This is a genomic window from bacterium (assembly GCA_004322275.1).
GTDB lineage: Bacteria > Desulfobacterota > Deferrisomatia > Deferrisomatales > BM512 > SCTA01.
Map to the genome: position 1 here is coordinate 1 of SCTA01000022.1, position 115,343 is coordinate 115,343.

The 115,343-nt window shown below is 59.9% G+C and carries 94 protein-coding genes and 1 pseudogene (1 of these 95 running past the window's edge); 49 read left to right on the forward strand and 46 right to left on the reverse strand.

The features are described 5' to 3' along the window. Positions 1-157: 157 nt before the first annotated feature. From EPN96_06980 to EPN96_07025, 10 genes are all read left to right on the forward strand, one after another. Entirely contained in the window at positions 158-2,521 is a 2,364-nt protein-coding gene (locus EPN96_06980; GenBank protein ID TAL16916.1) for a hybrid sensor histidine kinase/response regulator, read from the forward strand. Positions 2,522-2,529: 8 nt separating this feature from the next. Next, positions 2,530-3,615, forward strand: coding sequence for a chemotaxis-specific protein-glutamate methyltransferase CheB (gene cheB, locus EPN96_06985; GenBank protein ID TAL16917.1), 1,086 nt, complete (start codon positions 2,530-2,532; stop codon positions 3,613-3,615). A gap of 83 nt (positions 3,616-3,698) precedes the next feature. Beyond that, positions 3,699-5,111, forward strand: coding sequence for a hybrid sensor histidine kinase/response regulator (locus EPN96_06990; protein ID TAL16918.1), 1,413 nt, complete (start codon positions 3,699-3,701; stop codon positions 5,109-5,111). 8 nt (positions 5,112-5,119) lie between these two features. Next, positions 5,120-5,500, forward strand: coding sequence for a response regulator (locus EPN96_06995; protein TAL16919.1), 381 nt, complete (start codon positions 5,120-5,122; stop codon positions 5,498-5,500). 454 nt (positions 5,501-5,954) lie between these two features. Continuing rightward, a complete protein-coding gene (locus tag EPN96_07000; protein TAL16920.1) occupies positions 5,955-9,755 on the forward strand; it encodes a hypothetical protein in 3,801 nt (1,266 codons plus the stop codon). Positions 9,756-10,062: 307 nt separating this feature from the next. Further along, on the forward strand, positions 10,063-11,310 hold the full coding sequence (locus tag EPN96_07005) for a hypothetical protein (protein ID TAL16921.1): 1,248 nt from the start codon (positions 10,063-10,065) through the stop codon (positions 11,308-11,310). Next, a complete protein-coding gene (locus EPN96_07010; GenBank protein TAL16922.1) occupies positions 11,297-12,706 on the forward strand; it encodes a sigma-54-dependent Fis family transcriptional regulator in 1,410 nt (469 codons plus the stop codon). The genes EPN96_07005 and EPN96_07010 overlap by 14 nt, the downstream gene beginning before the upstream one ends. A 595-nt stretch (positions 12,707-13,301) precedes the next feature. Beyond that, positions 13,302-13,799 carry a roadblock/LC7 domain-containing protein gene (locus EPN96_07015; protein TAL16923.1) on the forward strand — a complete coding sequence of 166 codons (498 nt, stop codon included), beginning with the start codon at positions 13,302-13,304 and terminating at the stop codon, positions 13,797-13,799. Positions 13,800-13,801: 2 nt separating this feature from the next. Continuing rightward, positions 13,802-14,428 (forward strand): gliding motility protein, encoded by a 627-nt coding sequence (locus EPN96_07020; GenBank protein TAL16924.1) that lies wholly within the window; start codon positions 13,802-13,804, stop codon positions 14,426-14,428. Positions 14,429-14,436: 8 nt separating this feature from the next. Further along, entirely contained in the window at positions 14,437-15,381 is a 945-nt protein-coding gene (locus EPN96_07025) for a hypothetical protein (GenBank protein ID TAL16925.1), read from the forward strand. 421 nt (positions 15,382-15,802) lie between these two features. Here the strand turns inward: EPN96_07025 and EPN96_07030 are convergent, their stop codons facing one another. The 10 genes and pseudogenes from EPN96_07030 to EPN96_07075 form a co-directional block, all read right to left on the reverse strand. Beyond that, complete coding sequence (locus tag EPN96_07030) at positions 15,803-17,017, reverse strand: hypothetical protein (GenBank protein TAL16926.1); 1,215 nt, start codon at positions 17,015-17,017, stop codon at positions 15,803-15,805. Positions 17,018-17,028: 11 nt separating this feature from the next. Continuing rightward, positions 17,029-18,774 (reverse strand): hypothetical protein, encoded by a 1,746-nt coding sequence (locus tag EPN96_07035; GenBank protein TAL16927.1) that lies wholly within the window; start codon positions 18,772-18,774, stop codon positions 17,029-17,031. Further along, positions 18,771-19,748 carry an ABC transporter ATP-binding protein gene (locus tag EPN96_07040; GenBank protein ID TAL16928.1) on the reverse strand — a complete coding sequence of 326 codons (978 nt, stop codon included), beginning with the start codon at positions 19,746-19,748 and terminating at the stop codon, positions 18,771-18,773. The genes EPN96_07035 and EPN96_07040 overlap by 4 nt, the downstream gene beginning before the upstream one ends. Further along, complete coding sequence (locus EPN96_07045; GenBank protein ID TAL16929.1) at positions 19,745-20,785, reverse strand: ABC transporter ATP-binding protein; 1,041 nt, start codon at positions 20,783-20,785, stop codon at positions 19,745-19,747. The genes EPN96_07040 and EPN96_07045 overlap by 4 nt, the downstream gene beginning before the upstream one ends. Next, the gene (locus EPN96_07050; protein ID TAL16930.1) at positions 20,782-21,633 is read right to left on the reverse strand and encodes an ABC transporter permease; all 852 of its coding nucleotides are present in this window, start codon (positions 21,631-21,633) and stop codon (positions 20,782-20,784) included. Before EPN96_07050 ends, EPN96_07045 begins: the two co-directional genes overlap by 4 nt. Beyond that, complete coding sequence (locus EPN96_07055) at positions 21,626-22,666, reverse strand: ABC transporter permease subunit (GenBank protein TAL16931.1); 1,041 nt, start codon at positions 22,664-22,666, stop codon at positions 21,626-21,628. The genes EPN96_07050 and EPN96_07055 overlap by 8 nt, the downstream gene beginning before the upstream one ends. After that, positions 22,608-24,143: a hypothetical protein gene (locus tag EPN96_07060; GenBank protein ID TAL16932.1), complete on the reverse strand. Its 1,536-nt coding sequence runs from the start codon at positions 24,141-24,143 to the stop codon at positions 22,608-22,610. Before EPN96_07060 ends, EPN96_07055 begins: the two co-directional genes overlap by 59 nt. Positions 24,144-24,213: 70 nt before the next feature. Next, on the reverse strand, positions 24,214-25,797 hold the full coding sequence (locus tag EPN96_07065) for a hypothetical protein (protein ID TAL16933.1): 1,584 nt from the start codon (positions 25,795-25,797) through the stop codon (positions 24,214-24,216). Further along, positions 25,736-27,676 (reverse strand): PEGA domain-containing protein, encoded by a 1,941-nt coding sequence (locus EPN96_07070; protein ID TAL16934.1) that lies wholly within the window; start codon positions 27,674-27,676, stop codon positions 25,736-25,738. The genes EPN96_07065 and EPN96_07070 overlap by 62 nt, the downstream gene beginning before the upstream one ends. Before the next feature lie 1,172 nt (positions 27,677-28,848). Then, positions 28,849-28,938, reverse strand: a pseudogene (locus EPN96_07075) (cytochrome c family protein). A 465-nt stretch (positions 28,939-29,403) separates the two neighbouring features. Here EPN96_07075 and EPN96_07080 point away from each other — a divergent pair. The 4 genes from EPN96_07080 (at position 29,404) to EPN96_07095 (ending at position 33,309) form a co-directional block, all read left to right on the forward strand. Beyond that, positions 29,404-31,899: a hypothetical protein gene (locus EPN96_07080; protein TAL16935.1), complete on the forward strand. Its 2,496-nt coding sequence runs from the start codon at positions 29,404-29,406 to the stop codon at positions 31,897-31,899. A 72-nt stretch (positions 31,900-31,971) separates the two neighbouring features. Then, complete coding sequence (locus EPN96_07085) at positions 31,972-32,568, forward strand: CoA pyrophosphatase (GenBank protein ID TAL16936.1); 597 nt, start codon at positions 31,972-31,974, stop codon at positions 32,566-32,568. A 7-nt stretch (positions 32,569-32,575) separates the two neighbouring features. Then, entirely contained in the window at positions 32,576-33,076 is a 501-nt protein-coding gene (locus EPN96_07090; GenBank protein TAL16937.1) for a hypothetical protein, read from the forward strand. 50 nt (positions 33,077-33,126) lie between these two features. Beyond that, positions 33,127-33,309, forward strand: a complete 183-nt coding sequence (locus EPN96_07095) for a hypothetical protein (protein ID TAL16938.1) — start codon at positions 33,127-33,129, stop codon at positions 33,307-33,309. Positions 33,310-33,354: 45 nt separating this feature from the next. Here EPN96_07095 and EPN96_07100 read toward each other — a convergent pair whose 3' ends face one another. From EPN96_07100 to EPN96_07115, 4 genes are read right to left on the reverse strand one after another with little or no spacing between them, the layout of a single operon-like run. Further along, complete coding sequence (locus EPN96_07100; protein ID TAL16939.1) at positions 33,355-33,873, reverse strand: hydrogenase maturation protease; 519 nt, start codon at positions 33,871-33,873, stop codon at positions 33,355-33,357. Beyond that, on the reverse strand, positions 33,836-34,504 hold the full coding sequence (gene cybH, locus EPN96_07105) for a Ni/Fe-hydrogenase, b-type cytochrome subunit (GenBank protein TAL16940.1): 669 nt from the start codon (positions 34,502-34,504) through the stop codon (positions 33,836-33,838). The genes EPN96_07100 and cybH overlap by 38 nt, the downstream gene beginning before the upstream one ends. Positions 34,505-34,520: 16 nt before the next feature. Continuing rightward, on the reverse strand, positions 34,521-36,290 hold the full coding sequence (locus EPN96_07110; GenBank protein ID TAL16941.1) for a nickel-dependent hydrogenase large subunit: 1,770 nt from the start codon (positions 36,288-36,290) through the stop codon (positions 34,521-34,523). 38 nt (positions 36,291-36,328) lie between these two features. Beyond that, positions 36,329-37,426: a twin-arginine translocation signal domain-containing protein gene (locus EPN96_07115; GenBank protein ID TAL16942.1), complete on the reverse strand. Its 1,098-nt coding sequence runs from the start codon at positions 37,424-37,426 to the stop codon at positions 36,329-36,331. Between the two features lie 638 nt (positions 37,427-38,064). Here EPN96_07115 and EPN96_07120 point away from each other — a divergent pair. The 9 genes from EPN96_07120 (at position 38,065) to EPN96_07160 (ending at position 50,771) form a co-directional block, all read left to right on the forward strand. Next, positions 38,065-39,900, forward strand: coding sequence for a hypothetical protein (locus EPN96_07120; protein TAL16943.1), 1,836 nt, complete (start codon positions 38,065-38,067; stop codon positions 39,898-39,900). A 90-nt stretch (positions 39,901-39,990) separates the two neighbouring features. Next, on the forward strand, positions 39,991-42,081 hold the full coding sequence (locus EPN96_07125) for a bifunctional (p)ppGpp synthetase/guanosine-3',5'-bis(diphosphate) 3'-pyrophosphohydrolase (protein TAL16944.1): 2,091 nt from the start codon (positions 39,991-39,993) through the stop codon (positions 42,079-42,081). Continuing rightward, positions 41,972-43,447 (forward strand): 16S rRNA (cytosine(967)-C(5))-methyltransferase RsmB, encoded by a 1,476-nt coding sequence (rsmB, locus tag EPN96_07130; protein ID TAL16945.1) that lies wholly within the window; start codon positions 41,972-41,974, stop codon positions 43,445-43,447. Before EPN96_07125 ends, rsmB begins: the two co-directional genes overlap by 110 nt. Next, the gene (locus tag EPN96_07135) at positions 43,447-44,160 is read left to right on the forward strand and encodes a PASTA domain-containing protein (protein ID TAL16946.1); all 714 of its coding nucleotides are present in this window, start codon (positions 43,447-43,449) and stop codon (positions 44,158-44,160) included. The genes rsmB and EPN96_07135 overlap by 1 nt, the downstream gene beginning before the upstream one ends. 112 nt (positions 44,161-44,272) lie before the next feature. Beyond that, positions 44,273-44,932 (forward strand): ribulose-phosphate 3-epimerase, encoded by a 660-nt coding sequence (locus tag EPN96_07140; GenBank protein TAL16947.1) that lies wholly within the window; start codon positions 44,273-44,275, stop codon positions 44,930-44,932. A 54-nt stretch (positions 44,933-44,986) separates the two neighbouring features. Beyond that, the gene (locus EPN96_07145) at positions 44,987-47,770 is read left to right on the forward strand and encodes an isoleucine--tRNA ligase (GenBank protein TAL16948.1); all 2,784 of its coding nucleotides are present in this window, start codon (positions 44,987-44,989) and stop codon (positions 47,768-47,770) included. Continuing rightward, the gene (gene lspA, locus EPN96_07150; protein ID TAL16949.1) at positions 47,767-48,249 is read left to right on the forward strand and encodes a signal peptidase II; all 483 of its coding nucleotides are present in this window, start codon (positions 47,767-47,769) and stop codon (positions 48,247-48,249) included. Before EPN96_07145 ends, lspA begins: the two co-directional genes overlap by 4 nt. Positions 48,250-48,279: 30 nt before the next feature. After that, positions 48,280-49,554, forward strand: a complete 1,275-nt coding sequence (locus EPN96_07155; protein TAL16950.1) for a PDZ domain-containing protein — start codon at positions 48,280-48,282, stop codon at positions 49,552-49,554. A gap of 614 nt (positions 49,555-50,168) precedes the next feature. Then, entirely contained in the window at positions 50,169-50,771 is a 603-nt protein-coding gene (locus EPN96_07160) for a hypothetical protein (protein TAL16951.1), read from the forward strand. A 221-nt stretch (positions 50,772-50,992) separates the two neighbouring features. Here the strand turns inward: EPN96_07160 and smpB are convergent, their stop codons facing one another. The 30 genes from smpB to ybgF form a co-directional block, all read right to left on the reverse strand. After that, entirely contained in the window at positions 50,993-51,469 is a 477-nt protein-coding gene (gene smpB, locus EPN96_07165) for an SsrA-binding protein SmpB (protein TAL16952.1), read from the reverse strand. A 28-nt stretch (positions 51,470-51,497) separates the two neighbouring features. Beyond that, on the reverse strand, positions 51,498-52,565 hold the full coding sequence (locus tag EPN96_07170) for a M42 family peptidase (protein ID TAL17019.1): 1,068 nt from the start codon (positions 52,563-52,565) through the stop codon (positions 51,498-51,500). Positions 52,566-52,578: 13 nt separating this feature from the next. Next, entirely contained in the window at positions 52,579-53,754 is a 1,176-nt protein-coding gene (gene argJ / locus EPN96_07175; GenBank protein TAL16953.1) for a bifunctional glutamate N-acetyltransferase/amino-acid acetyltransferase ArgJ, read from the reverse strand. Then, on the reverse strand, positions 53,751-56,414 hold the full coding sequence (secA, locus tag EPN96_07180) for a preprotein translocase subunit SecA (GenBank protein ID TAL16954.1): 2,664 nt from the start codon (positions 56,412-56,414) through the stop codon (positions 53,751-53,753). Before secA ends, argJ begins: the two co-directional genes overlap by 4 nt. Before the next feature lie 137 nt (positions 56,415-56,551). Continuing rightward, positions 56,552-57,358, reverse strand: a complete 807-nt coding sequence (locus EPN96_07185; GenBank protein TAL16955.1) for a hypothetical protein — start codon at positions 57,356-57,358, stop codon at positions 56,552-56,554. Next, positions 57,358-59,481 carry a tetratricopeptide repeat protein gene (locus tag EPN96_07190; GenBank protein ID TAL16956.1) on the reverse strand — a complete coding sequence of 708 codons (2,124 nt, stop codon included), beginning with the start codon at positions 59,479-59,481 and terminating at the stop codon, positions 57,358-57,360. Before EPN96_07190 ends, EPN96_07185 begins: the two co-directional genes overlap by 1 nt. An 11-nt stretch (positions 59,482-59,492) precedes the next feature. Next, complete coding sequence (gene gcvH / locus EPN96_07195) at positions 59,493-59,879, reverse strand: glycine cleavage system protein GcvH (protein ID TAL16957.1); 387 nt, start codon at positions 59,877-59,879, stop codon at positions 59,493-59,495. A 27-nt stretch (positions 59,880-59,906) separates the two neighbouring features. Beyond that, positions 59,907-60,992 carry an aminopeptidase P family protein gene (locus EPN96_07200; GenBank protein ID TAL16958.1) on the reverse strand — a complete coding sequence of 362 codons (1,086 nt, stop codon included), beginning with the start codon at positions 60,990-60,992 and terminating at the stop codon, positions 59,907-59,909. A 12-nt stretch (positions 60,993-61,004) separates the two neighbouring features. Continuing rightward, the gene (gene aroQ, locus EPN96_07205) at positions 61,005-61,439 is read right to left on the reverse strand and encodes a type II 3-dehydroquinate dehydratase (GenBank protein ID TAL16959.1); all 435 of its coding nucleotides are present in this window, start codon (positions 61,437-61,439) and stop codon (positions 61,005-61,007) included. 91 nt (positions 61,440-61,530) lie between these two features. Further along, a complete protein-coding gene (locus EPN96_07210) occupies positions 61,531-63,663 on the reverse strand; it encodes a hypothetical protein (protein TAL16960.1) in 2,133 nt (710 codons plus the stop codon). 26 nt (positions 63,664-63,689) lie between these two features. After that, positions 63,690-64,208 (reverse strand): hypothetical protein, encoded by a 519-nt coding sequence (locus tag EPN96_07215; GenBank protein ID TAL16961.1) that lies wholly within the window; start codon positions 64,206-64,208, stop codon positions 63,690-63,692. A 58-nt stretch (positions 64,209-64,266) separates the two neighbouring features. Next, on the reverse strand, positions 64,267-65,361 hold the full coding sequence (gene aroB / locus EPN96_07220) for a 3-dehydroquinate synthase (GenBank protein ID TAL16962.1): 1,095 nt from the start codon (positions 65,359-65,361) through the stop codon (positions 64,267-64,269). Beyond that, positions 65,358-65,879, reverse strand: a complete 522-nt coding sequence (locus tag EPN96_07225; protein TAL16963.1) for a shikimate kinase — start codon at positions 65,877-65,879, stop codon at positions 65,358-65,360. The genes aroB and EPN96_07225 overlap by 4 nt, the downstream gene beginning before the upstream one ends. Then, positions 65,864-67,048: a chorismate synthase gene (locus tag EPN96_07230; protein TAL17020.1), complete on the reverse strand. Its 1,185-nt coding sequence runs from the start codon at positions 67,046-67,048 to the stop codon at positions 65,864-65,866. The genes EPN96_07225 and EPN96_07230 overlap by 16 nt, the downstream gene beginning before the upstream one ends. Positions 67,049-67,057: 9 nt before the next feature. Beyond that, positions 67,058-69,787, reverse strand: coding sequence for a type IV pilus secretin family protein (locus EPN96_07235; protein ID TAL16964.1), 2,730 nt, complete (start codon positions 69,785-69,787; stop codon positions 67,058-67,060). Continuing rightward, positions 69,784-70,371: a hypothetical protein gene (locus tag EPN96_07240; GenBank protein ID TAL16965.1), complete on the reverse strand. Its 588-nt coding sequence runs from the start codon at positions 70,369-70,371 to the stop codon at positions 69,784-69,786. Before EPN96_07240 ends, EPN96_07235 begins: the two co-directional genes overlap by 4 nt. 2 nt (positions 70,372-70,373) lie before the next feature. Then, positions 70,374-71,015 carry a hypothetical protein gene (locus EPN96_07245; protein ID TAL16966.1) on the reverse strand — a complete coding sequence of 214 codons (642 nt, stop codon included), beginning with the start codon at positions 71,013-71,015 and terminating at the stop codon, positions 70,374-70,376. Between the two features lie 3 nt (positions 71,016-71,018). After that, complete coding sequence (locus tag EPN96_07250; protein TAL16967.1) at positions 71,019-71,603, reverse strand: hypothetical protein; 585 nt, start codon at positions 71,601-71,603, stop codon at positions 71,019-71,021. Continuing rightward, positions 71,600-72,658: a type IV pilus assembly protein PilM gene (pilM, locus tag EPN96_07255; protein ID TAL16968.1), complete on the reverse strand. Its 1,059-nt coding sequence runs from the start codon at positions 72,656-72,658 to the stop codon at positions 71,600-71,602. Before pilM ends, EPN96_07250 begins: the two co-directional genes overlap by 4 nt. A 162-nt stretch (positions 72,659-72,820) precedes the next feature. Then, positions 72,821-75,256 (reverse strand): DNA gyrase subunit A, encoded by a 2,436-nt coding sequence (gyrA, locus tag EPN96_07260; GenBank protein ID TAL16969.1) that lies wholly within the window; start codon positions 75,254-75,256, stop codon positions 72,821-72,823. A 374-nt stretch (positions 75,257-75,630) separates the two neighbouring features. After that, the gene (locus EPN96_07265) at positions 75,631-76,008 is read right to left on the reverse strand and encodes a YraN family protein (protein TAL16970.1); all 378 of its coding nucleotides are present in this window, start codon (positions 76,006-76,008) and stop codon (positions 75,631-75,633) included. Continuing rightward, entirely contained in the window at positions 76,005-76,652 is a 648-nt protein-coding gene (locus EPN96_07270) for a ribonuclease HII (protein ID TAL16971.1), read from the reverse strand. The genes EPN96_07265 and EPN96_07270 overlap by 4 nt, the downstream gene beginning before the upstream one ends. 4 nt (positions 76,653-76,656) lie before the next feature. Further along, complete coding sequence (locus tag EPN96_07275) at positions 76,657-77,004, reverse strand: 50S ribosomal protein L19 (GenBank protein ID TAL16972.1); 348 nt, start codon at positions 77,002-77,004, stop codon at positions 76,657-76,659. A gap of 106 nt (positions 77,005-77,110) precedes the next feature. After that, complete coding sequence (locus tag EPN96_07280) at positions 77,111-77,671, reverse strand: RNA methyltransferase (GenBank protein TAL16973.1); 561 nt, start codon at positions 77,669-77,671, stop codon at positions 77,111-77,113. Further along, positions 77,668-78,402 (reverse strand): tRNA (guanosine(37)-N1)-methyltransferase TrmD, encoded by a 735-nt coding sequence (gene trmD, locus EPN96_07285; protein TAL16974.1) that lies wholly within the window; start codon positions 78,400-78,402, stop codon positions 77,668-77,670. Before trmD ends, EPN96_07280 begins: the two co-directional genes overlap by 4 nt. Further along, positions 78,399-78,965 carry a 16S rRNA processing protein RimM gene (rimM, locus tag EPN96_07290; GenBank protein ID TAL16975.1) on the reverse strand — a complete coding sequence of 189 codons (567 nt, stop codon included), beginning with the start codon at positions 78,963-78,965 and terminating at the stop codon, positions 78,399-78,401. Before rimM ends, trmD begins: the two co-directional genes overlap by 4 nt. Beyond that, complete coding sequence (locus EPN96_07295; protein ID TAL16976.1) at positions 78,937-79,197, reverse strand: 30S ribosomal protein S16; 261 nt, start codon at positions 79,195-79,197, stop codon at positions 78,937-78,939. Before EPN96_07295 ends, rimM begins: the two co-directional genes overlap by 29 nt. Before the next feature lie 212 nt (positions 79,198-79,409). Continuing rightward, complete coding sequence (locus tag EPN96_07300) at positions 79,410-80,795, reverse strand: signal recognition particle protein (protein TAL16977.1); 1,386 nt, start codon at positions 80,793-80,795, stop codon at positions 79,410-79,412. Positions 80,796-81,000: 205 nt separating this feature from the next. After that, positions 81,001-82,101 (reverse strand): LysM domain-containing protein, encoded by a 1,101-nt coding sequence (locus EPN96_07305; protein TAL16978.1) that lies wholly within the window; start codon positions 82,099-82,101, stop codon positions 81,001-81,003. A 15-nt stretch (positions 82,102-82,116) separates the two neighbouring features. Next, positions 82,117-83,010 (reverse strand): tol-pal system protein YbgF, encoded by an 894-nt coding sequence (gene ybgF, locus EPN96_07310; GenBank protein TAL16979.1) that lies wholly within the window; start codon positions 83,008-83,010, stop codon positions 82,117-82,119. 142 nt (positions 83,011-83,152) lie between these two features. On the opposite strand from ybgF, the gene EPN96_07315 reads away from it, so the two are divergent. From EPN96_07315 to EPN96_07335, 5 genes are all read left to right on the forward strand, one after another. Then, positions 83,153-83,413, forward strand: a complete 261-nt coding sequence (locus EPN96_07315) for a DUF4911 domain-containing protein (protein TAL16980.1) — start codon at positions 83,153-83,155, stop codon at positions 83,411-83,413. Next, positions 83,407-84,789, forward strand: a complete 1,383-nt coding sequence (locus EPN96_07320; protein ID TAL16981.1) for a TldD/PmbA family protein — start codon at positions 83,407-83,409, stop codon at positions 84,787-84,789. The genes EPN96_07315 and EPN96_07320 overlap by 7 nt, the downstream gene beginning before the upstream one ends. Continuing rightward, complete coding sequence (locus tag EPN96_07325) at positions 84,774-85,067, forward strand: acylphosphatase (protein TAL16982.1); 294 nt, start codon at positions 84,774-84,776, stop codon at positions 85,065-85,067. The genes EPN96_07320 and EPN96_07325 overlap by 16 nt, the downstream gene beginning before the upstream one ends. Then, entirely contained in the window at positions 85,064-86,404 is a 1,341-nt protein-coding gene (locus tag EPN96_07330) for a cobyrinate a,c-diamide synthase (protein TAL16983.1), read from the forward strand. Before EPN96_07325 ends, EPN96_07330 begins: the two co-directional genes overlap by 4 nt. Positions 86,405-86,581: 177 nt before the next feature. Beyond that, positions 86,582-87,079, forward strand: a complete 498-nt coding sequence (locus EPN96_07335) for a PH domain-containing protein (GenBank protein ID TAL16984.1) — start codon at positions 86,582-86,584, stop codon at positions 87,077-87,079. 245 nt (positions 87,080-87,324) lie between these two features. Here the strand turns inward: EPN96_07335 and EPN96_07340 are convergent, their stop codons facing one another. Beyond that, positions 87,325-88,377, reverse strand: coding sequence for a sensor domain-containing diguanylate cyclase (locus tag EPN96_07340; GenBank protein TAL16985.1), 1,053 nt, complete (start codon positions 88,375-88,377; stop codon positions 87,325-87,327). A 115-nt stretch (positions 88,378-88,492) separates the two neighbouring features. On the opposite strand from EPN96_07340, the gene EPN96_07345 reads away from it, so the two are divergent. The 20 genes from EPN96_07345 to EPN96_07440 all read left to right on the forward strand — a co-directional run bounded on the left by EPN96_07345 (position 88,493) and on the right by EPN96_07440 (position 112,391). After that, on the forward strand, positions 88,493-89,167 hold the full coding sequence (locus EPN96_07345) for a DUF3426 domain-containing protein (protein TAL17021.1): 675 nt from the start codon (positions 88,493-88,495) through the stop codon (positions 89,165-89,167). 15 nt (positions 89,168-89,182) lie between these two features. Further along, positions 89,183-90,472 (forward strand): DUF21 domain-containing protein, encoded by a 1,290-nt coding sequence (locus tag EPN96_07350; GenBank protein TAL16986.1) that lies wholly within the window; start codon positions 89,183-89,185, stop codon positions 90,470-90,472. A gap of 249 nt (positions 90,473-90,721) precedes the next feature. Continuing rightward, positions 90,722-91,162 (forward strand): division/cell wall cluster transcriptional repressor MraZ, encoded by a 441-nt coding sequence (mraZ, locus tag EPN96_07355; protein ID TAL16987.1) that lies wholly within the window; start codon positions 90,722-90,724, stop codon positions 91,160-91,162. Beyond that, positions 91,152-92,138, forward strand: coding sequence for a 16S rRNA (cytosine(1402)-N(4))-methyltransferase RsmH (gene rsmH / locus EPN96_07360; GenBank protein TAL16988.1), 987 nt, complete (start codon positions 91,152-91,154; stop codon positions 92,136-92,138). The genes mraZ and rsmH overlap by 11 nt, the downstream gene beginning before the upstream one ends. Before the next feature lie 10 nt (positions 92,139-92,148). Next, positions 92,149-92,490 carry a hypothetical protein gene (locus tag EPN96_07365; protein ID TAL16989.1) on the forward strand — a complete coding sequence of 114 codons (342 nt, stop codon included), beginning with the start codon at positions 92,149-92,151 and terminating at the stop codon, positions 92,488-92,490. Next, complete coding sequence (locus EPN96_07370) at positions 92,483-94,477, forward strand: hypothetical protein (GenBank protein ID TAL16990.1); 1,995 nt, start codon at positions 92,483-92,485, stop codon at positions 94,475-94,477. The genes EPN96_07365 and EPN96_07370 overlap by 8 nt, the downstream gene beginning before the upstream one ends. A gap of 43 nt (positions 94,478-94,520) precedes the next feature. Next, positions 94,521-96,017, forward strand: coding sequence for a UDP-N-acetylmuramoyl-L-alanyl-D-glutamate--2,6-diaminopimelate ligase (locus EPN96_07375; GenBank protein TAL16991.1), 1,497 nt, complete (start codon positions 94,521-94,523; stop codon positions 96,015-96,017). Further along, on the forward strand, positions 96,014-97,396 hold the full coding sequence (locus EPN96_07380) for a UDP-N-acetylmuramoyl-tripeptide--D-alanyl-D-alanine ligase (GenBank protein ID TAL16992.1): 1,383 nt from the start codon (positions 96,014-96,016) through the stop codon (positions 97,394-97,396). The genes EPN96_07375 and EPN96_07380 overlap by 4 nt, the downstream gene beginning before the upstream one ends. A 9-nt stretch (positions 97,397-97,405) precedes the next feature. After that, positions 97,406-98,485 (forward strand): phospho-N-acetylmuramoyl-pentapeptide-transferase, encoded by a 1,080-nt coding sequence (locus EPN96_07385; protein ID TAL16993.1) that lies wholly within the window; start codon positions 97,406-97,408, stop codon positions 98,483-98,485. Next, on the forward strand, positions 98,482-99,861 hold the full coding sequence (murD, locus tag EPN96_07390) for a UDP-N-acetylmuramoyl-L-alanine--D-glutamate ligase (protein TAL16994.1): 1,380 nt from the start codon (positions 98,482-98,484) through the stop codon (positions 99,859-99,861). Before EPN96_07385 ends, murD begins: the two co-directional genes overlap by 4 nt. Continuing rightward, positions 99,842-100,969, forward strand: coding sequence for a putative lipid II flippase FtsW (gene ftsW / locus EPN96_07395; protein TAL16995.1), 1,128 nt, complete (start codon positions 99,842-99,844; stop codon positions 100,967-100,969). Before murD ends, ftsW begins: the two co-directional genes overlap by 20 nt. After that, the gene (gene murG, locus EPN96_07400; GenBank protein ID TAL16996.1) at positions 100,966-102,045 is read left to right on the forward strand and encodes an undecaprenyldiphospho-muramoylpentapeptide beta-N-acetylglucosaminyltransferase; all 1,080 of its coding nucleotides are present in this window, start codon (positions 100,966-100,968) and stop codon (positions 102,043-102,045) included. The genes ftsW and murG overlap by 4 nt, the downstream gene beginning before the upstream one ends. 5 nt (positions 102,046-102,050) lie before the next feature. Continuing rightward, positions 102,051-103,436 (forward strand): UDP-N-acetylmuramate--L-alanine ligase, encoded by a 1,386-nt coding sequence (locus tag EPN96_07405; GenBank protein ID TAL16997.1) that lies wholly within the window; start codon positions 102,051-102,053, stop codon positions 103,434-103,436. Further along, positions 103,429-104,379, forward strand: a complete 951-nt coding sequence (murB, locus tag EPN96_07410) for a UDP-N-acetylmuramate dehydrogenase (GenBank protein ID TAL16998.1) — start codon at positions 103,429-103,431, stop codon at positions 104,377-104,379. Before EPN96_07405 ends, murB begins: the two co-directional genes overlap by 8 nt. Positions 104,380-104,424: 45 nt before the next feature. Then, positions 104,425-105,294 (forward strand): D-alanine--D-alanine ligase, encoded by an 870-nt coding sequence (locus tag EPN96_07415; protein ID TAL17022.1) that lies wholly within the window; start codon positions 104,425-104,427, stop codon positions 105,292-105,294. Further along, positions 105,291-106,049 (forward strand): FtsQ-type POTRA domain-containing protein, encoded by a 759-nt coding sequence (locus EPN96_07420; GenBank protein TAL16999.1) that lies wholly within the window; start codon positions 105,291-105,293, stop codon positions 106,047-106,049. Before EPN96_07415 ends, EPN96_07420 begins: the two co-directional genes overlap by 4 nt. After that, the gene (ftsA, locus tag EPN96_07425) at positions 106,046-107,290 is read left to right on the forward strand and encodes a cell division protein FtsA (GenBank protein TAL17000.1); all 1,245 of its coding nucleotides are present in this window, start codon (positions 106,046-106,048) and stop codon (positions 107,288-107,290) included. Before EPN96_07420 ends, ftsA begins: the two co-directional genes overlap by 4 nt. A 158-nt stretch (positions 107,291-107,448) precedes the next feature. Next, positions 107,449-108,612 (forward strand): cell division protein FtsZ, encoded by a 1,164-nt coding sequence (gene ftsZ / locus EPN96_07430; protein ID TAL17023.1) that lies wholly within the window; start codon positions 107,449-107,451, stop codon positions 108,610-108,612. A 76-nt stretch (positions 108,613-108,688) separates the two neighbouring features. Then, positions 108,689-110,221, forward strand: coding sequence for a radical SAM protein (locus tag EPN96_07435; GenBank protein TAL17001.1), 1,533 nt, complete (start codon positions 108,689-108,691; stop codon positions 110,219-110,221). A gap of 73 nt (positions 110,222-110,294) precedes the next feature. Then, a complete protein-coding gene (locus EPN96_07440) occupies positions 110,295-112,391 on the forward strand; it encodes a hypothetical protein (protein TAL17002.1) in 2,097 nt (698 codons plus the stop codon). Between the two features lie 23 nt (positions 112,392-112,414). Here the strand turns inward: EPN96_07440 and nifA are convergent, their stop codons facing one another. Then, entirely contained in the window at positions 112,415-113,962 is a 1,548-nt protein-coding gene (gene nifA / locus EPN96_07445; GenBank protein ID TAL17003.1) for a nif-specific transcriptional activator NifA, read from the reverse strand. Between the two features lie 186 nt (positions 113,963-114,148). On the opposite strand from nifA, the gene glnA reads away from it, so the two are divergent. Further along, a protein-coding gene (gene glnA / locus EPN96_07450; GenBank protein TAL17004.1) for a type I glutamate--ammonia ligase crosses the window boundary here: on the forward strand, positions 114,149-115,343 show its 5' portion. The gene runs 194 nt beyond the window's last position; only the first 1,195 of its 1,389 coding nucleotides appear in the window; it begins with the start codon at positions 114,149-114,151; its stop codon lies off the right edge, out of view.

The following is a 115,343-nucleotide window of genomic DNA, read 5'->3' on the forward strand; positions in this document are numbered from 1 at the left end:
TCAGGTGGCTCTCGCTATGGACAACATACGGCAGGCGAGCGAGCAGAACGTCACCGGCATGAGGCAGGTGGAACTTACCGTCCAGAACCTCCACGACCTTGGGCAAAAGCTCAAACGGCTGGTGGAGCAGTACAAGGTGTAGGAACCCGAGGTTTTAATGGTTAACAAGGACGCTGAATTTCTCAAAAGGCTGCTCGCCACCTTCAGAATAGAGGCGGACGAGCATCTGAAGGGCATTTCTTCCGGCCTTTTCGAGCTGGAAAAATGCCGGGATCCCGAGCGTGAAGCCCAGCTCGTGGAGACGATTTTCCGTGAAGCCCACAGCCTCAAGGGGGCCGCGCGCGCGGTCAACCTCACCGACGTCGAATCCCTCTGCCAGCCCCTTGAGAGCGTCTTTTCCTCGCTGAAAAAGAAGGAGACGCACCCCTGCCCGGAACTCTTTAACCTCCTTCAGGAAGCCCTCGACCTCCTCGACCGCTTGCTAAAGACCACCGGCGCGGAGCGAAGTCCCAAGGACAAGGCGCTCCACGAGGAGATGGTGAGGCGGCTGAGAACGGCCCCCGCCGGAGAGAGAGGGCAGAGCCGGGAGCCAAGTCCGCCGGTGGAAACCCCGGCGGTGGAAACGGGGGAGACGAACTGGTGCGAATTTCCGCCCGTCTGCTCCCCGGAAGAGAAAGAGGAAATCCCTTCCCCTCCCCCGGCGCGGGCTCCCGGATATCCGCCTCCCCAGCCTCCCCCGGTCATCGCGGAGACCGTGCGGGTTTCCACTGCGAAGCTCTCTTCGATGCTCCTCAAGTCCGAGGAGATGCTTTCCGCTAAACTGGCGGCGTGGCAACGGGCGCTCGACCTGCGCTCGGCCAACGAGGCTTTCGGAGTCTGGAAAAAGGAGTGGGCGAGAATCCACCCCCTCGCGCAGGAGCTGCGGTCCGCCGCGAAGCAGGGCGGCGGAAGGATAAACGGCGACGGGGAGACCCTTCGGCTTCTGGGCAGGGTTCTGGATTTCATGGAATGGAGCGGAATCTTCGTCAAAGCGCTCCAAGAGAGATACTCCGCCGAGGCGAGGAGCATCGAGCGTGACGGCCGGGCTCTGGGGGGGATGGTGAACAGCCTTCTGGAGGACATGAAGAAGGTTCTGATGTTCCCCTTCTCCTCTCTCCTTGAAATTCTCCCGAAACTCGTGCGGGATCTCTCGCGCGACAGCGGCAAGGAGGTGGACCTCGTCCTTCGCGGCGAGGATATCGAGATTGACCGGCGGATTCTGGAGGAGATGAAAGACCCTCTGGTTCACCTGATACGAAACTGCATCGACCACGGCATCGAGACCCCCGCCGAACGAAGGCGAAAAAACAAACCTGAGCGCGGAACGGTCACGGTCTCGGTAGCGCCCAGGGACGACAAGGTAGAGCTCATCGTCGCCGACGACGGGGCGGGAATATCCCTCGCCGAGGTTCGCTCTTCTCTGGTCAAGCTCGGCGTCTTCTCCGGGGAGAAGGCGGAGGAATTGTCCGAGCGGGAGCTTTTGCCGTACGTCTTCCAGTCGGGAGTCTCCACGACCCGGATAATAACCGAATTGTCCGGCAGGGGACTCGGCCTAGCCATCGTCAGGGAAAAGGTCGAGAAGCTCGGCGGAACGGTGACCCTTGAAACCGCGCCGGACGCCGGAACCACCTTTAGCATCGTGCTCCCCCTTACGGTAGCCACTTTTCGCGGCATACTCGTGAGGGCGGGCGGACGCGACTTCGTCCTGCCCACCATGCACGTCAAGCGGGCCGTCCGGCTGAATAAAAGCGAGATAAAGACGGTTGAAAACCGCGAGACAATACTTATGGATAAAGAGCCGCTCTCTCTGGCGCGGCTGACGGCGGTGCTGGGGCTCCCTTCGGGAAAAGCCGCCGATTCCTCCGATATGGCGTCGGCGGTCGTGCTCACCGGCTCGGGCGCGCAGATCGCCTTTCTGGTGGACGAAATACTGAACGAGCAGGAGGTATTGCTGAAAGGGCTGGGGCGGCAGCTCTCGCGGGTCCGCAACGTCGCAGGGGCGACCATCCTCGGCAGCGGCAAGGTAGTGCCGATACTGAACGTCCCGGATCTCCTCAAATCCGCCGTGAGGGTCGCCGCGCCTGCCGCCGTCGAAACGGGCGGGGAAGAAGCGGAGCGAAAACGGTCCGTCATGGTAGTCGAGGACTCCATCACGACCAGGACCCTGCTCCAGAATATCATTGAGGTCGCGGGCTTCGAGGTCGTCACCGCGGTTGACGGCATCGACGCTCTGACCAAACTGCGGACCTTCGATTTCGACATTGTGGTTTCCGACGTGGACATGCCCCGGATGAACGGGTTCGAGCTCACCTCGAAGATACGCGGCGACAGGAAGCTGGAGAGCCTGCCGGTGGTGCTGGTGACCGCGCTTTCCTCCCGCGAGGACAGGGAGCGGGGCATCGACGTGGGAGCGAACGCCTACATAGTAAAGAGCAGCTTTGATCAGGGCAACCTTCTTGAGGTTATCAACCGGCTGGTTTAGAGGTAGAGATGACAAGAGTTTTGATTGTGGAAGATTCACCGGTGGAACAGGCGCTGCTGGCCCATATCCTGAACTCGGACCCCTCGATTGAGGTGGCCGGAGTGGCCGACGACGGCCAAAAGGCGCTTTCGGCGGTGGAACGCCTTAACCCCGATCTGGTCACGATGGACATTCACATGCCGAATCTCAACGGCTTCGAGACGACCCGCCGGATCATGGAGGAAAATCCCCTGCCCATCGTCATCGTCAGCGGAAGCACCAATATAATGGATGCCGACAAGACCTTCCGGGCGATGGAGGCGGGTGCTCTGGCTCTGGTGCGGAAACCCAGGGGGGTAGGTCATCCGGACCACGCCGGGGACGCAAGGGAGCTCATAAAAACCGTAAAGGCGATGAGCGAGGTGAAGGTGGTCAAGCGCTGGGCGCGCGCCCGCGCGCCCCTTCCCCAGCCCAATCCCGTGATAATCGACCGCGCCCCCGCCGAGATCAGGGCGGTGGCCATCGGAGCCTCCACCGGCGGACCGGCGGTGCTGCAGACCATCATCTCGGGCCTGCCGGCGGACTTTCCCGCCCCGGTTCTGATCGTTCAGCATATGTCGGCGGGCTTCATGGAGAGCTTCGTCGCGTGGATAAGCTCTTCCACCCGTTTCCCGGTCAAGCTCGGCGTTCACGGCGAGATTATCGTCCCCGGCACGGCTTACCTCGCGCCCGACGGTTTCCACATGCTGGCGGGAAAGGACGGCCGGATAACCCTCGCCAGGAACGGCGATGCATCCGGCCTTTGCCCCTCGGTGGCCCGCCTCTTCCGCTCGGTGGCGGAAGCCTTCGGCCAAAACGCCGTCGGGGTGCTCCTGACGGGAATGGGAAGAGACGGGGCGGACGAGCTGAAACTGATGAGGAGCATGGGGGCCGTGACCATAGTTCAGGACAGGGAAAGCTCGGTGGTCTTCGGAATGCCGGGAGAGGCGCTACGGCTCGACGCCGCTGATTACGTCCTCCCTCCGGAAAGAATCGCGGGGTTCCTCGCCGGTATCGTAAAGCCGCGTAGCGGCGGAGCAAGCGACAGAAAGCTCCTGCCGCTGTACCGGACATAACTACCGGCCAGGCGAGCTCCGGATGAGCACGCGACGAAAAAAATACAGGCTCGCAGCGGTTTTTCAGCGGCAGCCGGGAAAGGATGGGGGAAATGAGCGAACGGCAAACGGAGAGGAATCCAAGCCTCATAATGATAGTCGAGGACAGTCTGACCCAGCTTGAGGAACTAAGGTACGTCCTTGAGAAAAACGATTATCAGGTGGTCTCCGCCTGCAACGGGCTCGAAGCCCTGTCGGTTCTGAAAAGGGAAAAACCGATCGCCGTGGTAAGCGACATTGTCATGCCGGAGATGAACGGTTACGACCTGTGCCGCCGCATAAAGGGATGCGAGGATTTAAAGAGCACTCCGGTCATTCTCCTTACCTCCCTTTCCGATCCGGACGACGTGATAATGGGCCTCGAATGCGGAGCCGACTATTTCATAATGAAGCCCTACAACGAGCAGTTCCTCCTCTCCCGGCTCCAGCACATCATCGCAAACCGCCAGTTCGACAACAACAACAGCGCCAAAATGGGGCTCGTTATCTTTTTTCGGGGCAAGAAGTACTTCATTACCTCCGACAGACTGCAGATACTGAACCTCCTCCTCTCCACCTACGAAACCGCCATCCAGAAAAATCAGGATCTCACCAGGGCCACCGAAGAGCTGTCAGTCCTCAACGAGCGGCTGGAAATGAAAATGGAGGAGCTCGCGGAGGCGAACCGGAAGTTCAAGGACATGAATGAAGAACTTCACCAGCAAAGGGAGGTCGCGGAGAGGGCGAAGCTTCAGGCATGCGAGGCGAGCCGGGCCAAGTCCGATTTTCTCGCCAACATGAGTCACGAACTTCGGACGCCGCTCAACTCCATCATCGGCTTTTCCGAGCTGCTTGAAGACGAGGTGTCCGGGCCGGTCAACGAAAAGCAGAAAGAGTACATAAAATACATCTTCGCAAGCGGGCAGCACCTTCTGAAGCTGATTAACGATATTCTCGACATCTCAAAGGTCGAATCGGGAAAGATGGCGCTGGAGCCAAGCGAAGTGAATCTGCAAGAAGCGGTCACGACCGCGCTGGCGATGCTGCAGGAAAAAGCGCTCAAACACTCCATAAAATTCGCCTTCGAGATATCTCCCGAGGCGGAAGTCCCGATAGTCGCCGACGAAAGAAAATTAAAACAGATTATGTTCAATCTTCTGTCAAACGCGGTCAAATTCACCCCGGACGGAGGCAGCGTGCGCGTATCCGTCAGGAGAAACCGGGGGACGGGGGCCGAAGGCGACTCCGTCGAGATTTCAGTCATCGACACCGGCACAGGCATAAGCCGGGAGGATTTGCCCAAGCTTTTTAAAGAGTTCAGCCAGCTTGTCACGCCCTCCGGCAAGAGAGGCGAAGGCACCGGTCTCGGCCTGGCCCTGACCAAGAGGCTCGTCGAGCTCCACGGCGGCAGAATCTGGGTCGAAAGCGAACTCAAAAAGGGGAGCGTATTCGCCTTCACAATCCCGGTGAGGCAATGAGGGAGGGCATGGCGCGCAAGATACTCATCGTGGAGGACAACGAAAATAACCGCATATTGCTCCGCGACGTTCTGGTTTTTAACGGCTATACGGTTCTCGAAGCGTGCGACGGCGCGGCCGGGGTCAGGATGGCGCGGGAACAGAGGCCCGACATCATCCTCATGGACCTCCACATGCCCGTCATGGACGGTTTCACCGCCCTTCGAGTGCTGAAAGAGGACCCGGCGACTAAAGACCTGGGGATTATCGCAGTGACCTCTCTCGCCATGAGGGGGGACAAAGAAAAGATAATCGAAGCGGGTTTTGACGATTACATACCGAAACCCGTCAATACGAGAGAACTGCCGGTAATTGTGGAGAACAACCTCCTGCGCCGCGAAAGCCCTTAGGCGCAAGCCCCGCCTTCTCCAGCCCGTATTCCTTAAATACCTCCGGTTGTTAAGCCGGAGGTATTTTTCATTCGCGAATTCACGTAGGACAACTCCTACCGTTTCAGGGAAAAATTCCTACAGAAAAATAGTCCTTTCACCCTCTGGCTTTTTGTGCGCCCCGGTCTAACGTTAACCCATCAGAATATTTTTGTGGCTGTGCGCCGGGGTTTACGCCGCGGAGGGGATGGTTTTTTTCCATGCGCCCGACTTTTATATGCATCGACCAACCGGAAAGGAGCGGAAAATGAAAGTCAGTAGTAGTAAAGGCCCTAAAATATCTTCGAGGCCAAAGCCGTACGGGATATTGCTGCTTATAGCGATATTCCTCTCCCTGGGAATTTGCAGCACTTTCGCGCAAGCGGAGGATCTGCTTTACGGTCGTAAGGCCCCGACCAAGTTCAGGGCGACGACGATGGAGGAAAGAGCGGCCGCAGCCGAGCGCGCCAGAATCCAGAGGGAAGCGGAAGCGGCGGCGGGAGGGACTGCTCCATCCGCTGCTCCCGGCGCACCACCGGTGATTTCGCTTTACGATCTTTACTTCGGTCCTTATCCGAACTACGCTTACAGCCCCTTCCCCGTTGTCGACCCCGTCACGGGCGCGATAACCGGAGGAATAAGAAAGTTCGTAAACACCCTCCCCGGCGTAGGGGCGGCCAACGCCAACAATCTCGGCAACTACATCCCCCTCGCCACAGCCGATACCACTACTTACCCCGGTTCGGATTATTACGAAATCGGCCTGGAGCAATATACCCAGCAGGTGCATTCGGATCTTCCGGCCACCACCTTCCGGGGATACAAGGATATGCTCGGGGTCGGGGCTGACGCGAACCCCCACTATCTCGGCCCGCTGATCCTCGCCCAGAAAAATAGGCCTGTCCGCGTCAAGTTCACCAACCTTCTCCCCACGGGGGCCGAGGGCAATCTTTTTCTGCCCGTCGATACCTCCATTATGGGAGCGGGAATGGGCCCGGACGGCACCAATTACGCGCAGAACCGCGCGGGCCTCCACCTCCACGGAGGCAACACCCCGTGGATAAGCGACGGCACCGCCCACCAGTGGACCGTCCCGGCGGGCGAAACGACCTCTTTCCCCAAGGGACTTTCCACCCAGAACGTGCCGGATATGCCGGTCGCCGGCCCCGGCGAAATGACCTTTTACTACCCGAACCAGCAAAGCGGCACGCTGCTCTTCTACCACGACCACGCTTACGGCATCACCCGCCTTAACGTCTACGCGGGCGAGGCTGCGGGCTACCTGTTAACCGATCCGACGGAAGAGGGTCTGATCAACAACGGCGTAATCCCCGGACTCGGCGAAACAGTCTACCGCTACGGCATACCTCTCATCATTCAGGACAAGACCTTCGTACCGAACCCTGCGGCTATCGCCGCGCAGGATCCGACCTGGATATGGGGCCCCGAGGGCGGCCTCTGGCTCCCCCACGTCTACATGCCCAACCAGAATCCGAACGACCTGGCGGGTGCAAGCGCAATGGGCCGTTGGGACTACGGGCCGTGGTTCTGGCCTCCCTTCGTGGGAATCGCGAATGACCCCATTACCCTGCCGGACGGCAGGGTGGTGCCGAACATTCCCCAGCCCTCGATCGTGCCGGAAGCCTTCATGGACACTCCGATCGTCAACGGCACTCCGTACCCCACCCTTCCGGTCGCGAGAAAAGCGTACCGTTTTCGCATCCTGAACGCCGCCAACGACCGCTTTTTGAATCTCCAGCTCTATTACGCGGATCCGACCATCCTCCCCGGCCAGCCCGGATACGGGACTGAAGTCAAAATGGTTCCCGCCCTGCCATTCGCCGGCCTGCCGCCGAGCTGGCCCACCGACGCGAGAGAGGGCGGTGTGCCCGACCCCGCCACCGCCGGCCCCTCTATGATCCAGATAGGCACAGAGGGAGGCCTTCTGCCCGCGCCGGTCGTTATACCGCCCACGCCGGTCGGCTACAATTACAACCGCAGGGACATAACCGTTCTGAACGTTCAGAACCGCGCCCTTTTTCTCGGCCCGGCGGAGCGCGCCGACGTCATAATCGACTTCTCGGGGGTTCCCGACGGAGCGAAGCTGATTCTTTACAACGACGCCCCCGCGCCGGTTCCCGCTTTTGACCCGCGCTACGACTTCTACACCGGAAACCCCGATTACACCACCACGGGAGGCGCGCCCTCGACGCTGCCCGGCTACGGCCCCAACACCCGCACCGTCATGCAGTTCACGGTGTCCGGCGCTACGCCTGCGCCCGCTTTCGATCTCGCCGGTTTGCAGGCTGCTTTCATCTCTACCCCCACGGCTCCGGGCGCTTACGCCTCGGCGCAGATGGCGCCCCTCGTGCCCGAATCCGCTTACGGCCCGGCCTTCGACGCTGTCTATCAGGACAACTACGTAAGGATTTCGGACAACACCTTCACCTTCAGCCCGGACGCCGCAACTCCGCCGACTACCGTCGCCCTGCTGCCCAAGACGATAGCGGAGGAATTCGAGCTCATCTACGGGCGCATGAACGCCACTCTGGGTGTGGAATTGCCCCTTACCAACTTCGCGAACCAGACGACGGTAATGTTGTCGTACATCGATCCTCCCACCGAAATCATAAACGACGGAGAGACGCAGTACTGGAAGATCACCCACAACGGCGTCGATACCCACGCCATACATTTTCACCTCTTCCAGGTGCAGATTATAAACCGCGTCGGCTGGGACGGAGCGATTCGCGGGCCGCTGCCGAACGAACTCGGCTGGAAAGATACGGTCCTGATGAACCCGCTGGAAGACATCGTGGTCGCGATGCGGCCTTTCAAGCAGGTTTTGCCCTGGGGGCTGCCCAGAAGCATACGGCCTCTGGACGTCACCGCGCCGGTGGGCTCTACGGGCCAATTCACAGGCACAGACCCTTACACCGGCAACCCGGTCAGGGTAACAAACGAGCTTACCGACTACGGTTGGGAATACGTCTGGCACTGCCACCTCCTGGGTCATGAAGAAAACGACATGATGCGTCCCATCGTGTTTAACATCTGGGAAATAGTGCCCGACGCGCCCACCCAGCTTTTGGCGATAACCGGCATACGCCCGACGCGAATCAATTTGACCTGGAGCGACAACACCGCAATCGAAGTCGGCTATAAAGTCGAACGCGCTACGGGCACCGGGCCATTTTCCCTTATAGCCACGCTTCCCGCGGACACGACTTCCTACGCCGACACAACGGCCTCTTTGTTTGTCGCCTACACCTACAAGGTTTACGCCTACAACACGACAGGTAATTCGCCCCCGGCAACCGCGCTTGCCACCGGCGTGACCCTCACGGCGAGCCCCGCCTCTCCCAGGACAGTCGGCACCTCCGTTGTCTTTACCGCAGCCGGCTTTGGCGGAGCAGGCGCTTACCAGTACGAATTTCATCTCAAGGGCCCGCCCACCGGCAACGTGGACACCATTGTGCGGCCCTACTCAACCGTTCCGACCTGGACACTGAACTCCTCGGCTTCGTATGTCGGGGTGAACAGCGTAACCGTATACGTGCGCTCCGGGGGCGTTACAAGCGCCTTCGAGTCCGGGAAAACCTTAAACTACACATTCACCGGCCTGTCCCCCGCGACGGGAGCGACCCTGACCTCAAGTCTTTCAAGCCCGCGTCTTGCGGGGGTGACGGTCACTTTTACCGCATCGGGTAGCGGCGGTACGGGCAATTACCAGTACCAGTTCGTCCTCAAGGGGCCGTCCACCGGCAACGTCGCCCAGGTGGTCAGAGCGTATTCCACGACCACTACGTGGAGCTGGGTAACCTCGGCCGCGAACATCGGAAAAAATACGATTACGGTGAACGTACGTTCAGCGGGCAACAGTTCGCCTTACGACGTACAGAAGAGCATGTCTTTCGACATAACGTCGCTGGCTCCCGCGACGGGCGTTACTCTCACCTCCAACGTCCGCAGCCCGCAGATTCTGGGCTCCACCATCAACTTTACCGCCAGCGGCACAGGCGGCACCGGAACCTACGAGTACCAGTTTATACTGAAGGGGCCGGCCACCAACAACATCAGTACGGTGATGCGTCCGTACTCCGCGACTCCGACCTGGATGTGGAACACCAGCGAACTCGATCAGGGTTCAAACATAATCACCGTGTACGTGCGCTCGGTGGGCAATACCACAAAGTATGACACCGCCAGGAGCGTACTCTACTCGATAACCCCCTGAGACTGGAAAAAGCACCGGAGGGAGGTTTGAAGCCTTCCTCCGGCGCTCCGGTTCAACCAAAGTCCATTTGACACCTGAAAAGCCCTCCCGCAAAGGAGGGCTTTTCGTTGTCTTGAATCTTCCCTGCCCATGCCCTCAGGCCGCTCCCGCTACGCGGTTTTCGCCCACACATTATGGCCTCCGATATTCCCCGCCGCCTCTTGACTTTTTTTGCCCCCGGGTGTAATTAAAACGGTGTATGTAAAATATTTCACGCGTCGAACTCACCATACCCTCACCTCACAATCAAATTGCGGGAGAACGGATCGTGGAAAGAGCGGAAATAATACCGCTCGGCGGCAAAGAGCGATTCTGCGGGAAAGGCGACCTTCCTGACCCGCTCTCTTCGCACTTTTCTCTCTTCGGCTCCTCCCCGCACTGTCAGGCGATATTAAACCGCCTTCTGGACGCGGTTTTGCACATTCTGCCCTGCGAGGAGGCGCACGCGGTAATCTTTGAGGACGACTCCCTCGAAATCCTCTCGGAGACAAGCCGCTGCCGCCGCAGCCTTGTCCCCTCGCGCCCCTTCACCCCTTCAGCTCTTTCAAAACTCCCGAAACTCGCGGACAAGTCGGCAATCATCTGCTCCTCTCCCGAATCGGAGTCGATCCTTCACATCCCGATGCAGCTTGAGGAGCGCCTTTACGGCGCCGTGACGGCGGTCTTTGAAAAAAAATGGAGGCCGTCTCCGGGGGAAAAGACCTCCGTTTCCTCTATCGCGCTTCTTTCGGAGTGCGCGCTCTTCACGGTTCTGGAGCTTGAGCGGAGGCAGGCCCGGTACGACGAACTGGTGGTTCAGACCGAGAAGCTTACGGCCCTCGGCCGCATGGCGGCGGGCATAGCCCACGAAATAAACAACCCCCTGACCGGCATCCTTCTCTTCAGCTCCTCCATGGCCAACAAGATGACTTTAGCCGACCCCCGCCGCGAGTCTCTCGAAGTGATAATCGAGGAGACGATACGCTGCCGGAGCATCCTTCGGGACCTTCTGGAGTTTTCGCGGGGCTCGCGCCCCTGCAAGGAGCTGGCGGACCCCAATTCGGTAATCGCCAAGGCGGTCTCCATCACCGAAAACGAGTTTAGAATCCGCAGGGTGCGGGTCGAGCAGAACATCGACCCCGGTCTGCCCGAGATACTCATCGATTCCTCGCAGATCGAGCAGGTTCTCATAAACCTTCTCATAAACGCCGCCGAGGCGACCCCCGCGAACGGGCGCGTTTTGGTCAAAAGCCTGATCGACAGGCAGAAAAGCACCGTTTCCATCGAGATAAGCGATACCGGCTGCGGCATACCGGCGGAAAACATCGACAAGATTTTCGAGCCCTTTTTTTCGACCAAGGACAAGGGAACGGGGCTCGGGCTGGCCGTGAGCTATGGAATCGTCCTTAACCACGGCGGCAAGCTCCGCTACTCGAAACCTGCCGGTTGGTCAACGCGCTTTACGGTAGAGCTTCCCCTCTACCCCCCTTCCGACCCCGACACCTCAAAAATCAGGAAATCAGATGGACCCGATTAGAATCGCCATTATCGACGACGAGCGTTCGATACGAAACGGCTGCAAGCTCATCCTCTCGGAAAGAGGCTACGACATCAGCCTCTTCGAGACCGGCGCGGCGGGGCTCAAAGCTCTTTCCGACAAGAACTACCACCTCGTGCTTCTGGATCTGAAGCTCCCCGACATCGACGGGATGGAGATACTTAGCCGGATGCGGCGCATAAAGCCCGGCCTTCATTTCATCGTGATGACCGGCTATTCCACCGTTCAGGTGGCGATAGAGGCGATGAAAAACGGGGCCTTCGACTACCTGCCCAAACCCTTTTCGGAAGACGAGCTTCTCCTCTCGATAGATCAGGCGATAGACAAGATCAAGCTGATAGAAGAAAACCAGTACCTCAAAAAGGAGCTTATCAGCCGCTTCCGGTCGCACGAGATAGTGGGGGAAAACCAGAAGATGCTGGAGGTCTTCGCAAAGGCGAAAAAAGTCGCCCCCACCGATTCCACCGTCCTTTTTATCGGGGAGAGCGGCACGGGAAAGGAGCTTTTCGCCAGCTTCATCCACACGAACTCCGACAGGGCGACGAAGCAGTTTTTCGCGGTGGACTGCTCGACCTTTTCCCCCAGCCTCCTCGAAAGCGAGCTCTTCGGCCACGTCAAGGGAGCCTTTACCGGCGCGGTAATGGACAAGCCGGGGATCTTCGAGATCGCCGAGGGCGGCACCCTCTTTCTCGACGACATAGCGAACCTCAGCCTCGAAACCCAGACAAAGCTCCTTCGCGTCCTCGAAATGCGCGAATTCAAGCCCGTGGGCGGCACCAGGGTCAAGACAGCAAACATAAGGGTCGTCGCTGCGACCAACAAGGAACTCAAGACGATGGTGGAGGAGGGAACCTTCCGGGAGGACCTCTACTACAGGCTTAACGTCTTCCCCATCTATCTGCCGCCCCTCCGCGAGAGGCGCGACGATATTCCCCGCCTCGCCTACACCTTCCTTCGCCTCTTTTGCCGCAAAACCGGCAAACGCATAAACGGCTTCACCGAAAACGCCCTCTCCGTGCTGGTCGGCAGGGACTGGCCGGGCAATGTGAGGGAGCTGAAAAACGTGATTGAAAGGCTCTTCATCCTCGCGGAAGGTGAGATGATAGACTCGGCGGTGCTGGCGGCGCACCTTCACCCCCACCAGTCGATTCTGACCAATCCCCTCGTCCCGGAAACCCTCGAAGAACTCAAGGAGGCCAAAAAGCGCATCCTCGAACAGACCTTCGCCCAGGTCGAGAGAAGCTTTTTGCTGAACGCCCTTCGCCTCTGCGAAGGCAACGTCACCAGGGCTTCCGAACGCACGGGGATGAAGCGTCCGAACTTCCACGCACTGATGAAAAAGCATTCCATCAGGTATACCAGATCGCTCTCTTGAACCTCCGAGAAAAGACAATCAGGGCTCTAATTGCCGTATAGTATTTCATACATATCCAAGTTACCGTAATCTCTGGGCTTTATTGATTTTACGCGCTTTGCGGTGTATCCCGTTACATTCACGCCGTCATATCTTCTTTTTTCCTCTTCTGAATTAACCAATTAATTCAATGGCTTGCGGTTCCATTCTCTAATCCGGCACGCGCCGTTTCCGGGTACGGACCTTGCTCTATACGGTCTTGTAGCGACGTTTAAATCACCGTCTACAGGACCTAAGGAGCTTGAACGATGAATCCCGGAGTCTACTTTCTTTTGAGCGAAGCCATACTTTGCGGAATAATTGCGCCCCTGGCCGCAATCGCGATTCTGATACACCGCAGATATCATATCTAAAGCGGAACCCTTTTTGCGGCGACGGCAGGCTGTCCGGCGCCTCAGGCAGAAGAACGGGTAAACGAAAGCTGTAACGGACTTGTCCGCCCGGTTTTCGTTTGCCTTTTTTTATTGCGCCCCGGGCAACCGTTTCGCCCGTAACCGCGCTTGCCCATTGACAGAAACCCGGTATTAGTCCAAGATTTATACTTGACGTTAAGTTTATGCGCGCCAAAGGTGACAGCCGCAAGGTTTCCGCACCGGCCGGCGATTGGGCGGTCGCCCAAACCAATTTTTTTAAGTCCTCTTGCTACGGAGCTTCGGCAATGGAATTCGTTCTTTCCGAAAAGACCCTTCAGGAAATCGACCGGGTACTTGATGAAGACCTCCTCTCATCCGGTGCCTCGTGCGCCATGATAGTCGACCGTTCGGGGTATCTGATAGCGAACAGGGGCGACCCTTCCGACATGGACGTGGTGGCCCTGGCCGCCCTTTCCGCGGCCAATTACGGCGTTACGGAAGAGATTGCGCGCCTTGTGGGCGAAGACAACTTCAGCCTCCTCTTCCACAAGGGCAAAAACGAGTCCATCCATTACACCAAGATCGGGGAGGACTTCTTTCTCATAACCCTCTTCGCCAAAGACGTTTCTCTCGGGCTCATGAGGCTTAAAACCGCTAAGGTGAAAACCCATCTGACTCCGCTTTTGAGGGAGGATATCTAAAAGTGTCTTTCCTTGATCTCTCAAAGCGCGAGGTTCACGTCAAAATCGTTTATTACGGCCCCGGCAGGGGCGGAAAAACAACGAATCTCATTCATATTCACCGCGCTATGACCGACGCCGTCCGCGGGCAGATGGTGTCAATCGACACCAAGCAGGATCGCACGCTTTTTTTCGACTTCCTGCCCCTTAGCCTCGGCAAGATCTTCGGCTTCGACATCCGCATCCAGCTTTTCACCGTCCCCGGCCAGGTCATCTACAACGCCACCAGAAAGCTTGTGCTAAAGGGCGTGGACGGCGTCGCCTTCATCGCCGACGCGCAGGAGACCCAGCGGGAAAAGAACATGGAGAGCCTTGACAACCTTCGGGACAACCTGAAGGACATGGGCATCGACATGGCGCAGATTCCGCTGGTGCTTCAGTACAACAAGATGGACCTCGCCGCCGAGGGGATTCCCCTTCTCACCATCGATCAGATGCAAAAAGACATGAATTCGGTCTACAACGCCCCGTATTTCACCTCGAGCGCCGTCACCGGCGAGGGAGTCTTTGAAACCCTTCGCGAGATCAGCAAGCTTACGGTGAAAAACGTGGCCAGGAAGTTGATGCCCACTTTAACTGCAAAAAAGTAGGAACATCCATGAAACCTGGCGAACTGAACAAAATGGGCATAGACAACATCGATTCGATGATCGATCAGGCGATTGAGGACCTTTTCGTCCCGACCCGCCCGAAAGTTGAAGCGGCTCCCGAGCCCGCCGCGGAGGAGGCGCCCAAGGCCCCCGCGGAAGAGAAAACGGAATCGCTGGATTTCGAAATCTCCTGGGAGAAGACCCCCGCTACTGAAAAGCCCGCCGCCCCCGTCTTCGCGCCCGAGCCTCCCCCGCCGCCGCCCGCTCCCGCCGCTGAGGAACTCTTCGCGGCACCACCCCCGGCGGAGGAAAAGCTCGACGTTTCGATCTCCCGCCACCTCGCGGAAGCGGCTTCCTCGATGGAGGGAGAGGACGACGAGGAGGGGGCTCCGAAGATGACTATCTTAAAACCCCTCTACGAGAAGCTTCTTTCCCTCGACTGGGAGATAAACTCGGCGAACCTCGCAGCGGTTGAAAAGGCCCTTGCTGACCTCGCCCTCCAGACCCAGAGCAACATGCACGCGCAGACCGGGATAAAGATGATCGCCGTCTGCTGCAAATACATACGGGCTTCCAGGACCCTCGCCTCTCCCTTGGCGATGAAGTTTTTGCGCAAATCCCTCATGGCGCTGGATATCTTCCTCCAGCCCCCGAGCCCGGAGAGGCCGAGCAAGGACGCCCTTGTTAACGAGCTCATGGGCCTTTACAACGATATGAAGGAAGACGCAAACCGCCTCAGGGCGGTGGCTCTCCGCCAGCGTCAGGCCGCACAGCCCAAAGCGCCCGCCGTGGAGCCCAGGGTTTCGGCGCAGCCGATGCCCTCCGCTTTCGCCCCGCTTTTCTCAGCCCCGGCCGCGGACAACCCCGCCGACCTCCGCACCCAGATCGCCGAGGTGAAGCGCACCCTGAAGCTCCTTTTGGAAACGGTGGAGCGCATAGAGAGCCAGATGTAGAAATCAAGCCTCAACACGGCGTTAAAAAAGGCTGCCCGAAAGGCAGCCTTTGATTGCTGACAAAAACCCCGCGGAAGCGGGGATTTTTGTTATAGCACTATATGCGGATATTTCACCTCATTCGTAGTTGTAAAAAATACCTTCGAGCCGATAAGCAAACAAATACACTGCTTATCGGCGAGCCTTCTTTTCGTTCCCCACGCCCTCCGGCGCCAGCGAGTGAGGGAACGAGGGTGTTCCGAGCTCAATCTGAGCCGCAGCGAATTTGAGCTCGCCGAGCGACGAACGAGCGCCTTGGCGCAAAGGGGGCGCGCCTTTTCTTCCCGCTGCTTCTTTTGGGCGGTCAAAAGAAGCGGTGCCGGGTGCGGGCGGGCAGCCCGCAACCATTTAACTACATTCAGGGTTTTTTCTATGCTTTCTCTCAGTTCTTCTTCAGCTTTACCGAAAACAGCCTTCTCCATCTCTTCTCGTCGTCCTTCTCACCGCCGCCCTGCGCCGCGTAGATAAGATACGACGAGCCGCCGACGGTAAAGGAATTGAGGTCGGTGTTGAGCTGCGTTCCGGTCTTTTGCCTTTCGCGCTTCCTGGAGGGGTCGAGGGGCACGAAGGAGATCGGATTCATGTTAGCGGCGCTCTCCTCCACGGCGAAGATACCCGAGCCGTCGGGCGCCCAGCAGGGGCCGCCCCTGCTCGGAGGAATCACGTTTTCCATCAGCAGTACCGGCTCTCCCACGCCGTCCGCCCTTACGACGTAAAGATCGGTTCTGGTCTGATGGCTCTTCGGGTGGGCGAAAAAGGCGACCCTCTTGCCGTCCGGAGAAAAGCTCGGTCCGAGGCAGGAGTTCTGCCAGCCGGGAGTCAGGTCTCTGGTGGCGGTCCTCGCGACGACCTTCCTCACCCCCTCGTCGTTTTCCTTTATGAGCTTTTGCAGATCCTCGATTATGAAGAGGTGATCGACTCCGCCGAGGTGGCCGATGTAGGCGAGCTTCTTGCCGTCTGGGCTGAAAGCGGCGTAAAGCTCGGAGCCCGCCTCCTCGAAGGTGATCCGCTTCGTGGGGGAATTTTCGTCGAAGAAGGAGTAGAGGTAGAGGTCGCCCTCGCCCGTCCTGCCGCTGGCGTAGACGAGGTAATCGCCGTTTGGCGAAAAGGAGGGCTCGGAATCGTTCTCCGGGTGCTCGGTGATGAACCTTCTCTTGCCGGGGGCCTTGTAGAAGATGTCGAAGTTCACGCGGCTGGCGCCTCTGGAGGCTTCCTTGCGCGTCACGGCGACGGCGAGGGTCTGCCCTCTCGCGGTAGAGGGACCCCAGGCCGGGTGCTCGCTCACTATCTGGTCTCCCGGCCCTCCGAGGGAGAAGACGTCCTGCTTGTTTGAAGGTACCGCCTGCTCGACGGTTTTGAGCGCGAGGGGGTATGCGGCGGGATTTTGCAGTTCGGCCAGGTACACTTCGGCCGAATCGCCGTTGCCCCCCAAAAACTCGAAGAAAAGGGCTTTTCCGTCGGGGGAGAGGCGCGGGTTCGATATCTGCCCCTTGCCGTCAAGGCCTGCGACCGGCACGGGCTCCGCCGTTTCGGCCTGGTAGCCCGCGAATGCGTTAGCCGATGCCAAAACAAGTGCAGCGATAAGTAGCTTTTTCACGATACTCCCCTCTACTCTCTGGGATAATGTTCGTATTTGAGATCCACTGAAAGGATGGGGACTTCCTGCCTGTCTCCGGTGAGGGCGAACACCCGTATCTTGCTCTCCCGACCCATGAGTTTAGTCTGAAGCCCCGATAATTCCAGATAAATTTCGCCGATAATCATTTCCTTCTCGCCGACCCGCACTATGTAGCGGGTAGCCTCCGGGTAGGGGTCCCAGGCAAGAGCGATGTCTCCGATGGCGGTCCTGCCGCCGCGCGCCCTCTTTTCAAAGGGAATCTGGGGCTTTTCGGCGCTGGCCTCGAACTCCGCCGGCATTACGAGAAACCTGTCGCCCACGTAGGGTAGGACGAAGTGGCGAAGCTGGGCGTTGTCGGCGAGCTCAACCTTAGGGACGTAGGAAAACTCCCTGGCGTGGGCGTTGTCCACCCTCGCGACGAGCTCGCCTATTATGCCCTTCATCCCGGTGACGTAAATCGCGTACCCCTGCGCCAGCGCGTCGCGCGGGAAGGTGGACCATTCGATCGTTACCCTGTCGGGCTGGACCTCCTCGCTTATCCCCTCTATCCTCGCGACCTGCGGGGGAACGGGGAGAATCGTCTCCGCTAAGGCGCTGGGTGCGGCGGCCCCGTCCAGCCACGCCTCGATCCTGAATTTTATCGCCTGCTCGGCGGGTTTCAGGGTCAGTGGCCCCTCGCTCACCTCTCCGGCCCGAACTATCTCCTCGCCGCGAAGGTCGAAGAGGGTCTTTTCTTCCGTTTCGCTCTTCATGAGGAGCACAAGCCTGTCGAGGGTTCCGCCGGGGAGCTCCCAGGAAACGGTCGCCGTAAGGTCGCTCTCTATGGACGCCGCGATGGCCGCCGAGGAGACCGGCGACATCGCCCACGCCTGCAGATCCGCAAAGGCCAGCGGCAGCCCGTCTTTGTCGAGGGAATAAAGCCGGTAGCTCACGGTTTCGCCCAGAGGAACGTCGGCGTCGAGGAAGGCGTCCTTGTCGCCCTCGTACCTCACCTCCCATTGGGTCGCCGCCCTCTTCCGAAGCAGCCTGTAAGACGCCGCCCCCTCAAGCAAAGGCCAGGAAAAGGAGACCGTGCGGTTGCCCGGAAGGATCTTGACGGTTTTGGGCTCCGGGTAAAGGGATACGAGCCTTTGTTCGAGCTGGTCGCCGGCCCATATCTCCAGTTCGACAAAATGGGTGTCCCTGTCGTCTATCGGGGCCGAGAAGGTTATCTTGTATTTGCCTTCCGGGATCATGAGCGTGAGCCCCCCGGGCCCCAGTTCGCGGGGGCGGGAGAGGTACTGCCTGAGCTTGTCTACGGCTTTTCTCGCCGAGACGTCCAGCCGGGCCTCGTTCAGGGGCTCGATGGAGCCGGTAAGCCCCGCGTAGGGAACGGCGTTTATCAGGCGAAGCCTCCCCGCTCCGGTTTCGTTCAGCAGAAAATCCATCAGAGCGGCGGTCTTTTCATTACCCTTCCCCGCCTTGTCGAGTTCTTCGATAGCCATGTAAGCCTCGGAGTACCTGAAAACCCCCGAGTAAGCCTTGGCCACTGCTGCGACGAACCTCGCATCGGTCTTCGCGCGCGCGGGATCGACCTCTTTTGCCTGCTCAAGCGTCTTGACGGCGTCCGAGGCGTAGGCTGACCCCTTCTCGTTGAAGAATTCCCCCTTTTCGAGCAGGTTGTCGAACTCCGCCGGGAAGGCGGGCAGGGCCAGCGCCAAAAAGGCGAACAGCAAAAACAGGGTCTTAAAATTCATTCGTGGCATGGCGAACACAGGTGGCAGGCGATGCGGTGGCCGGGACTAACCTCTACCAGCATCGGTATCTCGTCGGCGCAAAGGGAGTTCCCCCTCCCTCCGACCTGACAGCGGTGACGGAAGGAGCAGCCGGTCTTCCAGCGCTCCGGGGCTTTTCTGTGGTTCTGAATGGTCAGATTCGGCCGGGGGTCGTAGGCGCTCTTTAAAAGCTCCTTTGAATAGGGGTGGCCGGGGCCCTCCCTGAAGAAGGAGGAGGCCGGGGCGTCCTCCACTATCCTGCCGTGAAGAAGCACGAGGACTCTCGTGGCCAGAAATTTGACCAGCCGAAGGTCGTGGGAGATAAAGATCATCGTGGACTTCTGGCGCTCGTGAATCTGCCGCAGGAGGTCCAGAAGCTGGGTCTGTATCGGCTGGTCGAGCCCGCTGACCGGCTCGTCGGTTACTACGAAGCTGGGCCGCGTGGCGAGGGCTCTCGCGAAAACGACTCTTCGCTTTTCTCCTCCCGAAAGGCTGGTGGGGAATTCGTCCAGGCGCTGGCTGGGAAGCTGGACGAGGCGGGCCAGTTTTTCCACCTCTTCCCTCGCATGCTGTCTGGTGGCCTGGGGAAAGTGGGTCTTGACCGCCTCGACCAGGGCGTCGCGAACCTTGAAGGCGGGGTTCAGGCTAGCGTAGGGATTCTGGAAGACCATCTGCGCGGTCATCCTGAATTTCTTTTCCTCTCTCCCCTTGAGCGCCTTCATGTCGAAGCCGTTTACCGTGACCCTCCCCTCCTCGAAGGGGACGAGGCCGAGAAGGCACCTGCCGAGAGTCGTCTTGCCCGAACCCGATTCGCCGACCAGCGCGGCAAGCTCGCCCCGCTCAAGGGTAAAATCAATCCCCTGAAGGGCGGGCACCTTCTTCGCCCAGCGGGCCAAAAGCCCCGAGGCGCCGAAGTATTTCCAGAGGTTGTCTACGACTACCGCCGCTTCACTCATAGGTCATCCACGAAACAGGCTATGTTGTGGCCGGGCGAAAATTCTCGCAGGGTGGGGCATTCGAGAAGACACCGGGAGGTCGCCGCTTCGCACCTCGGCGAGTAGGGGCAGCCCACCAGCGGCGCGGGCTCCTTGACCGCGAGGCGCGGAGAAGCGCCCTCTATAAGCTTTTTCTCCGATTCCAGCAGAAAACTCGTGTAGGGATGCTTCGGCTCGTGGTCCCAGTCCAGAACCTCGTCGACGGATCCTGTTTCGACGATTGTTCCCTCGTAGAGTATCGCCACGTCGGAAGCCAGTATCCTGGCCGCCGCAAGGTCGTGGGTGACCAGAAGAAGGGTTGCTCCCTTTTCTTCCACCATAGAGTGAAGGAGGGAGATAATCGAGATGCGGAGCGTCGCGTCAAGGCCGGTGGTGGGCTCGTCGGCGATGAGGAGCCTGGGCCCCGGCGCAAGGGCCAGAGCAATCGCCGCCCGCTGCGCCATCCCGCCCGACAGCTCGTGAATGTAGCACTCGGAGACGGTCTCTACGTCGTACATCTCCACCCGCGAAAGCCAGGAAAGCGCGAGCCCCCGCGATTCCTCGCTCTCTATGCCGGGGTTTGCCCGCTCCAGCACCACCGAGAGCATCTGCCCTATTGTGTGAAAGGGGGAAAGGGAGGTCGAGGCGTCCTGCGGTATCAGCGTAACGTCTTTGCCGAGCATGTCGCCCCAGGCCCTTGCCTGTGCCCGCCTCCACCCTGCCAGGTCTTTTTTTATCAGAACTTCGGGGTGTTTCCGGTACTCCACATAGCGGTCGAGCTCGCCGAAAATCTCCTGACCCAGAACCTTCGCGCTGCCCGAGACTACTCCGGGCTGCCCCTGATGGACGCCGAGAACCGAGTGTATCAGGCAGGTCTTGCCGGAGCCGGACTCCCCCAGAAGCGCGAAGGTCCTCCCCTGACGCACCGTAAGCTCCACGTTGGAGAGAATCTTCCGCATATCCCTGCGGCCTTCGAGATAGACCGTAAGGCCGTGCGTTTCAAAGGCGGGATGGCTCACCCTCGCTCCTCCACGACGCTCAGAAGACCCTGGCCGACGAGGGTGAAGCCCACGAGCGTAACCGAGATCATCAGCGCGGGCAAAAAGGCCTGCATGAGGTGGCCCGTGAAGACGCCGTCTCTGGCGAGCGAAATCATGTTGCCCCAGCTCGGCGTGGGCTCCTGAACCCCGAGTTCGCCGCCGAGGTAGGAAAGGCTGGTCTCGACCAGAAGCGCATAGGCCATAAGGCTCATCAACTGGGCGAGGATTACCCTCCTTGCGTGGCCCCAGAGTATGTGGACGAAGACTATTCTCGCCATGCTGACGCCAAGGCAGCGCTCCGCTTCGATGAAGGAGGCCATGCGGAGCCTCTCGACGCTAGAACGTATGGCTCCGGCAATCTGGGGAGCGAAGGTGACTCCCACCGCCGTCATTATCCAGACGAGATTGCTGCGCGCTATCGAGGCTACGAGGAGAACCAGAACGAACTTGGGCAGGGAATCGAGCACCTGCAAGAGCCAGTAGGTTATCGCTCCCCATATCTTGCCGCCGAGGGATTCCGCCACGCCCAGAACGCCGCCGACAAAAAGCGCTACGCCCATCGCGAGCGCGCCGGGGGGGGTGAAATAGGCCGAAGCGGCGCCGAGGCGGCTGAAAAGATCTCTGCCGAGGGCGTCGCAGCCCAGAAAAAATTCCGCGGAGGAGGGGGCGTTGGGCTCGCCGACGAAGGCCATCGGATTGTGGGGCAGCCAGCCGAAAGTCCCGGCCAGCATGCCCAGCGTCGAGGGAATGAGGCACAGCGCGCCGATGGTCAGGCTGATGAGGCGGCTTTGCCTGCTCGCTGTCGGAAAGCGCTTGACCTTACCCATTGCTGCGCTGTCTCGGGTCCGCGAGGTACCCCACGAAGTCGCAGAACATGGAAAAAACCCTGAGCACCGCCGCCATTACAAGCGCCGCGCCCAGAAGCACCGGCATGTCGCGCTCTGCCGCCGCGCGCCAGGCGAGGTAGCCCAGCCCCGGCCAACCCAGCGCCGCTTCGAGGACAACCAGCGAGCCGAGAAAAAAGGATACGCGCCGGGCGACGTGGGAGGCCGCGCCGGGGATAAACCCCCTGGCTATGACCTTGGGCACGCTAAGCCCCATTATCCGGACGCCGGTGATGTGCTCGCCTGTAGAGGAGTGGCGAAGCTCGTTCTGGAAGCGGCCGAAGAGGTCGGAGAGTTCCCCGTCGCCCACGGCAAGTATGAGCGCCGCGAAGAGCCAGGGGAGGAAAGCGGCTTCCACCGGCAGGGGAAACCAGTGCGGCATCGACCAGTAGCCCCCGTCAACCCCCCAGGCTATCGCCCTGTTGCCCCCCGCAACGAAGATATAGACGTACAAAAATACCGGTATGGAGGAAAGAAGACCTATGCTCCAGCCCAGAGAACGGCAGAAAAGCGAGTTGGGACAGAGAATTCTCCCGGCGGCCCCGCCAAGGGCGAGGACGACCGAGATACCGAGACCCGCGAAGAGGAGAGAGAAGGAGCGCCAGGCCGAGGGCCAGATGAGGTCTTCGGCGGGCCTGCCGCGCTGAAGGGCGGAGCTGTGGCCGAATTGCCCGGTCATTACTCCGCCTAGCCAGAGGAAATATTCCTTGGCTGCAAAGCGCTCTGAATCTTCGACCTTTACAGCGCCAACGTTTACCCCGGCGGGTTCGCTCTGAAGGCGAAGCCCGCGCGAAGTGTCTACCGGCGCGGCCTTAAGCACTATGAAGAGCAAAAGACTCGCACCGATTAGAACCAGTAACGTCGCCGCCAGTTCCCGTCCGGCAAAGGAGAGTAGGCCGAAAATCAGGCGACCGGTGTCACTTCTCCTTCCAGTCCGCAACGTAGGAGAAGAAGTAGAAGGGGTGGAGTCGGACATTTTCAATCCGGCTGCTTATTGCCGCATAGCGGTTCAGGCTCCAGAGGAAGATGTAAGGCAGGTCCTCGTTGAGCGTTTTGTGCAACTCGCCGTAGGTGGCGCGCAACATCTCGGAATTTTTCGCTTCGCGGCTCTCGTCGAGGAGACGGTCTACCTCGGGGTTTGAATAAGCCCCGAAATTGTTCTGGTTTTGTCCGGTCTGGGTGGAGTGGAAAAGGGTGTAGACGTTGACGCTGTTGTCGAAGGTCCACTCGGCCAGCACAAGGTCGAAATCGTGGTCCTCGAAAACCGCGGTCTTCCAGGCCATCGGTTCGAGGAAGCGGACGTCGGCGTTAAGGCCCATGTTCTTTATCTGCTGCTGGAGGTCGAGAACCACCGCCTTTTGAACCTCGGACTGGGCGAGGGAGAGTATCTTCAGGGTGACGGGCTTGCCGTCGAATTCCTTTATGCCGTCCTTGTTGGTATCGACGACTCCGGCCTCTTTGAGAAGCTGATTCGCGCGCTCGCTGTTGTAGGGCCAGGGCTTTACGTCGAAGTTGTACGCCCAGGAAGCCGGGGGAAAGGGGCCGGAGATGATGGTGCCGCGATTGCCGTAATGGGCCTTGAGCATCTCCGGGCGGTTAAGCCCGGCCATGAGGGCCTGGCGGAAAAGCTTCTGGCGGATCAGCGGGTTTCTGAAATTAAGCCCCAGATAGCTGTAGGACAGCGTCGAATAGGGGTAGAGCCTTACGCTGGAGAGTTCCTCCAGGGCGGGGATGTCCTTCGGCCTCACCTGGGGAAGGAGGTCCACCGCGCCGTAGCGCAGAAGCTCGTTTCTGATGTTGTCGTCCGGCACAGGAGACACCTCCACCGCGTCGATTCCGCCCTCCTTGGCCTTGGGGTAGTAGGGGCTGCGGTTGAAGCGTATCTCGCCCGCGTGGGTCCATTCGCCGAAGGAAAAGGGGCCGCTGCCGATGGGCGACTCGATGGCCGATTCGGCGACCACGTAGCCCTCGGGAAAGCGATGCGCGGGAAGAATCTTGAAATCGAAGTACAGAAGAGGATTTAAAACCTTGCGCTTGAAGTTGACTATCACCGTGGAGTCGTTCGGAGCCTCTACCTTGTCAAAAGCCTCGAACTGGGCCCCGAGGGCCGTGGCGGTTCTCGGGTCCCTTCCGGCTTCGATGGTGAAGAGGACGTCCTGAGCGGTAACGGGCTTACCGTCGTGCCACTTCAGCCCCTTTTTGATTTTGAACTTCACCGAGGTTTCGTCCGGGGAGACCGTCCAGGATTCCGCCAGCGCGGGCTTCACCTCTCCGGCTTCCGGGGGGCTGACCAATCCTTCGTACATCAGCTCGGTCGCACGAAGACTCGGCATGTCCGCAACCAGCATCGGGTTCAGGCTGGTCGGCGCAGTGGACTCCGCGTAGCGAAGCCCTGCGGCGGCAGGCAAAGCAAGCAAGGAGACAAAGAACAACAGGCCAAGCCGTCGTCTCATTTAAATTCCCTCCAAAGGCGAAAGTAAATACTGCCGGTCCTTCTCTTCCCCAAGTCAGACCGAAAAATCTTCATCGCGGGGGCGCCTCTCCCCCTGTTCGCGACGCGTAAAGTCTTTTAAGGCTCTCGTAACCCAGCCGGACAGCGGGGTACTGGTTGCTGAGTTCAAAGAGTATCTCCGTCGAAGGAGCATACTGGCCGGTCTGGGCGTAAGCGCTTGCCAGGTCAAGAAGGAAGGCGGGCGGATTTATGAAATCCGGCTTGTAGCCTTTTCTCTTCTGGTGGGCGCTGTCGAGGAGGTCGAGCGCCTCGCGGGATTTGCCCCCGGCCCTCACGACAGAGGAAGCCTTCCGGCAAATCTCCGCTTGCCTCGCCCCCAGAATCGCCGAAGCGATTTCGCCGTTTTCAACCTCCAGCATCTTTATCCGGTCCATCCGGATTGCGGTGATGGAGTCATTCACGGCCTGCTCGGGATTGCCCAAAGGCCCTTTTATTCCCATGCCGACCTGCAGTTCGGCGAGATACGCGAGGGTGAAAGCGCCGGGATCGCCGTCCAGCAGTTCCTTTAAAACCGCCGTCCCCTCCGCGGTTTTCCCCGCCCGGATCAGCGACGCGCCGCGAAGCGCCGTCGAGACTTCGAGCATTTCTTGCCCGTCGATGATCACCCCGAACAAAAGGGCGGGGTGCAGCGTGCCGCTTTGCTCCCCGGTTACGCCAGCCAGCGCCGAGACGCTTGCCTCGTAGTCCTTGAGAAGCCATAAAGCGCGGCCGGAAAGCCAGGCGGCCTCCTGCCCTCCCACGGTCTTTAGCGACGCCAGGGCGTATTTCGCGTATGTGATTCTTAAAAGATCGTACAAAAAGAGATCGGGCCCCGCCTCCTCGGCGCTGCCGTAACCGGCCCGCTCCAGGGCTCCTGCGGCAGCTCCGAAATCGCCGCCCGCAAGAGAGGAAACGGCGCTGGAGTACTGGCTCTTGTCCTTTATTCCGGCCGGGCGGCCCCAGCTGTAGGAGGCCGTCAATGCCAGGGAGGTCTTGTCCGCCGGGGCTTCCTTTACCGCCTTCTCAAGGGCTGCGCCGCCGGAGGATTTGCCGGAGATGACTTCGACTCCGGCCCTCCCCAGGCTCCAGACCGCCTCCTGCCCTCTCGGGGGAGCGGCTGAGAATATTTTTCCGGCCGCATCCGTGTCGCCCTGCCTCAATCTTATGAAGCCAAGCCGCCCGGCAGCCCCGGGAATCCCCTTCACGGCGGGGGAACCGAGATACTCGGCCTCGGTCTTGAGATAAAAGCCGTCAAGGACGGCGAAAGTCTCCGCCAGCTGGAGACAGGCCCTGGCCTTGCCGATGCGCTCCGGGATGCTCGTGCCCGAAGAGAATGCCGTAATGGCGGCGGGAAGAGCCATCTCCCTGAAATTAACCCACCCTTCGCCGTCGGAAAGAAGGCGGGCTATCTTCTCGTTTCTCTGGGCGTAAAGACCCACCCAGCTGTTTTTAAGCCGGTCAACCTCGGTCGCCTTCGTGCCGATGGAAGATCCCCCTTCGGATTTCCCGGAAGGGGAGCAGCAGCAAAGACAGACTGCAAGAAGTAAAATCGCGCTAGCGACCCAGCTTCTTTTCGAGATAACTGAGATTCTTCTGGTGTTTCTTGGCTTTTTCAATCCAGCTTGTTCCAAGGGTTTCTTCACTCGAATTCAGACGGGCAAAGAACATTTCCCAGGCCTGAACGCCTTTTTTGACGTATTTTTTCTCGTTGGTGAGGCCGAAGAGAAGCTCGGAGGCTATCCCCGTATAGTAATGGGCCTTCAGGGCAAGCGACTGGCGCTCGTCCGCCGGGAAGTAATCCACCGATTCGACGCAGCGGTCAAGCGCGTCGATGCCCTTTGAAAGATAGTCGGACCCTTCGCCCTTTCCAGCCTGTTTCGCCGCCTGAATCGCCCAGTAACCCATCCCGAGATTGAGCACCGGGTTTTTCTTGTAGATGGGCTGGGAGAAAAGCTTTTCAAATTCCGCCGGTATTTCGCTGGTTCTGCGGAGATTCTGGAGAATGCGTATCATCATTATTCTTGATTCGGGGTAGCTCGCCTTCGCCGGGTCGACGCGGTCGAGAAAAGAGATGGCTTCCTCGTCCTTGCCCGCCTCGAAGACTTTCTGCGCGCTGAGGTAGGCCTCGTCGATTACCGGGAGCTTTATCGGATTTGCCTGGTAATCCACCGAATCTTCGGTGAAGGAGACCGAGACCTGAAGGGGACGGTAACCGGCGGTTATCGCGGGATTGAGTTCCATCTTCAGTACGTGGGTGCCCTTTTCGGTCACGAAGCCGACGCCCTCGGGACCTGCGACGCCGAGTTCCTTGCCGTCGAGCCAGACCCTCGCCCCCTCCGGATCGGTGAAGATGCGGACAGCGGCTTCGCTACGCTGCGCCTGCAGCGAGGCGAGTATGGTCTCCGTTTTTTCGCGGGTAACCTTCACGTTGTTGCGCGACCAGGGGATGAACCCCTCCTTGTCGACGCGGATTTCGTGGATTCCGGCCGGAACGTCGGCGATGCGGAGGGGAGCGTCGGCCACGCCGACGGCGTTGCCGTCGAGGAAGACCTTGCCGCCCGTCGGGGTGACGATTATCAGCAGCGCGCCCGCCTTTTCCTCGAGGGTTTCCTTTATGGCCTGGGTGGCCCCCGCCTTGACTTCGACGGTGAACTCCCTGTCAACGTAACCATCCTTGGAGAGGAGAACCTTGTGTTTCCCGGAGACTACCGGCTGATTTACAGGGCTGAGGCCGAGGCGCTTGCCGTCGAGGTCTATCCTCACGTTGGAGGGGGTCGTCTCGATATTGAGAAAGCCGACTCCCAGTCCGCCCTGAGTGGAGAGATCGATGAAAATGCGTCCGCTTCCGCTTTCCACCATCTGGCTGAAAGCGCCCTTTTGAGGATGGAACAGGATGATTTCGTGCGGCGAATCGGCGAGCCCTTCGACCGCAATCGGCGTCACGCCAAGCTCTTCGCCGTCGATGAAGACCTTTATGCCCTCGGGAGACGATTCCACCACCAGGGTTCCGCCCGCTCTGGGGGCTTCTTCCTCAGCGATCTCCTCCGCCACGGCGGCGTCGGCTTCCCTTCTCTCTTCCATTGCGGCCGAACTCGCGGGAGCAAGGCTGGGGGCGGGAACGGGAGCCGGGGCGGCGGCTTCTTCAGCCGCGGGAGGAGCTTTTTCCTCGGCCGCAGGAGCGGCTTCGGTTTTGGGAGCCTCCTGAGCGGGAGGAGGCGGGGGAGGGGGAGCTTCCTTGACCGCCTCGGGAGCCTTTGGGGGCGGGGGAGGCGGAGCTGCCGGGGGCGGCGCACTCGGCGCGCTTCCGGCGGCTTCGGGAGCTTTCTGGGTCATCAGCTTCAGGCCGGCGACAACGGTGTCGTCGCCGAAAATCGAACCGGCTTTGGCTTGCGCCACGCCGGGCGCCGCCGAAACCAGAAGGGCGGCGAGAACAAGCGAGATACAGACACCCGGGAAACCTGCCAGGATTTTTCTTATTGAAAGAGAGTTTCGCATCGGTCCCTCTACCTTTTTCAAAATCGTCAACGTAATGCCCTGCCGATTGTTTTCCAGGCTCAGCGGTTGAATTTCGGCCCGCTGCCGGCAGGCACGACGAATTGCATCAAATCGAGATTGGCGCGCAGATCGACGTCAAGGTCCGGAACACCCTCTTCGTAAGGGTCCTGATTCGCCAGTCTGAGATCGGGCGCCTTGTTTTCCTTGAAATTGCCCGCTGCGATTTCGACGCTCTCGGCGCCGAACCCCTTGCGGTAAGCGTAAATCTTGTAGTCCCTGCCGAGAAGGGGCTCGTCTCCTTCGAGGAGTCCGCCCGAAGCGTCGATCTTTTTCTTTCTGGAGATGCGGAACTGGCCCTTTTCGTCGGTCAGCACTTCCATTGTATAGGGGCTCGTCCAGACCTCCGCCTCGCGTATCGGAGCGCCGCTCGAATCCTGCACGGTTCCGACGAGGTAGGTCGGAGTGAGCTTGACCGGAAGGTCCATCTCTATCTTCGCCGGTGCTGCCGCCGGGATTTCGACCATGATTTCCTTGGCCATCTCGAACTTTTCATCCCGGACCGTCAGCTTCAGCGAAACCGGGTACTCGGCTACGGGGATGCCGTCCAGAGAGAATTTCCCGGCGTCGTCGGTCATGCCGATGACGAAACGGTCCAGCTTTATCATGGCCCTGGCGAGGGGAATGTCCTGGCTGACCTGCTCTTCGAGCTTGACCTGCCCGAATATGGCACCGCCGTCGGGCGCCGGGAAGGTCTCGCGAAGGTTCAGCCGGAACATCCTCTGGGCGACACGTCCAACCAGCGGAGACTGGGGAAAGACCTGTAGGAATTCCTTGTAGGCTTCTACGGTGTCGGCGCTGCGGACTCTCGTGTAGGCCTCTTTTTCCGTCTCCCTCGCGAGCCGGTCTCCCTGCGAACCGCCGCCGCGCTGCACCTTCAGCATGAACATGCCCTTGCTGACCTGGCGCTCGACTATCGCGCGGCCGAGGCGCTTTAGCCTTGTGCTGTAGACCATGTAGCGTTCGTTCTTTTTGGCGCCGCCGGGGATCTCTGCGAGTATTTTGTCCCCCCTGACGTAAACGACGCTGCCGACGAAGGACTCCGCGGTAATCTTCCTCGGCTTCGGCTCTTCTTCGGCAGCGGGGGCGGAAACCAGCGCGCCAGCCGGAGAGGAAGCCGGAGCGGAAGAGGGAGGGGCTGCGGCTTCGCCTGCGGGGGCGGGCGCGGCGGTTTGCGCCGGAGCCGCGGGAGGAGCCCCTTCAGCCGGAGCGCCTCCGGCAGGCGCTTCGCCCCCTGTTTTTTTGCGGATCTGCATTGCCGCGAACCCCTGCTCGGCGGCGACGCAAACCGCAAACATTGCGATAACCATTAAGGCAGTCACGCTTTTGATTTTCATAAAACACCTTTTCAAGCCGGTGGGCGGATGCCCCACAATGCGGTTGAACTCCACATCCTGAAACTTTTCTTAAATACCACAACTCCTTCGCCCAAGGCAATTCCGCATATCGCTCATTTTTACCGTACCCGGCAAAAAGATGTCCGCATGCCTTTATGTCAGGTTTTTTTCGGGGACTCCCGAAAGCCTCGCGCCGCCGCAGCCGTCCGCCGTCAAATTTTTGGGGGTTTTTGTCTCTCCGCCTGTTGCGGCGCGAAACATTATTAATGTATAAAGGCACATTCCGTATCTTGAGAGATTTTGAAAAACCTTAACTCGGGATGAACTGAAAGAATGATTTCGGGTTCGCGCCACAGCTTGTCCACGCTGACGCTCCTAATTGCAATTTTTCTGGCGGCTTTCGCTCCTTCGGCCAGTGCGGTTCAGATACTGTCACCCCCCTTCAACACGGCGCTGGGTGACGATTTCGTGACCGTAATCGGCAAGGACCAGCCCGGCAAAACCATTGCCTGGCAACATATCCGTCCCACCGGGCTTGAACAGGCCGAGGCCGTCGCAGGGCCTTCCGGGATATTCAATTTTTCAGCCAAGCTCGATCCCGGGATAAACCGCTTCAACGTTTCCGGCACCTATATAGAGGTTTACTTCGTTCAGGACAAAGACCCTGTGCCCTCCGGCTTCATCCGCCGCCACATGCATTCCCGCGACATCTCCCAGTGCTCCGATTGCCACGACGAAAACATGAAGCTCGTCGAGGGCGGTCAGCCTTACGTCTGTCTGGCGTGCCACGTCGTCGTATCCCAGAACCCCGAGAACGACGCCGACCCGATGTCCAACAACCATTTCAAGTCGACCGTCGCGACATGCACCGAGTGCCACGAACCGCACCTCAGCCAGAACGTAAAGCTGATGGCCCCCCAGAAGCTCGAGCCCTGCAAATCGTGTCATGCGAAAAACTACGCGGGGGCTAAAAATCACGCAGCTTTCGAGGAGGGCGGCTGCATGGCCTGCCACGACCCTCATTACACCGGCTTCCCGTACAGGCTTTACAAGGGGCTTCGGCTGACATGTCAGGAGTGCCATTCCCAGGCGAAGTCGGTCCCGGACAAAAAATTTCATCCCCCGTCGGCTAACGAGAGCGGCAAATTCTGCGACGACTGCCATGATCCCCACGGCACCACTCCCCGTCTCATCAAGGGTGACAAGAACGACCTTTGCGTCCAGTGTCATCCCAAGGTCCTCAAGGAAGGACACGGCAAGGAGCTCAAAGGCTGCGCCAAGTGCCACGATCCCCACCGCGAGATCGGAACCAGGCAGCTTAGGGCGGATTTCCCCGCCGGTTGCGAGGAGTGCCACGACGGGTACAGGGACGGCGCAACCGTACATCAGCCCGTCAAGGAAGGCTGCCAGAGCTGCCACAGCCCCCACAAGGACGGAAACCTGGCCAAGGCCAAGGAAAAGTGCCTGCAGTGCCACAACTTCAAGAAGGATCTCGAAGTCTCGACCCTGCACGGCAATCTGCCGTTGACCGTCGAGCAGTGTCTGACCTGCCACCCCGTGCATGACTCCAGCCAGACGAAACTCGTCAAAGGCAAAATCCATTTCCCTCTCACTCAGGGAAAATGCGACGCCTGCCACGGACAGGGCGCTGCCGCGGCCATAAAGATTAAAGACGTTACTGCGAAGTGCAACGTTTGCCATACCACCCTCAAAGACCTCCAGCAGAGCGGCCAAAAGGTACATTCCCCGGTTTCCGACGACGGCTGCACCGCCTGCCACAATCCGCACATGTCGGTTCAGAAGGCGTACCTCGCAAAACCCATGGAGAAACTCTGCAGGGAGTGCCACGACGACGTTCCCCAGGCCGGAAACGGCAAGGAGCTTCATCCCGCGGCCAAGGACTGCGCCGACTGCCACAAACCCCACGGCGGCGAAAATAAAAAGTTCCTCGTGAAAGCAAAAGACCTCTGCCTAGACTGCCATGACAATCCGGTAACGGGGGCTTCGGTTGTTCACGCGGCGCTGGACGAGGGCTGCACCGCCTGCCACGACGCCCACGCGGGCTTTGGGAAAAAACTGCTTAAAGCTAAAATCCCCGGTCTTTGCACCCAGTGCCACACCGATCCCGCCAAGGGCAAGGTCGTCCACACGGCCATGGACGAGGGCTGCAACGCCTGCCACAAACCTCACGCCACAAACACGAAGAAGCTTTTGAACGCCGCAGGAGACAAGCTCTGCCTTAACTGCCACACCGTTCCCGGCAAAGAGGGCAAGATTCCCCATACCGGCCTGGAGGAGGGCTGCACCTCCTGCCACGCGCCGCACAGCTCCGAAAACAAAAACCTCGTCAAGGCGAAGGGCAACGCGCTCTGCTTTAATTGCCACAGTGACCCGGCGAAATCCGGCAAGGTTCATACCGCCCTGGACGAGGGCTGCTCCTCCTGCCACAAGCCCCACGGGTCGGATCAGAAGAACCTCCTGACCTCCGCCGGAGACAAACTCTGCTTCGCCTGCCACAAGGACCCCGCGAAGGACAAGAAGGTTCGCCACGACGCCCTCGACGAAGGCTGCACGCAGTGCCACAAACCTCATTCCTCCGCGGAATATCCGCTGCTGAAAAAGCCGGTAAACACCCTTTGCAAGGAATGCCACTCCAGCCACAAAAAACATGTGCTGGACGCAAAATCCGCAAAGGATTATCCCGGCCCCGCGCCTTTCCCCGTCTCCGGAAACGAACTTTCCTGCGCCGGCTGTCACAACCCGCACGCCTCAAACGAAGCGCACCTTTACGCAAAGCCGCAGAAGGAACTGTGCAACAGTTGTCATTGAGCGCATAGCGGGGTTTATAACCGCACCGGCGTCCCTAAAGGGACACGCCCTTGTTTGCGTCTGCACTGAAAAATGCTTTATAAAAACATGGAACCCCTAAAAGCCATCGACCAGATCAGGTCCCGCCTGTCCTCCCGCCGAAGGCTGGTTATGCCTGCAGAGGAGCTCTCTCCGGCGGCGGTCGCGCTTCTTTTGTCACCCGGCCGTCGCGGTCTGGACCTCCTCTTCACCCTTCGCACCGGCACCGTCCTTCACCACAAGGGGGAGGTCTCCTTTCCCGGCGGGCGGGCCGATCCCTGCGACTCCTCATTTCTGGACACCGCCCTTCGCGAGACCTGGGAAGAGATAGGGGTGAGACCAAAAGACCTTGAGATTCTCGGCGTCCTCGACGACCGGACCTCGGTTTCGGGTTATCTGGTGACTCCCGTGGTCATGTTCCTTCCCGAGAAGGACTATTCCTTTAAACCGGAGCCGGCGGAGGTTTGCGAGGTCTTCACCGTCCCGCTCCCCCACCTTTCCGGCCCGGACAGCCACCTGAAGAGAATCAATTCAAGGCACCCCGACGATCTCTATTCCTTCACCTGGGAGCACAGGGTTATCTGGGGTCTTACCGCCTCCATACTTCACGGCTTTTTGACGGTGGCTTTCGATTACGAGTTTCGCGGGTGAGGATATGATGGCAAACGGCTCAGGAAACAACCTTTTTGAAAATTTCGTGGAAATGGACGGGCGCGCACGGGGCTTTCTCGGCCTCTTCTACCAGTGGCTGCGCTCCGGGACCGGCCCGGCGCTTGCGGACCAGAAGGCAAGCGATCTGGCGCACAAGGCGGACAGGTACCTTCGGGATTTCGTCGTGGACATACTTGAGCTCGCGCCCGAGAAGAGCGACGCCGAAACCGTCCGCAAGTACCTCGGCAACTGGTATATCATCAACACCCTCGGTCCGACCCTCGAAGAGCTTGACCTTATCGGGGAATCGCTTAGACTTTTCCATCAGTGGGCGGCGCTTCGGGGAATCATCGGCAAGGACACCGAAGCCGGAGTTATCGCGGCCCTCTCGAAGATGGATTTTTTTCACGGACGGCTGGAATCCTTTTGGTCGCTGAGGCCGGAGGGGATAACGGGATGGCGGGCTGTAGACGATTACCGGAAACCGCACTCATCGCCCTTGGGATAGCTCTTTTTCTCGCGGCGGGAGGATGTTCGAGGTCGCGTTCCGCGGATGAGATGGTATTTGAAAGGGGCTGCGGCGCCTGCCACACCACCGAAACCCCTCTGTCCAAAAGAAAATCCCTCGAAGACTGGCGAAGGACGGTCAAGGTGATGCGGGAGCGCGGCGCGAAGATAAGCGACGAGGAAGAAAAAATGCTGGCCGAGTACCTGTACGAACTGCGGCCGGATAAAAGATGAATATAAACGTGAAAGGGCCGCCCGGTTGGGCGGCCCTTTCACGTTTCAGGCCTTTAGCGGAGTCAGTCCTATCCCCCAGGATTTCAGAACTCCGGCCATCGTTTCCACGGCCTCGTCGATTGCGCCCGCTACGGCGCGGGTGAGTTCGGTCCCCAGTTCGACGGCCTCGCCCTCGATGCCTACCACCGTCATTTGCTCGGGCATCCTGCCCTGAAGCCGAAGTACGGCGATAAGGTCCTTGAGCCCCATCTGGTGGGGCGAGAGGCAGTTGGCGAAGACCGTCTCGATTTCATCGGCCTCGACCAGCACGACCTCGCCGGGGTTTTTCGTCCTCATCACGCAATCGACGATGAGTATCCGCTTGTAACCTTCCATATAGTAAAGAAGGTCGAGCCCGAGGGTTCCCCCGTCGAGGAGGTCTACCCCCTCGGGCGCCAGGTATTTTTCTTTAAAGCGGCCAAGGGCGACCAGTCCCGCCGAGTCGTCGGTCATGACCAGATTGCCCAGAGCCAGCACCAGGGTGCGGTTACTCCTTGAGATTGGGGTCGCCGTACTTGTATCCATTGAACATGCTTCCCGAACACCCGTCGCGCTCCGCGATATCGGACATCCACATTGCGTACACGTGGAACATCGCGAAGGCGATAAACACGTACGTCATAAAGTAATGTATCAGGCGGACGTACCCGTTGCTCATGAAGACGAAGATTCCGCCGAAGAGGCTGTTGGCCATGCCGGCGGGATCGTACTGCCCGAAGAGTGCGAAGCCGGAGATGATCTGGAAGATCATGCAGGCCCCTATCGCCAGATAGGCCATGCTGGCCATTGCGTTGTGGCCCAGCCTCGGGGGCAGCCGGGGAGACATCAGCGTATAGTAGCGGAAGACCGCCACCAGATTTTCGCGGCCGCTGGCGTAGGTGAAGGGGACGAAGGTGCGCAGTTTGGCGTATTTGTTGCCGACTATGCCCCAGATTATCCTCCCCGCGACTCCGATCATGAGCATCCAGCCGCTTACGAAGTGGACCGTGCGGGCCCAGCCCATCACGAAGAGGTCCGGCATGTGGGCCGTTGCCAGAAACGGGTAGTGGATATATATCCCGGTGACGATGAGGGATACTATCGCCAGAAAATTGGTCCAGTGAATCACCCTTACCGGGAATTCCCAGACCTTGACGGGTTTCATGACGCTTTCCATGTCGCCTCTCCCGGCCCTAAAGGACCTTAACCGTGGTCAGTTCCTTGCCGTTTTCGTCCAGGACGTGTACTGCGCAGGCCAGGCACGGATCGTAGGAGTGGATGGTGCGGAGAATCTCGATCGGCTTTTCCGGATCCGCGATGGGCGTCCCGATGAGGGCCGATTCGTAGGGACCGCGCTGACCCTTGGCGTCGCGCGGGGAGGCGTTCCAGGTGGAGGGAACAACCGCCTGGAAATTGGCGATCTTGGTATCCCGTATGTTTGTCCAGTGGCTCAGGGTGCCGCGGGGAGCCTCGTGGAAGCCCACGCCCCTGCACTCCTTGGGCCAGGTCGCGGGGTCCCACTTCTCTCCGGCGTGGACGCGAAGGTCGCCGGCCTTGATGTTCGCCGCGAGCATGTCGAGCCATTCGAGGTTTTTCGTCGCGGTGACGAGGGTTTCGATGCCGCGGGCGGCGGTGCGCCCGAGGGTGGAGAAGAGAGCCGACGCCGGTATGCCGAGGTCAGAGAGAACCAGATCGACGACTCCCTTGAACTCCTTTTGTCCCTGAGCGTAGGCGATGAGGACGCGGGCCAGGGGGCCGACCTCGACGGGGCGGTCGAGATAGCGCGGGGCCTTTACCCATGTGTACTTGTTGTCGGTGTCGAGGTAGTCGTACTTGCCGGAGCCGGGGTTCGGTCCGGTATAGTTTTCCTTCGTCTCGCCGACGAAGGGGTTCAGCCCCTTGTCGTCGCCGCCGTTGTAGGAGTACCACGAGTGGGTGACGTACTCGGTGATGTCCTCGGGCCTTACCGGGTGAAGCGTGGGGAAGTCGGCTGCTGTCACTCTGCCGGGCTTGAGCCAGAGCGCCTTGTCGTTGTGCTTCACCGCCGACTGGGTCGGGTAGTCGCCGAAGCTGATGAAGTCGAAGTTTCCGCCGCCGCCGCCGATTGCGCCCCATTCCTTGTAGAAGGAGGCCACCGCGAGAAGGTCGGGAATGTAGACCTGCTCGACGAAGTTCTTGGCCGAAACGAGAAGCTCCCTGATATGGGCGATCATGTCGGCGTTGATGGCGTTCTGGCTGTTCGGGTCGACGGGAATCGACATGCCGCCGACGAGAAAGGTCTGCGGATGGGGATTCTTCGAGCCGAGGAGGGCGTGAATCTTGATGACGTCCTTCTGCCAGTCGAGAGCTTCGAGGTAGTGAGCCACGCCCATGAGGTTGGCCTCGGGGGGAAGCTTGTAGGCCTTGTGACCCCAGTAGGCGTTGGCGAACGGCCCGAGCCTCTTGGTGCCCGCGAAGGCGGCGACGCGCTTTTGAATCGTCTCGAAATACTGGGCCGAGCTTTTGGCGTAGGGGCGGTTTCCAAGGACGCCGACGGCGTACTTCTGCCCGATGGCCTGCGCCAGGGCGGAGGTCTTGGCCGGATCGGCCTGAAGGGCGGAGGTGATGTCTACCCAGTCGAGGGCGTGGAGATGGTAGAAGTGTATGACGTGGTCCTGAACGGCCTGAATGCCGATCATGAGGTTTCTGATCAGCTCGGCGTTCAGGGGGACGGCGATGTCGAGGGCGTCTTCCACGGAGCGGACGGAGGCTATGGAGTGAACGGTGGTGCAGACGCCGCAGAAGCGCTGGGTCCAGTACCACAGCTCGCGGGGGTCGCGCCCTACGAGAATCTGCTCGATGCCGCGCCACATCGTCGAGGAGCTCCAGGCGTCTTTGACGACGCCGTTTTCTATTACGGCCTCGATTCGAAGGTGGCCTTCGATTCGAGTCAACGGATCAATAACAAGTTTCTTGGTGGCCATCGGGTCTTTCTCCTATATCAAATCGTTTAATCGCGTTTTTAATGTTCTTCGCCGTCGGTGGCCTTGAGCTGCAGCGATTTGGCGACGCCGTGCACGGCGATGCCGGCGGCGGCCGCTCCAACGAGGCCGAGGCCGATCTTTGTCGCCGTAACGTCCGCGCCAAAGCCCGGTACGTTGGGCACGCGATCGTAGAAGGGACCCATGGTGTCCCAGAAGCCGGGCTCGGAACAGCCCACGCAGCCGTGACCGGCCTGAACGGGCCAGCTCTGGCCGTCGTTCCAGCGGACGGTGGGACAGTTGTGGAAGGTGCTCGGGCCCTTGCAGCCCATCTTGTAGAGGCACCACCCGTCGCGGTGTCCCGCGTCTCCCCAGGCTTCCACGTACTGGCCCTGATCGAAGTGGGCTCTGCGCTCGCAGTTGTCGTGGATGCGCTTGCCGAAGGCGAAGAGGGGGCGTTTGAGCTTGTCGAGGGCGGGCAGTGAGCCGAAGGTCAGGTAGTGGACCACGGTGGCGGTCAGGTTGACCACGTTGACCGGGCAGCCGGGGAGGTTGACGATCGGAACTCCGGAGATGATGTCCATAACCGCCTTGGCGCCGGTGGGGTTCGGAGCGGCGGCCTGAATGCCTCCGAAGGAGGAGCAGGTTCCGACGCAGATTATCGCTGCGGCGTTTCCGCAAACCTCCTGGGCGACGGCCATCGCCGTCCTGCCGCCGACCATGCAGTAGATGCCGTTCTTGGCCGTGGGTATCGCGCCTTCGACTATGGCGATGTACTTGCCCTTGTAGTTGTTGACCGTCTGGTACAGAAGTTCGTCGGCCTGATGGCCCGCGGCGGCCATGATAGTCTCGTGGTAGTCTAGCGAAAGATAATCGAGTATGAGTTCGGCTGCGGTGGGCCGGGTAGCGCGAAGGAGCGATTCGGTGTCTCCCGCGCAATCCTGGAACTCCAGCCATACTACCGGGGGCCTGTTGTCTGCAGTCAAAGCCGCGGCGGCCTTTTCGGCAAAGCTCGCCGGAAGGGCTAACGTCGCGCCGACGGCGCTGCAAAACTTCAGGAACCCGCGACGGCTGACTCCGCGACTCTCCAGATACGCTTCGAGAGTCGATTCCTTCAAGATTCCTTTTTCCCTGCTCATGACGTATTCTTGCTCCTTATTATGGGTAGAAAGGTATGAAGATAATAAAAACGCCGTTCCTGGTTAACGTATTTGTCCAATCAAAATGTCATCTGAAAAACAGCCGTTCGTTATTTCCTGTTAACCAACCGCCGTTCGCCTTATTTTGCCATGAAGCCGGTGGAATGACCGTTACATGTACATTAAAGAAAAACAAAGTTCCAATCAAAATGATGGCTTTCGCTTTCGGGCCGTATTTTCGGGCCTTTATTTTCTTTAAAACGATTTTTTCGATTTCATGATATTTAAAATAATAAAAACGGAGTTTCGATTATCTCTGTTGATGAAACGTCGTTTTACGGGTTTTTATTTTATTCTGGGTGCGCCTTTCGGAGGCCGTCCGCGTTTAACAAATTTTGCTCCGGTTTTACTCTTAATTTTAAGGGGTATCGCCACCCCCCTGAAACAGAACTCTTTTGCGGGGGATTTTGGGGTAAACTAGTCAGAGACCGTTTAAAAACTGTTGCGAGCCCCATTTTCATCGTCGCGTGCTCGCTCGTCGCTCGCCTAACTACTGGTTATGTCTCGCTTCTCGCTCCGCGTCTCCTTGAAACCGGGGCTTCTCTCGACGTTTTTTAACGGTCTCTTGGGAGACTTGAATGTACAACTCGATACTCACGTTCCTTATAGCCCTTACCATCGTGGCTCTTTCGCCCGTTGACGGGCAAAAAAGCGCCGGGCTTGCGGGGCTTTTGCTCATCCCCCTGATAATTGCCGGGGTCTGGGGAATGCTTCGCTGGCGCTTTCGCCGGATGATGATCGCGGCGATAAACAGCTCAGCGGCAACCGCCTACTACCGTCCGCTGGTCTCGGGAATGCTTCAGAGATACCAGCTTCTGCTCACCGTCCCCTTCGCCGTGCTGATCTTTTCGACGCCCTTTCCGGCGCTGGTGATAAGCCCGCTGGCGAAGCACTCGGAACTTCTGGGCTCCCTCGCCGGTCTTCTGCCGTTCTTTTTCTTCCTGATCGTTCTATGGTGGGAAGTTTACCCCCTCAAATCTGTTTTGCTAGGCCAGTCGACCTCGAGAAAATCTTTTGTTTTGTCCAACGCCAGGACGGAATTCTCTATCCTCGTGCCCTGGTTTCTCATCGCGCTCATCGGAGACGGCATATTCCTTCTCTTCCCGTCGCTTGAAAGCGCCATCGAGGCGAATCCTTTTCTTGAATTTCTCTACGCCCCCTTCTTCCTCATCGCGGTCGCGATATTCCTGCCGGTGGCCATCACCGCGCTGTGGGGGTGCAGGCCGGTGGCGGAGGGACATCTGCGCGAGCGGCTGACCCTCCTGACGAAATACATGGGGCTTAGAGTGCGAGAGATAATGGTCTGGCCGCTCATGGAGGGTAAAATTCTCACCGCGGGGATTATCGGCCTTGTGCCGAGATTCCGCTATCTGCTCATAACTCCGGCCCTTCTCAACGCGCTCGACGAGGACGAGATATCCGCCGTGGTGGCGCACGAGGCGGGCCATGTCCGCTACAATCACCTCTGGTTTTACCTCCTCTTCTTCGCGGGGCTTTTGATTGCGCTTATGTCGCTTATCTACGAGCTTGCAGACCTTGGAGCGATATGGGCGAGGTACGCCCACCCGGACCTCTTCGCGGAGGGGGGCGCAAAGGGAACCCTCTCCTTCGCGGTCGCCGTACTGACGATAGTTGTGCTCGTCGTCGGTTTCCGCTACGCCTTCGGGGCAATTTCAAGGGCCTTCGAGAGGCAGGCCGATCTCTACTCCCTTGAGGTGCTAAACACCTTCCGCCCCTTTAACAGCGCCCTTGAAACCATCTCCCGCTACTCCGGCGATATTCGCGACCTTCCCTCCTGGCACCACGGCTCGCTCGGGGAACGGATGGATTTTCTCGCCGCCGCGAGCGAAAACCCCTCCCTTGTCGAGGGCCATCACAGAAAAGTCCGCAACATTAAAAGGCTGATGTGGGCTATACTCGCCGTGCTCTTCGTCTGCGCCGGGGTCCTGCAGGCTCCGGGGCTCGGGGAAAGCCTCCAAAGAAGCGTGGCGATAAGGGGCCTTGACGGGTATATCGCGGCCAATCCGGGGGAAGCGGGTTCCCTCGTCCAGCGCTCGATCTTCCTCGCCGGCGAAGGAAGGGAAAGAGAGGCTCTTTCGGACCTTTGGGAGGCGCTCGCCCTCGAACCGGGAAACCCCTTCATCCAGAACGCTCTGGCGTGGACCCTGGCGACCGCGAAGGACGAAGGGCTGAGGGACTGCCCCCGCGCGGTGGAGCTGGCCGAAAAAGCCGTCTCCTCCATGCCTCTGCCCGCCCTGCTGGACACCCTCGCCGAGGCCAGATACTGCGCGGGAGACCCCGAAGGGGCGCTAAGGGCGATAGATCTCGCCGTAGAAGGGGCGAAGACGGGTGAAAGCCTCACCGATCTGGAGTATTTTCTGGGCCAGAAGAAGCGGTTCGGGGAAAAAAACTGACGGGCTTTCCCCCGCGCGGGAAAAAGGGCTGTTTTTGCGTTTCGTTTTCCCGCCTTTGTCTGCAATAATTTCAGTAATATACACCGGTCCATGAGGAGTGCGGGTCAAGTGACTCAGGCTTTCGCCGAAGAGAAGGACAACATACTTTCGTGGTACATCCTGCACCACGCCGTAGACGACAACGAGCTGCAGGAGCTTTCCACGCGGCTGACCAAAGCCGTGGAGGTGGCGAACCGCCTTCACGCCGGGTCGCTGCGGAAAACCGGCGAGCCCTACATCTATCACCCCCTTCGCACGGCGATGGAGGTCAGCCGCTTCGGAAGAATCGTAGACTGGCCCTCCATCGAGGCGGCGATACTCCACGATACGATAGAGGACACCGACTACAGCCTTGAGGAGCTTCGCCGCGACTTTCCCGACTCGGCGGAACTTGTCGAGGCGCTGACGAAGATAAAGGACGACAAGGAACTCTCCTACCGACGCCTCTTCGAGTACGCGCTAAAAGACATCCGGGTGCTGCTCATAAAGATCGCCGACAGGGTGGATAACCTCGGCACCCTCCACATCTTCAGCCCCGAAAAACGCCTTCGGATAGCCCGCGAATCGGCGACGATGTACGCCAACACCTGCGAGAGGCTCTGTATGCTGGACCTCGCGAGCAGACTCCGCGAGCAGGTGGGGGAATACCTCACCCCCGAGAAGTACGCGGAGTTTCAGGAGGCCCAGAAGAAGGCGAAAAAGGAACTGGAGCGCCCCCTCGTCCACCTGCGCTCCCGCCTCGCGGAAGTCTTCCCCGGCGACCTTACAGTCCGCATAGACATCCACTGGAACCGCTTCGACCACACCCTCCCGGTGATAAACGAGAACCTCTTCACCGTCCGCATCATCGCGGAGTCCAGGGAAGCCGCTTATCAGGCGCTTGGCAGGGTCCACATCTCCTTCCCCGCGATTCCCGGCACTTTTAAAGACAACATCTCCAACCCCCGCGAAAACGGTTTTCGCGCCCTCGAAACCTCGATCTCCAACAGGGGCATGATCGTGCGCTTCTACATAGCCAGCAGAGAGGACGACCGCTACAACCGTCTCGGCCTCCTTTCGATGGACGTGGAAAGCGCCCACTTCAACACGCGCTACCTGAAGGACCTGCGGGAGTTTCTTGAGGCGGAGGATTTCGCCAACATACAGGATTACCTGCGCTTCAACCTGCCCGACGGGATACAGGTCACGACTCCCAAGGGTGAAACGGTGAACCTTGAGGTCGGCGCCACCGCTCTCGATTTCGCCTTCGCCCTTCACAAGGGGCTCGGCCTTCGGGCCACGGGGGCTATAATAAACGACATACCCACCTCTATAGCCACCAAACTGAAGATGAACGACAGGGTCATCATCAAGACCGCCGACCACCCCGTCTGCAACGAAAAATTTCAGCAGTGGGCGACGACTAGGCGGGCGATGAGCGCCATTAAACGCTATCTTCGCCAGGAAGAGCTCAGGAAGGCCTCCGAGGAGGGGAAAAAGCTCCTTCTGGGGGTCGGCACCGCCGCCGGCATGGACAGCTGGGAGGTGGACAACCGGGTAAAGGCGCTGGCCGCCCAGTCCGGAGAGAAGACCGATAAAATTTACGAGGAGGTCTTCTTCGGAAAGATGCCCCTCGAAAAAGTGCTCGGCCCCCTCGCGAGGCCGGGCTGGAACCCCGTGAGCGCCCTCCTCCAGAAGGTCATGCCCCCAAAGCCGGTCGCAGCCCGGACCGTCCGCAGGTACGATTTCTCCTCGAATCTGCGCTTTTGTACCAAGTGCGTTCCGGTCCTTGGCGACGAGATAGAGGGAGTCGCCGGGGAGAGGGTGCTGACCGTCCACCGCAAGGGGTGCTTTTCCGACGACTCGGTCCCGAGGGTAACGGTCGAATGGGACCGCCAGAAGAAGATCGAGCTTCGCGATCCGGGCCCGGTAAAACTCGAAATAGTCACCACCCCCACCCCCGGCCTTCTCTACAGGACGATGGCTCCCTTCAGAAACCTCGAAATAGAGATAAACTCCATCAGCCTTCCGGGGGAGGACAACATCCTCCACCTTGAGTTCCGTCCGGGCACCTCCCGTGCCCTCGACCGCCTCCTTCGGGAACTGCGGAAGCTTGAATTCGTGCGCGAGATCGAGCTCGGCCACTCCGAAGCACCCCACTGAGGCGGCGGTGCAAAGCGATAAAATAAATAACGGCGCCCGGAGCCTCGCGGCGAAGGCTCTCGACGAGATCGAGAGGCGGGGAGCCTACGCGGACCAGTACCTCGACGGACTTTTCAGGCGCGAAAGGGCGCTCGACCCCAGAGAGCGCGGGCTTGTCACGGCGCTGGTCTACGGCGTTCTCCGCCGGAGAAACCTCCTCGACGCCGCGATAAAAAACGCCTATCAGCGGCCCCTCAAAAAGCTCCACCCCGCCCTCCTCACCATCCTTCGCACCGGAGCCTTCCAGCTTCTCTATTTCGACCGCATCCCCGCGCCCGTCGCGGTCTCGGAGACGGTCGAGCTCGCCGCCCGCAGCGGCCACGCGAAGGCGAGGGGGCTCGTCAACGCCCTGATGCGCAAGATCTCCTCGGTGGGGATGGATTTCCCCCGGCCGGAAGGGTTCGACGAGAGAACCGGCCTCGAAACCGGCTTCCCGGCGTGGCTTGTCGGGCACTGGCGGCTTCAGGAGGGCGAGGAGGGGGCGAAACTGATGGCCGAGACCTTCGGCGCGGTTCCCCCGGTATTTTTGAGGGTGGACACGAGGAAAATATCGCGGGAAGAGGCGCTGACCTCACTCGGAGAGACGAAGGAATACGGCCCCGGCGAGTACTCGCCGCAGGGGATATGGCTTTGCGGAGGCGGCGACCTTCGGGAACTCGAACTCCTGAAAAAGGGGCTGGCCGTGGCGCAGGGTCAGGCTTCCCAACTCGTCTCGCTGCTCCTCGCCCCGGCTCCCGGCTGGAGGATACTCGACGCCTGCGCCGCCCCCGGCATAAAAGCGACCCATCTGGCCTCTCTGATGGAGGACAGAGGAGAAATCGTCGCGCTGGACATCCACCCCGGAAGGGTGAGCATGATCGGAGAACTCGCCGGAAAGCTCGAGCTCCGCTCGATAAAGCCGGTACTCTCCGACGCCGCCCTCTACAAAGACGAGAATCCCTTCGACGCGGTTCTCGTGGACGCCCCCTGCTCCGGTCTCGGCGTGCTCGCCCACAACCCCGAGAAGAGGTGGCGGCTGACCCCCGCCGAACTCGCCGGATTCCCTCCCCTGCAGGAGCGGATACTCGCAAACACCGCAAAGATGGTTAAGCCCGGAGGCATTTTGGTGTATGCTACCTGCACCACGGCGAGGGAGGAAAACGAGGAGGCCGTAAAGGCTTTCCTCAAGGAAAACCCCGCTTTCTCGGTTGAATCCGCCGCCGGTTTCATCTCCCCCCGGCTGGTGACGAAGGAAGGTTTCGTGCGGACCTTTCCGAGACCCCCCGCCTCCTCGCCGGGAGGCTATCTTGAGGGATTTTTCGCGGCGCGCATGCGCCGGAGTCAGTAATGCGCCGATTTTTAATCGTAATTTTATACTCCATGCTCGCCCTGGCGGTGGCCGGCCTCGGCGCCTACCTCGTCGTCGCCTTCATGGTCGAAAAGGCGCCGGAGGTAGAGGTGCCCGATGTCTACAACATGTCACTCACCGACGCCCTGGACACCCTGAACGCGCGCGGACTCGAACTTGAGGTTCGGGACTTCGCCTTCTCCGACGGGGTGGAGGAAAACCGGGTGCTTCGACAGCGGCCTTCGGCGGGCAGCGTGGTCAAGGCAGGCCGGGGCGTGGGCGTGGTCCTCTCGCGGGGAGGCGAGCGCCAGTTCGTCCCCGATCTCATCGGCCAGTTCGAGGAGGACGCAAACATCCAGTTGGCGCAGGCGGGGCTGACTCCCGCTCCGGCGGTAAGGATACCCGGAGAACCCGCCGGAACCGTCATCGCCCAGAGCAGGGTTCCCGGGACGAAGATGAGCAAGGGGGATCAGGTTTTTCTGCTCGTCGCAACCGGTCCCGAGCAGCCTTACATGAGAATGCCCAATCTCAGCGGCGCCCCCCTCGCCGAAGCGGAAAAAACGCTGTCGGAACTGGGCCTCAAGATCAGCAGGGTCGAGGACACCCAGCTGGGCGACCCTTCCCGCTCCGGCAGAATAATCGGGCAGGAGCCAATGCCCGGCTCAAAAGTTCAAAAGGGCTCGGAGGTCACACTTTCCGTCTCCGCAGACTAGGCACTGCGCTCCTCTTTCGTCAAATGTCTCCTTCCATCCGGAAGACTTTGCCAATATAATTATCAGTTCACATTGGCAACTATACCGATTCTCCCCTTTGCGAGGCTATTAGATGTCTATAATCGCCCCCTCTATCCTCTCCGCCGATTTCGGGAGGCTGGCCGAAGAAATACGCGCCGTCGAAAGCGCCGGAGCCGACTGGATTCACGTAGACGTGATGGACGGCCGCTTCGTCCCCAATATAACTATAGGCCCTCTGGTGCTAAAGGCAGTCAAAAAGGCTACGAAACTCGTTGCCGACGTCCATCTCATGATAGTCGAGCCGGAAAAATACGTGGACGAGTTCGCGGCGGCGGGAGCGGACTACATCACCGTCCACGCCGAAACCAGCCCCCACCTGCACCGCACCATCCAGCAGATAAAGCAGGCTGGAGCGAAGGCGGGAGCAGCCCTGAACCCTTCCACTCCCCTTTCGGCGCTCGAATACGTGCTGGAAGAGCTGGACATGGTGGTCATAATGAGCGTCAACCCCGGCTTCGGCGGTCAGGCGTTCATTAAAAGCGCCTCGCAAAAGGTCGGGGCGCTGCGCAGGATGGCGAGCGAACGGGGACTAAGCCCGATAATTCAGGTAGACGGCGGGATAAATCACGATACAGCCAGGGAGGTTGTCGGCCAGGGAGCGAATGCGCTGGTAGCGGGAAGCTACATCTTCGGCGCACCCTCCTACGCCGGGGCGATTGCCCGTCTCAAAGAGTCCTTCGCGGGAAAGTAAAATCTTCCCTTTTAATAATTTTTAAATTCAACGCTCTGGGAGAAGTTCCTTAAAATGGATTACAAAGATACGCTGAACCTTCCAAATACCGAATTCCCCATGAAGGCCAATCTGGCCGCCCGAGAGCCGGAGATAATGGTTCGCTGGGAAAACGAAAAGGTCTACAAGACCCTGCTGGAGCAGGGAAAGGACCGCATACCCTTCATCCTTCACGACGGCCCCCCCTACGCAAACGGCCACATACACATGGGCCACGCGATAAACAAGATACTCAAGGACATAATCATAAAGTTCCGCTCGATGCAGGGGCGGCGCGCGCCCTACATCCCCGGCTGGGACTGCCACGGGCTTCCCATCGAGCATCAGGTTGACAAGGAGCTGGGCGAAAAGAAGACCGGCATGGGCAAGGCGGAGTTCCGCCGTTACTGCCGCAAATACGCCCAGAAGTACGTGGACATCCAGCGCGAGGAATTCAAGCGCCTCGGAATCTTCGGCCACTGGGAAGACCCCTACCTGACGATGAACTACGGGTATGAAGCCCAGATAGTGCGGGAGCTGGGGAAGTTCATGGATACCGGCGCGGTCTATCAGGGAAAGAAGCCGGTTTACTGGTGCATCGACTGCAAGACGGCCCTGGCCGAGGCTGAGGTCGAGTACGCCGACAAAAAAGACCCCTCCATCACCGTCGCCTTCCCTATTCCGAAGGATCTCGGCTACATAGACCAGGCGCTGGCGGGTAAAAAGTCCCACGTCGTAATCTGGACGACGACGCCGTGGACCATTCCGGCAAACCTCGCGGTGGCCCTCGGGCCCAACTACGAGTATTCGGCCTACGAACACCCCGCCGGTTCCGGCATGGTCTACATCCTTGCCAAACAGCTCGCGCCCGGGGTCTTCGAGTCGATGGGCTGGACCGATTACAAGGAGATCGCCGCCATCGACCCGGCCCGCCTCGAAAGGGTGGAGGCGCGCCACCCCCTCTATGACAGGGCAAGCCTGATAATCCTGGGCGACCACGTCACCCTCGACGCGGGCACCGGCTGCGTCCACACAGCTCCCGGCCACGGTCAGGAAGACTACGAGATCGGGATGAAGTACGGCCTCGACGCCTACGCGCCGGTGGACGACAAGGGGCTCTTCACCGCCGAGGTCCCCGACCTCGCGGGAATCGACGTCTTCACCGCTAACGGCAAGGTCATAGAGGCTCTCAAAAACTCCGGCTACCTTCTCCATCTGGGCCGGATAACCCACTCCTACCCGCACTGCTGGAGGTGCAAGAAGCCGGTCATCTTCCGCTCAACCCGCCAGTGGTTCATCTCGATGGAGGAGACGAAGCTTCGCGAAAAGGCGCTCTCGGAGATCGAGCGGGTCGAATGGATTCCCGCCTGGGGCCGCGACCGCATCTACAACATGATAGCCGCCCGCCCGGACTGGTGCATCTCGCGCCAGCGCACCTGGGGCGTTCCGATAGTCGCGGCGCACTGCGAAAAGTGCGGCGAAACGATCGCCACTCTCGAACTGGCCGAAAAAGCCGCCTCCTACTTCGAGAAGGAGGGAGCGGACGCCTGGTACGAGCGGCCGGTGGGGGATTTTCTCGCCAGGGGGACGAAGTGCAAGAAGTGCGGCAACGACACCTTCCGCAAGGAGGAGGACATCCTCGACGTTTGGTTCGACTCGGGCGTCTCCTTCGCGGCGGTGGCGGAAGCACGCCCCGAGCTGGGCTTCCCCGCCGACCTCTACCTCGAAGGCTCCGACCAGCACCGCGGCTGGTTTCACTCCAGTCTTCTCGCCTCGGTCGGGACTCGCGGCATAGCACCCTACCGCTCGGTGCTCACCCACGGCTTCGTGGTTGACGGCGACGGAAAGAAGATGTCCAAGAGCTCGGGCAACGTCATCGCCCCCGAGTCGATAGTCAGCCGCCGGGGAGCCGAGGTGCTCCGCCTCTGGGTGGCCGCCGAGGACTACCGCGACGACATCCGCGTCAGCGAAGAGATACTAAAACGGCTTGAGGAGGCTTACAGGCGCATCCGGAACACCTCGCGCTTCATCCTCGGCACGATCAGCGATTTCGACCCGGCGGTGGACACGGTATCGCGCGAGGAGCTTTACGAGATAGACCTCTACGCGCTCGACACCCTGAACCGCCTCGTGGAAAAGTGCGTGAAGGCTTACGACGACTACCAGTTCCACGCGATCTTCCACCGGCTGCACAACTACTGCTCGGTGGATCTCTCCGCCTTCTACCTCGACATCCTGAAAGACCGTATCTACACCTTCCCGAAGAAGAGCCTCGGCAGGCGGGCTGCGCAGACGGTGCTTTACGAAATATCGCAGAAGATGACGAAGATAATGGCGCCGATACTGGCCTTCACCGCCGACGAGGTGTGGCGCTACATCCCCGGCTCCACCGAATCGGTGCATCTGGAGACCTTCCCGGAGATCGATTTCGCCGCGCTCGACGACGAGCTCGCCGACCGCTGGCAGAAGCTGCGCGACATCCGCCGCCTCGTCTCCAGGGCCGCCGAGGAGAAGCGGGCCAAAAAAGAGATCGGCCATTCCCTCGACGCGAAAATCATCCTCCACGTGAACAACCGCTGGGAGGACTTTCTCGGCCCCTACACCGACGAGCTCCCCTTCCTCTTCATCGTCAGCCAGGTAGACCTTGTCGAGGGCGGCGAGGGAGCGGTCGGCGACGAAGCGCTGCCGGGCCTCAGCGTGGACGTGGAGAAGGCGGAGGGGCAAAAATGCCAGCGCTGCTGGAACTACTCCACCACCGTCGGCGAGGTAGCGGACAAGCCCGAAATCTGCACCCGTTGCGCGGGCCACCTGACTGAATGAACAAATACCGCAAGCTTGCACTCTTCACGGCGCTGACCGTGGGCCTCGATCTGGGAACTAAAGCCCTCGTCGAGGCCCGTTTCTCGCTCTACGAGACCGTCCCGGTGATAAAGGGGTTTTTCAACCTCACCTACGTCCAGAACACCGGTGCGGCCTTCAGCATCCTCTCCAACGCCGGGAGTTTCCGTACGCCCCTCTTCGCGGGCGTAACCCTCGCCGCCGCCGCCTTCATCCTCTGGCTCACAAAAACCCAGGGCGACGAAGACAAATATCTTCCGGCATACCTCGGCCTCATCCTCGGCGGAGCGCTGGGGAACCTCGCGGACAGGCTGCGCCACGGCGCGGTGGTGGATTTTCTAGATCTCTACATAGGCAAATACCACTGGCCGGCCTTCAACGTCGCCGACAGCGCCATCTGCGTGGGCGTCGGACTGATCCTGCTGATGGAATTTACGAAACACCGCAAGCACTCTTCCTGACGGACCTGCTTTAACACGGAGAAAAAAATTATGAGAGCCCTCTTCACGCTCCTTCTGATGTCTCTTCCCGTTTTCTTCCTCGCGGGCTGCGCGACGCAGCAGCTTGCCGGAGAAGGCGCCCCGGCCTCGCCCTATTTCAATCTAGCGGAGCTCAAGGAAGAGCAGATAATTCACGTCCCCACCGGGCGCGTTGTCACCGAAGACGAACTGATCGATTACCTCTCGCGCTTCCGCGTCATCTACATAGGCGAGGCGCACGATTCCGTCAACGACCACAGGATACAGCTGATGGCGATCCAGCGCCTTTCGCGAAGGTTCCCCGGCAAGGTCGCGGTCGGCATGGAGATGCTGCGCCTCCCCTATCAGGAGGCGGCGGACCAGTGGGTAAAGGGGGAGATCGACGAGAAGGAATTTCTGCAGAAGTGGACAGAGACTTGGGGGCAGTACGAATACTACAAGGATATACTCGCCTACGCGCGGGACGCAAAGATTCCCCTCGTCGCCCTCAACAGGGAAAAACCCAAGAAGTCCATGGAAGCCATGATGCCCGCCAAGGCGGCCGAACCTCCCTCCGGGGAAAACGCCATGGCGAAGGCGATGAGCGCGGAGCCCTCAAAGGCCGAGGTCGAGCTCGACGAAAACGACCCTTACTATAACGCCTACATCGGAGCTTTCTTCGTAGGCCACGGCGACGGGAAGCCCGAGATAGGGAAGATGTTCCTTCGCGGCCAGATGCTCTGGGACGAGACGATGGCGGACACCGCCGCCAAATACCTTTCCGCCAATCCCGACCACAAGCTCATCGTGCTCGCGGGGGGCAACCACGTCCGCTACGGCTTCGGGATTCCGCGCCGGGTCTTTCGCCGCGTCCCCGAGCCCTTCGCGATTGTCGATCCCTGGATAGTCGAATTTCCCGAGGATAAACTGGACCGCCTGATGGACGTGAGCCCTCCCCCGCTCCCTCTCCCCATCGCCGACTTCGTCTGGGGAGTAGCCTACAAGGACCTCGAAGGCCAGAAGGCAATGCTCGGCGTGGGCATAGAGGACTCGGAAGAGCCCAAAGGGGTGAGGATACGGAGTGTCATGGAACTCTCGCCCGCTTCAAAAGCCGGGCTTTTAAAGGACGACGTCATAACCGCCGTGGACGGCGCAGAGGTAAAGGTGCTTTTCGACCTCACCTTCGAGATGACCAAAAAAGCCATCGGTCAGGCCGGGGAGGTGAAGGTCATTCGGGAAGGGAAAGAACTAACCGTTCCGGTGACTTTCGACAAGGTGGAGCATAAGAAGGCAGAGAAAAAACCTTAATGTAATTGGATGGTTGCGGGGCTCTGCCCCGCTCCCCTTGGCACTTCTTTTAGAAAGAAGTGCCCAAGAAATCGGCCCGGACCCGTCGCTCGCGCTTTAAAAAGCGCGACCACTTCGTTCCGGCTGGGCCGTACGGGGCACCCGCTCCGCTAGCGCTTCGCTAAGACCCCGCGCCGGCCCGACGCCTCCACTCGTTGCGCCGCGTATGGGCCCCGGGAACGAAAAGTTGCGTAGGTTGCGGTTGAGCGACCCAGCCACGGAAGAAAAATCGGTTATCAAAGCACGGTCAACCGCGAAACACGATTACCCGTACCGTCAAGCGAAACCCAACAATTACAACGACATGCGCCTCGCAAATGTTGGGTGTCGTACTCTCCACCTAACCTACGAAACTAAGTCTTACATATCCTACCCAGCTAACCGGGCGGAATTGACATTAACCCATCAAAATGGATATAATGCGTCACCGAATCGGCAGTAGCATCGCTGATCATCGCCTAAAAAAGGTGCTGCATGTAGTTTTTTTGCGAACCTCTTGCGCCGTATCAAACGCGTGCTATGATTTACCGCCAAAGGGTTTCGCGTGGCGAAATCCAATTCCAAGGAGACCGGATATGCGTACAACGACACTTTTTGCATTGATAGTTGCAGTGGTTTGTTCCGTTTGCATAGGTTGCACGCATCTCTCGGCCAAAGTTGTTGAACAGAAGGCTGGGTGGCTATTTGATGCTAATGGCAGTCAAAATAAAATTAGCAATGGATACGACCTCTGCAAGGCAAAAGGACCAATTGTTTTCGTAAGAGACTCTGAGACAGCAGACGGTTCAATGCGGCTGAGCCTAAGCGCAGAGATGGACAAACCAATTGAGTGGGTCGGCTATACTTTTGAGAGTACTGATAAGGATTACCCTGCGGACAAAACCAAAAATCACATTTCCCGTCTATGCTTAATCGACGGTGCCCATGATACGACTGGGGCCCCTGTAAGCAGGACTGTCATTCCAGATACAGAGTATTGCAGGGAAGTTGCCCCTCCTACATCTCCTAGGCTTATTCAGATAGACTTTGAAGTATTAACCGCTGACTTCGCTCCGCTTAATATGAATAAACTCAAGGTCATGGCACAAGAACAAGGCGGGAAAACCCTAAGTTGCGAGGTTGACATTATGGTAACCAGGCCTTCCAACATCGGTTTGGTTCCTGCCGGTAGCAGGTAGCACTAAGACCAAAAGCCGTGTAGACATTTCATTAATTGTTTGTCGCCTCGCTTCGCTCAAAGAGACCTGCATAACTGGTACTTTCGTTTCAAATACGGCTTTGGATTTTTTCGTCAGGCGAGGCGCCGCCGAGCAAGGGCGCGCAGACAGTAGCGTGACTACGGCAAGCGCCCGGCGCAAGGCGGCAACGAAGCATGACGGGAAAAGCCGAAGCCGTCCTGCTATTCGCGGCCTCTCCCCCTGGTCTCCCGCTCCATCTCCCGCATGGCATCCTTCTTCTTCATATCCTCGCGCTTGTCATAGAGCTTCTTGCCCTTGCCGAGGCCGAGCTCGACCTTGGCCCGGCCGCGCTTGAAGTAGACCCGCAGGGGGAGGAGGGTGTAGCCCTTTTCGTTGACCTTGGCTTCGAGCTTGCGTATCTCAAGCGAGTGCATGAGTAGCTTTCGCTCGCGGTCGGGCTCCTGATACTCGATGCGGGTGTTGGTGTAGGGGGTTATGTGAAAGCCGGTGACCCACGCCTCTCCGTTGCGGAAGTTGACGTAGGCGTCCGTCAGGGTGGCCCTCGCGTCGCGCAGGGACTTGACCTCGTTTCCCCAGAGGACGATTCCGGCCTCGAAGGTATCCTCGATCTCGTAGTCGCGCCACGCTTTCTTGTTGGTGCAGACTACCTTTATCCCCTCGCCTCCCTCCTTGGCCATTTAAAGCGCTCCAGCCTCTCCCGCCAACCTATTCGGGCTTCCAGGAGATGGTGGGATCGATGGCGAGGAGCGTCGCGGTGACGAGTTCGGCGGCGTTTTCGACATCCACGAGGCTAAGCACCTCGGCGGAGGTGTGCATGTAGCGAAGCGGAATGGAGATAAGCGCGGTGGCTACTCCGGCGCGGTTGAGCTGCATTACGTTGGCGTCGGTGCCGGTAGCCCTCGCGGAGGCGTCTATCTGCACGGGAATCTTGTTCTTCTTTGCGGTTTCCCGGATGAGGTCGAAGAGGCGGTGGTTTATGTTGGCGCCCCGCGTGATCACCGGGCCCTTGCCGAGGCGGATGTCGCCGGTGGATTTCTTGTCGCTGCCGGGGTGGTCGGTGGCGAAGGTGACCTCCACGCAGATGCCAACGTCGGGGTCAATGCCGAAGGAACTGGTGGTCGCGCCGCGAAGGCCGAGCTCTTCTTGCACGGTGGAGACTCCGTAGACGGAGCAGGCGAGGGAGTCCTTCTTCTTCGCCACCCTCCTGAGAGTTTCGGCGACTATGAGGGAGCCGACCTTGTCGTCGAAGCCGCGCCCCATCACGTTATTTCCGAGAAGGAGCTCAAGCTCGTCGGCGAAGGTGACGGCGTCGCCGACGGCGACGTGCTTTTCCGCCTCGGCCCTGTTGGAGGCTCCGATGTCGATGGCGAGGTCTTTTTGCCTGGCGACCTTGGTGCGCTCCTCCGCTTCGAGGAGATGAATCGGCTTTCTGCCGATTATTCCCTTTGTCTGCCCTTTCGCGCCGTGGACGTTCACCCTCTTGCCGGGCATCAGGTGGAGGTCAACACCGCCGATGGCGGAGAAGAACAAAAAGCCGTCGTCGTCTATGTACTTGACCATGAGGCCGACTTCGTCGGCGTGGCCCGCCAGCATAACGCGGGGCTTCTCTTTGCCTTCGAGTACGCCCCAGGTGTTGCCCATCACGTCGGAATCTATCCGGTCGACGAAGGGGCGCACGTATTCGCGCCACTGCCTCTGGGCGGGCTGCTCGTATCCGGAGGGGCTGGGGCTGTCGGCGAATTTCTTGAAGAAGTTGAAGACCTTTTTATCCATCATGAAAGCTCCGTTATGATCTGTAATTTGCGTTTATGCTTATGTAACCGGCTGAAAAATCACAGGTGGTGACGGTCGCCCGCCCCTCGCCCTCGAAGATTTCCACCGTTATCCCGAATTCGTTTCCCTGCATAATCTCTCTGGCGGCCTTCTCGGCCTCGGTTCCCAGCCAGGCGCCGGCCTTTACTATCGGGACGTCCCCCACGGTTATGCCGAACTCCCCGCCCTTGAAGTGGCCGCTTCGCCCGAGCGCCGCGGCGATCCTTCCCCAGTTGGGGTCTTCGCCGTGGAGGGCGGTCTTTACAAGGGGGCTCTCGGCGATGGTGAAGGCTATCGCCTTTGCCGCCCTGTCGTCCGCCGCGCCCGTGACGGTTATGTCCACCAGCTTTGTCGCCCCCTCGCCGTCGCGCACGATCATCCGGGCAAGGTCGCGGCAGACCTCCTCAACGGCTTTGGAGAAAGTCTTCATCGCCTCGGGAGAAGATTCGACGGCGGGAGCGCCGGAAAGTCCGCTGGCCAGCATCAGCAGGGTATCGTTGGTGGAGGTGTCGCCGTCCACCGTTATCCGGTTGAAGCTGAGCTCCGCCGCCCCGGAAAGCACCTCCTGAAGGGTCTTCGGGGATACCTTCGCGTCGGTGACGACAAAGCCGAGCATCGTCGCCATGTCCGGCTTTATCATGCCCGAGCCCTTGGCCGCCCCGGTGACGACGACATCCACGCCGCCGATCTTAACCCGGCGGGAGGAGACCTTCTCTACGAGGTCGGTGGTCATTATGGATTTCGCGAAGGGGGCTATATCGCCCGCCAGCGCCTCCGCCAGCCCCGGCATCGCCCTCTCCATCGTCTCGACGGGGAGGGGCGCGCCGATGACGCCGGTGGAGCAGACCAGAATCTCCTCGGGGGAGATTCCAAGGGTTTTGGCCATCGTCGCGGTGGTGCGAAGGGTGTCCTCGTAGCCCTGCTTCCCCGTACAGGCGTTGGCGTTCCCCGCGTTGACCAGAATGGCGCGGCAAAAGCCGCTTTTCACGCGTTCCCGCGACACCACCACCGGGGCCGCGACCACGGTGTTTCTGGTGAAGACACCGGCGGCGGCCGCAGGGGCCTCGCACAGGACGAGCCCCACGTCCAGCCTGTCCTTGTATTTTATTCCCGCCATCACGGCGGAAAATTCAAAGCCCTTCGGAATCATTCGAAAGAGGCGCTCCTTCCGCAACATTTTTTATACTTCTTGCCGCTGCCGCAGGGGCAGGGATCGTTTCGTCCCGTCTTCATCACGTCGGAGGCCTTGAGCTTGCCCGCGCCTCCCGAAGAGGGCTCGTCAAGCGAAAGAGAGGGGGCTTCGCCGCCTTCCTGCGCGGTTTTCTCCTCCTCTTCCCTGTCCGCTATCTGGATGCGGAAGAGCTGCTCGATGGATATCTCCTCGGTTCTGGCCCGCATGTCCAGAAACATCTGGTACCCCTCGCGCTTGTAGACCGTGAGGGGGTTTTCCTGAGCGTAGCTGCGAAGCCCGATGCCGGATTTGAGATGGTCAATCGCCAGAAGGTGATCCTTCCACCCGGAATCGATGTTGTTTAACAGTATATACCTTTGCAGCTGCGCCGCGTGGGGGCCGAATTCGGCGATCTTCTCGTCGTATTTCGCCAGAGCGCGGTCCACGAGGCAGTCCGAAAGCTGATCCTTGAGGGCGCAAAGCTCGATGTCTTCCTCTTCGAGAAGCATGTTGAACTGCTTGAAGAAGGCCTCTTTCAGCCCGGGGATGTCCCATTTGCCCGGATCCTCCTTCGGAGGGCATCTGGCTTCGATGATATCCTCGGCTATGGCTCCGGCTATCTCCTTGATGTGGGTAACCAGGTCCTCCGAGCCGAGCACCTCGCGCCGCCACGAGTAGATGGCCTCGCGCTGGCGGTTCATCACGTCGTCGTATTCGAGGAGGTGCTTTCTGATGTCGTAGTTGTGGCCCTCGACCTTCTTTTGCGCGTTCTCTATCGCCTTGCTTATCCAGGGGTGCTGGATGTCCTCTCCCTCCTTCAGGCCGAGTTTGGAGAGAAAGCCGCTGATCCTCTCGGAGCCGAAGATTCTCATAAGGTCGTCTTCGAGGCTGAGGTAGAACCTGCTGGAGCCGGGGTCGCCCTGTCTGCCGGACCTGCCGCGAAGCTGGTTGTCGATGCGCCGCGACTCGTGGCGCTCGGTGCCGAGAATGTGAAGGCCGCCCGCCTTCAGAACCTCTTCGCGCTCGGCCTGACACTGGGCCTGATATTTTTTGACGGCTTCCTTCAGCGCCTCCGGCCCGGCGTCCGGCCCCGCCTCCGCCTTGGCCATGAATACCGGGTTGCCGCCCAGCATTATGTCGGTGCCCCTGCCCGCCATGTTGGTCGAAATCGTCACCGCGTTCTTCCGGCCCGCCTGCGAAATTATCTCGGCCTCTTTTTCGTGGTACTTGGCGTTGAGCACATGGTGGCGGACGCCCTTCTTTTTCAGCATGAGGGCTATCCGCTCGGAATCCTCGATGGAGATGGTGCCCACCAGCACCGGCTGCCCCTTTTCGTGAAGGGCCATAATCTCCTTGATGACCGCCTCGTACTTTTCCTTTTTAGTCATGTAGATGACGTCGGCGTTGTCGGCGCGGATCATCTGCTGATTCGTGGGAATGACGATTACTTCGAGGCCGTAGGTCTCGTTGAATTCGGTAGCCTCGGTCTCGGCGGTGCCGGTCATGCCCGCGAGTTTTTCGTACATGCGGAAAAAGTTCTGGAAGGTGACGGAGGCCAGAGTCTGGTTCTCGCTCGCTATTTTCACCCCCTCCTTGGCTTCCACCGCCTGATGGAGGCCGTCGCTCCAGCGCCTGCCGGGCATGAGGCGTCCGGTGAATTCGTCCACGATCATTACCTCGCCGTTATCGACGACGTAGTCCACGTCCCTGTGGAAGAGGTTGTGGGCCTTAAGGGCCTGATTGACGTGGTGGAGTATCTCTATGTTCTTCGGGTCGTAGAGGTTCTGGATTTTGAGAATCTTTTCCACCTTCTCGACGCCCGCCTCGGTTAGCGCGACGGCCTTGTCCTTTTCGTCAACGGTGAAATCGCCGTCTTTTTTGTCCTCTTCGACCGACTGCTTCAGGTGGGGGATGAGCTTGTTGATTACGTAGTACTTGTCGGTGGATTCTTCCGAAGGGCCGGAGATGATGAGGGGGGTTCTGGCCTCGTCGATGAGAATCGAGTCAACTTCGTCCACTATGGCGAAATAAAAGCCCCTCTGGGCGTACTCCTCCAGCCGGAACTTCATGTTGTCGCGCAGGTAGTCGAAGCCGAATTCGTTGTTGGTGCCGTAAACCACGTCGGCGGCGTAGGAAGCCCTGCGCTCCGCGTCGCTGAGGCCGTGGAGGATTACTCCCACCGAGAGGCCGAGAAAGCGGTAGACCGCACCCATCCACTCAGCGTCTCTGCGCGCGAGGTAATCGTTTACGGTTACTACGTGCACTCCCTTGCCGGTGAGGGCGTTCAGGTAGACCGGAAGGGTGGCGACCAGGGTCTTTCCCTCGCCGGTCTTCATCTCGGCTATCCTTCCCTCGTGGAGGACCAGGCCGCCGATTATCTGACAGTCGAAGTGGCGCATGCCGAGGGTGCGCTTCGAGCCCTCGCGGACTACGGCGAAGGCCTCGGGCAATATGTCGTCGAGGGTCTCCCCCTTCCGGAGGCGGCTCTTGAATTCAAGGGTCTTTTCCCGAAGACCGTCGTCGGAGAGAGCCTCGATCGACGGGCTAAACCCGTTGACCTTTCCCACGATCTCGCCGTAGCGCTTCAGCTCCCTTTCGTTGCGGGTGCCGAAGATCTTTTTGACTATCGTTCCTATCATTATTTCACTCCCGGGTTTTGCCCGGTGAAAGGCGCTTCGCCGTAAATTTTAACGATTTGCCGCACGCGCGGCCCTGAAAACAGCTAATGCTAACACCGCGCCGCGCCCCAGTCAAAAACGAATCGGTTTATGGATTTTCAGGAGGAAATCGCGCTCAGCAGGCGGCTTATTTCCGCCACCTGCTCCTGGGGCAGGACTTCTTTTTGAGGGCCGACCGCCGCTTCTTCCCGCCGCGGCTCCCTCCGGTCGAAAAGGAGGCGGCCAAGGCAAGCCGAGGCCAGTTCCATAGAGCGGCCCACGCCTTTGGCCTCTTCGCAGATCGCCTCAAGCGCCGGTCCGGGTATCGCTTCGCGGTTGCCGAAGGTCTCAAGCCTGTGGCGGAGGCAATTGTACAATTCTTCCGGTGAAAAGGGCGAAAGCGGGATCTCTTTAAAATCCGTGAACGGAGAAGAGCCCTCTCCGCAGAGGACGAAACAGCAGAGGGGAGCGCCCTTTATGCGCGCCGAGGCCAGGTGCGAGACCTCTCTTAACGCTCCTTCGCCCCGAAGCGGCGAGGTTCCGGGGACCACGATTACCGTGCCGCCCTGCCAGAAGCGCCGAAGAAGCTTCGTGTAGAGTTTTTCCGCCGTCGAGGGAAGATCGCCGGAGACTTTTTCAAAGGAGGCGCTGTAATAGAGGGAGGCGAAAAATGGGAGGGTTTCGCCGGGAAGTTCTCCTTTTGCAAAGAGAAGGGGCGTGGTTGCGTCCGCAGCCGCGCCGAGGAGCTTTTGGATGAACCAGCCCCTGCCCGAACCTTCCTGACCGCGTATCCAGATATTTTTGCGTTCCCGAAGGTGGTTAGCTCCTTCTTCGAGGAGAGCTTTTCGCCCGGCTGTTTCGCGGTAGAGTCTCGGGTCGAATCCTCCGGCGAAAGGATCGCCGCGAAGGCCGAGAAGATTGTACACTAGTCCGCCAGGGTTGACTTGAGTGCTTCGAGACGCTCCGCGACATCGCGAAGTCCGGGGCTGAGGGCCGCAGCCTGTTTGAAGCAGGCGAAAGCGTCGCGGTATTCCTTCAGCTCTTCGCAGACCGCGCCGAGCTCGTAGAGCACCGCCGCGCGGTCCTCCCTGCTCTTGGTCGCCGCCGAGAGGGCGAGGTTAAGCGCCGAGCGGGCCTCCTGCAGTTGCCCCGTATCGCGGTAGATCATCGCCATCGAAGCGTAGGCGTCTTTCGCCTTCTCGGAGCCGCGGGAAGCCTGCTGGAATTCGTAGAGAGCCTCGTCGAGGAGCCCCATCTCCTTGTAGGCGACGCCGAGATCGTAGTGGGTCTCGAAATCGTCGGCGTCGAGCTTCTCGGAAACTCCCGCCTTGAATTCCTTGACGATGTCGTCCAGTTCGGAGATCTCTACATCCTCGAAACCGGCGATGCCGGAGGCGATGTCGTATTCCAGCTCGCCCAGTTCGGTCTGGGTGGCGATATCGCTGTCGCGAAAGCCTCCGACCAGGTCCTCAAGGTCCTGCCAGCCGAATTTTTCAAGCCTGTTGGCGATCTCCAGAGAATCGGGGAACTGCTCCCGGAGGCGGAGAAGGGTTTCGACGGCCTCGCCGACCCTGTCGCTGGCCGCCAGTCCATCCACCTCGTCGATGACCTCCTGAAATATTCCCTTTCCCGTAGCCGTGGCGAGTTTCGGAGGAGCGGGCTGCGTGGGCCGCAGCTTTTCGAGAGCATCCGCCGCCAGCCTGTTCCCGGGATCTTCCTCCAGAATCGCGTGGTAAACGCCTCTGGCTTCCTGCAGATGGCCTTCGTCCTTGAATATTTCGGCGATGGTCACCTGCTCGCGAATCCAGGCGCCGGTATCGTTCTGGCGGTGGTAGAGGTCGCGCAGTTTCTGGTGGACCTCAAGGTTTTCGGGGCTTATGTTGGACAACTCCAGAAGTTTCTGGCGCGCCTTGTCTTCGAGGCCGTATTTGAGGTAGAGATCCGCCTCCTTTACTCCGTCGGCGATATCCACCTCTTCGACCGGAGCGGCCCAGGCGGGAGACTCGGTTTCCTTCTCCGGAATGACAAGGGTGTCCAGCACCATGTCGAGCTCGCCGCCCTCGAAGGAGAAGGAGTCCTCGCTCTCTTTCGGGAGTATCTCCTGGGCCTTGCGCTCGTACTGCCCGGCTTTGACCTCCTGCCCCTGTTCCTTGCAGGAGTGCGCCAGCCTCTGGTACCAGGCCGCCTGCTCTTCTATCTCGCCCTTCTGCTCGGCGAAATGAGCAAGCTGCTCCATTATGAAGATGTCGTTCGGACTCTCTTCATAGAGCTCGTGGGCCATTCTTCTGGCTTCGTCGGTGTTGCCCAGCGCTATGTGGGCGCTTATCGCGTCGAGGCGAAGGCCGTGGTCTCCGGGGAGCTTTCCCAGCCCTTCCCTGATGAACTCAAGGGCCTTTTCGTGCTGCCCCATGTTGACGTAAAGCTCGGCCAGCGGCCTTATGATCTCGGGGCGCTCGTATTTTTTGTAAAGGGTTTCCAGCGAGCCGAGGAGCTTTGCCCCGCGCCCCACCTCTTTGAGCTGACCGATGGCGGCATCGAGGTGGGCGGCGAATTCGGGGATGTTTCCGCTTATCAGATCGTGCTCGGCGAGGAGAAGCTTGATGGAGGGGTTCTTGGGGGCCAGTTCTTCCATGCGGCGGAGCATCGACCCCGCCTCGTCCGTCTTCCCGGCCTTGCGGTAGAGCGCCACCGCCCTCTGGAAGACCCCGAGGGCGTCGCCCACGAGTTTTTGCTTGATGTACAGCTCGCCGAGGTTTTTGTAGATCTCGGGGTTGTCCTGGTCGAGCCTCGCGGTCTTCTTCCACTCGGCTATGGCCCTGGGGACAAACCCCTGCGCGACGTAAAAATTGGCGACGATCCGGCATTTGTCGAGAGCATCTTCTTTTTTCCCGAGCCGGAGGTAGAGATCGAGAAGCTTCGCCTGCGCCCTCATGTCCTTCGGGTCGGCGGCGACAATCTGCTCATATTCGGTCGCGGCTTTCCGGTACGCCCCCTTCTGGATGTACTGGACCGCCCTTTTTTCTATTTTGCTCTTGTCTATCGCTGCCATGGCGCTTGGAGTCAGACCGCTTCAATCAGTATTTTGTAGTCGTGAGCGGACAGCAGTATTTTCGTGTCCGGCTTCGCCGACAGCCTGACCTTTATCATCCATCCCTCCCCGTAGGGGTCATCGTTTATCTTTTCCGGAGCGTCGGGCAGAGCCGCGTTGAACTCGATTACCTCTCCGTCAACCGGGCTGAAGAGATCGGAGACGGATTTGGCCGATTCGACGGTGCCGAAGGGCTTGCCGGTCTTTACGATCTTTCCCACTGCGGGTAGGTCTACGAAAATAATCTCACCAAGTTCATCCTGGGCGAAATCGGTGATTCCGACCGTGCAGATATCGCCCTCGACGCGCGCCCAGGCGTGTTCGGGATGATACAGGAGATTATCCGGAATCTTCTTCATCTGGCTCTTACCTCGGTGAAATTAATTTCAGGAATACGCGCCGGGCTCCTTGCTGAGCCTTGTAATGTAATCAAACCCGTCCTGGGTCACCACAATCGTGTCTTCAAGCCTCACGCCGAACCTGCCGGGCAGATAGACGCCGGGCTCCACGGTGAAAGTCATGCCAGCTTCGGCCACTCCCTCCGAACGGGGCGAAACCGAAGGCGTCTCATGCACCATAAAACCTATTCCGTGGCCTGTGCCGTGGCCGAAAAAGCCGCCGTATCCGGCCTCTTCTATCGTGGCGCGGGCCGCCTTATCAATATCCGCGAGAGAAATTCCCGCCCTTATTGAATTTAACGCCCCAATCTGCGCTTTTGCAACTGTTTCATAGACCAGACGCGCTTCGCCTTCGATTTTGCCGATGCAGGCGGTGACCGTCTCGTCGGAACAAAAACCGTCGAGCAATACACCGAAATCGAAAACGACCAAGTCGCCGTTTTCAAAGGTTCTCTCTCCCGGCTTCGCGTGGGGAAGCGCCCCTCTCGGGCCTCCCGCGACTATCGTGTCGAAAGCCGGGGCGGCGCCCCTCTTGACGACCTCCATCAAATAGCTTCTCGCCGCTTCCCGCTCGCTTTTCCCCGGACGAAGGAGCGGAGTTGTTGCGAGAAAAGCCTCCTCCGAAAGCGCCGAGGCCTCCCTCATCTTCTCAAGCTCGAAGGGGCTCTTGACGGCGCGGATGAGCGAAATCCTGCTTTTTAAGTCCACCAGTTCGAGGCCGCCCCCGGACTCCGAAAGGCGAAGCCAGCTCCCGAAGGTGAGGTCGTCGCCCTCGAAGCCGATTCTCTTCGCTCCCAGCGTTTTCGCCCTGGCCAGAGCGGCGAGAAGGAGGTCTTTTTCCTCGGCGACGGTAACGCCGTGAGTTTCTTCCCCGGCCTGCAGAGTATAGCGGGAATCCGTGAAAAGAACAGCCTCTCCGGCGTCGATTAACAAAAGCCCGTTCGAGCCGGTGAAGCCGCAGAGCCGGCGCACGTTGGGAAGGTCGCTTACGAGCAGGGCGTCGAGACCGAGTTCGAGTCCCGTTTCCCTCGCCTTTTTTAACCCGTTCTCATGGTAGGAGGAGAGTTCGGACAAAAAATTCGCCTGTTACTTCCGAAGGTGCGCCACTAGCCCGCGCAGCGCCGAAAGGTAGCTTTCGACGCCGAGCCCCGCCACTACCCCGACGGCCACGTCGGAAAAGTAGGAGGTTTTGCGGAACGGTTCGCGGGCGTGGACGTTTGAGATGTGCGCTTCGACAAAGGGTATGCCGGAACCGGCGAGCGCGTCGCGCAGGGCGACGGAGGTGTGGGTGTAGCCGCCGGGATTTATCACTATGCCGTCGATGGCCCCGCGCGCCTCCTGAACCCTGTCTATCAGCGCCCCCTCCGAGTTGGACTGGAAGAAGGCTGTTTCGACGCCCAGAGAGGAGGCGAGATTACTGAGGGCGGAATTTATGTCGTCGAGAGTCGTCTTCCCGTAAATTTCGGGTTCACGCGTTCCCAGGAGGTTTAGATTCGGGCCGTGAATGACGAGTATTTTCAAGGTTGTCTCCGCAGGGCCTGACCCTAATGGCAGCGACGCCGGGGGTCTCCGGCGTCGCTTTGAATCTCCAGAAGATTTACAGCTATTTTTTCTATTGCTTGACCTTGACAACCGTTATGGTTCCGCCGGCGCCTACGGCTACCTGCGCCTCGGCCGCTGAAATCGCGTAGGAAAAATAGATCTTGCCTTCGCAATCAGTAACGAGGGTGGCTGAGGTTTCGCCCGATCCGGCCCACCACAATTCGCCGCCGCTGACCGAAACGCCGACCGGCAGGAAGGGTATCGGGTACCCGGTCGGGATCGCCGAATCGGAGACGTAAACGCTGTAATCGTAGGGAATCCCGGCGATCAGACCTTCAGCGGGCCCCAGAAATCCCAGTTTTGTAGGCGCTACCCAGGAAAGCCTGAATATCTCGGCGTCGCCGATGCCCCTGATCTTTATGGGATTGTTGAGGGCGTCGTAGACCGTTTCATCCTCGGTGCCCGCCCATATCGCCACTTCCTGATTCACATGGGCGCTTCTGACGGGGGCGCCAAATTCGTCGACGGAACAGTTGTCGCTTTCGCCGGGATAAGTGTTTCCGCCGAAAGCTATGCCATCGGTTGTGGTACTCATACCGCCGCCGAGATTGCCCTGGAAAACGCCGCCCCTGTCGTTATTGCCCGCGTAGAACTCCACGTCTATGCTGCCGTCGGCGTTGACCAGGTCTATTGCATCCGGTGCGCCGGCCTTGATCTCCTTGGTCGATACGGGAGAAGCGAATACGACGGTGTTGCTATCCGTTACGGAGCTTACGATGAAACCGCCCCGAAGCGCCGTGATCATGTCGGTTATTACGACGGTGTCGCCTTCCTTGAGCACATCGCCGATGCCGGCGTAGGTGAAGGTGGTGCCGTCGGCGGAGACGGTGCCTTTTTTCTTGTACAGGAGGATGTTGACGATCTGGCCGAAGTAGACGCCCGTGCCGTCGGTGATGTCGTTGCCCCACTTGTCGGAGACGAGCCCCAGATAGTTGTGGGTCAGCGTGCCGTTATTGTTGTCGATTATCCCGTTTTCCCTTTGCAGCACAAGGCTGAAGGGAGGGCCCGAGCGGATGTAGACCAGGGGAATGGTCTGCTTGACCGTGGGGCTCAGCGTTTTGCCTTCGGCGTCCAGCAGGACTTCGGCTTCAATCGTCACGGCACCGGGGTATCTTCCCGCTGAAAGGGCAAATTCCAGCACGCCGCCGTGCGAAGTCAGGTAAACGGGCTGATTTATGATGTTGCCCTGAATGTTCTCGCCGCCGTTCGGCCCCTGCAGTATGGTGACCTTGACGTTGTTGAGAACCTGCGAGTCGTCGATGAGGTTGTTGAGGTAATCGTAGATGCTTATGGTGATTTTTGAAACGCTGATGCCGCCGGTCTCCTTGACCGAGATTTCAGGCGGTTCGACGACGGCGTCGATATGGTCGGGAACTCCCAGATAGGAGGTGTAGACGGCTATGCTGACGGGGGGGTTTGAAGTTATGTTCGGCGTTACGCTCGTCACCGTGGCGGTAATGTGCGCAACGTCCGAAACCGTAGACTTGAAATCCACGGTGGCTACGCCGTTGGAGGTGGCGATAGCTCCCGGAGGGGTTATGGTGCTTCCAACGAGGTCGGAGGCGACCGTGACGGTCCCGTCGGTGTTGTTGCCGAAGCTGTCCTTCAGGGTAATCGTCAGCTCGCTTTTGTCGATGCCGTCAGGAGCGACCGTCGACTTGCTCGCAAGTATGGAAATAGAATTGACAGGCCCCGCTGTGAAGGCAACTGGAGCCGAATCGGAGCTGTAATTCCCGACTACCGCGGTAACCGTCGATGTTCCTATAACTTCCGAGGTCAGCTTGGCGGTATAGTGGCCGTTGTTGAGGTTCGTCACGCCGACGATGCTGCCTATGCCGAGGGAGAAGGTGAACTGGGCGTCTTCGCCTGCGGTTGTGAGATTCGTCTTGGGGGCGCCGCCTGCCGTTACATAGGCGTCCAGAAGTATCCCCGCGCCGCTGGAGCCGCTTACGACGGCAGTTGAACTGGAGGTCGTCAGAACGATATTGAGGGGGCCAGTTACAACCGGGTTGGGGTTTTCGCCTCCGCTTAAACTCTTTGAATTGGAAGACCTCTGGCCGCAGGCGGCCAGGAATAAAACCGCAGCGGCTATAAGCGCTAAGGCGGTCAGCGTGGATATTCTGCCGAAAATCTTTCTCTTCATGTTGCACCTCCGGGTGCTTTTACTGTTCATTCAAACAGCACGACAACGGCCGCGCTGTCGGAGACGGAAAGCGAGTCTCCAAAATTGCCGTTAATGTCTACTTCCTTGGCGGTAATGACCATGTCAGCCCTGAAATTGCCGAAAACATCCAGAGTTCCGGGGTCAGCCTGGATCGCTTCGATTATCGCAAAGGGCACTACGCCGAAAAGAGTGATATCCGCCTCACCGTTTGGCGAAATTCGCATATTGCCGGGGTATGTCACCACAGGGTAGGCAGTGCCTTCCAGATCCACCAGTTGCACTTTGACGCTGGTTACTATGACGTCGAGCGACTGTTCCCCTACTCCCTTGCGGGGGTAGTTGCGAAGGGTCAGATTCAACTCGTTGCCGCTCACGGAATCGACCGTGACCGTGACCGTGGTCCCCGGATTGCTGACGACCTGTAGCACGGCGCCGGCCTCATAGCCTTCAAACATGCCGCAACCGCAGAGGAAGAGCCCGAGTGAAAGTACTGTCATCATAATTATCGCGCGACGAACGTGCATGGTTCCCTCGCTCCTGAAGCCCGATCGACAGGCTTTTAATGGTTTTGCCGTTACCACTTCAGCTATCAAGACCCTCTTTGAGGAGGGCGTCGATGATTTCCTCGCTTACCTTGCACCCCCAGCGGGCTCTCCCGATCTCTACCGGAAGCACCCACCTTGGAACTCCTCCGGCGTTTTTCTTGTCGTGGACCAGCGCCGTTTTTATCTCTTCGGGGGTTATTCCCCCGGGCTTTTTGGGGTATCCCCAGGAGGATATGAGCTTTTGTATCCTCTTGATGCTCTTTGGGTCGGCCGCGCCCACTGCTTCGGCGAGCCTGGCGGAGAAATCTATTCCCATCGCCACCGCTTCGCCGTGAATGTACCTGCCGTAACCGGCGCTGACCTCAACGGCGTGGCCGAAGGTGTGGCCGAGGTTCAAAAGCGCCCTTGGCCCGCCTTCCTTCTCATCGACGGCGACTATCCCCGCCTTTATGGAGACCGCTTTCGCGACGACCTCTTCCAGCAGCTCGGGGTCGTCGATAATTCCCGGCCCTCTGGCTTCCAGAAGGGAAAAGAGCCACTCATCGGCCAGTATGGCCGCCTTTATCACCTCGGCCAGCCCGCCCAGCACTTCCCGTCTCGGGAGGGTGGAGAGGAGGTCTAGATCCGCCAGAACCGCCCGGGGCTGGTGAAACGCTCCAAGCAGGTTTTTGCCGAGAGGATGGTCCACCCCGGTTTTTCCGCCTACGCTCGAATCTACCATCGCAAGGAGGGTAGTCGGAATCTGGATGAAATCGACTCCGCGCAGGTAGGTCGCGGCGGCGAATCCGGCAACGTCACCGACGACTCCGCCGCCGAGGGCTACGATGACGCCCTTGCGGTCCATGCCGGAGCTGACGAGATCGTCCCAGACGGAAACGAGGGTGGCGACCGTTTTATGCTCTTCGCCAGGTTCAAAGATCGACCAGCCCAGAAAATCGGCCATCGCGGGCCGCATGCATTTTTCGAGGGTCTTGCCGTAGAGGTCATAAACCGTTTTGTCGCTTACCGCGAGTACCTGTCTGCCGCAGACGCACTCGGCAAACTCCCCGATGCTGTCGAGACGGCCCAGAAGCCCTCTGCCTACGACTACCCGGTAAGACCGGTCTTCGAGATTGACTTCAACGGTTTTCAACCGGGTTTCTCCATATCTTCACCCAGGAAACGCGAAATTATCTCTTCGGCTATCTCAGCCGGCGATTTGCCTTCGGTGTCAACCTGTCTCTCAACGGCGTCGTAGAGCGGCTTTCGCTCGTCGAATCTTTTTCTGAACTCCCCGGACGGCCCTTTTGCGAGCGGCCTTTCGGTTCTGGAGTTTTTTACCCTTCTTTCGAGCTCTTCAAAAGAGGCGCTAAGGTTTACCACGACCTCGTTTCTGAGAAGCTCCCGGTTGACTTCCCGGAGTAAGATTCCTCCCCCGGCGGCTATCACGACCTTTTCCCGCCTCAGTGCTTCTTTGAGCGCCTCGGTCTCCATCCGGCGAAAAGCCTCTTCGCCTTCTGTTTCAAATATACCTGCTATCGAACGGCCCTGACGGGTAACTACAAATTCGTCAAGGTCCAGCGGACTCCAGGAGAGCTTTTGGGCGACCCTCTTTGCTACGGAGGATTTTCCGACCCCCATGAAGCCGGTAAGGATCAATCTTTTTTCCAACGTCTCCCCAGTTCGTCGAGATACGAGGAGAAGTTTCTTCCCATTTCATCGACACAGTCGCCGCCGAACTTCAGCGAAAAAGCTTTTGCGAGCTCCATCGCCAGCATCGCCTCGCCAACTACGGAAGCGGCGGGCACGGCGCAGACGTCGCTTCTTTCCCTGGAGGCGAGAACCGGCTGCCCGGTGAGAAGATCGACGGTGCGAAGCGGCTTCATCAGCGTCGGAATCGGCTTCATCGCCGCCCGGAGCCAGAGGGTCTCGCCGTTCGTCATCCCGCCTTCGATGCCTCCGGCGCGATTGGTCTTTCTGCGAACCATGCCGCGTCTTGTGTCGCCGGCGCCGCCCGGAACTATTTCGTCGTGCACGCTTGAGCCCGGAAGACGCCCGTTTTCAAAACCGATGCCGAATTCCACTGCCTTTATCGCCGGTATCGAGAGCATCGCCATTCCTATGCGCCCCTCGATTCTCTGATCCCAGCTTACGTGGCTGCCGAGACCTACCGGAAGCCCGGTGGAAAAACAGATGAAGGTTCCGCCGACGGTGTCTCCCCGGCTTTTCGCTCCGTCTATTTCGGCTATGGCCTCTTTTTCGGCGGAGGGGTCGGCCATCCGGAGAACCGAGCTTTCCGCGGCCAGGTGATGGGCGGCCATCTCCGGCTCGCTCCACCCGGCCTCGATCCGCCCGATGGAGGTTACGAATGAGCCTGTTTTGATTTCAAAGAACTCGAGGAGGGCTTTAGCCAGCGCCCCGGCGGCTACCCTTGCGGCGGTTTCCCTGGCGCTCGATCTTTCAAGTACGTTTCTGGCGTCGGTGTGGCCGTACTTCAGGGCTCCGGAGAGATCCGCGTGGCCCGGTCTCACCTCGGTCAGGGCGGCTATGGAGTTTTCGTGGCGCCCATCGTAACTCATCGCCTCGCGCCAGTTGTCGAAATCGCGGTTTTTTATGATCATCGCCACCGGCGCGCCGGTTGTCTTGCCCCACCTGATGCCCGCGATTATCTCGGCCTTGTCGGTTTCAATCGCCATCCGTCCGCCGCGCCCGTAACCTCTTTGTCTTCTGGCGAGCTCGGCGTCGATCTTTTCCTTGTCGACGGGGAGCCCTGCCGGAAGATTCTCTACGAGTATTACAAGGCCCGGCCCGTGGGACTCTCCTGCGGTTCTGAAATTCAGCACTTATACTTAAAGGCTCGCGGCCTGCTCCATTTGTACAATCTTGGGCGTTATGAAGATAATAAGTTCAGTCTTCGAGGTCTTGTTCTGCTTTGACTTGAAGAGCCAGCCGACAAAGGGGATTTTCTGGAACCACGGAATTCCCGAAACGGTCTCGCGGGTGGAGTCGGTGATTATTCCGCCTATTACCGCGGTCTCGCCGTCCTTGACCAGCACCTCGGTGTTCGCGGTGCGCGTCTGCTTGCCGGGGGTGCCGTCGGAGGCGGTTATCGAAGAGACGTCGTCCTTTTTAATCTCCATCTTCAGCATTATGGAGGCGTCGGAGGTGACGTGCGGAGTCACCTTCAACAGGAGGAGGTAATCCATCGTCTTGATGCTGGTTTCCTCGCCGGACACGACGTTGAAGGGGATTGACAGACCCTGGCTGATCTCGGCGACCTTGTTGTCCAGAGTCGTAACCCTCGGCGAGCTGACTATCCTGCCCTTGCCGGAGGTTTCGAGGGCCGCGATGCGAAGGTCGAGGCTGAGAACGTCGTTAATGTGGCCCATGCTGAGGGCGAACGCGCCGCCGGCCGAACCCGCCGTTCCTACGCCCACCGGGAGGTTGACTATAAAGTTTTCCGCGCCGGTGGCGCCTTTGACGCCGATCGAATTGGGGAAGCCGAATCCGGTTGAGTTTCCGTGAGCGGCGTCGGCCTTGTATTCGCCGCCCCACTGTATGCCGAGATCTTCGCTGTAGTTGGATTCGACCTCTACTATGCGCGCTTCGATGAGCACCTGGGGAGTGGGTGTGTCAAGCCTTGCCACCAGCTCGCGGGCGATCTCGATATTTTCGGGAAGGTCGCGGACCAGAATGGTATTGGTGCGTTCGTCGACGACGGCGCTGCCACGGTCGGAAAGAACGGTTTTGAGCTTGTCGAGAACCTCTTTGGCCAAAGCGTAATTGACGGGGAAAATCTCGCTGGCAAGGGGAGTCGAGCTCTTTTCCAGTTTTTTCGCCGCTTCAATCGCCAAAATTTGCTGGTTGCGCTCGTTGGCTATCTTCTCGGCGCTGACGATGCGCATTATGTTGCCGTCAAGGTCCTTGTCGAGGTTCTTGGCCTTGAGGATGACGTCAAGGGCCTGGTCCCAGGGGACGTCGATGAGGCGTATGGTTATGCTGCCGCTGACTTCGCTGCCGGTAACCATGTTTATCCCGGCGACTTCGCCGATGAGCCGAAGGACGTTGCGGATGTCGGCATCGACGAAATCCATCGATATCCTGCTGCCGGTGTAGCCTTTCTTTTGCCCGTTGGGCCCGACGGGCCCCGAAACGGGTCGCACGACCGGCCCCTTGGGATCTACCATTACAGTGCCGCTCTGGGTGGGGGCTGCCATATCCGCGGGTACGGCCGTTTCGCCGTTCCTTTCGAGGATGATCCGCTCCGTCCCGGGAGTCTCGGCGACCGCCTCTGGCTGGCTTGAACCGCCTTCAAAGGCTATGCTGAGGGCGCTGTCTTTCTTTTCTACGTTGAAGGGAGCGGCGTTTTTCAGATCGACGATGACTCTGGTGTCGGCCCCGCGCTGGTATGCCGCAATTATCTTCACCGGGCCGTTGAAGGCCGAGGTGTCGAGGGCGCGCTGGAATTTGCTGGTGAGGCTGGTCCTGAGAAGGTCCATGACCACCCGCGTCCCGGTGGCTTCCCTTACTTCGTGGGCCACGGGTTTCGAGGTGGAGAGGTCTACGTAGCTGCGCTGGGCGTCCTGATGGAAGCCGAAATCCACCACCTCGGCCAGACCGCTCATATTCTCGGCGGGCTTCGCGGCCGGAGCGGCGGGTGTTTTCGCCGGAGCGGCGGAGGCGGGAGTTTCGCTGACCTGCGCGGCGGCGACGGATATGGAGGCCGTCTCTTCGCTGTGATCGAGCTTGATTGCAAAGCCGCAGGGCACCTGCGAGATTTTGTAGTCGGAGAAGACAATCCTGCTGCGGGCTTCGACAACCGCCCGGACGCCGGACTCGCCGGAGCGCATGACGACGCGGGCTATCGGCCCCTCTTCGTACTCCCTGACGACTTCGCCGCCGCCGAGGGCGACGCCTTCAAGGTCTATGACGAGGCGCATCCCGTCGCTAAGGAGAAAGGAGCTGATGCCCCTGGCGTCGGAGCCGAGGTTGCATACGAACGAGTTTGTCGAGATTTCGAGGACGGGCTTGTCCTTGCCTTCCACCGCAGGGGCTTTGGCGAGGGGTTTTTCCGTAGCCTTTTCTCCTCTCGGAACAATGACCAGATCGACTCCGTTTTCGGTTTTCTGGACCGAGTAATCGGAGGCGGCCGCAAGCTTTACGGAGACTTTGCCCTCTTCGCCGAAGGTTACCGACCGAATTACGCCGTCGTCTATCTCGTTTACGCCGGAAAGACCCTCGAAGCGGGCGCCCTTTAGGTCAAGGACGATCTCGTCCGGGGAGCCGGTCCGGGAAAGGCTGTAATCCACCGCGCCGTCTCCGCCGAAGCGGACGCGGACGGAATTTTCCTCGCCGATGAGCTCCATCCTGCTGACGACTGTTTTTTTCTGCAGGAGCTCCGCCGGCGGCGCGGCGGCTATCACGGCGGGGGCTGACGCCTTTACCGAAGTCGAGCCCGCGCCAGAGGCGCCGGCCGTGGCGCAACCATTGGCGAAAACGGACAAAGCGAGCCAGCCGCATAGAAGGCCGACGCTTCCCGCTCTCGCGACCAAGCTCTTTTCCCATTGCCTTCCGGTCATGGGTTCACCTCATTATCGGATTTGTGCAACGTTAAAGTTATTACTTTGGTTTCTTCCTCGCCGAGGGGATCGACCCATATTTCCTCGATCACGATGCTGTCGGGCTTTATGGCGGTAATCTTCCCGCCACGGTCACCTGCGTAGTTTCCGACGCCGATGTAGTAGCCCTTGCCCTTCGGATCCTGAATGAGCGCTTTGGCCTTGTTGTCCAGCGCCCAGACGATGCCGACAAGCTTGAGTTCGTCAAGCCGGAACTTCTGCAGCGGGGTCTTGGCGACAAAGGCTTTAGGCACGCTGTTGGCGCCCTTCTTTTTCGACTGGACCTTTATATAGGGCTTGAAGGGGTCCCGAAGGACTGTCGGGTTGTAGACGAATTTTTCGCCCGTGGCGCTCGCGTCCTTGGGTATTACACCCTCCAGCATCGAGCTCAGCGAGAGACCGGGTTTGACCTCGGCCCCTGGGGCCGCTGGCGCTGGACCCTTTTTGCCGCAAGCGGCAAGCGAGAGGATAATGCCCGAGCAAATGGCGATTTTCCAGATGGAACGCATATATTTACCGCCTTCCCGTCCGGTGGCCGGTACCATGTCTACTTCTTCCCTGCTTTCGCCGCTGCCTTGGTTTTCTTGGGATCATCCTTCGGGCGCTCTTCGGGAGGAAGGAATCTGAATGTCCTGGCTTCAATTTTCATTTTCAGCACGGGTTCTCCCTGCGTGCCGTAATGATCGGTATCCATGTAGAAGCTGTCTATGGCCACGATGCGGGGGAGATTCGCTATCTTGTCGAAAAAGACCCCCAAATCGTGGTATTGCCCGGAGTATTCCATCGTAAAGGGCACTTCGGCGTAAAAGTATTTCGGCCCGACGGGCTTTGAGCCGCCGGGCTTGAAGAGAACCGACTCAAGGCCGGACTCGACGCCGAGATCGCTGACGGTTTTGAGAAGGGAGGGAATCTCCTCGCTGCCGGGAAGTTTTTCGAGGGCCTTTTCAAGGTGGAGGTCGAGCTGCTTTACGGCCTCCTTGACTACCGGCAGGTTGGCGGCCACGGCCTGCTTTTCTCTCAGGCTGGCGTCTTCCTTTGCGTAGGCTTCCTGAATGGCGCCAAGGTTCCCCATGCTCTTTCTGAAAGCCGTGCCCCAGTAAACGCCGACAATCACCACCCCCACCGAAAACCAGATGAGCGCCTTGCGGCCCGACGACCAGCGCAGATACGTCTCAACCGTAAATGCCATCTGTCACCCCGCCTTCTTCTTGCCCTGATTCGGATCCTGAGCGGGCTTTGGGGTTTCGAGGTAAGTTTCAAGGCTGAAGGACTTGAGCGATATGCCGCTCTTTTCGTCCCTCTTGGTAACGTCCAGCCTGACCCTGGAGAACTTCCTGGATTTTTCCAGTTCGGTCATGAAAAGGGCGATCGTCTGGTTTTCGTCGGCGAGCCCCTTCATTGTGAATTTATCCCTTACCTGCGAGAATTTTTCTATCCAGAGCTTGTCGGGCACGGTTACCGCGATCTCGTTCAGGATCAGCGCGGGCCCGGTCTGTTTCTGTTCAAGGTCGGATATTATTTCGATCTTCTCGGCAAGGTCGGCGAACTTGGTCTTGTAGCCCTCGACCTCTTTGATCTTAAGCTCGTACTCGATAATCTGGGCCTTTACGTTGGCGAGTCTGGCGGCGGCGTCTTTCTCCTTCGCCATGAGGGAGAGGTGCACGCTCATTATTACGGCTGCCAGGCACACCAGATAGGCCGCTATGAATACGACGTGCTTGCGGAGGTTTTCCTTGCGCTTTTCCGCTCTGACGGGAAGGAGGTTAATGCGGATCATCGTTCATCCGTCCTTCGAAGCGCCAAACCGGCGGCCACCACGGCAACCGGCCCCATCGCCTCCAGATAGTCTGGATCGAAGCGCCTGTGGGAATAGGTGATTTCCTTGAAGGCCCTGATTATCTTCACCGGGGCCCCCTGGCGCTCCTCAAGGGCTTCGGCGAGACCGGGCAGGTTACAGGCTCCGCCCGCGAGGAATATTCCGAACACTTCCTCTTCCGAGGAGGCGGCGCCGAAGAAATCCAGCGAACGCTGTATCTCCAGCACCATGTTGTCGATCATTCCCGAGAGGATCCTGGTTACGTCCTCGGTCGAGGCCTGATCGGAAGTGCCTCCGAGCTTGAGAGCCTCCGCCTCGTCGTAGCTGACGCCGAGTTCCTTCTGTATTTCTTCGGTGAAGTTGCTTCCGCCGAGGGTGATGTCGCGGGTGAAGGCCGACACTCCGCTGCGGAGTATGTTTATGTTCATGATGCCGGCGCCGATGTCGATGAGGACCACCGTTCTGTCCATCAGCTCGGGGTAGGAGACGGAAAAGAGGTTCTCCATCGCGAAGGCGTCCACGTCTATTACCTGTACGGAGAGCCCGGCTTCGGAGAGAACCGCCGTGTAGTCGTTAATTATGTCCTTCTTGACGGCGACGAGGAGAACTTCCATGTTGTTCGGGTCGGCGGCCGAGGGCCCCAGAATCTGGAAATCGAGGTTAACGTCCTCGATCTCGAACGGTATGTACTGTCCGGCCTCCCACTGAATCTGCTCTTCGAGCTCGGTTTCAGTCATCATCGGCAACTGTATCTTTTTGACGATAAGGGAGTGGCCGGCAACGGAAGTGGCTACGTTGCGGTTCTTTATTTTGAGGTTGGCGTATAAATTCCGGATGGCTTCGGCGACGATGCTGGAGTCCATGATGACACCGTCTACAATTGCCTCCGGCGGCAGCTGGACTATGCCGAAATTTTTGAGCTCGTAACTTTTTTTATGATGCTTTAGCTCAACAATTTTGACTGAGTGGCTGCCGATGTCGAGACCGACTAACGTTTTGGGCTTGAACAGCGCCATGCGGCTCTCCCATGCGAATTAGCGAGTGTTCCACGCGAAATTCGCCCTTGTATACACATCACTAGGCGCGAATATTAGTTTATTATAATTCAAATGTCAAGCCGCACTTATAGTGCTTAAAGTTCAAGAGCCACTACATTTAGTATTAAAGTTATTTTGTTTTCAGCCGAGCTCTTCTTCCATTACCTTTGCAAGTGAAGCAACGGTTTCTCCACTCTCCAATTCAATGAGCTTTACTCCCTGAGTATTACGCCCAATGACTGATATTCCAGAGGCGTTCATTCGTATGAGTTTTCCGCTCTGGGCAATCAGGATGACCTGTTCGTCTTCTTCCACCGAAAGCACTCCGGCCACGGGACCGTTGCGCTCGTTGGTCTTTATCGTGATTATTCCCTTGCCGCCGCGCCCCTGCACCCTGTACTCGTCGATGTCGGTCCTCTTCCCGTAGCCGTACTCGGTCAGGGTAAGAAGGGTGGTGCCCTTTCTGGCTATATCCATAGCGACGACCTTGTCGCCCTCCATCAGCTCGATTCCCTTGACTCCCCGGCTGGTCCTTCCGGTCTCCCTTACCTCGTCCTCGTTGAACCGTATCGAGAGCCCTCCGCGGGTGCTGATGATGATGTCGCTCTGGCCGTCGGTAAGCCTCGTAGCTATGAGCTCGTCGCCCTCGTCGAGACCGATGGCGTAGATTCCCATGTTCTTGCGGGGCCGCGAGAAGTTCATGAGGTCGGTCTTCTTTACTATGCCGTTTCTGGTACACATGAAGACGAACTTGCCCTCCTCGAAATCGCGCACGGGAAGGAAGGCGGAAACCGACTCGCCCTTTTCGAGGGGAAGGAGGTTGATTATCGCCTTGCCCCTCGTGGCGGTTCCGGCCAGGGGCAGCTGGTGGACCTTTATCCAGTAAACCTTGCCGTTGGTGGTAAAGAAGAGGATGTGGGAATGGGTGGAGGCGACGAAGAGGTGTTCGACGAAATCCTCTTCCTTCGTCACCATGCCGAGCCTTCCCTTGCCGCCGCGAAGCTGGCTACGGTAGACGGAGGTCGGGTTTCTCTTTATGTACCCCGAGTGGGAGATGGTGACGACCATGTCCTCTTCGGCGATAAGATCTTCGATGGTGATGTCCTCGACTTCGTGGACTATCTCCGAGCGGCGTTCGTCGCCGTACTTCTGGCGAATCTCGGCGAAGTCCGCTACCAGTATCTCCATTATCTTCTTGTCGTCGGCAAGTATCGCCTCAAGCTCCTTGATAAGGGCAAGCACCTCGCGGTATTCGGCGACAATCTTGTCCCTTTCGAGGCCGGTCAGCCTCTGGAGGCGCATCTCCAGGATCGCCTTTGCCTGCTCCTCGCTCAGGCCGAAGCGGGAGATAAGCCCGTCGCGTGCCTCGTTGGGGCCCTCGCTCCTTCTGATCAGCGCGATCACCTCATCGAGATTGTCCAGCGCTATCGTGTAGCCTTCCAGAATGTGGGCCCGCTCCTTGGCCTTGCGGAGCTGATACTGGGTCTTTCTTATGGTTATGTCCCGGCGGTGCTCGATGAAGAGAACCAGGGCCTCTTTTATGTTCAGGACTTTGGGCTGCCCCTCGACGATGGCGAGCATGTTGACCCCGAAGGTGGTCTCCATGCGGGTGTGCTTGTAGAGCTGGTTCAGGATGATCCGGCTCTCCTCGCCCTTTTTCAGCTCGATGACTACCCGCATACCCTCGCGGTCGGATTCGTCGCGAAGGTCGGAGATGCCTTCCAGCTTCTTTTCCTTGACCAGTTCGGCGATCTCCTCGACCACCTTGGCCTTGTTGACGGTGTAGGGAAGCTCGTTGACGATTATCGCCTCCCTGCCGGTGCGCGGGTTCTTTTCGACCACCGCTTTGGCCCGTATCTTCACCGAGCCCTTGCCGGTGGTGAAGGCGTCGTAGATTCCCCGCGAGCCGTAAATATAGCCCGCCGTCGGGAAATCGGGGCCGGGCAGGACCTGCATTATCTCGGCTATGCCAGCGTCGGGATTTTGTATGAGAAGGGCGAGCGCGTCGCAAAGCTCGCGGAGGTTGTGGGGCGGGATATTGGTCGACATGCCGACCGCGATGCCGGAACTGCCGTTCGCCAGAAGATTGGGGAACCTGCAGGGCATGACCTCCGGCTCCATCAGGGAGCCGTCGTAGTTGGGCAAAAACCCCACCGTCTCCATTTCCAGGTCGGCCAGAAGCTCCCCGGCCAGCTTGTCCATGCGGACTTCGGTGTAACGCATCGCCGCAGGGGCGTCGCCGTCTATCGAGCCGAAGTTTCCCTGACCCTCGACCAGCGGGTAGCGCAGCGAAAAATCCTGCGCCATGCGCACGAGGGTGTCGTAGACCGCCGTGTCGCCGTGGGGGTGGTATTTACCTATAACGTCGCCGACGACGCGGGCGGATTTCTTGTAGGGCTTGTCCCACCTGTTCCCCAGATCGTGCATCGCGAAAAGCACCCTGCGGTGGACGGGCTTCAGGCCGTCGCGCACGTCCGGCAGCGCCCTTCCGATGATTACGCTCATCGCGTAATCGAGGTAGGAACGCTTCATTTCGTCTTCGATGGGAACTGGAATTCTGCTCTGTGGGGTCAGCATCTTGGCTTTTCTTTCCCGAATTTAAAAATTCAAGTTGACGGACTAAACCCGGTATTAATAACACAAAACGGGAGTAAAAGTCATCCAAAGGCTGCAGACAAAGTTTTTGCAGGCAGACGCAAGAATTTACCGGCGCGGCTTTTATGTTCCCGGCGAGGAATCCCGTAGCGGACGGGGTGAATACATTCCGGCAAACTATTTCGGCGCCCCGCCTTCGCTAATGCTACGGCGCGGCAAGGCGCATTTACCGGCGCGGCTTTCCGTTCACGGCGAGGAATCCCGCAGCGAGAGGGCGAGGCAGTAGCAGCGCTACGGCGAGCCCTTGAGCGAGGACATGACGACGTCGGGGGCGGAAAGGATGCGCCGGGAGTTGCTCAACCCCAGGCGGAAGCAGGGCGAAAAGCATCCCGTATGAGTTCCAGCCGGGGAGGAACCGAGTCAAGCGCCACTCCCACAACGTCGAACCTTATGCAGACGTCTTCGAGTTTTTTTGAGGCGAGGAAGAGACGCGCCGCGTGCTCGATCCGCGCCACCTTGCGGAAGTTCACGGCCTCGAAGGGGGTGCCGAGTGAGGAGTCGCCCCGCGCCTTTACCTCTACGAAAACAAGGGTCTTCCCGTCGATGGCGATTATGTCTATCTCCCCTCCTTTGCAGCGCCAGTTGCGCTCCACGATTTTAAATCCGTTTTTTTCGAGGAACCCGGCGGCGAGGTTCTCGCCCCTGTCTCCCGAAGTTTTGCCGCCCGCCTTCACAGCAGCTCCAGCTGAACGGGCCAGGGGGTGTCCCTGAGGTATTCCCTGACGCCTTTGAAGGTTCTGCGATGTATGGGCGAGGGGCCGAGGGTTTTCAGGGCCTCCCTGTGCTCGGCGGTGGCGTAGCCCATGTGCTGCTCGAAGCCGTAGCCGGGGTACTCCCGGGCGTAGACCTCCGCCATGAGCCTGTCGCGGTGCACCTTGGCCAGTATCGAGGCCGCCGCGACGGAGGCGGAAAGGGAGTCGCCCTTTATGAGGGTCTTTTGCGGCAGGTCCGAGCCTACCCGGTGAATGCCGTCCACCAAAATGAAATCGGGCGGTCTCCCGAGTTGGGAGATCGCCCTTTCCATTGCAAGCAACGATGCGCGAAGAATGTTCAGCGCGTCTATCTCTTCGGGCCCGGCCAAGCCGATACCCCAAGCTATGGCGCTGTCCATGATGAGGGGTTCGAGCCTCTCCCGCTCCTCTTTGACGAGGCGCTTGGAATCGTCTATCCCCTTGGGCACTCTTCCGGGGTCGAGCACGACCGCCGAGGCCACCACCGGCCCCGCGAGCGGCCCCCTGCCGGCCTCATCGACTCCACAGAGGAGGGGGTACCCCTTGCGGCGTATCGCCTCGTCCCGTGCTTTGAGGCCCCGGGCCATGACTTTACGGCCTGCGAAGCTCCTTGAGGCGCGCGGCCTTGCCGCGAAGAATGCGCAGGTAGAAGAGCTTGGCCCTGCGGACGCGGTTGTGGTTGACAAGCTCGACCTTCTCGATGAGTGGGCTATGCAGCGGGAAAATACGCTCCACGCCGACGCCGAAGCTTATCTTGCGAACGGTGATAGCGGCGCGCACGCCTCCGCGCTTCTGGCCGATCATAACGCCCTCGAAGATCTGGGTGCGCACCTTTTCGCCTTCACGGATGCGGTAGTGAACGCGCACCTTGTCGCCTGAGCGAAGGCTCGGCGCATCCATGCGCATCTGGCCAAGTTCTATACGTTCAATCGGGTTCATGCTGCAACTCCTCTGGGCGGCTGTAGTCCGCAAAAGCGGCCATTTCTCACCCGAAGCGGTTATATAACCGTTTTTATATTAAAAGTCCATGCGCCGTTCGGCGCTTTCATCCAAAAAGCCTGTCCACCGTTATCGAAGCGGCGCTGCGCACCGAAAGGTGGTTGTACCCCGATGGTGTTCCTATCGGCTCCAGCACGAGGTCGCAACCCTCGAAAACCTCGGGAGCCAGACCCGACGCGGTGCCGAAGAGCACGATAAGCGGCCGTCCGCTCTTGGCCTGCCTCTCTTTCGCTTCCGCGAAGGAGACAACCGGCTTTCCCACGTCTCTGGCGCTGGTGGCGATTACCAGCGGCGGCTCGCCGCACCGCTTTTTTACCTCCGCGACGGCCTCCTCGAAGGTGGGCGCGAAGGTTATGCATTCGAGGGCGTGCTTGCGGTCGGCGTTGAACTCTCCGCCCTTTCCCTCTACCCAGTGGCCGAGCAGCCTCTTTATAAGCTCTACCTGCTGGGGAAGGTTCGTCTGGACAAGCACCCCGCCGAGGCCGTAGGTGCGGGCCAGTCTGGCGAAATCGTGCATGTCGAGCGTGGTTATCGCGCTCGTGATGATCCGCCCCTCCCTGTCAACGGTGGGGTGGTGCATTAAAAGGAGAAAAACGTTCTCCCTCACTCGGGCTTCGCCTCTCCGGCGCTTTTCACCGCTTCAAGCTCCACCTCGGTCAGCTTCGCCTCCGCCAGGAGATCGGGCCGCTTTTTCGCGGTCCGAAGAACCGACTGAAGCCTTCTCCAGCGGGAAATCCTTTCATGGTTGCCGGAAAGCAGAACCTCCGGAACCTCCATCCCCCGAAACTCTCGCGGTCTCGTGTAGTGGGGGTATTCGAGGAGCCCCTGCGAAAGGCTCTCCTCCTCGGTGGAGGCCATATCCCCCAACACTCCGGGCACGTAGCGCGAAACCGCCTCCAGTACCGCCAGCGCCGCGCTCTCGCCGCCCATGAGGACGAAATCCCCGAGGGAAAGCTCCTCGTCGGCGAAGGAACGTATCCTCTCGTCGAACCCCTCGTAGCGGCCGCACAGGAAGGTCACCGAGCCCTGGGAGGCGAACTCGCGCGCCTTTTTCTGGCTCATGAGCGACCCCTGCGGCGTCAGGAGAACAACCTTCGCGCCGGGATCGGTTTTTCTCGCATCCTCTATGGCGCGCACCGCCGGTCCCGCCATCATCACCATCCCCGCGCCTCCCCCGAAGGGGTAGTCGTCGGTGGAGCGGTGTTTGCCTTCGCCGTAGGGGCGAAGGTCAACGAGGCTGACCTTTACGAGCCCCCCCTCCACGGCCTTTCCGAGGAGACCGGAGGAAAGAGGACTTTCAAAGAACTCGGGGAAAAGGGTGATGACCGTGAACTTCACGGCCCAAGCCCCTCGGGCACCTTTACCCGGATAATCCCGGCGCCCAAATCCATGTCGATTACGAATTCGCCCAACACCGGCAACAGCCAGGTCCGGCCGCCGCTGCGGATGAAGAGCATGTCGTAATCCCCCCAGGGTTTCACGTCGGCGACCTCTCCCAGTTCCCGGCCGCTCTCGTCGTCGACGACGGCCATTCCCTCGAGGTCAGCGTAATAGTACTCACCCTCGCCCAGAGGAGGCATCTCGCTTCTGGGTACGTAGAGGGTCTTGCCGGTAAGGCGCGCCGCGCTGTCCCTGTCGCCCGTCCCCGCGACCCTAAGGAGCAGGAACTTGTCGGCCTCACGCCAGCCTTCTATCTCCACCGGGACGACCTTGTCGCCCTTGTCGATGAAAAAGCGGCTGTACCCGTGAAGACCCTTCGGGAGATTCCCCATCGTGTCGAGGCGAACCTCGCCCAAAACGCCGTGCGGACGGCCGAATCTTCCCGCGGCGACCAGCTTCTCGCCGGAAGGGCCGCCAAGGCTGGCGCGCGGATTATTCGGCCGCGGCTTCTTTGTAGACACCCGCCTTCTTCAGAAGACTGTGAACCGTAGCGGAAGGAACGGCGCCGTTCGCTATCCAGTGCTTGATCCTCTCGCCTTCGACCAGGATGGTGGCCGGTTCGGTGAGGGGATTGTAGGTTCCCACGATTTCAAGGAATCTTCCGTCGCGCGGGGCCTCGGACTGGGCTACCACTATACGGTAGAAGGGGCGTTTCTTCGCGCCGTGACGGGCGAGCCTGATCTTTACTGCCATTTCTATTCTCCCTTGGACATCAACCTGGCCCGGGCTTTGCCGGGCAGAGTTTTATTTTATGCGACTTATGAGGCTATTTAAAAACGTCGTGAGAGCCCCGTTTTCAAGGAGCCGCGCAGCGAAAGGGCGAGACAGTAGCAGCGCTACGGCGAGTCCCTCCGCGAGCACGCGACATAGAAAACGAGGGTCGCAACAGTTTTTGAATAGCCTTACTATTTCATCGGGAAGGGGAGTTTACCCAGCCCCTTACCCAGCCCCTTACCCAGCCCCTTACCCAGCAATTTCGCCATCTTTCCGCCGCCCTTCAGGAGTCCGCCCATCTTCTTCATCATGTTCTGGGCTTCCCGGAAGCGGTTCAAAAGGCGGTTCACGTCCTCGACGCGGGTTCCGCTCCCATTGGCGATTCTCCTCTTGCGGCTCGGGTTTATCGTGTCGGGCCGCTTTCTCTCGCCGGGGGTCATGCTGTTTATTATCGCGATGGTCTTCGTCAGGTCTTTTTCGTCGGCCTTGACGTTTCCCAGCGCCTTCCCCATGCCGGGGAGTTTTCCGAGAACCTCCTCCATTCCCCCCATCTTCTTGACCATGAGGAGCTGGTCGCGAAAATCCACGAGGGTGAAGGTGTTCTTTAAGAGCTTCTCTTCCATCGCGGCGACGTCGCCGGCTTCGATGACGCTGCCGGCCTTCTCTATGATGGAGAGCATGTCGCCCATCCCGAGGATGCGCGAGGCCATGCCGTCGGGGTGGAAGGGTTCGAGCGCCTGCGCCTTCTCTCCCACGCCGACGAATTTCACCGATTTCCCGGTTACGGCCCGTATCGAGAGGGCCGCGCCGCCCCTGGCGTCGCCGTCGAGCTTGGTCAGGACAACGCCGGTAACGCCCAGGGCCGCGTCGAACTCCCTGGCGACGTTTACGGCGTCCTGACCGGTCATCGCGTCGGCGACGAAGAGTATCTCCCGGGGGGAGAGCGCCGAGGAGAGGTTCTTTAGCTCCCCCATCAGCTCTTCGTCTATGTGCAGGCGTCCGGCGGTGTCCAGTATGACGGTGTCGTAGCCGCCCTGCTTCGCCGCCTCGAAAGCCTTTTTGGCTATCGCGACCGGGTTCTCGGCGGGGTTTGAATCGTAGACCGGTATGCTGAGGTCCGCGCCGACCTTCTTCAACTGCTGTATGGCCGCCGGACGGTATACGTCCACCGGGACCAGATACGGGTCGCGCTTTAGCTGCTTCTTTATGTAGAGCGCGAGCTTTCCGGCGGTGGTCGTCTTGCCGGAGCCCTGCAGCCCCACCAGCATTATCACTACGGGAGGAGCGGCCCTAAGGTCGAGGGGCTCGTGGCCCTCGCCCATGATCCGCACCATCTCTTCCCGGACGATCTTCACAACCGTCTGGCCGGGGGTCAGGCTTCTCGCGACCTCCTGGCCGAGGGAACGCCCTTTCACGCTCCCGACGAAATCCTTGACTACCTTATAGTTGACGTCCGCTTCCAGCAGCGCCATGCGGACTTCGCGCATGGCGGCTTCGACGTCCGCCTCATTTAACTTCCCGCGGCCCCTTAGGGTTTTGAAAACCGAGGAAAGCTTGTCTGAAAGGCTTTCAAACATGCTTAGTGTCCCGTGCGGCTGGCCGCTTCCGATATGGACGCCGTTTCATCCCGAAACGCTTTTGCGCGGGCCGGACAGGGCGAATCAACGTCCATGCCGCCTAAGCCCTAACCGCACGCGACACTGATCCCTGAGCGCACCCTTACATTCGGCGGCCCCGTGTTCCGCGGAAAACGCGAAATATAGGAGAAGGGTTTCTATTCTGTCAAGGGGAATCGGAAACCGCCGCGAAGCGCTGACCGGCCACTATCGTGTAGCGGCTCTTGATCACGTAGACGGTAGAGGAGTTCTCCTCGGCGGAAACCACCACCCCCACGGCGATGGGCTTGTCGGTTTCAACCACCATACCCTCCGCTCCGGCTCCCGTGGACTGGAAGGGTATCGCTATGAGGTTTCCCCTTTGAATGCCCTGCGCCGTCCCCTTGTCGAGGAAGATGATGTCGTCCGAGCCGAACATTGTTATGTCCTCCTCGCCGGCGAGAACGACGCCTTCTATCGCGGAACTGGCTTTAGCGGGTGTAATCTCGGCCGGGAAATCGCGGAGGGCCATTACGCCGCACCCCGGAGTCACCGCGTCGTTTGAGAAGATAATACGCACCTTGGCGACGCCGTCTTCCACATTCAGCACCTCGGCGGCGCCAAGCATCTTTACCTGATAGCCGCGGGAGAGATTGTCGGCGGGGTGGAATACTTCTCTGGTATCGTCGATTATAGCGAGCATATCGCCCGCGGCGATCTTGTCCTGGGCCACAGGGTCGACGAACACCTCCTCTTTTTCCACGAAGGCGTCCTTTTCAAGTATCGGCCTTATCGTTCCCAGCCTCTCGGCCTTTTTGGGGCTGATGTAATCGAGTATCCGGCCGCTCTTCAAGGAAAACTGGTCAGGGGAGGAGGCAAAATCCCTCGTTCCCTTTATGGCGGGTTTCTTTGCGCCGTTCTTCGCGGCCTCGCCCGCATCCTTTCCGGCTTCCTGATCCTTCGGCGTCTCAACGGGGGTCTGGGCTACCGGCTCGGGAGGCGGAGGCGGCGTGAGCACTTCCACCGGAAGGCGGATATCCTCGACCGTGGCCGTTTCCTCGGGCTTTTTTCCTTCGAGGTAGATCGGATCGCCCGGCTCAATCCAGTGAGGGTTGTGGATCTGGGGATTTTTCGACCACAGTACGGGCCATTTGGGAGGGGAACTGAAAAACTTCCCCGAAATGCCCCACAGGGTATCTCCCCTGTTGACCTTATACGGTTCGTCCGCCAGCGCGGGCGAAGTTACGCCAAGGGCAAAAACAGCGGCCAGAATCCATCCGTTTTTCACGGCAACCTCCTTGGTTTACGGAGTCTTGAGCTTCAGTTTGGCTCGGCGGGCGCCCTCGCTCTGGGGGTACTCGCTTACGGTCCTGCGGTAAAAAGCGGCCGCCTTGTCAGGCTGCCCCAGCTTCTCATAGCTCTCGCCCATCATGTAACAGGCGTCGGCAGCCCTGGCCTTGTTGGCGAAACGCTCAAGAAGACGGGCGAATTCGACTACCGCCTGCTCGTACTCGCCCTGTGAAAAATAACTTTCGCCGATCCAGTACTGGGCGTCGTCGGCGTAATCGTGATCGGGGTACTTCTGCAGGAATTCTTCAAAATCCAGTATGGCCTTCGCGTACTTTCCGTTGCGGTAACCGGCGAAGGCGGTCGAGTAAAGGGCGGAAGGCTCGTCAGGCGGCGCAGGCGCTACCGGCGGCGCGGGAGGGGGAGAAACCTTCGCCGCCCCGTCCTTCGCGTCCTTCACCTCCGGTTTAGGAGCTTCCACTGCCGCCCTTGGGGCGGGAGCGGGCAATTCCATCTCGACCGGGCTCTTTTCCTCCGCCTTATCTGCCTTAACGGAAAAGGGCGCGGGAGGGGGTTCAACGGCTTTCGGCGCGGGAGCTTCCGGGGCCGGAGCGGATTTTGTCTCGGCCCTGGAGGTTTTCTCGGCCTTCGAGAGCCTCTCCTTCAGATCGACCATCTCGCGTGAAAGCTCGTCCATTCTCATGGAAAGCTTTTGCGACGCGGCGCCGAGCTCTTCTATCTTTCTGTCGGCCAGATCCTGCCTGGCGACAGTTTCAGTGTTCGCGCACCCCGCGAGGAGCGTGAGCGCGAAAAACAGAAGACAGAGTCGGGTCATCGAATTCTCCGTGGTCATTTTCGGGCGGACTCTTCCAACATGCTCTTTTTCATCCAATTCAAGATAACATACCATTTCACCTTTTTGAATCAAGAAAACCAAAGACGAAAAAGGACCTTTCCGAAAATGTACGTCTTGTAGTGATTTGTAAGCTGTGCTAATCAAATCCAACAGTACTTAACGGTCTGAATTCTCATAAACTGCAATTTGGGAAGAAATGAACCTTACCGATAAAGACATAACCGCCAAAGCCCCTTCCGAGATATGGGTTTTGTGCAGGGTTCCCCGCGAGGAGATATTCTTCCTGCGCTACATACTCGACGCCTACGACGGCCTCGCCGTCTCGACGACCCTTCCCGGCGGCGAGGGGCTGGTTCGGATTTACACCGAGATGAGCAGGAAAGAAGAGCTGGACAAACTCCTGGAAGCCCTCGGGGAGGAGTTTTCCGTAGAGATAGCCGACCGGGGGATATGGTGAACGGCGAACCGATGGAAACGGCCGCGCTGGCTGTCAAAAATCTCGCCGGAGGGGCGCTTCTGGCGGACCTCTTCCGGGAAAGCTCTACGGGCGGCTACGTAACGGTCGAGGACAGAAAGGTCGAGGAGGCGGGAACCTTCGTCTCCTGCGGAGCCGGTCTGCGCGCCGTGTTCAGGGACCGCGTTCTCTTCTCCCACGCTTCAAACCCCTCAAGCGCCGCCATTCTCAAGCTTTCGCGGGAACTTTCCGGCGGGAAAAAGGCGGGGGGGATAAAGTGGCGGGAGCCGGTAATCGCAAATCCCTCCTCCGGCGAAAATATTTTTCAGCCGTCCCTCCGGGAGAAGGCGAAACTGTGCCTCAGAGCGGAAAAAACGGCCAGAGGTTTCGACAGGAGGGTCAGACAGGTCAGGGTCTCCTGCCGCGACTTCGTCAGAGAGGTACTGCTCGCGCGGGAAGACGGCCTCATCGTCATCGAATCCCAGAAGGGTATATATTTTTCAGTCTTCGTCGTCGCGACCGGGGGGAAAGTCACCCAGACCGGCTACGAAGCGGTGGGCCAAAGCTCCGGCTGGGAGATCTTCGACACCGTTAACCCCGAGGAGATCGCTCTTACGGCGGCGAAGAGGGCCGTGAGGATGCTGGGGGCGAGGAAAGCCCCGGCGGGAGCCATGCCTGTGGTCCTCTCCTCCTCGGCGGGGGGCACGATGATCCACGAGGCGGTGGGCCACGGCCTCGAAGGCGATCTCGTAGGCGAGGGCTACTCCGCCTACGAAGGAAAGATCGGAAAGCTGGTGGCCTCGCCGCTGATAACCGTCATGGACGACCCCACCCTTTCGGGCAAGCGCGGTTCCTATATATATGACGACGAGGGAACCATCGCCTCGCCCACCCTGCTGGTGGAGCGCGGAGTGCTCAGGGGCTTCCTCCACTCCCGCCGGAGCGCCGCGAAAGAGGGCCATGCGCCTACCGGAAACGGCAGACGGGAATCCTTCGCCCATCCCCCGATTCCCCGCATGTCCAACACTTTCATCGCCCCCGGCCTCTCAGACCCCGGCGACATCCTCCGGTCCACGAAGAGCGGGCTTTACGTGACGAGGATGGGAGGCGGAGAGGTGAACACCCTCAGCGGCGACTTCGTCTTCGAGGTCTCGGAGGGGTTCATGATCGAGGACGGCGAAATCGGCGAGCCGGTGCGCGGCGCGACCCTCGCGGGCAACGGCCCGAGGGTTCTTCTGGAGATCGACATGGCCGGAAGCGATCTCGGCTTCGCGCCGGGCACCTGCGGCAAGGACGGGCAGGGAGTGCCCGTCGCCGACGCCCAGCCGACCCTGCGCATACCCGAGCTGGTCGTCGGCTCGGTATCGGAGGGGACGTGAAAAAATCGGTGCGCGTTCTCATCAGCGGCAGGGTGCAGGGGGTCTGGTTCCGCCAGTCCGCCGCCGACAGGGCCAACGAGCTGGGGCTCGCCGGGTGGGTGCGAAACCGCTACGCAGGCGAGGTCGAAGGGCTCTTCGAGGGTGAAGAAAATGCGCTCCAAAAGATGCTGGAGTGGTGCGAACGCGGCCCGCCGCGCGCCCGCGTTGACTTCGTCGAAAAATCCTTCGGCGAAGCACAGGGGCTTCGTCCGCCCGTCACGGTGAAAGAATCCGCATGAAAAGCGCCTTCGTCATAGCCGCCCCGCGCTCCGGCGCGGGAAAGACCACCGTCACCCTCTCGATAATGGCGGCCCTGAAGGCGAGGGGCCTTTTCGTGCAGCCCTTCAAGGCGGGGCCCGACTACATCGACACCGCCCACCACCGCTACGCCACGGGCGCGGTGAGCTACAACCTCGACACCTGGATGCTGCCGCCGGAGGCCAACCTGAGAATCTTCCGCAGGGAATCCGCCGGGGCCGAGGTTTCCGTCGTCGAAGGGGTGATGGGTCTCTTCGACGGCGTGGACGGGAGAAGGCCCGACGGCTCCACCGCCGACCTCGCCCGGCTCCTCGATCTTCCCATAGTGCTGGTGGTCGACGCCCGCTCGATGGCAAGAAGCGCGGCGGCGCTGGTGAAGGGGTTCGTCGAATTCGACAAGAACCTTCGCTTCGCGGGGATAATCTGGAACCGGGTGGGGACGAAGGGCCACCGGCGGATACTCGACGAGGCGCTGGAAGAGGCCGGGCTGCCCCAGGCGCTGGGGGCTTTCGGCAGGCACAACGAGATCGCCATCCCCCACCGCCACCTCGGGCTCGTCACCCCCGAGGACATGGAGCTTCTGCCCGGATTTTTCGACAACCTCGCCGCGATGGCCGAAGAGAGCGTCGAACTCGACAGGCTGCTCATAGCGACCAGAACCCAAATCCCTCCGGAGGCTGTTCCGGCCGGAAGCGCGAAGACAAAGACCGTCGCCGTCGCCCGCGACAGGGCCTTCTGCTTTTACTACGAGGAAAACCTCAAGATACTTGAGGGACTCGGTGCCAGGCTCGTCTTCTTCGCCCCCACCGACGGCGACGCCGTCCCCCCCGAGGCCGAGGCCCTCTACCTCGGCGGCGGCTACCCCGAGCTCCACGCCGACAAGATCAGCCGCAACGAAGGCTTTCTTAACCGCGTCCGCGACATGCACGCCAGAGGTCTTCCCATCTACGCCGAATGCGGCGGCTTCATGACCCTCTGCCGCGCGGTCGAAGACTGCTCGGGAACAAGGAGCGAAATGGCCGGAATCTTCCCCTCGACGGCGAAAATGGGGAAAGGCACCTTCAGCCTCGGCTACAGGGAGGTCGAGGGAACCCTCCTTTCGCCCGTGCCCGGCAAAAAGGCGAGGGGCCACGAATTTCACTACAGCACCATCGAGGAAATGGGCGGGACAATCGAACGGGCCTACAGGGTAAGAAATTCGAGGGGGGAAGAGCTGGCGGGGGAAGGTTATCTCACCGGAAAGACTCTCGGCGGCTACATACACCTCCATTTCGCGTCAAACCCGGCGTTCGCAGCGGCGATTTTTGGGTTGGAGTAACAAAGAACGTAGGGTGCGTTAGGCGGAGCCGTAACGCACCAAAAATTACCAAATAATAACTGCCAAAACAACAAATTGAGCGCGACAAAAAAATCCTGTACAATCGCACACAAATTAAATCAGTGCCAGCGCATCGGCTCGCAATCGCTGGGAATCGCTATGCTCCCAACGTACTAAATGGAGGGTATTTCTATGTGGGACATTGACACCAAGCATCTGCAATCAGATGAAATTATCGAATTCCAAGATAAACCTAGCGTTATGAGCTGTATTTTTTCATATGTATGGATTGGTTTAATGTTGTTGAGTTTTATAGCATTGTTATCGATGCAGAGTAAAGATGAAATGCGAGGTATGCCATTGGTATATTTAGTTTTGGCTTCACCTGCAATTTATATTGTTTTTTCAAGATTATCGACTAGGTACGCATTGACAAATAGGGGTTTATTGACTAGAACCGGCATAATCACGACCAGTGTAAAATCAGTTCCATTCAAGTTTGTCACTTCTACCGAAATAAAGGAAACAATTATTGGCAAGATTTTCAATTACGCTAGTGTAATTATTGATACTGCCGGAAGCGGCAAGAGCATTGAGGTAGATTGGAAGTATTTGCGGTCTGCACACAGAGTGAAGAAGTTAATCGACGGCAAAATATCTGCACAAATAGCATAAAGTTGTGTAGGGTGCGTTAGGCGAAGCCGTAACGCACCAATGAATAATCTTAAATAAGAATGGTGCGTTACGCCGCTTCGCGGCTAACACACCCTACGTTGGGACTAACGGCCTTTTAATACGGCTTTGGATTTTGTTCGCCGGGCGAGGAGCCCGCAGGGAGCGCGACGAAGACAGTAGCGTGCCTACGGCGAGGAGCGCGACCGAGTAGCGACGAAGTCCCGCGGCAAAAGCCGAAGCCGTCCTCAAGCTTCGCAGACCATATCGCGACCACATTCTTTTGCCCGATACATCGCGTCGTCCGCCTTCTGCAGTATCCGTATCTTTGAATCCCCGTCTCTGGGGAAGGCCGAGACCCCGAAGGAGGCGGTCAATTTCATGGAGTGGCCGTGCTCGGTCAGAAATTCCTGATTCTTTATGATTTCCCGCAGATTCCCGGCTACCTTCATCGCCCCTTCTATGGAGGTGTTCGGCAAAACCACCACGAACTCGTCGCCGCCGTACCTCGCAGCCATATCCGCTTTTCGTATGTTTCGCTTTATGAGCTGCCCTATCTCGGTGAGCAGCCTGCTGCCGACGAGGTGGCCGAAGGTGTCGTTCACCCTCTTGAAAAAATCCATGTCCAGAAAGACCACCGCCAGATTCATCCTGTAGCGTCTGGCCCTTTCCAGTTCGTAATCAAGAAAATCGTGCAGGTAGCCCGCGTTGAAGAGCCCGGTCAGCTCGTCGACGATGACGAGGTGCTGTATCCTCGAATAGCTTTTGGCGCCGTCGATGGCTACGGCGGTGAGGTTGGCGACGGCCTTGAGGGCCATCAATGTGGTCTCGTCTTCAAGAAGCCTGCAGTTTTTGTCCCCAAGCTCCATTACGCCTATCACCCTGTTTTTGAACTTGAGGGGCAGGCAAAGGAAGGAGTAGCCGTAAAGCTCCGAGGATTCGGGGATGAGGCTGCCGAAGCGCAGGTCTTTTTTCAGGCTTTTTACGAACATGGGCTCGGCGTGCATCGCCGTCCACCCGGCCACGCCCTCGCCGAGGTTGATTTTCTTCTGGGAGAGCAGGGGCGCGCCGGGACCGGCGACGTAGTGGTAGACGAGGCCGTCCGAACCGGTATCCGGAAGAAGAAGGGCGCGGTGGGAGGCGGGACACAGAACCCCGATTCTGTGAACCACCAGCTGGAGGACTTCGCCCAGGTCCAGAGTAGAGGTCAAAGCCCTTCCGATGTCCGTGAGAACATCAAGTATCTGGCTCGAACTATCCTCGACTTTGTGAAGAAGGGTGTCGCTCTTGGCCTGGATCATATCGCTCCGGGTATCCCTATTTTTACGAAAGCGAGACTCGCACTTGATATTTCCGCTCCCGTAAGCATATTATTACATAAAAGTTCACAAGATTCTAAATTTTATAAGGATCGCCATGCGCGTCGCTTGCCTGGATTGTGAAACTCGCTTCGACATCCCCGAAGATAAAATCGACCCCGGCGGGCAAAAAGTTGAGTGCTGCCGTTGCGGCCTCGTCTTCGGCATACGCCCTCTGAAGGAGATGGTAATTCCCCCGGAGGCCGGGGCCGTGTCGGGGAGAAGGTTCGGGGCTGTTTTCTACGTCCTTTTGCTGCTGCTTTTGGGGCTCGCCGCTCTTGTGATTGTAAAACCTTCTTACTTGAAGGTTATAACGCCTTCGGGTTTTGCCAAGTTCACCTCCTCCTTTGCCGGAAAAGCCGGCCTCGCGACGCTGGGCGTGCCCAACGGCGCCTACTTCACAAGGCCCGACGGCAAGACGCTCTTCATAATATCGGGTTTCGTCACCAATAATTCCTCCAAGCCGCTGAGCTGCCCCAAAATCAGCGCCGTCGCGCTCGGCGAAGGCAACACCACCCTCGCTACAGCGACGACCTGGTGCGGCAACCTTCTGGATTCCGGAAAACTCGAAGAGATGGACCCGAAATCCATCGTCGCCGAACTGGAAAAACCGCAGGGCGACCTTTACATTGAGCCCGGGGGCAAAGCGCCCTTCCTGGCCGTAATCCCGAACCCGCCCAAGGGAATCGAACAGTTCGAGGTAAAGGTCCTTACGCCGGGCGAAGCAAACTGACGGTACATTCAACATATGGATAGTCCCCCATCCGGCCTCGATCCGGTAACGCTGGGCATTATCCTGGTCTTACTGATCCTGGTCTCCGCCTTCTTCGCGAGCGCCGAGACGGCCCTTCTCAGCTTCGACTGGCTGCGCCTGCGCTTTCTGGCTAAAAAAGGCGACCCCCGGGCCAAAACCCTCAAGCGCCTCCTCTCGAAAAAAGAACAGCTCATCGGGACCATCCTCGTCGGCAACAACATAGTCAACATCGCCGCCTCCTCCATAGCCACGGCGCTCGCCATAGAATTTTTCGGCGACAGCGGCATCGCCATCGCCACCGGCGGAATGACGCTGTTTCTGCTCATCTTCGGAGAGATCTCACCGAAGACCTTCGCCAGCCGCCACGTCGAAAAGGTGGGGCTCTCCGTGGCGGGAACCCTCTCCATCATCACCAGGCTCCTCTGGCCGGTGGTCATACTCATCACCGCGCTTTCCGACGGTTTTCTGCGGCTCTTCGGCGGCCACGTCGATATGACGGTCCGGCGAAAGCTTTCCGAGGAGGAGGTCCGCACCCTCATAGCCGAGGAATCCGACGCCTCGATACCGGTCGCCAAGCGCATGATGCTCCACGGAATCTTCCAGATATCGCGCCACAGCGTAAAAGAGGTGATGGTTCCCAGAACAAGGGTCGTCGCCCTCGACATCGCGACCCCTCTTTTGGAGGCGGCGGAAAAGTTCGTCTCCAGCGGCCTTACGCGCATGCCGGTCTTCGGCGACAGCCTCGACAGGATAATAGGCGTGGTTCACGCCAGGGACGTGCTGGCTCTCATGACGAAGGAGGCTCCCCAGCCCCTCAATTCAGTCCTGCGGGAAACCTTTTTCGTCCCCGAGTCGATGACCCTCGAAACCCTTCTCTTCCAGTTCCAGTCAAAGCACACCCATATCGCGATGGTAGTGGACGAATACGGAAGCTTCGAGGGGATAGTGACCCTGGAGGATGTGCTGGAGGAGATCGTCGGCGAGATACGCGACGAGCACGACATCGAGGGCGACGCGATCCGCTTTTTGCCCGGAGGCGACGCCTTCGTGAGGGGAACCGTAACTATCCGCGACGTCAACAAAACCCTCGGAATGCGCCTCCCGACGAACGTAGACACCACCCTCGCGGGTTTCATGATGACCAGGCTGGGCCACATACCCAACAAGGGCGAATCCTTCACCTTCGACAAGGCCCGCTTCAGCGTCGAGCGTATAAGCGGCCGCCGCATCGTGCTCATAAGGGTTTCCCCTTTAGTTCCCCCCGACACCGCCAAAGAAGAGTGACGAACCGGGGCGATCCGGCTTTACCTCCCCTTTCCTCCATAAAAACAGTTTCTCCGCTTTTAACGCACCGCTCCGGCTGCCCTCGCCGCTCCTTTAACGCCCCCGTTTTTCCGCCTCATATTCTTTTGCGCCGGTGGGATTTTTTCGCCTTCTGTGGCTTGACACCCCCGGAAACCGGCTGTAATATCCCCAACTGTGGGGCAAAGTGTCATATTGTGGGATTGAGTGGGGGCGAGTAGAGGGAAAAAGATGTTCCGGGGCACCTTCAAACACACAGTGGACGGCAAGGGAAGGCTCAGCATACCGGCCAAATACCGGGAACTGCTGGAGTCAAGGCACGAGCTCCCCCTTTACGTCACGCTTCAGGAGGGACATCTTGTCGCTTTCCCCGCCGACGAGTGGCGCGTGCTGGAAGCCAAGTTCAACTCGGTATCTCTCTTCGACAACCGCCTGCGCGAACTCCAGCGCCACATCTTCGCCAAGGCGGAGGAGTGCGTTCCGGACAAGGCCGGACGCATCCTCGTACCGCCGACGCTACGAGAAAAGGCCGGGCTCGAAGGCAACGTCCTCATCTGCGGGATGATGACCAGTTTCGAGATATGGAATCCCGAACGCTACGAGAGCGCCTACGATAGCTTCCTCGCAAATCCGCAGGAGTCCTTCGAGGCGGCTCAAAAACATGGAATCTAGGCCGTTTCCGGGCGCAGGCGAAAGGCGTCCGGAAGGCGGCGAAGAATTTTACCACCTGCCGGTTCTGAAGAAAGAAGCGGTCGAAAGCCTCATTACCGACAGGGAGGGCGTCTACGTGGACGGGACTCTCGGCGGCGGGGGGCACGCGAGAGCTATTCTCGAAGCGCTTGGGCCCGGGGGCAGGCTCATCGGCATCGACCGCGACCCGGAGGCGCTCGAAGAGTGCAGAAAACGCCTTTCGGGCTTCGGGTCAAGATTCACCACGGTGCAGGGGAACCATTCGCGCGCGAAAGAATTGCTTTCGGGACTCGGCATCGAAGGGGTCAACGGGATACTGCTGGATCTGGGCGTCTCCTCTCGGCAGCTTGACGAAGGCGAAAGAGGCTTCAGTTTCATGAGGCCCGGCCCCCTCGACATGAGGATGGGCCCCGACGCCGCCTTAAGCGCCCGGGAGCTTGTAAACGAATCCTCCGAGGAGGAGCTCGCAAAAATCTTCCGCGACTACGGCGAGGAGAGACACGCGAAGCGGGCGGCGAGAGCCATAGCGGCGGCCAGGGCGGAAAGCCCCATAACGACCACCGCCGAGTTGGCCTCGATAATCGAAAAAGCCCTCGGCCGCCGGAGCGAAAAGCATCCGGCGACGAAGATATTTCAGGGACTTCGCATAGCGGTGAACCGCGAGCTGGAGGGGCTGGCTTCCTTTCTCGAAAGCGTTCCCTCCCTGCTTCTGCCGGGTGGACGGGTGGCGATAATTTCCTACCACTCGCTCGAAGACAGGATGGTCAAGCAGGCCCTGCGCGAGTTCGAGCCGCACTGCATATGCCCCGAGAGATCGCCGGTCTGCGGGTGCAAGGAGCCCGGCGTGATGAAAGTTCTGACCCGCAAGGCGATCAAACCCTCCGAGGAGGAGATACGAATAAACTCCAGGGCGCGGAGCGCCCGTCTCCGAGTGGCCGAAAAGATACGGCCCTCTTGAGGAACAGGTCATGGAAAGCAAAATGAGCACTGCGCAGACAAGGCGGGCGGCAAGCGCGCCTATTGAAGTTTCCATTTCCCTTGACTCGGTAAAAAAAGCGCTGCCGATGATTGCGCCGGCCCTGGCCCTTATCCTCTCCTTTCTCGCCCTCGTGGGGTTTCGGATGGAGGCGATGCGCCTTTCCACCATGCTCTCGGGCCTGAACACGGCGCACCAGAATCTCGGCGAAGAGGTCAACAAATTAAAGACTGAACTCGGCTACCGCATACGCCCCGACCAGCTCGAGGCGAGGGCGGCGATGATGGGGCTCGTGCGCCCCGAGATGGAAGAGAAAATAATTCTGGATGAATAAGCGAAGGGAAGGGGCTCCGGTTTTCAGGGCGAGAATCGTCGTCCTCGGGCTCTTTTTGTTTACGCTCTTCGGAACAGCCGCCTTTTTCGCGATAAAACTCCATCTCTTCCCCCGCAAGGACCTCGTGACGCTGGCTGCAAGACAGCACAACCGCACCGTCAAAATCCCTGCGGAGCGCGGGGAAATTCTGGACCGCAACTACCAGCCCCTCGCGAAAACGGTGCAGGGCTACAACGTTTGCGCGACCTCGGCGAGGGCCGCCGACGATCCCCTGAAATTCGCCACCGTATGCAACATACTGGGGCTCGACAGGCCCAAGACCCTGGAACTCGTCACGAAGAGAAACAAGGCGGCTACGCAGCTCAAGACGAAGATCACCCCGGCCGAGGCTGACCAGATCCGCGCCGTGGATTCCGATTTCATCACCGTGGACGTACAGCCTACCCGCTATTACCCCAAGGGGGACCTTGCCGGACAGATTATCGGCGCAGTGCGGGACGGCGACAAACCCATAGGGGGCATCGAGTACAAATACGACGACGTGCTAAAGGGCAGGGATTTCGCCGTGCGGACAAAGCGCATCGGCGACACCAGAAACCTGCTCGAAAGCGTGCCGGATCTTGAGAAAGCCAAGGGCTCTTCGGTCGTCCTCACCATCGACGAGGAGATACAGCACGTAGCGCAGAGCGAGCTGGACAAGACGGTCGAAAAATATCAGGCCAAGGGCGGGAACGCGATCGTAATGGACGTGGCCACGGGCGAGATTCTCGCAATGGCGCAGGCGCCCGCCCTCAACCCGAATCAGTACTCGAAGGCGCCTCTGGAGCAGAGGGTCATTCAGGCGGTGACCAACGTCTACGAGCCCGGCTCGACGATGAAGGGCATCTTCCTCTCCGTCTATCTGGACGAAAAGGGCCACTCGATCACCGACTCGGTCTACTGCGAGGGCGGAAAGTGGAGGGTGTACGACTACACGATCCACGATCACGGCGGACATGGAACCCTTACGGTGCCGGAGGTGCTGGAGGTCTCCAGCAATATCGGCGTGGGCAAGCTCTCGCAGAGGATTTCCCGCGCCCAGTTCTACGAGGGGCTAAAGCGCTTCGGCCTGGGAACGCCGACGGGAGTCGACCTTTCCGCCGAATCGAGGGGGATACTGCACGCCCCCGAGAAGTGGTCGGGCATGACGAGCATCAACATGGCCTTCGGCCAAGGCGTTTCCGTCACCCCGCTCCAGCTTTTGACCGCCTATGCGGCGATAGCGAACGGCGGGGTCAGAATGAAGCCCCGGATCGTCAGGGAGATACTGGACGTCGAGGGAAAAGCGGTGCGGACCTTCGAGCCGGAACCGGCCGGGACCGCGATTTCAGCCAAAACCGCCCAGACCATCTCTTCCATGCTCGAAAGGGTCGTCTACGGGGACCGTGGCACAGGCAAGCTCGCAAAGGTTCCCGGGTACAGGGTAGCGGGCAAGACCGGCACCGCGTGGCAGACCGATCCGGCCACCGGAAGGTATGACAAACGGAGGGTCGTAGCCAGTTTTATCGGCTTCGCTCCGAGCCGGAACCCGAAGATAGCCGTTCTGGTCACCATCGACCGCCCCGACACGCGGCTTGGCGAATACGGCGGCACCCTCGCGGCTCCGGTCTTCAGTTCCATCTGCCGCCAGGCGCTGCCCACGCTTGGGGCGAAGCCCGATCTGGAGGAAAAGGAAGAGGAGAAACCCGCTCCGAAAGTGGCGAAGAAAACGATGGAAGACGCCCCGGAGGAGCCGCCGGAGTACCCCGCCGAAAACCTCACCTCGGGAGCGATGCCCGATCTCGCGGGGCTCCCCATGCGCGAGGCGCTTCGCCGTCTGGAACAGTCCGGCGTGCCGGTCGCGCTGGAGATAAAGGGATTCGGATTTTTACAGCGCCAGACGCCCCCTCCGGGAGAATCTCTTCTCCCGGAGACGGTGTGCGTTCTGGAATTTATCGACGCCATCTGATGAAGCCCATAGCCGCCGGAAAAACCGGCAGAAGCAAAAAACGTTGAGACTCTCGGTCATAGCAGCCCAGTTGCCGGGCGTAATTAAAGGTCCCGCCTCCGACCCGGAGGTAACGGGAGTGGTCTGCGACTCGCGGCAGGTCCGGGGAGGCTCTTTGTTCGCGGCCATAAGCGGCGAGAAGACCGACGGCCACAACTTCCTCGAAAACGCGGCGAAGCTCGGCGCGGTAGCCTGCATCGTGGAGCGGGAGGACGCAGACACCTTCGGGATGGCGCGGATACTTGTGGAAGACGCCGAGGAAGCTCTCGGCTGGGCCGCTTCGGCCTTTTTCGGCCACCCTTCGCGCTCCCTGACCCTCGTCGGCATCACCGGGACCAACGGCAAGACCACCACGGCCCACCTGATCCAGCAGATTTTGAGGGAAGCGGGCATCAGTGCGGGCAGAATGGGCACGGTGGGCAACTCCTACCCCTCCGGCGCGGAGGAGGACTCCCCCCTGACCACCCCGGACGCCCCGGCCCTTCAGGCGATTCTGGCCCGGATGGTCCGGGAGGGGGCTCAGGCGGTGGTGGCCGAGATAAGCTCCCACGCCCTGATGCGAAAGCGTACGGCGGGGTGCTCCTTCGCCTGCACCGTCTTCACTAATCTCACGCAGGACCATCTGGATTTTCACGGCTCGATGGAGGAATACTTCCAGGCCAAGAAGATGCTTTTCACCGATTACCCGCGCCTCGTGGAGGCGGTGGTCAACGTGGACGACCCCTGGGGCAGGATGCTCGCCTCGGAGCTCGGCGGCCACGTCGTGACCTTCGGGCTGGAGAGCGGCGACATACGATTCGAGGCCTCCCGCTACGACGCCGGAGGGATAACCGGGACGATCCTCTATCCGGGCGGCGAGGAGCCGATATCCCTGCCCCTCACCGGCTCCTTCAACGCCCAGAATTCGGCGGCGGCGCTGGGGGTGGCGTGGGCGCTCGGGCTGGACTTCAAAAAGGTGGTAAAGGCCCTTGAAAACGCGCCCCAGACTCCGGGGAGGCTTGAAAAGGTCGAAAACACCCTCGGCATAGGGGTCTACGTGGACTACGCCCACACCCCCGACGCCCTCTCAAGAGTGCTGGAATCCGTCCGGCCTCTTACCCGCGGGCGGCTTTTCTGCGTCTTCGGCTGCGGAGGAGACCGCGACAGGACCAAGCGGCCCCTGATGGCGAAAGCCGCCGCCGAGTGGGCCGACGTACTGGTCCTGACCGCCGACAACTCCCGCTCGGAGGAGACAAACCTGATCCTCGATTCCATCGAGGCCGGGATTCCGCCCGAGTGGCGAAAGGTTTCCGGCGGCCTCCTCTCGGGGTGCAGGGAGTACGCGCGCATCGAGGACAGGGAAGAGGCGATAGGGTGGGCGGTGAAGGCCGCAGCCCCCGGCGACATAGTCATAGTGGCCGGGAAGGGCCACGAGACCTATCAGATCTTCAGGGATCGGACCGACAGGTTCGACGACCGGGAAAAGGCTCTTAATTTTCTCGGCCAGAGGGGCGGGCTGTGAAATTCCTCCTCTCCGAGGCGCTCGCGGCCACCGGCGGCGCGCTGCTTCGAGGGGAAGGCGCGGACACTGTTTTTACCGGGGTCAGTACCGACACGCGAAAGGAGCTTGAGGGAACGCTTTTCGTGGCCCTTCCGGGAGAGCGCTTCGACGCGCACGACTTTCTGGACAAGGCGGTTTCGGGCGGAGCTTCCGGTCTTCTGGTCTCGAAAGACACCGGCTCAAAAGCCGCCGCCGTAATAAAGGTCCCCGACACCCTCGCCGCCCTCGGCTCTCTCGGGCGGATGGCGCGAAGGAAGGCGGGGTTCAGGCTGGCGGCGGTGACCGGAAGCTTCGGGAAGACGACGACAAAGGAGTTGGCCCTCAGGCTGCTTAGGGGAGCGGGCGTGAAGACGCTCGGCACGCCCGGCAACCTCAACAACCTCATCGGCCTTCCCCTGACTCTTCTGGGAGCCGTGGGGGACGAGAAGTTCGCGGTTGTCGAGCTCGGCATTTCGGTCCCGGAAGAGATGGAAAAGCTCGCCAATATCTGCGAGCCCGACGTAGCCCTCGTCACCGGCGTGGGCCCGGCCCATACCGAGGGGCTTGGCGACGTGGAGGGAGTTGCGCGGGAGAAGCTGGCCATCGCCGGAGGACTTAAAAGCGGCGGAACCCTGATTCTGCCCCACGGGGACCCGGCAATCGAAAAGGCCGCCGAAAAGCTACGGAAAGACATAAGGGTCGTGACCTTCGGCTGGGAAAAGGGGGCTGATTTCCGGGGCGAAGGGTATGAGTCGCTCGGGGAGAAAGGAAGTTCCTTCTACGTCGGCGGAAGAAAGATTTTTTTGCCCCTGCCGGGCAGGCACAACGCCACGAACGGACTCGCGGCGCTCGCTCTGGTCGCGGAACTTGGCGTTTCTCTTCCTCCGGGGGAGGAACCTTTCGGCAGGGAGGGAGCGGCTTCTCTGCGCGGCGAGATTGTCGCCGGACCGAGGGGCTCGAACCTTCTGGTGGACTGCTACAACGCCAACCCCGGAGCGGTAAGGGCGGCGCTCGACACTCTCGCCGACCTCGCCGGAGGCAGGAGAAAGATTCTGGTCCTCGGGGACATGCGGGAACTGGGAGCGCTGAGCGCAAAGGAACACGCCTCGATAGGCGGCTACGCCGTCGAAAAGGGCGTAAGCGAGATGTTCCTCCTCGGCCCGGAGACTGTTCACACCGCCGAGGCGGCGAGGAAGGCAGGGCTTCCCGCCGGAAAAATACACATGGCCGGGAGCGTTGAATCCCTGTCCGAAGAGCTTCCGGCCGTCCTCGGCAAGGGCGACTGGGTACTGATAAAGGGGAGCAGGGCGCACAAACTCGACCTCCTCCTCCTCGGCCTTTTGCGCAGCAAGCGGGATTAAGAAGGAAGCATGCTCTATAAACTCATTTTCCTTTTTCAGGATACCTTCGGGGCGATTAACGTCTTTCGTTACATCACCTTCCGTACGGTTCTGGGCATGCTCACCTCGCTCCTTATCTCCCTCCTTCTCGGGCCGAGGGTGATAGAGCTTCTGCGAAAACTGCACGTCGGCGACGTAAACCGCAAATACACGCCGCAAGAGCACAGCGCCACGAAGAAGGCCACCCCGACGATGGGCGGCGTGCTCATACTCTTCTCCCTCGCCGTAGCGGTAATAGCGTGGGGCGATCCCGGCCACCGGCAGATATGGACGGCGCTCTTCGTGACCCTGGGCTTCGGCGTCGTCGGTTTTCTTGACGATTACCTGAAAGTGAGCAAGAAAAATTCCGCCGGAGTCTCCGCGCGGGTGAAGATGCTCTCGATGATAGTCATAGCCGCGCTGGGCTGCGGCTTTCTTATGACCGAACCCGGCTTCAACACCCGGCTGGTCTTCCCCTTCCTCAAGAACGTGCAGCCCGATCTCGGCCTCTGGTATCTGCCCTTCGCCGTCTTCGTGGTCGTCGGCGCGGGCAACGCGGTGAACCTTACGGACGGGCTCGACGGCCTCGCGACCGGCCCGGTCATCATCTCCTCGATCACCTTCACCGTCTTTTGCTACGCGGCGGGCAACGCGAGGATAGCCGAATACCTCCAGATTCCCTTCGTCGCCGGGGCGGGCGACGTCGCAATCTTCACCGCGGCGATGGCGGGGGCGGCGCTGGGCTTTTTGTGGTTCAACGCCTACCCCGCGCAGGTCTTCATGGGCGACGTGGGAAGCCTCGCCCTTGGCGGCGCGCTGGGAATGGCGGCGGTGATAAGCAAATTCGAGATAGTTCTGGCGATAGTCGGTGGCGTCTTCGTGATGGAGGCGATGAGCGTAATAATCCAGGTCGGCTACTTCAAGAGGACCAAAAAACGCATCTTCCTCATGGCTCCCATCCACCACCATTTCGAGAAGAAGGGGTGGCACGAGCCCAAGATAACCGTGCGCTTCTGGATAATCTCCATAATCCTGGCCCTTATCGGCCTTGCGACACTGAAGATACGATGAAAAAAAGCGAACTTGAAAAACTGCGGGTGCTGGTCGCCGGAGGAGGTTCGAGCGGCAGGGGCGCCGCGCGCTTCCTGCTCGGGCGCGCCGGGGAGGTGATTCTCGCGGACGACAAGCCGAAGGAGTCGCTCGGCCCGGAGACTCTGGCGCTCGAAAGCGAAGGCGTCGTCATCACCGGCGGCGGGCTGGAGCGGGCGGGCAAGTGCTTCGGCCTTTGCGTGCTCAGCCCCGGCATAAGCCTCTACGACGCGAGGATTCAGGCGCTCGCACAGTCCGGAGTAGAGGTAATAAGCGAGGTAGAGCTGGCGTCCAGATACCTTTCCGCCCCGATAATCGGCATAACCGGGACCAACGGCAAGACCACTGTGACGAAGCTTCTCGGCCATATCCTCAAAAGCGCCGAAAAGCGCGTCTTCATCGGCGGAAACGTCGGCACCCCCCTCATCGAGGCGGTGGGCGGCGATTACGAGGTGATAGTGGCGGAGCTTTCGAGCTTCCAGCTCGAAGCCTGCCGTGAGTTTCACCCGGCGGTGTCGGTTTTCCTGAACCTGAAGGGCGACCACCTCGAACGCCACAAAGACCTTCGGGAGTATGGCGACGCCAAGGCGCGAATTTTCACGAACCAGACCGGAGCCGACGCCGCCGTGGTCAACCGGGACGACCCTCTGGTCTGGGAATACGCGAAAAGCTCCGGAGCGACGATTATCCCCTACTCGGTAAAGGGGCCGCTCGGCGTCGGAGGCTGGAAGGAGGGCGAGGAGGCCGTGATTCTGATGCCGGGAAACGACGGCGTCCGCCTGCCCCTCTCCTGCCTGAAACTCCGGGGCCTCCACAACGTCGAAAACGTCCTCGCCGCCGTCCTCGCCGCAGCGATAGCGGGGGTGGACCCCGTCGAAGCGTGGGAGAGCGCCTGTGAATTCAAGGGACTGCCCCACCGCATCGAGGAGTTCCTGAAATGGAGGGGAATCACCTTCATCGACGACTCCAAGGCCACGAACGTGGACGCCGTGGTGAGGGCGCTGGAGACGGTCAAGACCCCCCTGATCCTCCTTGTGGGGGGAATCGACAAGGGCTCGGACTACGCGCCGCTACGGGCGGGGCTCGCCGAAAAGGGAAAGAAGGTGATCATCGTCGGGCCCCACGGCCAGAGGATGGCGAAGGAACTGGAAGGGGCCGCGCCCATTGCTGCCGCCAAAGACTGGCCGGAAGCTGTTCGTATCGCGGTCGAGTCCGCAAGCGAGGGGGATACCGTTCTCCTCAGCCCCGCCGCCGCCAGCTTCGATTTTTTCACCGGTTACGCCCAGCGGGGCGAGGTCTTCCAGAAACTCTGCCTCGAAGAGACAAGGAGGCTGGGCGATGGCCAGGATGGAAATTAGTTCCGCCAGATTGCCCGACGTGACGGTAACCGCCGTGGTGGCGCTCCTGACGGTCATCGGCCTCGTCATGGCGTTTTCCACCTCGAAGCTGGTTTCAAGCGGCGACGAGGTGAAGATGGTGACCTCGCACTTCCAGAAGCAGCTGCTCTTCGCCGCGATTGGAATAGCCGCCTACTGGTTCGCCGCGGGGGTCGCCCCGGAGTCGCTGCGCAGGTATTCAATCCTCGGCCTTGTCCTGACCTCGGTGCTACTGGCGCTGGTCCTCTGGTCTCCCCTCGGAGTTATGGCCAACGGCGCTACGAGATGGCTCAAGATCGGCCCCCTGCCGCAGTTCCAGCCCTCGGAGCTGGCGAAGCTGGTGCTGGTCGTCTTCCTCGCCGACAGCCTCGCCCGGCGCGGGCCGGAGAAGATGAAGGATTTTCGCTTCGGCTTTCTGCCGAATCTGCTCATACCGGGGCTTCCCATCGCGCTTGTGGCCCTTGAAAAGGACCTCGGCACGGCGATAGTCATGGTCTCGATAATCTGCGGGATGGTCTTCATAGCGGGAGCGCGGCTAAAGCACCTCGCGGGGCTCATCCTTCTCGCCCTTCTGGGCATCGCAATCGAGATTATCCGCGAGCCCTACCGGGTGAGGCGTATTCTGGCCTTCATGAACCCCGAGGAGCACATGCTGGACAGCGCCTTCCAGCTTACCCAGTCCCAGCTCGCCTTCGCCTCCGGCGGACTTTGGGGCGCCGGGATAGGCTCCGGCCAGCAAAAGCTCTTCTACCTCCCCGAGGCCCACACCGACTTCGTCCTTTCGGTCTGGGGGGAGGAGACCGGGCTCATCGGCACGCTGGTGGTCATCGGGCTCTTCATGGCCCTCACCTGGCGCGGGATAACGATAGGAATCAGGCAGAAAGACCCTTACAGGCGCTTTCTGGCCGTGGGGATAACCGCGTGGCTGGCGATACAGGCCGCGATAAACGCGATGGTGGTGCTGGGAGCGGCCCCGACGAAGGGGCTTCCCCTGCCCTTCCTCTCCTACGGTGGAACCGGCCTCATCGTGACGCTGGCCGCCGCCGGGCTTCTCGCCGGGCTCGCTCGCCCGCTGGAGGAGCCGCTGTGAGACTCCTCATCGCCGGAGGCGGCACCGGAGGGCACCTCTACCCCGGAGTGGCGGTGGCCCAGGAGCTTTTGTCGCGTGAAGGCGGCCACGAAGTGCGTTTCGCGGGAAATTCCAGGGGGCTGGAGGCGAAGGTGCTTCCCTCGCTCGGCCTTTCCATGACACCAATACGCAGCGGCGGCCTCGTGGGGGTCGGAGCGCTCTCGAAGCTCAGGGGAGGCATAAGCACCGTAGCCGGATTCAAGGATTCGGCCGAACTGGTCGCCTCTTTTCGGCCTGACGCCTGCCTCGGGGTCGGCGGGTACGTCTCCTTCCCGGTCGTGGCCTACTGCGCGCTCAGGGGAATTCCCTCGGCGGTGCAGGAGCAGAACGCGGTGGCGGGAGTGACCAACAGGCTTCTGGGGAAGGTGGTCAAGCGCGTCTATCTGGGCGACCCCTCGGCGGCCAAGGATTTTCCCCCGAAGAAGATACTCTGGACCGGGAACCCGCTTCGGCAAAACTTTTCGGCCCCCTTCCCCTACTTCCCGCCAAGGGCGGGCGAGGAGTTCCGGGTGCTGGTGCTGGGCGGCAGTCAGGGCGCGGCGAGCCTCAACCGGATAGTTCCCGAGGCGCTCAGGAGCCTTTCCATACCCGTCTCGGTGGTTCACCAGTGCGGCAAGGGAAAGGAAGAGGGGGTCGCCGGAGCTTACGAGGGCGTAGCCGGGATTCACGTAATACCGTTCATCGACGAGATGGCCAAGGCTTACGCCTGGGCGCACCTCGTCATCGCGCGGGCGGGGGCGCTGACGCTGGCCGAGCTTGCCGCCGTCGGCCGACCGGCGATACTGATTCCCTTCCCCTTCGCCGCCGGAAACCATCAGGAGGCGAACGCCCTCTCGGCGCAGGAAAAGGGAGCGGCGATCTGCGTGACCGAAAAAGAGCTCGACGCGCCCAAGATAGCCGCGCTGGTGGAAGGGTTCTCCGTCGACTCCTCGATCCTCGAAAAGATGGCGGAGAGCGCCGCCCAAAGCGCCAAAAGACGCGCGGCGGCGGACATAGTGGACGACCTCTTGCGGCTCTCGGGCCGGGGAGACAGGTAAGGCCGATGTTCAAAACTGACCGGAAGATTCACTTCGTGGGAATAGGCGGGATCGGCATGAGCGGCATCGCCGAGGTCCTTCTCACTCTGGGCTACAGGGTGAGCGGCTCGGACCTCCGGCGCTCCCCCATAACCGACCGGCTGGAAACCCTCGGGGCGCAGATTCAGATCGGCCACCGGGCCGAAAACGTAGGCGATTCCTTCGTCGTGGTCATAAGCTCGGCGGTGAGCGCCGACAATCCCGAGGTCGAAAGCGCCCACGAGAAACTCATTCCCGTCATTCCCCGCGCGGAGATGCTGGCGGAGCTGATGCGGATGAAATACGGGGTCGCGGTCGCCGGGGCGCACGGAAAGACCACCACCACCTCGATGGTCGCGGCGATTTTGTCGGAGGCGGGGCTCGACCCCACCGTCGTCGTCGGCGGCAAGATAGGCAAGCTGGGCTCGAACGCAAGGCTGGGGCAGGGCAAATTCCTCGTGGCCGAGGCCGACGAAAGCGACGGGAGCTTTCTGCTCCTCGCGCCGACGGTGGCGGTGATAACCAACATCGACCGCGAGCACATGAACTATTACCTCACCGAGGAGGCCATCGAGCGGGCTTTCATCGATTTCGCAAACAAGGTTCCCTTTTACGGGGCGGTCATCCTCTGCCTCGAAGACGCGAGAATTCAGGGGATACTTCCCTGCCTCAAGCGCCGCACCATCACCTACGGGCTCGGGAGGCAGGCCGACCTTTACGCCCGCCACGTCACCATGAGCGGGGGAAAGACCACCTTCGAGGTGGTGAAGGACCAAAAGACCCTCGCGAAGCTTACCATCTCTCTGCCCGGCCAGCACAACGTGCTTAACGCTCTGGCGGCCTTCTGCGTCGGCCTCGAACTCGGCGCTGCGCCGGAGACCATCGCTTCGGCGCTCGAAGAGTTCGGAGGGGTGGACCGCCGGTCGCAGATAAAGGGCGAGGCCGGGGGCGTTATCGTCATGGACGACTACGCGCACCACCCGACGGAGATAGAAGCGGCCCTGAAGGGGCTTCGCGAGGCATGGGACAGGCGCATAATCGCCCTTTTCCAGCCCCACCGCTACTCCCGCACCCAGGATCTGGCCGAGCGCTTCCACACGGCCTTTTACAGCGCGGACTGCGTCTTCGTGACGGACATATATCCCGCGGGGGAGACTCCCATAGAGGGCGTGGACGGGCAGAGCCTCGCGGAGGGGATACGCCTTCACGGCCACCGCTTCGCCAGACACGCCGGCAACTGGGAGGAAGCCGCCGCCGCCGTGGCGGCCGAGGCGAGGGAGGGCGACCTGATAGTAACTCTGGGGGCGGGCAACATCTGGCAGGCTTCGGAGAAAATCCTCTCCATACTGAGCGGGAGCGGCAGTGATGAATAGTTTCAGCGCGATAGAGCTGATTCAAAGGATGGTGAGGGGCCAGGTCGCCCTGAACGTCCCGATGTCCACGCTGACCTCGGTCAGGACGGGCGGCCATGCTGACATCCTCATCACCCCCGCGGACGTTGAGGACCTTTCGACTGTCCTCAAATTCCTCGCCCAGCGCGGGATAAAGTATTTCGTACTGGGAGGAGGCTCCGGGATTATCGTGCGGGACGGAGGCATACGCGGCGCGGTCATCCGCCTCGGCCCGAATTTTCAGCGTCTCGAGGTAGTCTCCGGGGGGAAGGAGCCTGTTCTTCGGGCGCAGGCGGGCCTCTCCCTTACCGAGTTCGTGAGGAAAGCCTCCGAGGATTCCATAGGGGGTTTCGAGTTTCTCTACGGCATTCCGGGAACCGTAGGCGGAGCGGTCGCCAGAAACGCCTCCTCCTGGGGAGAGGAGATCGCCGGCAGGGTCGTCTCGGTGGACACCATCAACATGGAAGGCGAGATATCCACTATCCCGGCGGAAAAGCTGAAATTTCACAGGCATTCCTGCGGGCTGCCGCAAAACCACATAATCCTTTCCGTTACCTTGCGGGGCGCGCACAGGACCGACGAGGAGATACGCCAGAAGGTGCGGGAGAGCCTCGACAGGCGGATGGCGGTTCAGCCGGTCCGCGAGAGGAGCACGGGGATGATCTTCGTGGACCCCGAAGGCGGAGGTTCCGCCGGGGCGCTCATCGACCAGTGCAACCTGAAGGGGATACGGGTGGGCGACGCGGAGATATCCAACATCAGCGCCAACTACATAGTAAACCTCGGAGAGGCGACGACCAGCAACGTAATCGCCCTGGTCGGGCTGATTCAGGAGCGCATCTACGTAAAGCACAAGCTTCACCTCAAAACCTTCATCGAGATAATCGGCAGCCGTCAGCAGGAGATGCTGCGGATAAAGAAATAGGCAAAGGAGAAGAAGGTGGCAAAAATTGCCGTTTTGAAGGGCGGAATGAGCGCCGAGCGGGACATAAGCCTCGTTACGGGGGCTTCCGTCGCCAAGGCCCTTCGCGCCTCGGGCCACGACGTCATCGAGATCGACGTCGGAGCCGATCTCCCGGCGCAGCTTGAAAAAGCCTCTCCGCGCTCGGTCTTCATCGCCCTCCACGGCAGGTGGGGCGAGGACGGCACGGTGCAGGGGCTTCTGGAGATAATGGGGATTCCCTACACCGGCTCGGGGGTGACCGCAAGCGCCCTTGCAATGGACAAGGTTCTCAGCAAGGTCGTCTTCACCGCCTACGGCGTGCCCACGCCGGAGTTTCAGGTGCTCGGCCCAAGCGAGGGCGCGAAGGATGTCAGACTCCCGGCTCCTCTGGTCGCCAAGCCCCCTAGGGAGGGCTCCACCATCGGCATCGCCATAGCGAAATGCGAAGAGGAGATAGCCGGAGCGGTGCACACCGCGAGAGCCCACTCCAAGACGGTGCTCATCGAGAAATTCATAAGGGGCCGCGAGCTGACCGTCGCGGTGCTGGACGGGAAACCTCTGCCCATAGTGGAGATAACTCCCGAGAGCGGCTTTTACGACTACGAATCGAAGTACACCCCCGGCAGAACCCGCTACACCTGCCCCGCGAAGCTCGACGCCGAGACCGCCGGAAAGGTTTCCGAGGCGGGAAGAAGGGCTTACGAGGTCCTCGGCTGCTCCGGCGCGGCGAGGGTGGATGTCCTTCTGGACAACAACGACAATCCCTGGGTGCTGGAGGTCAACACCATACCGGGCATGACTCCGACGAGCCTTCTGCCCAAGGCCGCCGCGGCGGCGGGAATAGATTTCGAGACTCTCGTGAACAAGATTGTAAAAGAGGCTTCTTTAAAGGCATGAAGATTCCGAAGGAGAGCCGGCAATTCGGCGGGGCGATGTGGGCGGCCACCACGATGGCGGTGGCGCTTGCGCTCTTCTTCGGGGTTCGCATAGCCATTGAGCTTAGCCCCTTCGTGGTCGAGAAGATCGAGGTCAGGGGGAACACCCAGACGCCCGCCGAGGAGGTGGTCTCGGCTTCCGGCCTCATGAGGGGTGAGAGCCTTTTTCAGAAAAAGCTCGCCCGGATAAAGGAAGACGTAGAGAAATTGCCCTGGGTTCATTCGTCGAAGATATCCCGGAGGCTTCCGGGCTCGGTGGTCATAGAGGTCGAGGAGTCGAAGCCCTCTTTCCTGATACGGCTGAGCGAGCGCCTCTACTACTTTTCCCTCGACGGGAAGGTTATCGACGCCCCGCTGAAGGCCGGAATCGATTTTCCGGTTATCACCGGACTCGACTGGGAGGAGCTGGAAGGCGACTCCGAGAGGCGGGAGCAGGTTCTGGAGCTTCTGAAATACGCCGACCCCGCTTCCCTCGGGGGAAGGATAGAGGAGATACACTGCCACAGCCCGGAAAAATTCGTCATTTACGGGAATTTCCCGCTGTGCACGAAGATCGTGGTCGGAGCGGGGGATTTCGCCGAGAAATTCAAGGATTTCGCACGGTTGAAAAGAAAGCTGGACAAGCGCGGACAGTACGCCAAAAGCGCGGATTTGACGCTCGACGACAGGATTATCGCAAGGCTTGACACAATGGATGATGAGCGAGGAACCAGATGAAATCCCGCGTGAGGACACTTGTCGGGCTTGACATAGGCACCACGAAGATCTGCGCCGTCGTGGCTGAGGACACGCCCGACGGCCTCCAGATAATCGGCTACGGCACCCACCCCGCCAGCGGCCTGCGCAAGGGCGTGGTGGTAAACATAGAGTCTACCGTCCAGTCCATCAAAAAAGCGGTGGAAGAGGCGGAATTGATGTCGGGCCGCAAGATAAAGCAGGTCAGCGCGGGGATCGCCGGGGGCCACATACAGGCTTTCAACAGCCACGGCGTAATAGCGCTGAAAGATCAGGAGGTCACTCCGGCGGAGGTGAAGAGGGTAATCGACGCAGCCAAGGCGGTGGCAATTCCGATGGACAGGGAGGTCCTTCACATCATTCCGCAGGAGTTCATCATCGACGATCAGGACGGCATCGTCGACCCCGTCGGGATGTGCGGGGTGCGCCTCGAAGTCCACGTTCATATAGTCACCGGGGCGGTGGCTGCGGCCCAGAACATAGTGAAGTGCTGCAACCGGGCGGACCTTGAGGTGGCGGACATTGTCCTGGAGCCTCTCGCCAGCGCGGAGGCGGTGCTCACTCCCGACGAGAAGGAGCTGGGCGTCGTCGTCGTGGACATGGGCGGCGGGACTACCGACGTGGTGGTCATCGGGCAGGGCTCGGTGAAGCACACCTCGGTGCTCACCCTCGGCGGCAACCACGTTACCAGCGACATCGCGATGGGGCTTCGCACCCCCTCCGCCGAGGCGGAGAAGATAAAGAGGAAGCACGCCTGCGCCCTAGTCAGCAAGGTGGGCAAGGACGAGACGATAGAGGTTCCGGGGGTCGGCGGAAGAAGGCCCCGGATACTGAACCGAAGGATTCTGGCGGAGATAGTCGAGCCCCGGGTCGAGGAGATTTTCTCCCTTATACGGCAGGATCTCCAGAACCGCGGCATCGAGGACATGGTCGTCTCCGGAGTAGTCCTCTGCGGCGGCGGAAGCCTTCTGGACGGAACGGTGGAGCTCGCCGAGCAGGTCTTCGGCCTCCCCGTCAGGCGCGGCGAGCCGAGGGACATCCTCGGTCTGGTGGATCAGCTCAAAGACCCCGCCTACGCCACCGGCGTCGGGCTGGTACGCCACGCCTGGCTGAAGCGCGACGAGCAGGGCGCGGCTCTCGACGAATCGGACGAGAAGCTTTTTTCGAGGATAACGCAAAAAATGAAGGGCTGGTTTCAGCAGTTCTTTTTCGGAGAAGAGTAACGGGCCGGGCGCGAAGGGAAACGCGCAAGGTCCTTAATTGACGGTCGTCTCTTGAGGGCGAGAAAAAAGGAGTGGGAAAGATGGCCAAGTTTACGCTTGAAGCACCAACGGTGGCCGTGCAGCAGCCTTCGCAGCCTGCATCGGTCCAAAGCACAAAAATGCCCGTGGCGAACAGGCACCGGGCGACGATCAAGGTAATCGGCGTCGGCGGCGCGGGCGGAAACGTTCTCGACACCATGATAGCGGGCGGGGTCAGCGGCGTCGAGTTCATCGTCGCCAACACCGACGCGCAGGCGCTTGAGGACAAGAACGCCAAGACGCGCCTCCAGCTCGGGGCGGGGCTGACGAGGGGCCTCGGAGCGGGAGGCGACCCGAACATGGGGCGTCAGGCCGCCATCGAGTCCACCGCCCACATCAACGAGCTTATCGGCACGGCGGACATGGTCTTCATCACCGCGGGGATGGGCGGCGGCACCGGCACCGGAGCCAGTCCCGTCATCGCGAAACAGGCCAAGGAAGCCGGGGCGCTGACCGTCGGCGTGGTCACCAAGCCCTTCACCTTCGAGGGCAAGCGCAGGATGAAAAGAGCCGAGGAGGGAATCACGGCGCTCAAGGAGTGCGTTGACACCCTTCTGATCATCCCCAACGAGCGGCTCCTCGAAATAGCGGGCGAAAACGCCACCACGGAGGAGGCTTACGCCCTCGTGGACAACGTCCTTTGCCAGGCGGTGCGCGGGATATCCGATCTCATCACCACCTCCGGCAGGATAAACGTCGATTTCGCCGACGTGCGCGCCGTCATGAGCACTCGCGGCATGGCGCTCATGGGCACCGGCATACGCTCGGGCGACGGCAGGGCTTCCGCCGCGGCCCACGACGCGGTATCGAGCCCCCTTCTCGCCAACGCCTCGATACAGGGCGCGAAGATGGTGCTTATCAACTTTCGCGGCAGCTCCAACCTCACGATGGGCGAGATCAATGAGGCGGCCAACTACATTCAGGAAGCGGCCCACGACGACGCGGAGATCTTCTTCGGCCACGTCATCGACGAGAACATGAAGGATTCGGTGGAAGTTACCGTCATCGCCACCGGCTTCGACGAAGCCAAATCCGACCAGATTCTCGACATGCCGGTGCAGAAGGTGGTCAACGGGAGCCACATGGAAAGCAAGGAGCCGGTGAACCACGACGTTCCGGCGTTCATCAGAAAAGAGCGGGAAAAGTACGGCTCCGCGATGAGGGTCACCCGCATCGCCACGGGCGATTCCGATTACTGCAGCGACCTGGACGCCCCGACTTTCCTGCGCAAGCAGGCAGATTAGTTTTTTGACCAAGGTTCGCCGTCCCGCCGGCCGCGCCGGATACGCCCTCATTTTCCCTAACCGTTGCGGGGTGGGAATGGCGAACCTGGGGCTGCAGTCCCTCTACCGCATCATCAGCGCCCTGCCCGGGGCCGTCTGCGACCTCCACTTCGCGGACAGGCCCCGGGGCCTTTTAACGGGCCAGTCCATAGCAAGCTCCAGCATCATCGCCTTTTCCCTCTCCTTTGAAGGCGATTACCCCGCGATTCCCGAAATTCTCCGGCAGGCGGGGATTGCGCCGCTCGCCGCCGACAGGGGCGAGGACTCCCCGCTCCTACTGGCAGGAGGGATGGCGGCAACCCTCAACCCCGAGCCCCTCGCGGAGATCTTCGACATCTTCTACCTCGGCGAGGCGGAAGGCCCCTTCGCCCTTCTCCACGAGTTTCTGTCCGAAAATATTGGCCTTGAACGGTCTCTACTCCTTGGCAGACTCGCCGCCGCCTCCCTTCCCGGCGTCTACGTCCCCTCCGCCTACAGGGTCGCCGCCGATTATTCAAGGGAACCGCTTCACGGCGCTCCGGAGAAGGTGGCGATGCAAAGGGCGCCGGAGGGGTGGGAACCGGCGCACACCGTTATCGCCGGGGGCGAGGACGACCCCTTCGGGGGGGCGCGGCTGCTCGAAATAAGCAGGGGCTGCCCCCACGGGTGCAGATTCTGCGCCACGGGCTATCTCGCCAGGCCCGCCCGCTTCATCCCCTTTGAAAAACTCCTTCCCTACATCGAAAAATACGCCGGAAAGGGCGAGCGCATCGGCCTCGTCGGGGCCGCGGTCTCCAACCACCCCGAGTTCGCAAGGATCGCCCGCGAAATTCTCGCCGCGGGGGGCGGCTTCACGGTTTCCTCTTTTCGCGCCGAGACCCTTGACGACGAAATGCTCGGGCTCCTCCGGGAAGGCGGGCTAAAGACCCTTACCCTCGCTATCGAGGCAGGCACGGAGCAGCTACGGCGGAGGGCGGGAAAGACCCTCGACGAGGAGGCTCTTTTAAGAGCGGCGCAGCTTGCCTCCCGCCACAGGGTCTCCCGGTTGAAAGTCTACGCGATGGTCGGCCTTCCGGGCGAGGAGGATTCAGACGTAGAAGAGCTCGCCAGACTCGCGGGCAGGGTAAAGACCGCCCTCGGAAGGGGCAACGTAACCCTGAGCGCCGCCCCCTTCGTCCCGAAGCCCCACACTCCCTTCCAGTGGGAAAAGATGGAGGACGAAGAGGTGCTGAGGAGGAGAATCCGCCTTCTCAAGAGGATTTCCGGCCCCATCTCCGGCCTCACGGTCGACGCCGAGTCGCCGAAATGGTCCCTCGTTCAGGGGCTCTTGTCCAGAGCCGGGCGCGAAGCGGGGAAGTGGCTCGCGGGAGGCGGTGAAGGCGTCCAGTGGCCGCGAATCCTCCGGACGCCGGAGGCTGCGGGAATTCTCGGCGCAAGAGACCCGGACGCCCTCCTGCCGTGGGATTTCATCTCGGAAACCCCCCGCAGGGAGCTTCTTCTCGAAGAGCGAAGAAGAAGCGGGCTCATCCTTCCGCCCATGCCCTGCCCCTCGGAAAGCTGCCGGTTTTGCGGAATATGCCGGGGAGACTGAAAAATCTCCATAGTTGAAAGAGGGTTTATTTGATAAGGTTAGCGTATGGGGGACAAAGGCAGGACAGTTTTTAATGCAAAATGACAAAACCCCGGGGTTCAGACGGTTCTTCGCATTCCGCTTCGCGATTCTCATCATCGCGGCGGCGCTTTTTTCCGTCGCGCTAACCTCCGGCGGCCTTTACCATTTTTATACCTCCTCGCTGGACGAAGACGCCAATCTGGCCTCAAGCCAGTTCCGCCGCGAGATAGACCACGTCCAGCGCGAGATGGAGGTGAACGTTCAGGAGATGGCGCGCCTCGCCGCTCCGGTCGATTCCGGCACCGCTTTCGCCGCCCTTTCGGGAAAGAGCGATTTGAAGGTTCTCGGAATAGGCAACAGAGACTGGTGGAGCAACCATTTCAGCTTTCCGGCGGAGGTGGTGGACACGGCCTTCAGCTGTTTCGGGTGCGGCCAGCTTGTCAAGCTTCGGGACGGTCCCCTTCTTTTCCTCGTCTCCGCGGCGGTAAATTCCTCCTCCGGCGAACCTTTGCGCCTGCTCGCGACAAGAGACCTCGGGCAGCGGTGGCTGGAAGAGACGAGCCAGCGCATAGGGGCCGAGCTCGCCCTTTGCGACGAGGAAGGCTACATAAGCGCGTCGAGCTTCGACCGCTCCTCCGATTTTTCCAGCTCCTTTCTTTCGATCCCCTACGACGATCTCGTGAACATAGCGGACAAACCCTACGGCTTTCGGCTTTACCCGCTGGAATCGGGGGGAATCAAGCTCGGTTACTTCGCGGTTTTCTCTCCCGCCGCCCCTCTCCAGTCCCTCGCCTTCAAGCTCGGAGCTTTCCAGATCGGCGGCTCCCTTCTCGCCCTTTTGGCCTTCTATTTTCTCTACGTCACCACCTTTCGGACGACGACCAGAGAACTGGGGGATCTGGCCAGATGGGCCGAGGATTTCTCCGGGTTTTCCGAAGCCCCGCCTCCCCCTTCCGGGCGCTTTCAGGAGGTAAGGGTCCTCTCAAACGCCTTCAAAAGACTCGTCGGAAGGCTGAACACCGCCTCCGAAGAGGTGCTCCGGCAAAACGAGAAACTCGAAGAGCAGGTCAGGAACAAGACCCTTGAGATCTTCGCCAACCACTCGCTGCTCAAGGACATCCTCTCCGAGATGCCGCAGGCTGTCCTGCTGCTGGAAGAGGACCACACCATCGCCTACGCCAACGAAAACGCCGTCTCGATCTTCGGGGCGGTGCCGGGGATGCGCCTGCCCGGCCCCCTTGCGATAGCGCTTGCGGGCCATTTCACCGACGATTCCCAGAACGAGGAGGTTAAATTCACCCTTTCCGGCATGGACTATTCCTCGGTGGTCAGGGCTGTCGGAAGTCCTCCGCGAAGCCTGGTGCTGGTGCGCGACGAAACGCGAAAGCTCGCCATCGAAAGGCAGCTTCTGCAGGCGCAGAAGCTCGAAGCGGTCAGCAGGCTCGCGGGAGGGGTCGCCCACGAATTCAACAACGCGCTCGCGTCGATACTGCCGGGGGTCGAGATGCTGCGGCTTCGCACCGACGATCCGAAAGCGCTGGGGTATCTGGACGTAATTGAAAACGCCGCTCACAGGGGCGCGGACGTGGTGAAGCAGATCTTGTCTTTCAGCAGGTCTTCCGAGGAATCCAGAAACCGCCTCAGGGTGAACAGCGTGGTCGAGGTAGCGGTAAAGCTCCTTCGACCTGCGTCCAAAAGCGTGGAAATCCTCTGGAACCCCGGACAGGAGGTACCGGATATCCTCGGCGACGAGCGTCAGCTTCAGCAGATGATACTGAATCTCGCTATAAATTCACTGGACGCGCTGGAGGGAAAGGGAAGGATAACGATAGAGACCTGGGCGGGGGAAAAATCGGGAGAGGCCTGCCTGGCCATCACCGACAACGGCCCCGGCATACCGCCCCACATAGTCCAGAGCATCTTCGACCCCTTCTTCACGACGAAGGAGCCGGGCATGGGGACGGGGCTCGGCCTCGCCATAGCCTTCGCGGTCGTCGAGGGCCACGGCGGCACCATAAGGCACATCAGGCCGACCGAGGGCGGCGCCCGCTTCGAGATACGGTTTCCCGGCATACAGGAGCCTCCCCTGACCACGGGTGCGAGAAACGGCAGCACCGGGATGAGGGACGAGGATATCGTAATCCGCTGAAACAGGGGCTTTTGAAAAGCCCCCTAAGTGTACTTTTTGGGTTCTATCCTGTACTTGGTAATTTTGTAGCCCAAAATCCTCTGGGTGGTTTTAAGCCTCTGGGCCGCTTTTCTGATGTTTCCCCTGGTGGCCTTCAGGGCGTCGATTATTATATCCGTCTCGAAATTCGCCACCGCCTCGTCGAAGGAGAGGTCTTCTCCGCCTCCCGAGGTGGCTTCCGCCGTCTGGAGGGTCGGCGGCAGGTGGTAGGAGTGGATCGCGGGGCCATTGCACAAAAGGACGGCCCTTTCGATGCAGTTCTCAAGCTCTCGCACGTTTCCCGGCCAGTGGTAGCTCATCAGCATGTCTATAGCGGGGGTGGTTATCCTGCGTATCTCCTTGCCGTTTTCGCGTGAGTACTTTTCGAGGAAGTGCTCCGCCAGAAGGAGGATGTCGGTCTTTCTCTCGCGCAGGGCGGGCATGTAGATGGGGAAAACGTTTAGCCGGTAGTAGAGGTCTTCCCTGAATTTTCCCTCTTTTATCTCTTCTTCGAGATTCCTGTTCGTGGCGGCGATTATGCGCAGGTTGATCTTTATCGTCTTCACCCCGCCGACCCGCTCGAACTCCTTTTCCTGCAGAACCCGAAGGAGCTTTACCTGAATCGCCGGGTTCAGGTCCCCTATCTCGTCCAGAAAGATGGTGCCCCCCGAGGCAAGCTCGAAGCGCCCCTGCTTGGCTTCCGCAGCCCCGGTGAAGGCCCCCTTCTCATGGCCGAAAAGCTCGCTTTCGATGAGGGTCTCGGGAATGGCGGAACAGTTGACCTTTATGAGCGGCCTGCCGGAGCGAAGGCTCCCGTAGTGGATGGCGTTCGCCACCAGTTCCTTTCCCGTGCCGCTCTCGCCCCTTATGAGCACGGTGGCGTTGGACTTGGCGACCTGGGCTATCATGGCGTAGACGTGGTGCATCGCCTTGGAGTTGCCGATGATGTTGGAGATGTTGTACTTGGTGACGAGGTCGGTCTGGAGGCGCTCTTTTTCGGCGACCAGTTTTGAGCGCTCGTCGTCGCGCATTTTGTGAACCTTGACCGCCTGGCCGATCATCGAGGCGATGATTTCGAGGAGGCGCACGTCCTCGGTGAAGCTCACATCGGGGCTGAAGAGGCGATCCACGCTCAGGGCTCCGACCGTCTCGTCCCCGGCCTTGATGGGCACGCACAAAAAGGAGATGTCTTCTTTCGAGATGTCTCCCCTGCTCTTGGTCCTGTTGAGGAAGAGGGGCTCCTTGCCGATGGACTGGACGACCATCGGCTCTCCGGTCGCCACGACGGTGCCTGTGACGCCCTCGCCCAGCCGGTAGCGCCCGCGCTTCTTCTCGGCTTCGGTCAGCCCGAGCGAGGTTTCTATCTCTATATCGCCCGTCAGCCTGTTGAGCAGGGCGACCGTCCCCCTGTTCATGCCGAGTTTTTTGGACAGAACCCCGAGTATTTTTTCGAGCACCTGCCGCAGGTCGAGACTTGCGGCAAGGGCCTGACTCACCTCGTAAAGCGCCGTCAGTTCGTGGATTTTATTCTGTAGCGAATCTCTGCTCAACATGGTTCTCCTCCGTGTGCGCCACAAAAGTACACGACTTTTTGTATAATTACAATAATGTAGTGGTAAAATCATCGTCGAGCATTTTTGTATCGTCATTCTTGGCTCGTGCGCTTTGCGCCAACTCTGTTAAAGTATCAGGCCATGATTTGCGGGGGGTTTCCCCCGCTCGGGCCGAAGGAGTTTTTGATGGATCAAAAGAGCGTTATGAACTTCGCCCGCGAAAACGAATGTGTTTTCGCGGACGTTAAATTTTCCGACTTTCTCGGGCAGTGGCGGCGCATCGGCGTCCCCATCCAGCAGTTTTCCTCCTCTGTTTTCGAGGAAGGGCTGAGTCTGGATTCGTCCGCCCTGCCGGGCTGGAGCTCGAAGGGTTCGGGGCTGGTCCTCGTGCCCGACCCCTCGACCATGAGGGTCGATCCCTTTCCGAAGGCAAAGACGATGAGCCTTATCGGCAGCGTCCGCGAAGGCTCTACCCGCGCCCCCTACCCTCTCGACCCGCGCAATATTGCGAAAAAGGCGGTGGAATTCATGGTTGCCGAGGGAATCGGGGAGACGGCGAGCTTCGGAGTCGAGCCCGGCTTTTTCATCTTCGACGACGTGCGCTTCGACCAGACCCGCAACAGCGCCTTCCACTTCGTCGATTCGGTGGAGGCCCAGTGGAACTCGGGGAGGGAGGAGGGACCGAACCTCGGCTACAAGGGCAAGGCGGGGGAAAGCCGCTATCCGGTGCAGCCCTACGATTCTCTGGCGGACCTTCGCCAGGAGATGGCGCAGGAGCTTATCCGCCTGTGCATCGGGGTCGAGCGCGAGCAGCACGAAGCCGCCTCGGCGGGGCAGTGCGAGCTGGTGCTCAGGCACGCGAACCTCGTCGAGGAGGCCGACAACCTCCAGTGGCTGAAGTACGTCCTTCGGAACACCGCCCTTCGGAGCGCCAAGACCCTCACCTTCATGCCGAAGCCGGTCTTCGAGGAGCCCGGAAGCTCGATGCACGTGAGCCAGTCGCTCTGGCGCTCCGGCAAAAACCTCTTTTCCGGCGAGGAATACGGAGGGCTTTCCCAGACCGCCCTCCACTACGCCGGCGGCATTCTCCGTCACGCGCCCGCTCTTATGGCCCTCTGCAACCCCACGGCCAACTCCTACCGGAGGCTCCTCACGAAGGGCGAGGTTCCGGTCGCCCTCTCCTATTCCGCCGTGGACAAAAACGCCGTGGTGCGAACCCCCCTCCACCCCGCCGGGGCAAAGGCGAGGCGGATAGAGTTTTGTCTGCCCGACCCTTCGGCGAACGGGTATCTGGCCTTCGCGGCTCTCCTGATGGCGGGAATCGACGGGATAATACACCGCATCGAGCCCGGCGCTCCTCTCGAAGAGAAGCCGAAGACGA

What these genes read in the sequence shown, in the direction of transcription:
- ftsW (TAL16995.1), top strand. Translation starts at nt 99,842, where the DNA reads ATGGCCAGGATGGAAATTAGTTCCGCCAGATTGCCCGACGTGACGGTA.
- murB (TAL16998.1), top strand. Translation starts at nt 103,429, where the DNA reads ATGAATAGTTTCAGCGCGATAGAGCTGATTCAAAGGATGGTGAGGGGC.
- EPN96_07170 (TAL17019.1), bottom strand. Translation starts at nt 52,565, where the DNA reads ATGGATAAAAAGGTCTTCAACTTCTTCAAGAAATTCGCCGACAGCCCC.
- EPN96_07270 (TAL16971.1), bottom strand. Translation starts at nt 76,652, where the DNA reads ATGGCCCGGGGCCTCAAAGCACGGGACGAGGCGATACGCCGCAAGGGG.
- gcvH (TAL16957.1), bottom strand. Translation starts at nt 59,879, where the DNA reads ATGAAGAAGATTCCGGATAATCTCCTGTATCATCCCGAACACGCCTGG.
- EPN96_07275 (TAL16972.1), bottom strand. Translation starts at nt 77,004, where the DNA reads ATGAACCCGATTGAACGTATAGAACTTGGCCAGATGCGCATGGATGCG.
- EPN96_07160 (TAL16951.1), top strand. Translation starts at nt 50,169, where the DNA reads ATGCGTACAACGACACTTTTTGCATTGATAGTTGCAGTGGTTTGTTCC.
- gyrA (TAL16969.1), bottom strand. Translation starts at nt 75,256, where the DNA reads ATGCTGACCCCACAGAGCAGAATTCCAGTTCCCATCGAAGACGAAATG.
- lspA (TAL16949.1), top strand. Translation starts at nt 47,767, where the DNA reads ATGAACAAATACCGCAAGCTTGCACTCTTCACGGCGCTGACCGTGGGC.
- EPN96_07385 (TAL16993.1), top strand. Translation starts at nt 97,406, where the DNA reads ATGCTCTATAAACTCATTTTCCTTTTTCAGGATACCTTCGGGGCGATT.
- ftsZ (TAL17023.1), top strand. Translation starts at nt 107,449, where the DNA reads ATGCCCGTGGCGAACAGGCACCGGGCGACGATCAAGGTAATCGGCGTC.
- EPN96_07025 (TAL16925.1), top strand. Translation starts at nt 14,437, where the DNA reads ATGAAACCTGGCGAACTGAACAAAATGGGCATAGACAACATCGATTCG.
- EPN96_07085 (TAL16936.1), top strand. Translation starts at nt 31,972, where the DNA reads ATGCTTTATAAAAACATGGAACCCCTAAAAGCCATCGACCAGATCAGG.
- EPN96_07250 (TAL16967.1), bottom strand. Translation starts at nt 71,603, where the DNA reads ATGATCCGCATTAACCTCCTTCCCGTCAGAGCGGAAAAGCGCAAGGAA.
- EPN96_07055 (TAL16931.1), bottom strand. Translation starts at nt 22,666, where the DNA reads ATGTCCGACTCCACCCCTTCTACTTCTTCTCCTACGTTGCGGACTGGA.
- EPN96_07060 (TAL16932.1), bottom strand. Translation starts at nt 24,143, where the DNA reads ATGAGACGACGGCTTGGCCTGTTGTTCTTTGTCTCCTTGCTTGCTTTG.
- EPN96_07415 (TAL17022.1), top strand. Translation starts at nt 104,425, where the DNA reads ATGAGCGCCGAGCGGGACATAAGCCTCGTTACGGGGGCTTCCGTCGCC.
- EPN96_07145 (TAL16948.1), top strand. Translation starts at nt 44,987, where the DNA reads ATGGATTACAAAGATACGCTGAACCTTCCAAATACCGAATTCCCCATG.
- EPN96_07010 (TAL16922.1), top strand. Translation starts at nt 11,297, where the DNA reads ATGGACCCGATTAGAATCGCCATTATCGACGACGAGCGTTCGATACGA.
- EPN96_07365 (TAL16989.1), top strand. Translation starts at nt 92,149, where the DNA reads ATGGAAAGCAAAATGAGCACTGCGCAGACAAGGCGGGCGGCAAGCGCG.
- EPN96_07070 (TAL16934.1), bottom strand. Translation starts at nt 27,676, where the DNA reads ATGCGAAACTCTCTTTCAATAAGAAAAATCCTGGCAGGTTTCCCGGGT.
- EPN96_07210 (TAL16960.1), bottom strand. Translation starts at nt 63,663, where the DNA reads ATGAAGAGAAAGATTTTCGGCAGAATATCCACGCTGACCGCCTTAGCG.
- EPN96_07330 (TAL16983.1), top strand. Translation starts at nt 85,064, where the DNA reads ATGAAAAGCGCCTTCGTCATAGCCGCCCCGCGCTCCGGCGCGGGAAAG.
- EPN96_07345 (TAL17021.1), top strand. Translation starts at nt 88,493, where the DNA reads ATGCGCGTCGCTTGCCTGGATTGTGAAACTCGCTTCGACATCCCCGAA.
- EPN96_07435 (TAL17001.1), top strand. Translation starts at nt 108,689, where the DNA reads ATGGCGAACCTGGGGCTGCAGTCCCTCTACCGCATCATCAGCGCCCTG.
- mraZ (TAL16987.1), top strand. Translation starts at nt 90,722, where the DNA reads ATGTTCCGGGGCACCTTCAAACACACAGTGGACGGCAAGGGAAGGCTC.
- EPN96_07090 (TAL16937.1), top strand. Translation starts at nt 32,576, where the DNA reads ATGGCAAACGGCTCAGGAAACAACCTTTTTGAAAATTTCGTGGAAATG.
- EPN96_07140 (TAL16947.1), top strand. Translation starts at nt 44,273, where the DNA reads ATGTCTATAATCGCCCCCTCTATCCTCTCCGCCGATTTCGGGAGGCTG.
- EPN96_07245 (TAL16966.1), bottom strand. Translation starts at nt 71,015, where the DNA reads ATGGCATTTACGGTTGAGACGTATCTGCGCTGGTCGTCGGGCCGCAAG.
- nifA (TAL17003.1), bottom strand. Translation starts at nt 113,962, where the DNA reads ATGTTGAGCAGAGATTCGCTACAGAATAAAATCCACGAACTGACGGCG.
- EPN96_07190 (TAL16956.1), bottom strand. Translation starts at nt 59,481, where the DNA reads ATGGCAGCGATAGACAAGAGCAAAATAGAAAAAAGGGCGGTCCAGTAC.
- EPN96_07120 (TAL16943.1), top strand. Translation starts at nt 38,065, where the DNA reads ATGTACAACTCGATACTCACGTTCCTTATAGCCCTTACCATCGTGGCT.
- argJ (TAL16953.1), bottom strand. Translation starts at nt 53,754, where the DNA reads ATGATTCCGAAGGGCTTTGAATTTTCCGCCGTGATGGCGGGAATAAAA.
- EPN96_07420 (TAL16999.1), top strand. Translation starts at nt 105,291, where the DNA reads ATGAAGATTCCGAAGGAGAGCCGGCAATTCGGCGGGGCGATGTGGGCG.
- EPN96_07000 (TAL16920.1), top strand. Translation starts at nt 5,955, where the DNA reads ATGGAGGAAAGAGCGGCCGCAGCCGAGCGCGCCAGAATCCAGAGGGAA.
- EPN96_07405 (TAL16997.1), top strand. Translation starts at nt 102,051, where the DNA reads ATGTTCAAAACTGACCGGAAGATTCACTTCGTGGGAATAGGCGGGATC.
- EPN96_07100 (TAL16939.1), bottom strand. Translation starts at nt 33,873, where the DNA reads ATGGATACAAGTACGGCGACCCCAATCTCAAGGAGTAACCGCACCCTG.
- EPN96_07040 (TAL16928.1), bottom strand. Translation starts at nt 19,748, where the DNA reads ATGAGTGAAGCGGCGGTAGTCGTAGACAACCTCTGGAAATACTTCGGC.
- ybgF (TAL16979.1), bottom strand. Translation starts at nt 83,010, where the DNA reads ATGGTATGTTATCTTGAATTGGATGAAAAAGAGCATGTTGGAAGAGTC.
- EPN96_06990 (TAL16918.1), top strand. Translation starts at nt 3,699, where the DNA reads ATGGGGGAAATGAGCGAACGGCAAACGGAGAGGAATCCAAGCCTCATA.
- murD (TAL16994.1), top strand. Translation starts at nt 98,482, where the DNA reads ATGAAAAAAAGCGAACTTGAAAAACTGCGGGTGCTGGTCGCCGGAGGA.
- cheB (TAL16917.1), top strand. Translation starts at nt 2,530, where the DNA reads ATGACAAGAGTTTTGATTGTGGAAGATTCACCGGTGGAACAGGCGCTG.
- secA (TAL16954.1), bottom strand. Translation starts at nt 56,414, where the DNA reads ATGATAGGAACGATAGTCAAAAAGATCTTCGGCACCCGCAACGAAAGG.
- EPN96_07015 (TAL16923.1), top strand. Translation starts at nt 13,302, where the DNA reads ATGCGCGCCAAAGGTGACAGCCGCAAGGTTTCCGCACCGGCCGGCGAT.
- EPN96_07315 (TAL16980.1), top strand. Translation starts at nt 83,153, where the DNA reads ATGAACCTTACCGATAAAGACATAACCGCCAAAGCCCCTTCCGAGATA.
- EPN96_07135 (TAL16946.1), top strand. Translation starts at nt 43,447, where the DNA reads ATGCGCCGATTTTTAATCGTAATTTTATACTCCATGCTCGCCCTGGCG.
- EPN96_06980 (TAL16916.1), top strand. Translation starts at nt 158, where the DNA reads ATGGTTAACAAGGACGCTGAATTTCTCAAAAGGCTGCTCGCCACCTTC.
- EPN96_07035 (TAL16927.1), bottom strand. Translation starts at nt 18,774, where the DNA reads ATGAATTTTAAGACCCTGTTTTTGCTGTTCGCCTTTTTGGCGCTGGCC.
- EPN96_07340 (TAL16985.1), bottom strand. Translation starts at nt 88,377, where the DNA reads ATGATCCAGGCCAAGAGCGACACCCTTCTTCACAAAGTCGAGGATAGT.
- pilM (TAL16968.1), bottom strand. Translation starts at nt 72,658, where the DNA reads ATGGCGCTGTTCAAGCCCAAAACGTTAGTCGGTCTCGACATCGGCAGC.
- rsmH (TAL16988.1), top strand. Translation starts at nt 91,152, where the DNA reads ATGGAATCTAGGCCGTTTCCGGGCGCAGGCGAAAGGCGTCCGGAAGGC.
- EPN96_07155 (TAL16950.1), top strand. Translation starts at nt 48,280, where the DNA reads ATGAGAGCCCTCTTCACGCTCCTTCTGATGTCTCTTCCCGTTTTCTTC.
- EPN96_07110 (TAL16941.1), bottom strand. Translation starts at nt 36,290, where the DNA reads ATGGCCACCAAGAAACTTGTTATTGATCCGTTGACTCGAATCGAAGGC.
- EPN96_06995 (TAL16919.1), top strand. Translation starts at nt 5,120, where the DNA reads ATGGCGCGCAAGATACTCATCGTGGAGGACAACGAAAATAACCGCATA.
- EPN96_07320 (TAL16981.1), top strand. Translation starts at nt 83,407, where the DNA reads ATGGTGAACGGCGAACCGATGGAAACGGCCGCGCTGGCTGTCAAAAAT.
- EPN96_07125 (TAL16944.1), top strand. Translation starts at nt 39,991, where the DNA reads ATGAGGAGTGCGGGTCAAGTGACTCAGGCTTTCGCCGAAGAGAAGGAC.
- EPN96_07335 (TAL16984.1), top strand. Translation starts at nt 86,582, where the DNA reads ATGGAGGGTATTTCTATGTGGGACATTGACACCAAGCATCTGCAATCA.
- smpB (TAL16952.1), bottom strand. Translation starts at nt 51,469, where the DNA reads ATGGCCAAGGAGGGAGGCGAGGGGATAAAGGTAGTCTGCACCAACAAG.
- EPN96_07300 (TAL16977.1), bottom strand. Translation starts at nt 80,795, where the DNA reads ATGTTTGAAAGCCTTTCAGACAAGCTTTCCTCGGTTTTCAAAACCCTA.
- EPN96_07235 (TAL16964.1), bottom strand. Translation starts at nt 69,787, where the DNA reads ATGACCGGAAGGCAATGGGAAAAGAGCTTGGTCGCGAGAGCGGGAAGC.
- EPN96_07370 (TAL16990.1), top strand. Translation starts at nt 92,483, where the DNA reads ATGAATAAGCGAAGGGAAGGGGCTCCGGTTTTCAGGGCGAGAATCGTC.
- EPN96_07350 (TAL16986.1), top strand. Translation starts at nt 89,183, where the DNA reads ATGGATAGTCCCCCATCCGGCCTCGATCCGGTAACGCTGGGCATTATC.
- EPN96_07295 (TAL16976.1), bottom strand. Translation starts at nt 79,197, where the DNA reads ATGGCAGTAAAGATCAGGCTCGCCCGTCACGGCGCGAAGAAACGCCCC.
- EPN96_07095 (TAL16938.1), top strand. Translation starts at nt 33,127, where the DNA reads ATGGTATTTGAAAGGGGCTGCGGCGCCTGCCACACCACCGAAACCCCT.
- EPN96_07440 (TAL17002.1), top strand. Translation starts at nt 110,295, where the DNA reads ATGCAAAATGACAAAACCCCGGGGTTCAGACGGTTCTTCGCATTCCGC.
- cybH (TAL16940.1), bottom strand. Translation starts at nt 34,504, where the DNA reads ATGGAAAGCGTCATGAAACCCGTCAAGGTCTGGGAATTCCCGGTAAGG.
- ftsA (TAL17000.1), top strand. Translation starts at nt 106,046, where the DNA reads ATGAAATCCCGCGTGAGGACACTTGTCGGGCTTGACATAGGCACCACG.
- EPN96_07080 (TAL16935.1), top strand. Translation starts at nt 29,404, where the DNA reads ATGATTTCGGGTTCGCGCCACAGCTTGTCCACGCTGACGCTCCTAATT.
- EPN96_07050 (TAL16930.1), bottom strand. Translation starts at nt 21,633, where the DNA reads ATGGGTAAGGTCAAGCGCTTTCCGACAGCGAGCAGGCAAAGCCGCCTC.
- EPN96_07215 (TAL16961.1), bottom strand. Translation starts at nt 64,208, where the DNA reads ATGCACGTTCGTCGCGCGATAATTATGATGACAGTACTTTCACTCGGG.
- EPN96_07115 (TAL16942.1), bottom strand. Translation starts at nt 37,426, where the DNA reads ATGAGCAGGGAAAAAGGAATCTTGAAGGAATCGACTCTCGAAGCGTAT.
- EPN96_07240 (TAL16965.1), bottom strand. Translation starts at nt 70,371, where the DNA reads ATGGTACCGGCCACCGGACGGGAAGGCGGTAAATATATGCGTTCCATC.